General features: G+C 59.0%; 99 protein-coding genes, 2 tRNA genes and 1 pseudogene (2 of these 102 only partly in view). 73 read left to right on the forward strand and 29 right to left on the reverse strand.

What is annotated here, in order from left to right:
- The 13 genes from IPH10_01130 to IPH10_01190 form a co-directional block, all read right to left on the reverse strand.
- Positions 1-1,653, reverse strand: partial view of a hypothetical protein gene (locus IPH10_01130; GenBank protein MBK6909531.1) — the 5' portion only. Its footprint begins 303 nt before the window's first position; the window shows 1,653 of its 1,956 coding nt (coding positions 1-1,653); its start codon is at positions 1,651-1,653; its stop codon lies beyond the left edge, outside the window.
- 38 nt (positions 1,654-1,691) lie between these two features.
- Complete coding sequence (locus tag IPH10_01135) at positions 1,692-2,951, reverse strand: adenosylhomocysteinase (protein MBK6909532.1); 1,260 nt, start codon at positions 2,949-2,951, stop codon at positions 1,692-1,694.
- Between the two features lie 63 nt (positions 2,952-3,014).
- On the reverse strand, positions 3,015-4,142 hold the full coding sequence (locus tag IPH10_01140; GenBank protein ID MBK6909533.1) for a methionine adenosyltransferase: 1,128 nt from the start codon (positions 4,140-4,142) through the stop codon (positions 3,015-3,017).
- A 39-nt stretch (positions 4,143-4,181) separates the two neighbouring features.
- Positions 4,182-5,183: an NTP transferase domain-containing protein gene (locus IPH10_01145; protein MBK6909534.1), complete on the reverse strand. Its 1,002-nt coding sequence runs from the start codon at positions 5,181-5,183 to the stop codon at positions 4,182-4,184.
- A gap of 56 nt (positions 5,184-5,239) precedes the next feature.
- Positions 5,240-6,307, reverse strand: coding sequence for a hypothetical protein (locus IPH10_01150; protein MBK6909535.1), 1,068 nt, complete (start codon positions 6,305-6,307; stop codon positions 5,240-5,242).
- Between the two features lie 35 nt (positions 6,308-6,342).
- Positions 6,343-8,112: a phosphoenolpyruvate--protein phosphotransferase gene (ptsP, locus tag IPH10_01155; GenBank protein ID MBK6909536.1), complete on the reverse strand. Its 1,770-nt coding sequence runs from the start codon at positions 8,110-8,112 to the stop codon at positions 6,343-6,345.
- A 3-nt stretch (positions 8,113-8,115) separates the two neighbouring features.
- Positions 8,116-8,382, reverse strand: a complete 267-nt coding sequence (locus IPH10_01160; protein ID MBK6909537.1) for an HPr family phosphocarrier protein — start codon at positions 8,380-8,382, stop codon at positions 8,116-8,118.
- The gene (locus tag IPH10_01165; GenBank protein ID MBK6909538.1) at positions 8,379-9,137 is read right to left on the reverse strand and encodes a PTS system mannose/fructose/sorbose family transporter subunit IID; all 759 of its coding nucleotides are present in this window, start codon (positions 9,135-9,137) and stop codon (positions 8,379-8,381) included. Before IPH10_01165 ends, IPH10_01160 begins: the two co-directional genes overlap by 4 nt.
- Positions 9,134-9,832 carry a PTS sugar transporter subunit IIC gene (locus IPH10_01170; protein ID MBK6909539.1) on the reverse strand — a complete coding sequence of 233 codons (699 nt, stop codon included), beginning with the start codon at positions 9,830-9,832 and terminating at the stop codon, positions 9,134-9,136. Before IPH10_01170 ends, IPH10_01165 begins: the two co-directional genes overlap by 4 nt.
- A 3-nt stretch (positions 9,833-9,835) precedes the next feature.
- Complete coding sequence (locus IPH10_01175; protein ID MBK6909540.1) at positions 9,836-10,921, reverse strand: polyprenyl synthetase family protein; 1,086 nt, start codon at positions 10,919-10,921, stop codon at positions 9,836-9,838.
- Between the two features lie 220 nt (positions 10,922-11,141).
- Positions 11,142-12,560, reverse strand: coding sequence for a TolC family protein (locus tag IPH10_01180; protein MBK6909541.1), 1,419 nt, complete (start codon positions 12,558-12,560; stop codon positions 11,142-11,144).
- Positions 12,561-12,562: 2 nt separating this feature from the next.
- Positions 12,563-13,984, reverse strand: a complete 1,422-nt coding sequence (locus IPH10_01185) for an HD domain-containing protein (protein MBK6909542.1) — start codon at positions 13,982-13,984, stop codon at positions 12,563-12,565.
- Complete coding sequence (locus IPH10_01190; GenBank protein ID MBK6909543.1) at positions 13,981-14,988, reverse strand: hypothetical protein; 1,008 nt, start codon at positions 14,986-14,988, stop codon at positions 13,981-13,983. Before IPH10_01190 ends, IPH10_01185 begins: the two co-directional genes overlap by 4 nt.
- A gap of 182 nt (positions 14,989-15,170) precedes the next feature.
- Between IPH10_01190 and IPH10_01195 the strand changes: the two genes are divergently transcribed.
- The 14 genes from IPH10_01195 (at position 15,171) to fbp (ending at position 33,149) form a co-directional block, all read left to right on the forward strand.
- Positions 15,171-19,064, forward strand: coding sequence for a S8 family serine peptidase (locus tag IPH10_01195; protein ID MBK6909544.1), 3,894 nt, complete (start codon positions 15,171-15,173; stop codon positions 19,062-19,064).
- Between the two features lie 21 nt (positions 19,065-19,085).
- Positions 19,086-22,283: a choice-of-anchor J domain-containing protein gene (locus tag IPH10_01200; protein ID MBK6909545.1), complete on the forward strand. Its 3,198-nt coding sequence runs from the start codon at positions 19,086-19,088 to the stop codon at positions 22,281-22,283.
- Positions 22,284-22,298: 15 nt separating this feature from the next.
- Entirely contained in the window at positions 22,299-23,999 is a 1,701-nt protein-coding gene (gene ggt / locus IPH10_01205; GenBank protein MBK6909546.1) for a gamma-glutamyltransferase, read from the forward strand.
- 74 nt (positions 24,000-24,073) lie between these two features.
- Positions 24,074-24,505 carry a helix-turn-helix transcriptional regulator gene (locus IPH10_01210; GenBank protein ID MBK6909547.1) on the forward strand — a complete coding sequence of 144 codons (432 nt, stop codon included), beginning with the start codon at positions 24,074-24,076 and terminating at the stop codon, positions 24,503-24,505.
- Between the two features lie 29 nt (positions 24,506-24,534).
- Positions 24,535-24,885: an STAS domain-containing protein gene (locus IPH10_01215; protein MBK6909548.1), complete on the forward strand. Its 351-nt coding sequence runs from the start codon at positions 24,535-24,537 to the stop codon at positions 24,883-24,885.
- Positions 24,886-24,940: 55 nt separating this feature from the next.
- Positions 24,941-25,279, forward strand: coding sequence for an STAS domain-containing protein (locus IPH10_01220; GenBank protein ID MBK6909549.1), 339 nt, complete (start codon positions 24,941-24,943; stop codon positions 25,277-25,279).
- Between the two features lie 2 nt (positions 25,280-25,281).
- Positions 25,282-26,769 carry a SpoIIE family protein phosphatase gene (locus IPH10_01225; protein MBK6909550.1) on the forward strand — a complete coding sequence of 496 codons (1,488 nt, stop codon included), beginning with the start codon at positions 25,282-25,284 and terminating at the stop codon, positions 26,767-26,769.
- A complete protein-coding gene (locus IPH10_01230) occupies positions 26,747-27,175 on the forward strand; it encodes an ATP-binding protein (GenBank protein ID MBK6909551.1) in 429 nt (142 codons plus the stop codon). Before IPH10_01225 ends, IPH10_01230 begins: the two co-directional genes overlap by 23 nt.
- Positions 27,172-27,660 carry a pantetheine-phosphate adenylyltransferase gene (gene coaD, locus IPH10_01235; GenBank protein MBK6909552.1) on the forward strand — a complete coding sequence of 163 codons (489 nt, stop codon included), beginning with the start codon at positions 27,172-27,174 and terminating at the stop codon, positions 27,658-27,660. The genes IPH10_01230 and coaD overlap by 4 nt, the downstream gene beginning before the upstream one ends.
- A gap of 61 nt (positions 27,661-27,721) precedes the next feature.
- Positions 27,722-29,236: a glycosyltransferase family 39 protein gene (locus IPH10_01240; GenBank protein ID MBK6909553.1), complete on the forward strand. Its 1,515-nt coding sequence runs from the start codon at positions 27,722-27,724 to the stop codon at positions 29,234-29,236.
- Positions 29,237-29,247: 11 nt separating this feature from the next.
- Positions 29,248-30,621 carry a tryptophanase gene (locus tag IPH10_01245; GenBank protein MBK6909554.1) on the forward strand — a complete coding sequence of 458 codons (1,374 nt, stop codon included), beginning with the start codon at positions 29,248-29,250 and terminating at the stop codon, positions 30,619-30,621.
- Positions 30,614-31,483, forward strand: a complete 870-nt coding sequence (locus IPH10_01250; GenBank protein MBK6909555.1) for an SDR family oxidoreductase — start codon at positions 30,614-30,616, stop codon at positions 31,481-31,483. The genes IPH10_01245 and IPH10_01250 overlap by 8 nt, the downstream gene beginning before the upstream one ends.
- Positions 31,480-32,118: an HAD family phosphatase gene (locus IPH10_01255; GenBank protein ID MBK6909556.1), complete on the forward strand. Its 639-nt coding sequence runs from the start codon at positions 31,480-31,482 to the stop codon at positions 32,116-32,118. Before IPH10_01250 ends, IPH10_01255 begins: the two co-directional genes overlap by 4 nt.
- Before the next feature lie 8 nt (positions 32,119-32,126).
- Positions 32,127-33,149 carry a class 1 fructose-bisphosphatase gene (fbp, locus tag IPH10_01260; protein ID MBK6909557.1) on the forward strand — a complete coding sequence of 341 codons (1,023 nt, stop codon included), beginning with the start codon at positions 32,127-32,129 and terminating at the stop codon, positions 33,147-33,149.
- Between the two features lie 79 nt (positions 33,150-33,228).
- On the opposite strand, the gene IPH10_01265 is transcribed toward fbp, so the two are convergent.
- Positions 33,229-34,407: an MFS transporter gene (locus tag IPH10_01265; protein ID MBK6909558.1), complete on the reverse strand. Its 1,179-nt coding sequence runs from the start codon at positions 34,405-34,407 to the stop codon at positions 33,229-33,231.
- A 175-nt stretch (positions 34,408-34,582) separates the two neighbouring features.
- Between IPH10_01265 and IPH10_01270 the strand changes: the two genes are divergently transcribed.
- The 6 genes from IPH10_01270 to IPH10_01295 all read left to right on the forward strand — a co-directional run bounded on the left by IPH10_01270 (position 34,583) and on the right by IPH10_01295 (position 40,443).
- Positions 34,583-34,666, forward strand: a tRNA-Leu gene (locus tag IPH10_01270).
- A gap of 23 nt (positions 34,667-34,689) precedes the next feature.
- Positions 34,690-35,994, forward strand: coding sequence for a trigger factor (gene tig / locus IPH10_01275; GenBank protein ID MBK6909559.1), 1,305 nt, complete (start codon positions 34,690-34,692; stop codon positions 35,992-35,994).
- A gap of 32 nt (positions 35,995-36,026) precedes the next feature.
- Entirely contained in the window at positions 36,027-36,623 is a 597-nt protein-coding gene (gene clpP, locus IPH10_01280) for an ATP-dependent Clp endopeptidase proteolytic subunit ClpP (GenBank protein ID MBK6909560.1), read from the forward strand.
- A 12-nt stretch (positions 36,624-36,635) separates the two neighbouring features.
- Positions 36,636-37,874, forward strand: a complete 1,239-nt coding sequence (clpX, locus tag IPH10_01285; GenBank protein ID MBK6909561.1) for an ATP-dependent Clp protease ATP-binding subunit ClpX — start codon at positions 36,636-36,638, stop codon at positions 37,872-37,874.
- A gap of 65 nt (positions 37,875-37,939) precedes the next feature.
- Positions 37,940-39,736 (forward strand): hypothetical protein, encoded by a 1,797-nt coding sequence (locus IPH10_01290; GenBank protein ID MBK6909562.1) that lies wholly within the window; start codon positions 37,940-37,942, stop codon positions 39,734-39,736.
- Entirely contained in the window at positions 39,730-40,443 is a 714-nt protein-coding gene (locus IPH10_01295; GenBank protein MBK6909563.1) for an RsmE family RNA methyltransferase, read from the forward strand. The genes IPH10_01290 and IPH10_01295 overlap by 7 nt, the downstream gene beginning before the upstream one ends.
- A gap of 51 nt (positions 40,444-40,494) precedes the next feature.
- Here IPH10_01295 and IPH10_01300 read toward each other — a convergent pair whose 3' ends face one another.
- The 13 genes from IPH10_01300 to IPH10_01360 all read right to left on the reverse strand — a co-directional run bounded on the left by IPH10_01300 (position 40,495) and on the right by IPH10_01360 (position 53,565).
- Positions 40,495-40,695, reverse strand: a complete 201-nt coding sequence (locus IPH10_01300; protein ID MBK6909564.1) for a hypothetical protein — start codon at positions 40,693-40,695, stop codon at positions 40,495-40,497.
- A 69-nt stretch (positions 40,696-40,764) separates the two neighbouring features.
- On the reverse strand, positions 40,765-41,763 hold the full coding sequence (locus IPH10_01305) for an HD domain-containing protein (GenBank protein ID MBK6909565.1): 999 nt from the start codon (positions 41,761-41,763) through the stop codon (positions 40,765-40,767).
- A 91-nt stretch (positions 41,764-41,854) separates the two neighbouring features.
- Positions 41,855-41,927, reverse strand: a tRNA-Lys gene (locus tag IPH10_01310).
- Between the two features lie 41 nt (positions 41,928-41,968).
- Positions 41,969-43,249 carry an adenylosuccinate synthase gene (locus IPH10_01315; protein ID MBK6909566.1) on the reverse strand — a complete coding sequence of 427 codons (1,281 nt, stop codon included), beginning with the start codon at positions 43,247-43,249 and terminating at the stop codon, positions 41,969-41,971.
- Between the two features lie 62 nt (positions 43,250-43,311).
- The gene (secF, locus tag IPH10_01320; protein ID MBK6909567.1) at positions 43,312-44,220 is read right to left on the reverse strand and encodes a protein translocase subunit SecF; all 909 of its coding nucleotides are present in this window, start codon (positions 44,218-44,220) and stop codon (positions 43,312-43,314) included.
- Entirely contained in the window at positions 44,220-46,238 is a 2,019-nt protein-coding gene (secD, locus tag IPH10_01325; GenBank protein ID MBK6909568.1) for a protein translocase subunit SecD, read from the reverse strand. Before secD ends, secF begins: the two co-directional genes overlap by 1 nt.
- 65 nt (positions 46,239-46,303) lie before the next feature.
- Entirely contained in the window at positions 46,304-47,242 is a 939-nt protein-coding gene (locus tag IPH10_01330; GenBank protein MBK6909569.1) for an RluA family pseudouridine synthase, read from the reverse strand.
- Complete coding sequence (gene lspA, locus IPH10_01335; protein MBK6909570.1) at positions 47,190-47,804, reverse strand: signal peptidase II; 615 nt, start codon at positions 47,802-47,804, stop codon at positions 47,190-47,192. Before lspA ends, IPH10_01330 begins: the two co-directional genes overlap by 53 nt.
- Before the next feature lie 2 nt (positions 47,805-47,806).
- Positions 47,807-48,277, reverse strand: coding sequence for a TraR/DksA family transcriptional regulator (locus IPH10_01340; GenBank protein MBK6909571.1), 471 nt, complete (start codon positions 48,275-48,277; stop codon positions 47,807-47,809).
- 16 nt (positions 48,278-48,293) lie between these two features.
- Positions 48,294-51,569, reverse strand: coding sequence for an isoleucine--tRNA ligase (locus IPH10_01345; protein ID MBK6909572.1), 3,276 nt, complete (start codon positions 51,567-51,569; stop codon positions 48,294-48,296).
- 7 nt (positions 51,570-51,576) lie between these two features.
- Positions 51,577-52,398, reverse strand: coding sequence for a purine-nucleoside phosphorylase (locus tag IPH10_01350; protein MBK6909573.1), 822 nt, complete (start codon positions 52,396-52,398; stop codon positions 51,577-51,579).
- Positions 52,370-52,861, reverse strand: coding sequence for a DivIVA domain-containing protein (locus IPH10_01355; protein MBK6909574.1), 492 nt, complete (start codon positions 52,859-52,861; stop codon positions 52,370-52,372). The genes IPH10_01350 and IPH10_01355 overlap by 29 nt, the downstream gene beginning before the upstream one ends.
- Entirely contained in the window at positions 52,858-53,565 is a 708-nt protein-coding gene (locus IPH10_01360) for a YggS family pyridoxal phosphate-dependent enzyme (protein ID MBK6909575.1), read from the reverse strand. Before IPH10_01360 ends, IPH10_01355 begins: the two co-directional genes overlap by 4 nt.
- 312 nt (positions 53,566-53,877) lie before the next feature.
- Between IPH10_01360 and IPH10_01365 the strand changes: the two genes are divergently transcribed.
- From IPH10_01365 to IPH10_01600, 48 genes are all read left to right on the forward strand, one after another.
- On the forward strand, positions 53,878-55,818 hold the full coding sequence (locus IPH10_01365; protein ID MBK6909576.1) for a LysM peptidoglycan-binding domain-containing protein: 1,941 nt from the start codon (positions 53,878-53,880) through the stop codon (positions 55,816-55,818).
- Positions 55,819-55,908: 90 nt separating this feature from the next.
- Complete coding sequence (locus IPH10_01370; protein MBK6909577.1) at positions 55,909-56,199, forward strand: HU family DNA-binding protein; 291 nt, start codon at positions 55,909-55,911, stop codon at positions 56,197-56,199.
- A 292-nt stretch (positions 56,200-56,491) separates the two neighbouring features.
- The gene (gene xseA, locus IPH10_01375) at positions 56,492-57,739 is read left to right on the forward strand and encodes an exodeoxyribonuclease VII large subunit (GenBank protein ID MBK6909578.1); all 1,248 of its coding nucleotides are present in this window, start codon (positions 56,492-56,494) and stop codon (positions 57,737-57,739) included.
- The gene (gene xseB, locus IPH10_01380) at positions 57,729-57,983 is read left to right on the forward strand and encodes an exodeoxyribonuclease VII small subunit (GenBank protein MBK6909579.1); all 255 of its coding nucleotides are present in this window, start codon (positions 57,729-57,731) and stop codon (positions 57,981-57,983) included. Before xseA ends, xseB begins: the two co-directional genes overlap by 11 nt.
- A gap of 12 nt (positions 57,984-57,995) precedes the next feature.
- A complete protein-coding gene (locus IPH10_01385) occupies positions 57,996-58,859 on the forward strand; it encodes an NAD(+)/NADH kinase (protein MBK6909580.1) in 864 nt (287 codons plus the stop codon).
- A 6-nt stretch (positions 58,860-58,865) separates the two neighbouring features.
- Positions 58,866-59,789 (forward strand): signal recognition particle-docking protein FtsY, encoded by a 924-nt coding sequence (gene ftsY, locus IPH10_01390; GenBank protein ID MBK6909581.1) that lies wholly within the window; start codon positions 58,866-58,868, stop codon positions 59,787-59,789.
- Complete coding sequence (locus IPH10_01395; protein MBK6909582.1) at positions 59,786-60,259, forward strand: 6,7-dimethyl-8-ribityllumazine synthase; 474 nt, start codon at positions 59,786-59,788, stop codon at positions 60,257-60,259. Before ftsY ends, IPH10_01395 begins: the two co-directional genes overlap by 4 nt.
- A 32-nt stretch (positions 60,260-60,291) precedes the next feature.
- Positions 60,292-62,667 (forward strand): hypothetical protein, encoded by a 2,376-nt coding sequence (locus IPH10_01400; protein MBK6909583.1) that lies wholly within the window; start codon positions 60,292-60,294, stop codon positions 62,665-62,667.
- 3 nt (positions 62,668-62,670) lie between these two features.
- Entirely contained in the window at positions 62,671-64,371 is a 1,701-nt protein-coding gene (gene recN / locus IPH10_01405; protein ID MBK6909584.1) for a DNA repair protein RecN, read from the forward strand.
- Between the two features lie 2 nt (positions 64,372-64,373).
- Positions 64,374-65,636 carry a UDP-N-acetylglucosamine 1-carboxyvinyltransferase gene (gene murA / locus IPH10_01410; protein ID MBK6909585.1) on the forward strand — a complete coding sequence of 421 codons (1,263 nt, stop codon included), beginning with the start codon at positions 64,374-64,376 and terminating at the stop codon, positions 65,634-65,636.
- Positions 65,633-69,064, forward strand: a complete 3,432-nt coding sequence (locus IPH10_01415) for a DNA polymerase III subunit alpha (GenBank protein MBK6909586.1) — start codon at positions 65,633-65,635, stop codon at positions 69,062-69,064. Before murA ends, IPH10_01415 begins: the two co-directional genes overlap by 4 nt.
- Entirely contained in the window at positions 69,055-70,443 is a 1,389-nt protein-coding gene (rimO, locus tag IPH10_01420; GenBank protein ID MBK6909587.1) for a 30S ribosomal protein S12 methylthiotransferase RimO, read from the forward strand. Before IPH10_01415 ends, rimO begins: the two co-directional genes overlap by 10 nt.
- The gene (locus IPH10_01425) at positions 70,407-71,651 is read left to right on the forward strand and encodes a GWxTD domain-containing protein (GenBank protein MBK6909588.1); all 1,245 of its coding nucleotides are present in this window, start codon (positions 70,407-70,409) and stop codon (positions 71,649-71,651) included. The genes rimO and IPH10_01425 overlap by 37 nt, the downstream gene beginning before the upstream one ends.
- Positions 71,652-71,658: 7 nt before the next feature.
- Positions 71,659-72,597, forward strand: a complete 939-nt coding sequence (locus tag IPH10_01430; protein ID MBK6909589.1) for an LD-carboxypeptidase — start codon at positions 71,659-71,661, stop codon at positions 72,595-72,597.
- Positions 72,597-73,214 carry a phosphoribosylglycinamide formyltransferase gene (gene purN / locus IPH10_01435; protein MBK6909590.1) on the forward strand — a complete coding sequence of 206 codons (618 nt, stop codon included), beginning with the start codon at positions 72,597-72,599 and terminating at the stop codon, positions 73,212-73,214. The genes IPH10_01430 and purN overlap by 1 nt, the downstream gene beginning before the upstream one ends.
- Positions 73,215-73,223: 9 nt before the next feature.
- A complete protein-coding gene (gene purH, locus IPH10_01440; protein MBK6909591.1) occupies positions 73,224-74,762 on the forward strand; it encodes a bifunctional phosphoribosylaminoimidazolecarboxamide formyltransferase/IMP cyclohydrolase in 1,539 nt (512 codons plus the stop codon).
- A gap of 10 nt (positions 74,763-74,772) precedes the next feature.
- The gene (locus IPH10_01445; protein MBK6909592.1) at positions 74,773-75,114 is read left to right on the forward strand and encodes a hypothetical protein; all 342 of its coding nucleotides are present in this window, start codon (positions 74,773-74,775) and stop codon (positions 75,112-75,114) included.
- A gap of 30 nt (positions 75,115-75,144) precedes the next feature.
- Complete coding sequence (locus IPH10_01450) at positions 75,145-76,167, forward strand: rod shape-determining protein (GenBank protein MBK6909593.1); 1,023 nt, start codon at positions 75,145-75,147, stop codon at positions 76,165-76,167.
- Between the two features lie 11 nt (positions 76,168-76,178).
- On the forward strand, positions 76,179-77,012 hold the full coding sequence (locus IPH10_01455) for a rod shape-determining protein MreC (GenBank protein ID MBK6909594.1): 834 nt from the start codon (positions 76,179-76,181) through the stop codon (positions 77,010-77,012).
- A complete protein-coding gene (mreD, locus tag IPH10_01460; GenBank protein MBK6909595.1) occupies positions 77,009-77,488 on the forward strand; it encodes a rod shape-determining protein MreD in 480 nt (159 codons plus the stop codon). The genes IPH10_01455 and mreD overlap by 4 nt, the downstream gene beginning before the upstream one ends.
- Positions 77,485-79,326, forward strand: a complete 1,842-nt coding sequence (mrdA, locus tag IPH10_01465) for a penicillin-binding protein 2 (GenBank protein MBK6909596.1) — start codon at positions 77,485-77,487, stop codon at positions 79,324-79,326. The genes mreD and mrdA overlap by 4 nt, the downstream gene beginning before the upstream one ends.
- Positions 79,323-80,528: a rod shape-determining protein RodA gene (gene rodA, locus IPH10_01470; GenBank protein ID MBK6909597.1), complete on the forward strand. Its 1,206-nt coding sequence runs from the start codon at positions 79,323-79,325 to the stop codon at positions 80,526-80,528. The genes mrdA and rodA overlap by 4 nt, the downstream gene beginning before the upstream one ends.
- Complete coding sequence (locus IPH10_01475; protein MBK6909598.1) at positions 80,513-82,042, forward strand: M23 family metallopeptidase; 1,530 nt, start codon at positions 80,513-80,515, stop codon at positions 82,040-82,042. Before rodA ends, IPH10_01475 begins: the two co-directional genes overlap by 16 nt.
- The gene (locus IPH10_01480) at positions 82,039-82,737 is read left to right on the forward strand and encodes a rhomboid family intramembrane serine protease (protein MBK6909599.1); all 699 of its coding nucleotides are present in this window, start codon (positions 82,039-82,041) and stop codon (positions 82,735-82,737) included. Before IPH10_01475 ends, IPH10_01480 begins: the two co-directional genes overlap by 4 nt.
- 109 nt (positions 82,738-82,846) lie before the next feature.
- Positions 82,847-85,540: a valine--tRNA ligase gene (locus IPH10_01485; protein MBK6909600.1), complete on the forward strand. Its 2,694-nt coding sequence runs from the start codon at positions 82,847-82,849 to the stop codon at positions 85,538-85,540.
- Positions 85,541-85,633: 93 nt separating this feature from the next.
- Positions 85,634-86,971, forward strand: coding sequence for a DUF4139 domain-containing protein (locus tag IPH10_01490; GenBank protein MBK6909601.1), 1,338 nt, complete (start codon positions 85,634-85,636; stop codon positions 86,969-86,971).
- A 6-nt stretch (positions 86,972-86,977) separates the two neighbouring features.
- A complete protein-coding gene (gene recG / locus IPH10_01495; GenBank protein ID MBK6909602.1) occupies positions 86,978-89,074 on the forward strand; it encodes an ATP-dependent DNA helicase RecG in 2,097 nt (698 codons plus the stop codon).
- 55 nt (positions 89,075-89,129) lie between these two features.
- Entirely contained in the window at positions 89,130-89,921 is a 792-nt protein-coding gene (locus tag IPH10_01500) for a ParA family protein (GenBank protein MBK6909603.1), read from the forward strand.
- Entirely contained in the window at positions 89,918-90,796 is an 879-nt protein-coding gene (locus IPH10_01505) for a ParB/RepB/Spo0J family partition protein (protein ID MBK6909604.1), read from the forward strand. The genes IPH10_01500 and IPH10_01505 overlap by 4 nt, the downstream gene beginning before the upstream one ends.
- Positions 90,797-90,841: 45 nt before the next feature.
- Entirely contained in the window at positions 90,842-91,639 is a 798-nt protein-coding gene (gene rlmB / locus IPH10_01510) for a 23S rRNA (guanosine(2251)-2'-O)-methyltransferase RlmB (protein MBK6909605.1), read from the forward strand.
- 105 nt (positions 91,640-91,744) lie between these two features.
- Positions 91,745-92,584, forward strand: a complete 840-nt coding sequence (locus IPH10_01515) for a peptidoglycan DD-metalloendopeptidase family protein (protein ID MBK6909606.1) — start codon at positions 91,745-91,747, stop codon at positions 92,582-92,584.
- A gap of 56 nt (positions 92,585-92,640) precedes the next feature.
- Positions 92,641-93,102, forward strand: a complete 462-nt coding sequence (locus tag IPH10_01520; protein MBK6909607.1) for a polymer-forming cytoskeletal protein — start codon at positions 92,641-92,643, stop codon at positions 93,100-93,102.
- On the forward strand, positions 93,056-93,334 hold the full coding sequence (locus tag IPH10_01525; GenBank protein ID MBK6909608.1) for an AtpZ/AtpI family protein: 279 nt from the start codon (positions 93,056-93,058) through the stop codon (positions 93,332-93,334). The genes IPH10_01520 and IPH10_01525 overlap by 47 nt, the downstream gene beginning before the upstream one ends.
- Before the next feature lie 72 nt (positions 93,335-93,406).
- Positions 93,407-93,679, forward strand: a complete 273-nt coding sequence (locus IPH10_01530; protein ID MBK6909609.1) for a hypothetical protein — start codon at positions 93,407-93,409, stop codon at positions 93,677-93,679.
- Positions 93,676-94,593, forward strand: coding sequence for a F0F1 ATP synthase subunit A (atpB, locus tag IPH10_01535; protein ID MBK6909610.1), 918 nt, complete (start codon positions 93,676-93,678; stop codon positions 94,591-94,593). Before IPH10_01530 ends, atpB begins: the two co-directional genes overlap by 4 nt.
- Before the next feature lie 125 nt (positions 94,594-94,718).
- The gene (locus IPH10_01540) at positions 94,719-94,949 is read left to right on the forward strand and encodes a F0F1 ATP synthase subunit C (GenBank protein ID MBK6909611.1); all 231 of its coding nucleotides are present in this window, start codon (positions 94,719-94,721) and stop codon (positions 94,947-94,949) included.
- Between the two features lie 119 nt (positions 94,950-95,068).
- The gene (gene atpF, locus IPH10_01545; GenBank protein MBK6909612.1) at positions 95,069-95,563 is read left to right on the forward strand and encodes a F0F1 ATP synthase subunit B; all 495 of its coding nucleotides are present in this window, start codon (positions 95,069-95,071) and stop codon (positions 95,561-95,563) included.
- On the forward strand, positions 95,560-96,111 hold the full coding sequence (gene atpH, locus IPH10_01550; protein MBK6909613.1) for an ATP synthase F1 subunit delta: 552 nt from the start codon (positions 95,560-95,562) through the stop codon (positions 96,109-96,111). The genes atpF and atpH overlap by 4 nt, the downstream gene beginning before the upstream one ends.
- A gap of 86 nt (positions 96,112-96,197) precedes the next feature.
- The gene (locus IPH10_01555; protein MBK6909614.1) at positions 96,198-97,724 is read left to right on the forward strand and encodes a F0F1 ATP synthase subunit alpha; all 1,527 of its coding nucleotides are present in this window, start codon (positions 96,198-96,200) and stop codon (positions 97,722-97,724) included.
- A 36-nt stretch (positions 97,725-97,760) separates the two neighbouring features.
- Complete coding sequence (locus IPH10_01560; GenBank protein MBK6909615.1) at positions 97,761-99,008, forward strand: DUF2029 domain-containing protein; 1,248 nt, start codon at positions 97,761-97,763, stop codon at positions 99,006-99,008.
- A gap of 139 nt (positions 99,009-99,147) precedes the next feature.
- Positions 99,148-100,002, forward strand: a complete 855-nt coding sequence (gene atpG / locus IPH10_01565) for an ATP synthase F1 subunit gamma (protein ID MBK6909616.1) — start codon at positions 99,148-99,150, stop codon at positions 100,000-100,002.
- Positions 100,003-100,071: 69 nt separating this feature from the next.
- On the forward strand, positions 100,072-100,719 hold the full coding sequence (locus IPH10_01570) for a hypothetical protein (GenBank protein MBK6909617.1): 648 nt from the start codon (positions 100,072-100,074) through the stop codon (positions 100,717-100,719).
- Between the two features lie 12 nt (positions 100,720-100,731).
- On the forward strand, positions 100,732-101,328 hold the full coding sequence (locus tag IPH10_01575; protein MBK6909618.1) for an NYN domain-containing protein: 597 nt from the start codon (positions 100,732-100,734) through the stop codon (positions 101,326-101,328).
- Entirely contained in the window at positions 101,325-102,095 is a 771-nt protein-coding gene (locus tag IPH10_01580; GenBank protein ID MBK6909619.1) for a HEAT repeat domain-containing protein, read from the forward strand. Before IPH10_01575 ends, IPH10_01580 begins: the two co-directional genes overlap by 4 nt.
- Positions 102,096-102,189: 94 nt before the next feature.
- Complete coding sequence (gene atpD / locus IPH10_01585) at positions 102,190-103,650, forward strand: F0F1 ATP synthase subunit beta (GenBank protein ID MBK6909620.1); 1,461 nt, start codon at positions 102,190-102,192, stop codon at positions 103,648-103,650.
- Positions 103,651-103,653: 3 nt separating this feature from the next.
- The gene (atpC, locus tag IPH10_01590; GenBank protein MBK6909621.1) at positions 103,654-104,064 is read left to right on the forward strand and encodes an ATP synthase F1 subunit epsilon; all 411 of its coding nucleotides are present in this window, start codon (positions 103,654-103,656) and stop codon (positions 104,062-104,064) included.
- A gap of 573 nt (positions 104,065-104,637) precedes the next feature.
- The gene (locus IPH10_01595; GenBank protein MBK6909622.1) at positions 104,638-106,641 is read left to right on the forward strand and encodes a hypothetical protein; all 2,004 of its coding nucleotides are present in this window, start codon (positions 104,638-104,640) and stop codon (positions 106,639-106,641) included.
- Positions 106,642-106,946: 305 nt separating this feature from the next.
- Positions 106,947-107,213, forward strand: a complete 267-nt coding sequence (locus IPH10_01600) for an RNA-binding protein (GenBank protein MBK6909623.1) — start codon at positions 106,947-106,949, stop codon at positions 107,211-107,213.
- Between the two features lie 189 nt (positions 107,214-107,402).
- Here the strand turns inward: IPH10_01600 and IPH10_01605 are convergent, their stop codons facing one another.
- Together IPH10_01605 and IPH10_01610 are read right to left on the reverse strand one after the other, a co-directional pair.
- Entirely contained in the window at positions 107,403-108,401 is a 999-nt protein-coding gene (locus IPH10_01605) for a hypothetical protein (GenBank protein MBK6909624.1), read from the reverse strand.
- 468 nt (positions 108,402-108,869) lie between these two features.
- Positions 108,870-109,289, reverse strand: coding sequence for a hypothetical protein (locus IPH10_01610; GenBank protein ID MBK6909625.1), 420 nt, complete (start codon positions 109,287-109,289; stop codon positions 108,870-108,872).
- 972 nt (positions 109,290-110,261) lie between these two features.
- On the opposite strand from IPH10_01610, the pseudogene aspS reads away from it, so the two are divergent.
- From aspS to IPH10_01635, 5 genes and pseudogenes are all read left to right on the forward strand, one after another.
- Positions 110,262-112,038: pseudogene (gene aspS / locus IPH10_01615) on the forward strand (aspartate--tRNA ligase).
- 525 nt (positions 112,039-112,563) lie between these two features.
- On the forward strand, positions 112,564-113,445 hold the full coding sequence (locus tag IPH10_01620) for a PhoH family protein (protein ID MBK6909626.1): 882 nt from the start codon (positions 112,564-112,566) through the stop codon (positions 113,443-113,445).
- On the forward strand, positions 113,438-113,896 hold the full coding sequence (gene ybeY, locus IPH10_01625; GenBank protein MBK6909627.1) for an rRNA maturation RNase YbeY: 459 nt from the start codon (positions 113,438-113,440) through the stop codon (positions 113,894-113,896). The genes IPH10_01620 and ybeY overlap by 8 nt, the downstream gene beginning before the upstream one ends.
- Positions 113,893-115,191 carry an HlyC/CorC family transporter gene (locus tag IPH10_01630; GenBank protein ID MBK6909628.1) on the forward strand — a complete coding sequence of 433 codons (1,299 nt, stop codon included), beginning with the start codon at positions 113,893-113,895 and terminating at the stop codon, positions 115,189-115,191. Before ybeY ends, IPH10_01630 begins: the two co-directional genes overlap by 4 nt.
- On the forward strand, positions 115,188-115,343 hold the 5' end (the start) of the coding sequence (locus IPH10_01635) for a hypothetical protein (protein ID MBK6909629.1). 366 nt of this gene lie beyond the right edge of the window; the window shows 156 of its 522 coding nt (coding positions 1-156); the start codon lies at positions 115,188-115,190; the stop codon falls past the right edge of the window. The genes IPH10_01630 and IPH10_01635 overlap by 4 nt, the downstream gene beginning before the upstream one ends.

The raw sequence follows: 115,343 nt of genomic DNA on the forward strand, positions 1-115,343 counted from the left end.
CGCCACGAGAAAACAGCGCGCGCCAAGGGGCAGATGATTCCAAACGCGAATCGTCGCGGTGCCGCTCGAAATGTCGTCAAGATCGCGCGGCGAAACGCGCTCAACTTCGCCCACCGGTTCAAGCGTATCGGTCAGGACGACCGAGAGTGCCGCCCGCAATTCGAGCGCCAGCGCGACGGTCGAGTTGCTGTACAGCGAGACCTCGCCGGACAATGTCGAATGACCGTGCGCCGACAAGAGGTCGGGGTAGCTGGCCAGAAGATTCGCCAATCCGGGAATCGTTGCGAACGTATCTTCCGTCAGCGGCAAGTTCTCAATATGGACTTCCGACTGGCCTACCGCCATACCGGCTAACCATGTGCTGGCGTCAATCGTTGCGTCAATCGAACCGCCGATCCCCTGATCCACGTGAACCCGAGCTTCGACTTGCAAGGGCCGAACAACTTCCCAACCTTGCGGCGGGCGATCTATTGTAATCGAGAGCGAGTCAAAGTCAAGCTCCAGATCGTTCAAGGTGCCCGAAAAGAACTCGACCGGCAATTGCTCCACCGTGATCGCACCGAAAACGCGCTCGCCCTCGCCTTGAAACACGCGCCGGTCAGCGCTCGCGGGCGTGTGCGAAATTAGCTCGCCTCGCAGCGTTTGATCGGTCTCGCCATCGGGTCGGATGCGGAATTGCGCCATTGAAATGACGACCACTTCCGAATCACCCGGCTGCAAGAATCGCGTGACCTTCAGGGTATCATTGAGGCGGCTTACAAGATTCGGCAGGCGCAGCGTCACCGTATCGGCAAACTGTGTCTGGTTGCCTAAAGTAATCGTCAGATTGCCCGCCGCAATCACCGCGAGGTCAATCACATGCTGCTGGTTAATCGCAAGTGCGCTGTCCCGCGTAACCGTCTGCTCCGGTACGATGCCATAAAACTGCCGAGCCGTCACCGTGTCAATCGTCGCGGTGACCGCGATGCGGTCGGTCGAATCCACGGTGATCTGGCTTCCGCCAACGCCCGTGGCGAAGAGGTTCAGCGCGAAGACGCCGTATTGCACCACACCTTCTAATGAGGCGCTGGCAACGAACTGCTGCTCGGCGCTCAATCCACTGATGCTGGCGACCACACGTCCGCCCGCGCGAAGCTCAACGTCCTGGATGGCGTAAGGCAAGCGATTCGTGACAATGATGGCAATCGTTCCTGTGTCAATTTCCAGACTGTCGTAACCAAACGGGAGGGGGAGGGCTATCGTTGCGCGAAGATCGTGTTCAGGCAGGTCTTGCGTCGTCCCATGCAGTGCGGCAATCGTTGGGTTCAGCATGCCCAGTGAATACGCCAGCAGCGTGTCGTAGTCCAACGGAGCTTCTATCGCGGTCAGGAAGCGTTCGATCCTGAGGTCAATCGGTTCGACATACAAGCTGTCTTCCAGACCTGACGACAATTCGGCCCACGCGCTGAAATAGAGCGTGCTGTCGGCTGCCATGCCCACGCCTGAACCTGCGGCGCGCAACACGCTGTCCGGATCAGCTAACTCCCACATGCCATAGGTGCGCACGCCAAACGGAACGTTGAGATCAACATCCCACCACAATTCGCCCGGCTCCTGCGGAAGTTCACATCCCGCTACAAATGTCAACAGCCACAAACACAAAAGACGGAGCACCCTCCGTCTTTTGTGCGTACTATCCTTGTACAAAAGCATCAGGTGCCCATCTCCCAGGCGGCGAGATATTTCTTCTGCTCAGCGGTCAGCTTGTCAATCTTGATGCCCATGGTCTTGAGCTTCAAGGTTGAAATGTAATCTTCAATGGACTTGGGCACATCGTGCACGTCCACCGTCAGCTTCTTGGCATGCTTGATCGCGTGCTCGGTCGTCAGCGCTTGCGTCGCGAAGCTCATGTCCATCACCGAGGCCGGGTGACCATGCGCCGCGCCCAAATTCACCAAACGGCCTTCTGCGATCACGTTGACCTGCGAACCGCCCTTCAGTGTGTAGCGATCCACGAACGGAACGACGTTCTTCTCAACGCGTGTCGCCATGTCCGCCAGGCCCTTGAGATCCAGTTCGATGTCAAAGTGGCCGCTATTGCACACAAACGCGCCGCTCTGCATCTTCGCGAAATGTTCCGGACGAATAACGTGCATGTTGCCCGTCACCGTGCAGAAGATATCGCCGATCTTGGCCGCTTCGGCCATCGTCATCACGCGGAAACCGTCCATGCGCGCTTCGAGCGCGCGAATCGGGTTGATTTCTGTCACGACCACTTCCGCGCCGTGGCCCTTGGCACGCATGGCGAAGCCCTTGCCGCACCAGCCGTAACCGGCCACAACCACCACGCGACCCGCAATCAAACCGTCCGTCGCGCGGATGATGCCGTCCAGTGTGGACTGGCCCGTGCCGTAACGGTTGTCAAACAGGTGCTTGGTGTCGGCGTTGTTCACGGCATACACCGGGAAGCGCAGCTTGCCGTCGTTGTGCAGCGCTTTCAGACGCACCACGCCGGTCGTCGTCTCTTCCAGCGACGCAACAATCTGCTCGCCGAACTCGATGTGACTCGTATGCAGACCGTGCACAAGGTCCGCGCCATCGTCCATCGTGATGGACGGATTGTGGCGCATCGCCGCGTCCAGATGCTGGTAGTAGGTCTTGTTGTCCTCGCCCTTAATCGCGTAGGTGCGAATACCGAAATCCTTGACCAACGACGCCGCGACGTCGTCCTGCGTGGACAGCGGATTGCTTGCCACCAGAACCAGATCCGCGCCGCCAGCCTTCAGCGTGCGCGCCAGATTGGCCGTCTCCGCCGTCACGTGCAAACACGCCGACATGCGATGACCCTTGAGCGGCTTTTCTTTCTCGAACCGTGCGCGAATCTCGGCCAGCACCGGCATATCGCGGTCGGCCCACAAAATTCGATTCTTGCCCTTGCCCGCCAAGCTCTCGTCGGCCACGTGATGGCTCATCGCCGGCGCCGCGCCCTTCTTAGCCTTCGTTGCTGTTGAAGCCATGTACCCTTGCTTCCCTTATTATGCTAATGAATTCACTCTGTCCGTCTTTTCCCACGTAAAGGTCTCTTCGGAACGGCCGAAATGACCATAGGCCGCCGTCTTGCGGTAGATCGGACGGCGCAAATCGAGCGCCGTGATAATCCCGCGCACCGAAAGATCAAAGTTCTTGCGAATCTTCGCCTCGATCTCTTCGTCCGGCGCCTTGCCCGTGCCATACGTGTTCACCATCAACGACACCGGCTGCGCTACGCCAATTGCGTAGGCCACCTGGATCATGCAGCGCTCGGCCAAGCCCGCCGCCACCACGTTCTTGGCGATCCAGCGCGCCGCGTACGCACCGCTGCGGTCTACCTTGGTCGGATCCTTGCCCGAAAATGCGCCGCCGCCGTGCGGAGCCCAGCCGCCATAAGTGTCCACGATGATCTTGCGACCCGTCAAACCCGCGTCGCCCTGCGGTCCGCCGACCACGAACCGGCCCGACGGATTAATGTAAATCTTGCAATCACTCGCCAGCTTGTAGTTGCCCAGCACCGTCGGCAGAAGGTCGCGCTTCAAATCGGCTTCAATCGTCTTCTGATCCGCGCTGGGATCATGCTGCGTGGAGACGACGATCGCCGTGATCTCCGTCGGCTTGTTGTCCACATAGCGAACCGATACCTGTGACTTGGCGTCCGGGCGCAGATAGCCAAGCTTTCCCGCGCGGCGCATCTTCGCCAATTCCAACATCAGCTTGTGCGACAGCACGATCGGCAACGGCATCATCTCCGGCGTCTCCGTCGTCGCATAGCCGAACATCATACCCTGATCGCCCGCGCCGTCGGCGTCAACGGCCTGCGAAATGTCCGGGCTCTGCTTGTCAATCGTCGTTATCACCGCGCAGGTCTCGTAGTCGAAACCATAGGCGGCGTTCGTGTAACCGATCTCTTTGATGACGCTGCGCACAAGCGCCGGAATATCAACGTACGTGTGCGTGGTGATCTCGCCGCCTACCAGCGCCATACCCGTCGTCACGAACGTCTCGCAGGCCACGCGCGCCATCGAGTCGTCCTTCAACATCGCGTCCAGAACCGCGTCCGATATCTGATCGGCAATCTTATCGGGATGCCCCTCGCTGACCGATTCGCTGGAAAAGACAAACGTGCTCATGAATGGATTAACCGCTCCGTCGTGAAGTGAAAATGATGCCTAAAGCTCTTCGCTCTCGCGCCCGCCTTCGATGATCGCGCTCGAGTCGCCCAAATTGTAACGATGAAAACTGCCCTTGACCGTGGCGCCATTGCCCACCAGCGAGCCCGCCACCAACGCGTCCTCGACCAGCGCCCCGTCTCCCAGTATCGCATCCCGTACCATCGCATTACGCACCCGTGCGCCCGCGCCGATTGTCGCGTGCGGCCCCACGATGGCCAGCTCCAGTACGGCGTCCGGGTGAATGAACACCGGCGGGATTATCACCGTCCCGGGAGTCGCCGTGGCGCCATTGCCGCTGCCCGAATCCAGCAGGTGCCGGTTCGTCGTCAAGAGCGTCTCAGGCTTCCCGCAGTCAAACCAATTGTCCACAAAAAACGTGGAGATCGGCACATCCTGCTCGATCATTAACTGCAAAGCGTCCGTCAACTGAAACTCGCCGCGCGTTGTCAGATTGCGTTCAAATAACATCTCAATCGCGCGCTTCAACGCCGGAGCCTGACGAATCAGGTAAATTCCCACGATGACCAGATTGGAACGCGGGTTCTCCGGCTTTTCAACCAGCCGCGTCACCATCTGTTCGCGCGTCTCAACAACGCCGAAGCGCCGCGGATCTTCGACAGTCTTCACGCCTATCGCCGATGTCCCGCTCTCGCGCATCACCTTCTGCAAATCAAACTCAAAGATCGTGTCGCCCAGTATGACCAGGACTTCCTGATCGTCAGGCGCCAAACCTAAATGCACCGCGTGCGCCAAGCCCTTCGCCTCATGCTGAACAACAAACTCCGCCGGAACGGAGTAGTTTTCGCGCACGTAGCGCTCGATCAAATCACCCATTGCACCTACGACCAGCGTTACCTGGTCAATACCAGACGCAATCAGGTGATCCAGGATGTGTCCAAGGATGGGTTTCCCGGCCACATTGAGGAGGACTTTGGGCCGGGTATAGGTGTGCGGACGAAGGCGGGAGCCCACGCCTGCGACAGGAATGATAGCTTTCACAATGCGCGGCTCGCGATTCTTAAAGTCTTGTAATCTACGGATTTCCCGCGATAGAATCAAGACCCGCTGAGCAAATTCTTAAGAGCCGTAATCTTCGGGATTTCCATCGGATCCTCTGCCCGCAGCACCGCAAGGAAGATGGTCACTGCATCCAGAAACAGCATCATCCGCACGCCCTGCGCCAGCCGGCCGCGAGTCGTCGGGAATAGCACCGAAGGATCAATCCGCATGCTCTGCACGCCCAGCGAAGCCAGCAGTTGCTCCAAGGCCATACGTGGATCGGCAATCGCGTTTCGCTTGGCCCATTTGCCGATGAACAACACAAACACCGGCGGCAGCACCTGCGACATATGCGCAAATGACTCCACCTCGTTGTGCATCAATTCCGGCAACTCCGACGCCCGCGCCCAGACCTTGCTGTTCTCCGCTAATTGCGCACGAAAGCGAAACGCCAGCGCGGGATCAACCATGCCATCGCACGTGTAAATAACCGGCGTGCGATCCACAAGCTTCATGGCCAAAGCCAACGCCGGATTCGCCGCAGGATTGAGGCCGCCGTAAACCACAGCGTCAGCGCGCAGTTCGGCCAACGGCCAATTGTCCAACGACGGATCATGAAAACCGTACACCTTCTTGAATAGACGATGCACGGCGCCAAGCGAGAACCCCACCGCCGCGCGCGGCGGATAGCCTCCGGGTAATTTCAAGTGCGGAATGTTCTGCGCGCTAGCGTATTGTTCGATCTCGCCCGCGCTCGACATTGCCAGCCATACCTGCGGCGTCGGCACTTCCTTTAGAGCATACACCGATTCCACAGTATTGCCCGAATAGCTGCAGACCAAGCGGGGAAGGGCGGAAGCGCACTCCCAGCGCCGCACGAAAATCCGCGCATCCAGCCCCGGCGGCTCCAAACCAAAGGCCTGCAACAGGTCGCCCGCCACCGCGCTGCCGCCTAACCCGCACCAATCCAAAAGCGGCTCCGCGCTCAAACTGTTCTGCGCGAGAAACTGGTCTGCCAGCGCCGCGCCCGCTTGCAGTTGTTCGGCAAGCTCCAGCGTCTTGCCCAGCATATCCGTCGGGTCAAGCTGCGCCAGTCGCTGCGCAGTTAAGTTAATCGAGGGCATGATTGCTCCGCCATGTGCTCAATGCGTAGAAAATATTAACTGAACCAGATCGGTAAATCCGCGAAACGCTTCTTCAATTCACCCCGCAGGAAGCTCTGCACCTCCTGCGATGTGTCCATCTTCAGCGCTTTGCGCGCGATCCGCTTGCACTCTTCATAGGTCATGCTGCGGATGATCTTCTTGATCTCGGGAATCATGGAGGCCGTCATCGAAAGCTCTTCAAGTCCCAGTCCGACCAGCAACGGCGCCGCAGCCGGGCTGCCGCCTAACTCACCGCAAATCCCCACGTGAACACCGTGCTTGGCTCCCGCCTTCACCGTCATCTCGATCAGGCGCAGCACGCCCGGATGATAACTTCGGTAGTAGGCCGCCACCTGCTCATTGGCGCGATCCGTTGCGACGGTATACTGCACCAGATCATTCGTCCCAATCGAAAAGAAGTCGCACTCCTCGGCCAACCGGTCCGCAATAATCGCCGCCGACGGAATCTCCACCATAATCCCCACCAGCATATTCGGATCATGCGCCAGCTTCCGCTGATTCAACTCCTGTTTCGCCTCCTGCAGCACCGCCAGCGACTCGCGCAGCTCCTCGAATCCCGACACAAACGGGAACATCACCCGCACGTTGCCGCGCGCCGAAGCCCGCAGAATCGCCCTAAGCTGCACCTTGAACAGATCCCGCCGCGACAGCGACACGCGAATGGCGCGATAACCCAAGAACGGATTCTTCTCGTCGCGAATATTAATGCCTGCATGATACTTGTCGCCGCCCAGGTCGAACGTCCGGATTACTACCGGATGCGGCGCCATGATCTCGGCTGCCTTGTCATACACCTCAAACTGTTCGTCTTCCGTCGGCGTCGTTTCGCGAGTGAGAAACAGGAACTCGCTGCGAAACAGACCGACGCCCGTCCCACCGTGCGCATGCACGGATTCCGCTTCACGCGGCAGTTCGATGTTCCCCCACAGCTTGATCTCGCGGCCGTCAAGCGTCACTGCGGGCTGAAACTTGATATCCTCCAGCAAACGCTGAAAACCGCGATAGCGTTCCCGCTTCTCTTCATATTCAACCTGCGAATCGGGCGTCGGATGTAGAATCACCTTGCCGCTGTTGCCGTTGATGATGATCGAGTCGCCGTCCTGCACCTTGCCCGACACATCGCCGATGCCGACAATCGTTGGAATATCCATGCTCCGCGCTAAGATTGCCGTGTGCGACGTCAGCCCGCCAACATCCGTGGCAATACCGTGGACCAGTTCGCGATCCAGATTCAACGCCTGCGTCGGCGACAAATCCTCCGCCACCAGAATTACCTGGTGCGTCGGGTGATCCGGGATAATATCTCCATCGCCGCGCAGAAATCGTAACAGGCGCGTGCGCACGTCGCGCAAATCCGTCGCCCGTTCGCGGAAAACCTCGCCTTGCGAACGGCTGATGACTTCAATCATCTGCGCAAACGAATCGAAGATGATGTACTCGGCGTCGAACTGCTCGCGCGTAATCCGCCCACGCACCTGATCCAAAAATACTTCGTCCGCCAAAATCAGCAGATGCGCGTCGAAAATTTTACCGACCGCTACGCCCGCTACGTCAAGCGCCCGGTCGCGCGAGCGCTCAATCGCGTGGCGCGTCTCCTCAATCGAGCGGTCAAAGCGCCCCAACTCCTGCGGAATTTCCGAAGGCGCCAGTTTGCGCGGAAGCACTTCGGGTTCATCATACACCATGCGGTGCACGATGCCAATCGCGATTCCCGGTGACGCCGGAATTCCGCGCAGAATCTGCTCCCTCTTGTCGGCACTCACGGCTTAGTCCTCATAGAACTTGTTCTCGAACAGTTTGATCAGTTCGTCAATCAACTGCTGCTCATCGTCGCCAATCGCCTCCAGCACCAGCGTGCTCCCGCGCGCCGCCGCCAGCATCATCACGCCCATGATGCTCTTCCCGTTCACACGCATGCCGTCCTTGAGCAGATATACATCCGCTTGATACTTCGAGGCTATCTTGGTCAACTGCGCGGCCGGACGTATATGCAGTCCCAGCCGGTTCAACAGGGTGACTTCTTTCTGGATCACGGCAGGAGGGAGGTTGAAGTACTCACGAGTGTTATTGCTATCGAACCTAAAAGGGCCACGAATCCCGCGGTCAACGTGCTCATCCGGGAGTACGCCGCCACCAGCATGACCAGAAATCCCACGCCAAACTGCAAACCGCTCGGCACGCCATGCGGCAGGATGCGGCCAAACGACGAGCCGATCACCAGCAGGGCAGCCGCAATCCCTATCACCCGCAATCCACGGCGCACGCGCGGCAGAGCAGGGTGGAGGGCCAACTCCGTGACGCGTTCGCCCAACCGGAAGCCGTGCCCGAATCCCCAAACCCGAAAATACCAAAGCGAGCAATTGTACAACACCAGCATGATCGGCACGGCCCACAGCCACACCGTCTCCGCAAAATTGCCCGGCAGCAGCAGCAGCGCGACACATAGCGACAAGAGTGCGGGCTTCCAGCGTTCCCAAATGAAACTGTCGCCAATCGCACCAAGCGGAGTCGAAATCTGGCGTTTCCAGTCCGCTATCTGAATCACGTCCTCGTCCGTAACCCCTGCGCGCAGCCGCTTGGTGAGCGCGCCCAGCGCGATACTCGAGAAGGCCGGATGCCCGTTGATGAAACTCGCCGCAGCGCGCGTCTTCGACGCATTGGTCTGACGCAATTCCGGTTTCAAAGACAGCAAATAGCCCGGCCCCTGCATCGTCTTGTAGTTCAAGAACAGTTGCAGCGCCAGCGAACGCAACAAAATCGCCGATGTACGCGGAGTCTGCTCATTCATGGCAACAGAACTCCCAACACTGCGCCGCCAACGATGGCCCACGGCCAATCCTTGCGGGACACCAATTGCAACAGCGCCGCTGCCGCACCGACGCCCAACATACTGGGCCACATTCCCGCACACAGCACGTCCGTTGCTTGTACAACATTGGCGCCCGGCCCCAGCGCATAAAACTCGCCAAAGTAGAGCCGCAGCAACACGTGTCCCGTGCCCACGCCCAGCGCCGTGAAAGCCGCTCCGGCCAGCACGTGCACGCCCAGCGCCGTTAGCACCCACGCAGCGCCCGATTTCCCCAGCGCCGAATCACTCACGTAGCGTTCCGCCACGCCGTTCATGGTCCTGCGTACTATCGGTGCAAGTTCACGGCCCAGATGCGCAAACACGAGACCCAGCGACATGGCGATCAGTAGGACAATCCACGCTGGCTCGCCGGTTACTTCCGAGGGCGCCACACTCGCCGCCACAGCCGTGGCGATGATGGCGCCTAAACTGCCTTCACAAAATTTCGCCGCGCCGATCTGCAAATTGGCCAACCAGATCAACTCAAACAGCACGCCAAAGAACAGCCCAACCTCCGGGCGGTCCACCAGCAATCCGTACAGAACGCACGCCACAATCGGTTGGCCCAGCAGTGTCTGCCCGATCACCGACGTATCCAAATAGACCACCGCGCCTGCGAGGGCCGGGAACCACATGGCTTAGAACTTTCGCTCGATCATAAAAAGTGCCCAATCTGCCAGCCAATCACGATACTGCGTCTGCGGCAGCGGTTCAAGATACTGCATGCCGCGTTCGATGTGTGCGCGCGCCCGTTGCGCCGTTTCCTCGATGCCGCCCAGTTCTATGAACAGCTTGGTCACTTCGTCAATCTGATCATGCGGAGCGTGCAAGTTACCCAAGGTCGAGTCAATCAACTTGCGCTGACGCTCGCTGGCTCGCAACCATGACTCGCGCGCGATAATGGTGCGCTTGCCTTCACGGATGTCCGCGCCCACCGGCTTGCCCAGCAGCTTCTCGTCGCCGATTATCCCCAGAATGTCATCCTGCAATTGAAACGCCGCGCCGCACGCACTGGTAAATTGTTCAAGCGTGCGCACCAGCGGGTGCTTGAGGTCAGGCGTATTCAGACCAATCGCCGCGCCCGAAGCTCCCGCAAATTCATACAACGCGCCCGTCTTCTTCCACAGCATGTCCTCAATCTGCTCGCTCGTCAGATTGCCGATGGGTTCCTTGGAGTACTGCACGTCCAGCACTTCGCCCTCGACTAACGTACACAGTACCCGCGTATCGAGCTCGTTGATTAGCGTCAGCGTCACGTCGGCGGAAATCCCGAACTTCCGCGTGAGTTCGGTCATCAAGCTAATTCCCCAGCCGTGCTGCACGTCGCCCGTCAGCACCGCGATGGATATCCCATAGTGGGCGGCGTCACCGTTGTTCCCAAAGCGGGCGATGGTTGAGGGCTTCTTGGCGAACCGCTCATGCACGGTCGGCGAGCCGCGCCGCAGCGGGTCTCGGTCAATAATATCGTCATGCACCAGCGTCCACGTATGGAAAATCTCCACCGCCGCCGCCGCACTGATCGCCTTCCGCTCGTCGCCGCCCACTGCGCCGCAGCAGAACAGCATTACAGCAGGCCGCAAGCGCTTGCCACCCGACTCAAAGTAGCACGTCACGGCCTCCCGGATATCTTCCGGCGAGAACAAATCCACATAGCGCGGCGATAGCACATAGTCCTGCACCCACGCTACCCGCTCCTCAATCGCACCAAACAGCCGGTCTGACACCCGCATCTCCGAAGTAGTTACGTCATTCTATAAAAAAACAAAGGCTTGGGAACAACCCAAGCCTATATAATACGCTAAAATCCAATAACTTGCAACCTTTTTCTCGATCTTGGCCTCCTTCGCCCGCCTCGGGCCGAGCGGCGCCCGGTTCGCCCAAAACAAGCGCGGCGACTCAGGGAGTCGCCGCGGCTTCTAAACATCAGCAATCTGGTGACCGACTCTACCGCAACGACTTCCCCACGGCCAGCTCGAGTGCAATCAGGCTCGACTGGTACTCAAGTTCCTTGGATAAGTGGTCGGTCTCCGCGCGTTCATAGGTGACCTGCGCATCCCGCAGCGACAGTGCCGACGTCGCTCCAAGACGATAACGTTCGCGCTCAAGTTCCAGCGTCCGGTTCGCCAACTCGCGGTTGCGGTTGGTCGTCTGCATCTGGTCAAAGGCCGTCGCTAAGTTACGATAGGCCTCGCGCACGCCGCGATCCACCGACAGCTTCAACTCCCGTTCAGTCTCCTCCGCACGCCGCAAATCCACCCGCTTCGAGGCTACGTCGAATTCGCGCGCGAAACCGTCGAACAGGTTCCAACTCAAACTTGCATAATACGTCGTGTTGCGGTTGCGCGGACTAAGCGTGAAAGCCTGGTCTGCGCCCGACTGCTCGCTCGCGGCGCGCTGTGCTCCAACCCCGATGCGCGGCAAATACCCGCCTTTGGCATACTGCACATTGTCCTTGGCCTGCTTCACCCGCAGCATGGCGATCTCAAGGTCCGTGCGATTCCGCCAAGCCTGCTCCAGCAGGTTATCAACTTCGAACTGATACGGAGTCAACCCGCCGCCGCTCTCCAGCGGGAACCGGCTGCGCAAATCAATACCCAGCGTCTGGTTTAACTCCTCGCGCCGCTTCTCCAATTCGCGCTCTGAACTGGCAATCGTATTCTCCGCCGTGCCCAGTTCGATTTCCGCCTGCAACACGTCAAGCTCCGTCACGGCGCCGACTTCGTATCGCGCCTTAGCCAGATCAAAGGCATCCTTGCGCTGGTCGCGCAGTCGCTTGTTTAGCGCTACGACCTTCTCCAGTGTCAAGACGCCCACGGTCTGCTGGGCCAGAGTGCGCGTCAGAGTCTTATGCGCCTCTTCGACGGATAGCGTGTTGATCTTCTTCTGGGACTGCGCGATGCGATACAGGAATACCCGCTGACCGCCCTCAAACAACGACAGGTTGGCATTCAATGACCACGAATTCGAACGAGACTTGCCCTCGTTCGGCTGTTGTGTCACCGTGATCGTGTCCAGCACCAGATTCCCCTGATCGTCCGGTACGATCACGACGTCTTCAAACGTCACGGGCAGCGACGAAACACTCCCGTCCGGATTGACAAACGTGCGATTCTCGAACTGTGATTCCGAGAAATTCATCCCCAAGGAGACCGACGGCAAAAACCGACCGATCGCCGCCAGGTCACCGATGCGGTTGAGCTTCAGATTCAGTTTCGACAGCCGCACCTGTGGATTGTTCTCCAATCCGATCCGCACCAGCGAATCCAGCGAAAGCGGCGTCGTACTGTTGATCAGCGGCCCCTCGGCACGCGCCATCCCCGACATAATACCCCAAACCACGACCCACCAAATGGCCTTCTGCACGCCTAATTCTCCAGGTACTGAGCTTTGATTTCCAGTAGATACGCGAGCACTGCGTCGTGCTCATTGGCGACCCGACCGTCGAGAATCGCCTCCTCAAGGGCCGTCTTAATCTTTCCGACTAACGGACCGGGTGAGAGGTTGCAAATCTGCATGATCTCCTCGCCGCGGACCGGACTTTGAAATGCCCGAAGCTGATCCCCCTCAATTACCTCCGCAATACGCGTCGTGAGCTGCTCAAAGTGGTTGAGGTAGCGCTTGACTTTCTTGGGGTTAGCCGATGTAATATCGGCCTTACACAAGAGCATCAAATCGCCCAAATCCTCCCCGGCATCCACAATCAACCGCCGCACCGCCGAATCCGTGACCTCCTCCCGGGTCAGATTGATCGGGCGCATATGCAAGGCCGTCATCTTCATCAACTTGGCCGCCGTCTTCTCGGGCAGCTTCAGCCGCCGACTGATCGGCTTGAGCATGCGACTGCCAACATCCTCGTGCCCGTGAAAAGTCCAGCCTAAGTCCGGGAAAAACCGTTTGGTGCGCGGTTTGGCAATGTCGTGCACCAGCGCGGCCAGCCGCATGACCGGGTCCTCCGTAAGCTCGGCCAACTTGTCCACTACCAGCAGCGTATGGTCGAACACGTCCTTGTGGTGGTGCTGCCCAATCTGTTCGACCCCCGCAAGCTCCGCAATCTCCTTGAACACCAGCCGCATCACCCCTGTTTCCTGCATCAGCCGCAGACCAATCGAGGGCTTGCGTGCCGACATCAGTTTCAGCAGCTCGTCGGTGATACGCTCCTGACTGACAATATCGAGGCGGGATGCCATGGTCCGGCATGCAGCGAGCGTCGCCGGATCGAGCTGAAACTCCAACTGTGCGGCAAACCGCAGCGCCCGCATGATCCGCAGTGGATCTTCCGAGAACGTCTGTTCCGGCTCCTTCGGCGTGCGCAGAAGTTTGCGTTGCAGATCACCCATGCCGTCGTAGTGATCCACAAGTTCGCCGTAGCGTACGTCGTTTAAGCACGCCGCCAGCGCATTCACCGTGAAATCCCGCCGCGCCAGGTCATCGTCGAGCGCGCCTTCCCACACCTTGGGCTTGCGCGACTGCGATTCGTACGACTCCGCGCGCGCCGTCACAAAATCCAACTGAAAACCGCGATAGGGCACCATCGCCGTGCCAAAGCGTTCAAACAGCACCGGATTCCGAGCACCCAGGGAATCGGCAACAATTCGCGCAAAGGCGACCGCATCGCCGATGACTGTGAAGTCAATATCCTTGACTTTTTTGCCTAAAAGCCGGTCGCGCACGAAGCCGCCAACTGCGTAGAGTTCTATACCCTGCGCATCGGCCAATCTCCCAAGCCGTTCAAGCACTGCCGACTCACCGCGCTTCAGAACCCGTTTGTTCGTTGTCCGCGAGGTCATTGGCGCCGCTCCAACCGATCGCTCAGCACTTGCAGCGTCGCTGTGCGCCGCTCCCGCGCATATGGCGTCGTCGGGACAGCCAAGCCCAGCTCAGCATAGGAGCGCGCTGCCGTCGAATCACCCAGCATGTCCGAGCATTCCATCAAACTACGGTAGAGTCCGATCACTTCGTATCCGTTTTGATTCTCAAGTTGCCTATAGGAATTGAGCAGAATCGTCGCCGTGCCCCGCGCTGCGTCCCACTGTTCCGTGCGCTTCTCTAAGGCCAGCTTGGGCATCAGAAATGTCCGACTTTCGGGGAATCGCGCCAGCCCCGCCCGCACCATGCTGTCGGCCGTCGCCCAGTTCTTCTCATCCAACGCCAGCCAAACCATGGCGCTCATCGCCGGGAAGCGGGAAAACGCCGACCTCTGCATGCCGGTCACCAGATCATTCCATCCCGCTCGTTTCGACGGCACACCGGGCAGCCAGCGCAGAAATCCCAAATTACTCGCCGCCGCATAACGATAGGCCCCGCGGCCAACGTAGGCATCATAAAAGCCCGTGTCGAGTTTGATCGCGTGGTCGAAATGCCGCCGCGATGTCATCAGCCGGACGACACCCTCGACCGTCTTGCCCTGCCTGTGCCGCGTTAGCCCCGAAACCGAGTAGGCCGAGCCGGTCAGGAACTCGCGCTCTGCTGCTGAACTGTCTGGCGCGCGCCGTTCCCAGGCACCGCATAATTCCAAACACCGTTCGACGCGCCGCTCAAGTTCGCCTGTGCCTGTCGTGTCTTCATAATCGCAAAGCTGTGCGTAGATCACGCTCGCCCATGCATACTCGACGGCAGGATGCCCCGGCCAATCCTCGGCAAGAACCGCACAGAGCGACTCTGCCTCCGCATAATGCTGGCCCAGCAGGGTGTCAAACAGCGCAACGTATGCGCTCAACGGCGACGCGCTGAAACGCTCCGCTGGTTCGCATTCGGCACGGTCTAACACACCGAAGAGGCAAACAGCAGCCAAGATAATTCGGGTCCGATACGGAATCAATGGGCTATTCACAAAGATTTCAATAGCTTTGACAGCCTGAAGTTACGACTATTCCAACAAAAAGCAAATCCACGATACATCTGCAAAGTGTAACAATCCCTTCGCACGTGTGGAGTTACGGCCGCAAATTTACTATATTTTAGGGATTTCTTGGGATGCGAACGAAAAGGATGAATGTGTTGCGGATGACGCTGTTGCGACGACTCGGGATGACACTCTCCCTGGCCTGCTGGTCTCTTGCCGCGCCGTGGGTGCTCGCGGGGCCGGTGGCTCCGGGCGAGCTGTTCCTGGTCGTGCTGCGGACCGATTCCGCTTCGATTCCCAGCCTCCGCGCCCAGTCCGGGCGCGGCCTCTCCGTCCGCAGCACCCATAAGTTGGCCCTCGATGCCGCTCGGGACTATGCCGCCCAATCGCAACCTAAGTTGCTGTCCCGCCTGGCAGATCTCGAAGCGACCGGCAAGCTCAATATCGAGCGTCGTTTCTGGGTCGCTAATGTTATCGCCGTTCGCTGCAGGGCGGACCTTTTGCCGTTGCTCGAATCTTGGCCCGAGGTGCTGCGCGTCGTCCCCAACGGCATGATCGCCACTCTGCCCTCCGTCGAGCCGATCCGAGAAGACCAAGGCCGCGATCCCTTGGATGATATCGGCGCGTCTGCCGCCCTTACCGAAATCCGGGCGCCCGAGGCCTGGGCACTTGGACTTACGGGCGTGGGTGTGTTATTGGCCAATTTTGACTCCGGTGTCAACGGGTCCCATCCCGGCCTGTCGCCCCGCTGGCGCGGCAATCAAGGCTACCCAGCCGCGCAATGCTGGTTTGACCTGGTCGAACCGATAACCCAAACCCCCGGCGACAACGACGGGCACGGAACACTCACGATGGGGCTCCAGTGCGGCATGTTCAACGGGGACACCGTCGGAGTCGCGTGGAACGCCCAATTCATCTCTGCGGCAGTCGCTGAAGGCGGACTGACCTTGATGAACGCCCTTGAGGCGTTCGAATGGGTCATAGATCCCGATGGCAACCCAGCGACCTTCGAGGACATGCCCCGCGTGCTCTCGAATTCGTGGGGATCGAGCGGTGGCCAAGACCTCTGCAACTCCGTGTTGCTTCCGGCCCTCGACCTGTGCGAGGCCGCAGGCATGGCCATCGTCTGGTCGGCCGGCAACGAAGGCCCGGCGTCAGGCACGCTGCGCAGCCCAGCCGTCCGAGCCGATAATCCCGTCTCGGGGTTCGCGGTTGGAGGATGGGACGGCACACTGGACTCGGTGTGGATTTCATCGAGCCGTGGGCCGACGCCGTGCACTGCAGATTCTATCTTACGCATCAAACCCGAACTGGTTGCGCCATCCCGCGACGTTCGGTCTACCTACCTTGGAACTGGTTTCGCGACCAGTAGCGGCACCTCCTTTTCCGCGCCGCTCGCCGCTGGAACATTGGCCCTGATGATCGAGGCCAATCCGCTCTTGCCGCCGGACTCGCTGCTGGAACTCCTGATGCTAACGGCGGTGGACGTCGCCGAGCCGGGACTCGATAACAACTCCGGCTACGGTCGGGTAGATGCCCTCATGGCCTGCCAGGCCGCATTGACTGGATTAGGCTGGGTGCGGGGTTCCGTTCGCGATCCCTTTGGAGCGCCCCTCGCCGCAAGCCTCCAGCTCGTGGATCATCCGCACCGTACTCAAACCGATGCGCTGGGCGAATTTGCGCTCGCCCATCCGGCCTGGACGCCGATTACCCTGCAAGTCGTTGCCACCGGCTATCAGCCGCAGACGATCGTGACCTCAGTCTCGCCGCAGGGAACAACCTACCTTGACCTCGTTCTCCAGCCAACCCAGCAGGGAATTCTCACCGGCAATGTCATTGACTGCCGCGGACTGCCCGCCAACGGGGCCTTTGTCTCGCTCCTTGGGGAGATGATCTCCCCGACGTTGACCGATGCCAACGGACGTTTCCTGCTGACGCTTAATCCCGGCACGTATGTCGTGGCCTGCTCGAGTGCGACGTGTGACCAAACCACAATCCCCGACGTGCAGATCATAGCCGGCGCGATCACTGATATCGAGATCATTTTGCCGCTCAATCCGGCTTTTCTGTGCTCGGATGCCGATCCGTTCGGTTACTACATGTGCGATAACAATGATCCCGGCGGTCCTACCACGACCTACTTGTCCGTAGATCCCGCACTCGGCGGTCGCGGCGTAATTCACAATCTGGCCGACGATGGCACCACTTCCTTGGCGCTCCCGTTCCCAGTGCGCTTCTACGGCACAGATTATCAGCGGCTCTATGTCAATACCAACGGTATTCTGAGCTTCTTGCGCTCCGCTACCGCGTTTAACAATCTGGCCCTGCCCTATAATCTCACGCCCGCGCTCTTCCCCTTCTGGGATGACCTTAGCGATAACCTCGGCGGCAATATTCTGTCCGACTATGATCCCGCCCAAGGGACCTACACTGTCGAGTGGGCCAATGTCCCTTATTACGTTAACGTTCCGCCCCCGCTCGACAGCCTGAGTTTTCAAGTCGTCTTCTACGACCCCGCGGTTCGCCCCTCCACCAGCGGAAACTCCGTGATTGAGTTCCGCTACGGAAACGTGCCGCTCAATAGCGGCGCAACGATTGGCATTGACCGCGCCGCGGGCGGCGGTTTTGTGCGCTATGGTTACAACGGCCAATGGGAGACGCACGCGGTACCCGTCGGCCAGAACGTCACCGTGCGCGTGGCGGATGATGCACCACAAGCCGGCGTCCCGTCGCTGTCCATCGAGCCCGGCTATCTCGACCTTGCGCTCGCTCCCGGTCAGTCGCTGGATACCGTCATCTTCGTGCGCAATCTCGGCAGCGCTCCGCTCGCCTATTCGGCGCATACGTCGCCGCCCGCCTCACAACACGTTATCTATCCGTTGATTGAGCCAACGCCCCTCGACTGGCCGAAGGGCATGGGCCCTGCCCGAGTCGAAGGTCACGATGCGCCGCTGCTCAACTGGACGCCCGATACCAACGGCTATGCGTGGGGCAACTCGCGCACCGATACTTCGATTCACTACAGTTTCTTTGACATCAGCGGAATCGGCAACAATCTCGAGTTGACTCGCGATGATACGATCTCATTGCCCCGTCCGCTGCCGTTCGCGTTTCCACTCTACGATCGTGTGTTCACGACCTACGGTGCCTGCACAAACGGCTTTCTCAGCTTCTGGTCCCAGGCGCGCAACTACGTCAACGATCCACTCGCACTGGCGCGCGATCCCTATTTTACTCTTGCGCCATTCTGGACAGACCTCTATCCTGCGTCCGGCGGTCAGGTTTGGGAGTACTATGATTTCACCAATGACCGCTTCATCGTGCAGTGGAATGACATCGTACCCTACGGCTTCCTGCCGTGGGAGACGCTGACCTTTCAGTCCGTCCTGTATCGCAACGGAAACGTGGACTTCGTCTACGAGCACATGTACGCGCATGCGCAACTGAGAACTGTCGGTATAAAAGGCGGATTTCCCGACGATTTTCTGCAACTGTCTTACAACGGTCTACTGGTGGACAGCCTGATGACCTTGCGCATCGTACGCGCTGACACCGCCGCCGCGTCGCTGCAAATTCTCGCGGGACATCAAGGCGTGGTTGCGCCCTCGGCAACTGCAGCCGTCGAACTGCGCATTACCAACAACTCCGCCGAGCAAGGTCTGCTGCAACTGCCGTTCTATCTTGAGTCTTCGGCGCCCGACGGCGGTGGCGTCGAATTGCAGGTTTCCATGCAAGCCGGGATTCCGTTTGATCCGCAAACTGTCTTGCGGTTTACAAACGACGAACTCAAATTCTATTGGCGGCGGCATCCCTCCGACAGCTATGCTCTGTGGAATGCCCTGCCCGGCGACACCCTGTTTACACCTGTAATCCCGGCGCTTTCAGACACTCACGTCACAATCACGCTGCCGACCGATGCCGTGCGCTTTTTCGTTGTCACCCTCGCCGGTGCTCCCGCGCCCGTCTACCAAACCGGAATCGCCGGACAGCCCAACTCAAAGATTCTCGCCACACCCTTGCGCTGATTTGCTTCCATGAGGTCCCGTATGTACGCCCTGTTTGTTGCTTTCTTGTTCTGTGCTTTGGCTTCGGTATCTCTCGCCGATGTCGTGCATCATTCTCTGCTTCGGGTCTACGGCAAAACCGAGGCCCACGAGAAGGCCTTGCTCCGCGACGACCGCTTCGACGTGCTGCCGCCCGATGATCAACCGGGCCAACTCATCGCTGCGCTTCCCGAAGATTTTGCCCGCCTGAGCGCCGACGACTACCACTGGGACCTTATCCACCAGGACCTTGAAGAATACTACGCGCGCCGCGCCCGCGATGGCGGTGCGCTTGACCTGATGGGCGGTTTCAAAACACACAGTGAAATCCTCGCCGCGATGGATACGATCCACGCCAATCATCCCGGAATTACCACGGCGCGCTTCGTCGTCGGCACCACTATCGAGGGCCGCGACATCCACGCCATCAAAATCAGTGATAACCCCGATGTGGATGAAAACGAGATTGAGCTGCTCTATAACTCGCTGATTCATGCCCGTGAGCCCGGGGCCATGGAAGTGCTTTTTCTTTTCATGGAAACGCTGACTGAACAGTACGGTGTGGACGCCGCAGTCACCGATCTGGTGGATAACCGTGAGTTCTACTTCATCCCGTGCATGAACGTGGACGGCTATCTCTACAACCAACAGACCAATCCTAACGGCGGCGGCATGTGGCGTAAGAATCGCCGCAGCAACGCCGACGGCAGCGTGGGCGTGGACCTCAATCGTAATTGGGGCTACAATTGGGGATACGACAACAACGGCTCGTCACCCACACCTTCGTCGCTGACCTACCGCGGCACCGGCCCGTTTTCCGAACCCGAGACGGCGAGTATCCGCGACTTCATTAATTCACGCGAGTTCATCGTCGCGATGAACTATCATACGTACTCGAACCTCATTCTCTATCCGTGGGGAGTGTCGTCATGGCAGGGCGGTTTCACGCCAGAGGACGGCACCTTCCAGCTGATGGCGGATTCAATGCAATTCCTGATCGAACAGGTCAATGGCGCCACCTATACGATCGGTCCGCCGTGGCAAATCCTCTACGATGTCAACGGCGATTGCAACGATTGGTGCTACGGCGAGCAAACAAGCAAAGGCCGTATCTTCAGTTTTACAACCGAAGTCGGCGGTGATTTCGACGGCTTCTGGCCCGAGCCGAATCGCATTCAACCGCTCGCCGAAGAAAATCTCCCCGCGAATTTCTTCGTTGCGCGCTACGCGCAGTTCCTTGTCCCGCCGGATTTTCAAGTTCGCCGCGTGACCCAATGGCAAACAGAACAGAATGGAAATGGCGACGGCACGGTGGATCCCGGTGAACAGGTTGCGCTGGAAATCTATCTGCGCAACACGGGCTTTCAAGACCTCACTGGAATAACGGGTACGTTCACTACGACTACACCAAACGTGTCCGTCATCGCGGGAACGGCGTCATGGGGGAGTTTGGCGCATCAAGACTCCGCCGCCAACAGTTCGGCGCTGGTCCTCGCCGTCGGCGCGGGCTTCAACGCACCCGGAGCAGTCGTGGGCAATCTGCATGTCACGTCCACCGAAGGGCTCGACACTAATTTCGCGATCACAGCCGTCGTTGGCAGACCGGTGTTCTTCGACAATCTGGAAGGTGGTGGTGCGGGTTGGACGCATACGGGTGATCAGGACCAGTGGCATGTCTCTGCACGTCGCGCGGAGTCGCCCACACACTCGTGGTATTGCGGCCTTGAGGCTGCCGGGCAGTATAGCTCGAACCAAAACGCCGTGCTGATTTCACCACCGATCCTGCTCGGTAATAACTCAGTCTTAACTTTCTCGCACTTCTATCAACTCGAATCCGGCGCGGACTTCGGATTTGTAGAAATTGATGCGGGAAATGGCGCACAAATGGTCGCAGGTCCCTATTCTGGTGCTACCGGAACGTGGCAGACGGTTAGCGTGCCGCTTTCGCAGTTCGCGGCAGGCAGTACCATTCATGTGCGCTTCCGCCAGACCAGTGACGGTTCCCTGGTTCAAGAAGGCTGGTACCTGGATGACATCTTCATCGGTCCGTCGCCTGAAATTGCCATTGAACCTACGGCCATCGCCGCTGACGTTGATACGTTCGGCACGTCCAATGAACCGCTCACCGTCTCAAACAACGGTGGTTCCGACCTTGTCTACTCGGTGGTCTTCCAGCAGCCGCAAGACAGCACAGATCGCGGCGGACCGGATGCCGCCGGCTACATCTGGCAGGATTCGCAGGACGAATGTCCGCCTGTCTATTCGTGGCTGCCCATCAGTACCCTCGGCACCCAGCTAACGTGGCTGGATGGCGAAGGGGACCAAACGCGCGGACCGTTCACGCTGCCGTTCAGTTTCCCGTTCTACGGCCAAATGTACTCGCAGATGTTTGTAAGCGGCAACGGCTGGATCAGCTTCACCGATGAGTTCAATGAACTTGCCATCAATGAACGGCTGCCATCCGTTAATGCCGCGGCTGCCGCCATCTTCGCATGGTGGGACGATCTCAAACCCCAACTCGCCGGAACAAACGTCCGCTATTGGGACAACGGCAGCGATTCCGCAGCCGTGCACTTCGAAAACGTCCGCGCTGGAACTACGCCTAATCAGGGAACGTACAACTTCCAAATCCTGTTGACCGCGCGTGGAGAAGCCCGCGTCATGTACGGAAACATGGGTACGATCCGGTTGGCCAGTGCCACGGTAGGCATTCAAAATCCGGATAAGAACATTGGTCTCACGGTGCTCCACAATCAAACCGGCGTGGCGAATTTCGAGGCCCGCCGCTTTGCGCTTGGACCGCGCTGGGTTTCCGTATTGCCGCTGAATGGTGTGATTGCCCCGGGCGAACGGGACACGCTGTTCCTGAGTCTTCTGGGCCGCGAGCTATGCGGCGATCCCAGCTCCGCAACATTGTTGATTCGATCTAATGACGTCAACACACCGGAGCTCACCGTGCCGATCACCGCCACTCCCGCCGCGGCATTGGCGGCGCCGACCGCCTTTACGGTCTACCCGGACGGCAACGACCTCGTCTTTCAATGGAACGCCGTCCCCGGTGCTTCGCGCTATTATGTCGAGTACCTTTTCGAGATGGGCGGATTGCCAACAATTGTCGGTATGCCGACTACTAATTCGTTCACGCACGTGAATGCTCTGAATCTCAGCACGGGCTTCTACCAAGTTCGCGCGTTGCCGTAAGGAGTTCTCTTGTCCATGCTTCCGCGGAGCGTCGGGCGTTGTGCCCTATTGCTCCTCCTCGTGCTTGCTGTCGCCTCCGTGGCCGCGACGCGCCGTCCGGCCTATGCGCCGCATGCGATGATTGCATCCGCTGATTCACACGCCACACGTGCCGGTCTGCGCATTCTCGAGCAAGGCGGCAACGCCGTAGATGCAGCTTGTGCCGTGGCGATGGCCCTCGGCGTCACCGAAGGCTATTCGAGCGGCATCGGCGGCGGCTGCTTCATCCTGCTGCACATGGCAGATGGACGTGAAGTCGCGATTGACGGACGCGAGGTTGCACCCGCCAAGTCGTCGCGGTTGATGTTCGTCCCGAAGAAATCCGGCGATCGAACAGACCTTTCGCTATATTCACCCCTCGCCGCAGGCGTGCCGGGTGAAGTGGCGGCCTTTGACTTGGCTGTGCGTGACTACGGCACGATGCCGTTTGCTGAATTACTCGAACCGGCGCGCGCACTGGCTGACACCGGGTTTACGGTAGATGACTATTACGCATCGGTCATCACCGCCTACGCCAAAGAACTGTCCGCCGATCCCGGCTCGCGATCGGTCTATTTTGATGCGCAGGGCAAACCGCTCGCTTCCGGTGCCCGCCTGATTCAATCGGATCTGGCCGCGACCTTTGCGCGGATGCAGGCCGATGGCGCGCGCGATTTCTATGCCGGCGAGACGGCCCGCAGGATCGCCGAGTTCATGCGCGGCAACGGCGGCATTATCTCACCGGCCGATCTCGCGTCCTACACGCCGCTGGCGCTGGAACCCGTGCGCGGGAACTATCGCGGTTACGACGTCATCTCGATGCCGCCGCCCAGCTCCGGTGGAATCCATCTCATTCAGATTTTGAATCTGCTTGAAGATTTTCCGCTCAACTATCTCGGTGCCGGTTCGTCTGAGTCGCTGCATCTGTTGGCCGAGTGTATGAATCTGGCCTTTGCTGACCGCGTCGAATTCTTAGGCGACCCGGCGTTCACGCCTGTTCCCACGGCCGCATTGACCCACAAAGCCTATGCCGACACGTTGCGCAAGAAAATCTCCCGCACGCGCCATCTGTCTGAACCGGAACCCGGTGACCCGTGGGAGTTCCTCTCACACATTGATCATCACACCACCCACTTCTGTGTGGTGGATGAAATGGGCAACGCCGCCTCCGTTACGGCCACGGTCAACACACCCTTTGCCACTTGTATCACCGTCCCCGGTACGGGCATCCTGCTTAACAACGAAATGGACGATTTCGTGACTGAACCCGGCAAACCGAATTTTTTCGGGCTCGTCGGCAAGGCAGTAAATGAAATTGAGCCGGGCAAGAAGCCGCTGTCGTCCATGTCCCCGACGATTCTCTTGCGCGACGGGCGGCCATACTTACTCGTTGGTGGCGCCGGAGGACCGCGCATCATCACCGCGTCCGTACTCGCGATTGTCAACGCCGTGGACTACGGTATGAACATTCAGGCCGCCATTGACTACCCGCGCTTGCACCAGCAATGGAAGCCCAACCGCGTGTTCATCGAACCTGATTTCCCCGTGGATGTCCGCATCGGCCTCGAACAGCGCGGCCACACTGTCGAAGTCGGCTCGCCGCGTTCGCGCGTGCAGGCCTTACAAGCAGATACACTCCGCGGCGGCTGGTTCGGTGCCGCCGATAGCCGCGGCATTGGCGCCGCCATGGGACACTGAACGGTATACCCCACGGATGAACGGATTAATTTTGGACTTGTTGACAATCTGGCAAGTCCTCCGTATCTTGGGACATGGTAACCAATAAGACCATTCCGCTCGACATCGGCCAGCGGCTGCATGAAGCGCGCCGAGCCGCCGATATGTCGCAGGACACCCTGTCCAAAGCCGTACGCGTGAATCGCTCGTACCTCTCGCTGGTGGAAAACGGCCGCTCGTCGCCAACCATCGAATTCCTTGAAAAGGTCGCGTCCGGACTGAATTTGCGTGTCGAAGAGCTCATTCTGGGCCCTGAGGCCTTCCGCTACCTCAGCCTGTCACCGCGCCACGGCTATCTCTACAAGGGGTTGGTCGAACTGCTTGAAGATCAAGAACAGATGCTGCTGATGAACCCGTCCGCCGAAGAGGTCGAAATCCTCAAGGCCATTCAACTGCATCCTGATCATAGTCCGACCAAACGCTTCTTCGTGGATGCCCTGCTCGACCTGCGCCGGACGCGCTCGTGAGTACAAATCCGTTTCCGGAATCTAATCCCATGCAGCAGCAAACCTTCTGGCAAGACGACATCTTTGTCGTCAAACTATCCGGCAAAATGATGGGTGGTATGGGCACCGCCGGCTTTCATGACGACGTCAAACTTGCCGCCAGCGAAGGCTGCCGCCGCGTCGCGATTGACATGGAGGAAGTGGACTGGCTCAATAGCTGGGGCGTCGGTCTGCTCGTCTCGGCCTTCACGACGCTGCGCAACTGCGGCGGTCAGATGATCCTCGCCGGCTGCGGACCCAAGGTCATGGCCGTGCTGCGCATGACACATTTCGATTCCGTCTTTGTTTTCGAAAACGACGTGAACGCGGCTTTGCAAACACTGGCCGCCCCGTCCGACTGATTCTTTCATCTATTTTCTCATATCACCTCGCGCACCCCAAGGAGCAATCGTTTCCATGAAGTTGAAGTCCTCAGAACTAAACGGCGTCTTTCTCGTCGAACTTTCCGGCAAGATCATGGGCGGCCCCGAGTCCGCACAGTTCCATGATGCCATCAAGCATGCCATCAGCTCAAGTCACAAGAAAGTCGTCATTGACCTCGGCGCCGTCGAATGGATGAACAGCTCGGGCATTGGCCTGCTGGTCTCCGCCTACACCACGTTGAAGAACGCCGGAACCGAAATGAAACTCGCACGCACGACCGAAAAAATTCAGTCGCTGCTCATCATCACCAAGCTCAACTCGGTGTTCGATAGTCACGATACCGTAGATGCGGCCGTCAAGAGCTTCAACTGATCTTGGCCGATCCACTTGCCACTGACTTCGCTCCCGCTCCCGTGAGTGACGGACCACGCCGCACGGTGCGCGCCCTGTCGCTCCTTGAGGAGTTGGAGCGGCAGGCGCAAGCGTATCTGCGGGATCTCGGCGGCGGTAAACTGCAAGCCGAGCGGCAGCGTAAACTCGTCGAATTGCTGAATTCCATCGGCGCCGCGAAGGAAAACCTGCGCGTGCAGTCCGAGTTCGAACGCGAACGGCAGGAGAATGCCATTCTCCAGGAAGTCAGCCTCAGACTGTCCAGCGCCGCCGACATCCGCGAAGTCCTCCGCGCGATCCTTGAATCACTGCGGCAGGTCGTCGAGTTTGATGCGGCGGGCATCTTCGTTTACAATCGCGAACTGCAGCAGATTGAAGTGGACATGCTCGCCGGCTATGGCGGGGCCCAAAAACGCCGCGTCTATACCAAATTCCAGGAAGGCGTCAAACACGGCGAAGGCGTCGTGGCCACTGTTGTCTTCTCTGGAAAACCGATTTACGTCCCTGACGTGCTCAACGATTCGCGGTACGTCGAGGTCCGACCCACCACACGCTCCGAACTCGCCGTGCCCATCTTGGTGCGGGACGAGATCATCGGAGCCTTCAATCTCGAATCAGACCGGCTGGACGCCTTCAGCGACCGCGACCTGCGGCTCTTGATGGCCTTCGCCAGTCATGCCGGAGCCGCTCTCGAACGCGCACGCGCAGACCGCCAGCGACAGCACACCCAGCGGATCGGCGAGGAGCTCTCGCTGGCCCGTCGCATTCACGCTGGTTTCTTGCCCAAGACCTTTCCCGACTTCGCGCCCTTCGATCTCGGCGGCATGAACTTCCCCTCGAGCGAGGTCGGTGGTGATTACTACGACTTCGTGCCGATTACCCAAACGGATCTCGGCGTCATCATGAGTGATGTCGCCGGACACGGCGTGGCCGCAGCGCTGCTGATGGCCAATTTCCGCGCCTGCATTCGCATCGAAGCACGCGCACACTACGCTATTCCCACGATACTTCAGCGCGTCAACGAGTTTCTGGTGGAGACCATCCCGCCGGACAGTTTCGTGACCGCATTTTACGGTGTGTTAAACCGCGAACATCGCTTGCTCACCTACAGCAACGCCGGCCACAACCCGCCGTTGCTCGTCCGCGAGGGCGCGCCCTTCGAGCTGCTGACCGAGGGGGGGCCCATCCTTGGCGTGCTGCCCGACGCACGCTACGAACAGGCGCGAATCGAACTTCGTCCGGGGGACATACTCGTTTTCTACACCGACGGCGTCACCGAAGCACGGACCAACGCCGGCGAAGAATTTGGAGTCGAACGACTGGCTGATCTGACGAATCGCTACCGGAATATTCCCGCGAATGAATTGGCCCGCCGCATCAGTCACGATGTTCTGTCGTATCATGCGTCGGATTTGACTATGGATGATCTCACTATTTCCGTGGTGAAGTATGACGGCACCGAATCGCACTGAAATCCTGAATATCCCCTCTTCGGTGGATCAAATTGAAAAGGTGGACGAGTTCGTCGAGTCCATCGCCACCGGCATGGGCTTCACGCAAGACGCGCTCGCCGATATTGGAATCTGCGTCACGGAACTGGTCATGAATGCCATCGTTCATGCTCATAAAGAGCAGGCTGACATACCGGTCGAAATCGTTGTCGAACAACGCGGCGACGGCCTTGCGGTGCGCGTCCGCGACTACGGCCCCGGTTTCGATACCGCCAAAGTCCCCGATCCCACTTCCCCCGAACATATCTTTGAAGACCACGGACGGGGCATTCTCATCGTCCGCGCCATGATGGACGATGTGACCTGTACCCGGCTCGCGGACGGCATGGCCATTGAGGTCTTCAAACGTCTCAATCACTCGGCATGAGAATCGCGATCTATCCCGGCACGTTCGATCCCATTACCTATGGGCATCTCGATGTTATTGATCGCGCCGCCGCGCTGTTTGATCAGGTCATTGTCACATTGGCTGTGCATTCGCAGAAAACACCGCTTTTCACTACCGATGAGCGCAAGGCCCTGATCGAGGAAGCCACCGCGAAATTCCCCGGAGTCTCCGTGGATACGTGCGAAGGCCTAATTGTCGAATTCGCCGAAAAACGCGGCGCGATTGCCATCATCCGCGGCCTCCGCGCCGTCTCCGATTTCGACTACGAGTTTCAAATCGCCTTGGCTAACCGCGTGCTCGCCCCCAACGTCGCCACCGTTTTCCTGCTGCCCGGCGAGCAGTACACGTACTTGAACAGCTCGATCGTGCGCGAAGTCTCGCGCTTAGGCGGCTCCGTGGATAGCTTTGTTCCGCCCCATGTCGCGCGAGCATTGTTGGCAAAACACTCCTCGCGTAAAACATGAACCCCGCGTCGCGTCATTCGGCGACAAACCAGCGCGGCCTCTGACTACCGTGGATTCTCTGATGCGCCCGCACGGGCGCTTTGTGTTTTGGTACCCGTTTCTCGCCGCCGTCGTTGGTTTTATTGTGTGCCGTGCAGCGTTGCTCGAACCGATCTTTTTCAACATTGACGAGGCCGAATACGCCGTTGCTGCGCAAGCGTTGCCGCACGGCTTATGGCCTGGAGCGGAGCTGGTCGGTTCCACCAAACCTCCGGCCATCGTCTATCTCTATGCGGCCATCTTCGCCGTCTTCGGCGAGAGCCTGTTGGCCGTGCAGTGCATCGGCCTCGCGCTGTGGATCGCCATGCTCTACCTGACCATGCGAATCGGCGCTGGACTGTTGCCGGATCTGCCCGCGTGGCTGGTGGCCGTCGCCTTCTTTCTCTTTGCCAATTCTTTCGGCCATCCGCGCGACATGCAGGCGCTCAATGTCGAGTTGCCCGGTACTGTGTGCGTCGCGTTAGGCTTCTGGCTCTTGATCCGCGGCGAGAACAAAGCCCGCTTCTGTTATGCCGGAGTGCTGCTTGGTCTGGCCAGCATGTTCCGCCAGAGTTTCGCACTCTATCTCTTTGCCTTCCTCGTATTCGTGCCGCAACCGCGGCGCAGCGGCGCCCTGCAAATTGTCATCGGCGTCGCAGTGCCATGGATTCTCCTGTTCACGGCTTATGCCGGAACGGGACGACTCACAGCCGCGCTCGATTCTTGGTTTCGCTATCCGTTTGTATATGCCGGAGACACCGGTCTCGCGGGCTTCGTCGAGGCCGCGTGGTACAACACGCTCGACCTTGTGAAACAGGGCTTCGTCATCTGGCTGCTGTTGCCCGTCGGACTGCTTGTCTTGTGGAAACGCCGCGCCTGGACGATCTTGCTCCTGTTGCTGTGCGCCGCTGCGACCATCGCCGTTGGTTCGCGTTTCTCACCGCATTACTACATTCAGGCATTGCCGTTCTTGGCGCTGGCATCGGCCCTGGCCGCGGGCGTCCTGTTCGTTCTAGGTCCGCGTTGGAGTCTGTTCATGCGCACGGCCCTGACAATCGGCTGTGCGCTGGCGCTCTTGCATTTTCCGTTCTGGCGCTTCTGGGATGACCTTGCGCCGCCGAACGGACTGTCGCCGGAAACCCTCGACGGCAACGCACTCGAACAGGAATTGGCAGGCTTCGCCGCCGGGCAAACTTCATCCGCCGATCGTATCTTCGTATGGGGGTACTGTCCGCAAATCTACTTCCACGCGCAGCGCCTGCCCGCCGTGCGCGATTATCTCTGTCACTATGTCACCGGCTACTCGGCCGCGACTTCCAACCCTCGTCCTTACGCGCGGGCCGATGCCGAGGCGATGCTCATCGCTGATCTCGCGCAGCACAAACCCGCGCTCATATTCGATATTTCCGCCGTCGAATTCTATCCGTATTCCTTCCACAGTTATCCTATCACTCGCTACGCCGATCTGACCGCGTTCATCCGGGCCAACTACCAGCCCGTAGCGCAAGTCGGCTCCACCGCGATCTATGCGGCGCAGCATTCATCGTCTTCTAACTGATCCGAACTCTCATGCGATTTCCAGCCGAACCCTTCCGGATTAAAGTTGTCGAAAAAATCCGCCGCACTACCCGTGACGAACGCGTCGAACTACTCCAGCGCGCCGGGCTGAACGTCTTCCTTCTGCCCGCCGATTCAATTTACGTTGACCTGCTTACCGACAGCGGTACCGGTGCCATGAGCGATCAGCAGTGGGCCGGGCTTATGATCGGCGACGAGAGCTATGCGGGCTCCAAGAGCTTCTTCAAGTTCGAAGCCGCCGTCCGCGATATCACGGGCTTCCCGTTCGTCATTCCCACACATCAAGGCCGCGTTGCCGAAAACCTGCTGTTCTCCACAATCTGCGAGACCGGCAAGACCGTCATCTCCAACACGCACTTCGACACGACCCGCGCCAACGTCGAGATGAACCGCGCCGTCGCGCTCGACTTGCCTGTCAAGGAGGCGCTTGATCCGCAGCTTGGTGTGCTGTGGAAAGGCAACATGGACGTCGCCAAGCTTGAAGCGAAATTGAAGGCCGACCGCGATCACATCCCAATGGTCGTGATGACCGTCACCAACAACTCCACCGGTGGTCAACCAGTCTCGATGGAAAATGTTCGCGCTGCCTCACGCCTCTGCAAACAATACGGCGTGCCGTTCTTCATTGACTGCGCGCGCTTCGCTGAAAACTGCTGGTTCATCCACGAATTCGAACCCGGCTACAAAGGCAAGAGCATAATCGAAATTGCGCGCGAATTGTTCAGCCATGCCGACGGCTGCTGGATGTCCGCCAAAAAGGACGCGCTTGTCAATATCGGCGGTTTCATCGCTATGAACGATGTCGAACTTTCGCGCAAATTGCAGCAAAAACTCATTTTGATCGAAGGCTTCCCGACGTATGGTGGCCTGGCGGGCCGCGACCTCGAAGCCGTCGCCATCGGACTCTACGAGGGCATGGAACTCGATTACCTGCACTATCGAACGGCGCAAGTGCGCTATCTCGGCGACATGCTCTGGGATGCCGGTGTGGCCATCGTTCGACCAGTCGGCGGTCACGCCGTTTTTATTGACGCGAAAGCCTTCTGCGATCATATTCCACCTGAGCATTTCCCCGGCGTCGCCTTGACATGCTCGCTCTATCGCGAAGCCGGTATTCGCGGCGTGGAAATCGGTTCGTTGATGTTTGGTCACGCCGATCCTAAGACCGGCAAACACGTCGCTCCGTCGCTTGAACTCGTGCGACTCGCCATTCCACGCCGCGTCTATACCACCGCGCACATGACCTACGTCGCCGAGTCCATCACTGAACTCTTCAAGAATCGTCACAGTATCAAGCCCATGCGCCTGACCTACGAAGCGCCCGTGCTTCGACACTTCACAGCGCACTTGGAAGAGATTGAATAAGTTCACCCGCGTTGTCGTCATCACCGGCTGCTCGAGCGGCATCGGCCGCGCCGCCGCCTTTCATTTTGCTCGTCACGGCTGGGCCGTCGTCGGCACTGTGCGCGAACAGTTTCAGCTCTATTCACTTTCCGCCGAATTGCATCAAGCTTCGCTGCACACATCGCTGGTCCTGTGCGACGTTACGCGCGAGGACGACGTCGTGCAGTTGGTCAGTCACGCAATCGAGCGCTTCGGCAGGGTGGACGTCTTGATCAACAACGCCGGATTCGCGCGCAGCGGCTGCCTTGAACTTGTGACGATGGACGAAGCGCGTGCGCAGGTTGAAGTGAACACGCTCGCGCCAATTCGCCTGACGCAATTGCTGTTGCCGCACTGGCGCAAACAGGGCGGAGGCCGCATCATCAATATCTCGTCGGTCGCCGGGCGCGTCACGCTGCCGTGGAACGGCTGGTACTCCGCGTCGAAATTCGCGCTGGAAGCGCTCACCGATGCGCTGCGTCTTGAACTGCGTCCATTCAAAATTGACGTCGTCTCCGTGCTCGCCGGACCCGTGTTGACAAAATTCGTGTCTAACGTCAAATTGACCGAGCCGCCCACCGACGCGCCAGAAATCTATCGGCGCATTCACGACTTCGCACAGATTCGCCGGGCCGCCCCCCGACCCGGTGCGTGGACCGCCGAGCGTTGCGCCGCACTTCTGTATGAAATCGCAACTGTCACCCGTCCGCGTACGCGCTACGTTACGGGGGCCAAGGCACAAATGGCCATCCTGCTGCGCAAACTGTTACCCGACAGGCTCTGGGATCGTCTGCTCCTGCGCGCCTACGGCGTGTCTTCATTGCTCACTAAACGCACTGCATGATTAAAGCTGTCTTTTTCGACTTCGACGGTACACTGATTGACTCGATGCCCGCGCACGTTATCGCGTGGGAGCAAATCCTCGGCGAGGTCGGGATTCGTCTCGACGATCTCTATTTCCAATTGCACGAGGGCGAAAAGGCCGAGGACACTGTCGCCCGCTTGCTCGCCGAGCATAACGTTCACTACTCGCACGCGCAGCAGGCCGAGCTGATCGAGCGCAAACGAGCGCTCTACCGCTCCAACGCGTCCGCTGGACTAATCCCTGAGGCAGCTGAACTGGTTCGTGAACTGAATCATCGCGGTATCGCCTGCGACATCGTCACCGGCTCGATCCGCAGTAACATGGACGCCGTGCTGTCGGCCGAAGAGTTCGCGCTCTTTCGTTCAATCTTTACGCCCGCGGAATATGGTCGCGGCAAGCCCGCGCCGGATCCCTACTTGAAGGCGCTCGAACAGAGCGGCCTGGCGGCCCACGAGTGCCTCGCGCTTGAAAATGCGCCGCTTGGCGTACAATCGGCGAAAGCCGCAGGCCTGCGCACCGTCGCCGTTACGACAACGTTGCCCCCCAGCTATCTGAGCGAAGCGGATCATGTGATTCATCGCTTCGCCGATTTTCTTCATCTATTGGAACCTTGAGGTATCCGATGAGCCCCCTCCGTACCTGTAGCATTGAACGCCACTTCATCGAGCAACAGCAGCTTCATCCTGAAGCCACCGGCGAACTGACGCGCCTAATGCATCAGTTGGCCTTCGCCGCCAAGCAGATCACAAAGGAAGTGCGCAGCGCCGGATTGTCTGACATTCTTGGCGTGGCCGGGCACACCAACGTGCAAGGCGAAGTCGTTCAAAAACTCGACGAAATCACCAACGATGTCATCTATCGCGCCATGGATCACGCCGGCGTGCTCTGCTGCATGGCCTCCGAGGAACGCGCCGATATGATCCCGATTCCAGCCGAATTTGAGTACGGGAAATACACGCTGGCCTTCGACCCGCTCGACGGCAGCTCGAATATTGACGCCAACATCAATGTCGGCACTATTTTCGCTATTCACCGGCGCTCGTCTCCCGACGGCACTCCCGGCACGGTTGAAGATCTTCTGCAGCCCGGCCGCGAACTCGTCGTGGCGGGCTATATCGTCTACGGCAGCTCCACCATGATGGTCTACACCACCGGCCACGGCGTGAATGGCTTCACACTGGAACCATCCATCGGCGAATTCCTGCTGTCACATCCGGATATGCGCATTCCGCAGCACGGGAAGTACTTCAGCATCAACATGGGCAACTATCATTACTGGAGCGAGGGAGTCCGCAAATACATAGACCATATCATCGCGCCGAACAACCAGCATGGCACGCCCTATTCGTCGCGTTACATCGGTTCCATGATCGCTGACGTCCACCGCACGCTGCTCTATGGCGGCCTGTTCATGTATCCGCTCGACTACAAAGACCCGCAAAAACCCAAGTCAAAGCTGCGCCTGCTTTATGAAGCCTCGCCCATGTCTATGGTCATTGAACAGGCCGGCGGTGCGTCGTCCGACGGAAGCCAGTCCATTCTTGACGTAATCCCCAGAGGATTGCATGACCGCGTGCAACTCTTCGTCGGTTCGCGTGACAATCTTGCGGAGCTCTTGTCCTTCCTCGAGAAATACGACGGTTGATCGCACGCATCACTCGCACAAAATAAACGAGGCCCGGGTAATCCGGGCCTCGTTCGATTGTCAGCACAGGGCCTGACCTTTAATCTTTGCTAATGTCGCCAACCGCGTCCGGTTTGGTCCCGATCTTCAATAACGAAATCGCACCGATCAACAGACCGCCGCACCAGTAGGGTGCCGACAGACCGACAAACTGAAACAGTGCCGTACCGCTGGGCGGACCGAACACTCGTCCCAGCGCGCCAATGGACTGCGCCGTGCCCATCGTCAAACCTTGCTTGTCCGGCGGCGCGGTCTTGGAGATGAGCGAGTTGATTGTCGGATTCATCACCGCGGAGCCCATCGCCAGAAGCGGGGTGACCAAAACCAATTGCAGCACCGTTCGTACCTGACCCGTCGCAATCAAACCGATTGCCATTAGTACCAATCCCGTGCGCGCCAGCGTGACCTCGCCGAAGCGTCGCACAAGTTTGCCCATCAGTGCGCCCTGAATAATCGCCGAGATCACTCCAACCTCGGCCAAAATCCAGCCGACATGCACCGCGTCAAGCCCCAAACGATGCTCGCCGAACAACGCGAAGGTGCCCTCCATTTGCGAGAAGGCGAATACCTGCATGAAAAAGATGAAGATCAGCACGGCCATGTAGGGTATCGAAAGAACTTCGCGCAAAGCGCCGGTCGAGAGCAGGCCGCGATGCGATGTTCCGCCGCGATCAGAGTGCGTTTCAGGCAGCTTCCAAAACGCCCATACGAAATTGATGGTGGACAATCCTGCTGCGACCAGCGCCGGAAACCCATAACCGAATTGCGTGAGCACACCGCCTACGGCCGGACCGAAAATGAAACCCATCCCGAACGCCGCGCCAATCAACCCCATCCCTTTAGCGCGATCCTCCGGTGAGGTCGTATCGGCAATATACGCCTGCGCCGTCGGCAGCGTCGCACTGGAAAGAATCCCGGCGAGAATCCGCGCCGCAAACAGCATCGGGAGCGTAGTCGCCAAACCAAACATCAGAAATGCCGCCGCCGATCCCGCTAACCCGGTCAGCATAACGGGCCGCCGCCCGACCCGGTCCGATAGCCTTCCCCACAGCGGTGCAAAAAGAAAATGCATCGCTGAATACGTTGCCGAGAAAATGCCTATCGTTACGAAACTCGCACCAAAACTCTCCGCGTAAAACGGCAACGCCGGTATGATCAGCCCGAAACCGAGCAGATCAATAAATATCGTCAGGAACAGAATGGCGAGTTTCGAGTTCATAGTCGTATCGGCGAGAAGAGAATCTGTCAATATACGGAAGTCTCACCCCATAGTAAACGTGCGACTCTCCGCATTCCCCCGCCACATGCAGTTTGTACACGCCGTCGGCCCGTAACGGCCGATTTGTACGACGCTTGACAACCTCTTTATAGTTTTGTATTTTGGCTGTTTAGCCGCGAGAGTGGCGGAATTGGCAGACGCGCCAGATTTAGGTTCTGGTATCCGAGAGGGTGTGGGGGTTCGAGTCCCCCCTTTCGCACAAGCTATCGGTCGGAGGAAATTTTGGAATTAATTGTTGAAAATAAGCGACTTAGCGAGGTCCAAGCCGAGCTAATCGTGGCCGTCCCGGCCGAGTATATGACCGCCGAAGTCGAGCGCAAGCTGGCCAGCGTGGCAGCCCATGCGGACGTCCCCGGTTTCCGACGCGGCAAAATACCGCGAAATATCCTGCTCCAAAAGTACGGCCCGGCCATCACAGAGGACACTGTTCAGACCGTCTTACAAGAGGCCTACCGCACCGCTTTGGAGCAAGAAAAGCTCTTCCCGGTCACCCCGGGCGAAATGAGCGAAATCAACTTCGAGCCCGGCCAGCCCTTGACCTTCAAGGTCATCGTCGAGCTTCTACCGGACATCACGGTACCTGAATTGTCCGAAATTTCCGTCGAGTTGAAGGACCCGCAGGCGGATGACGAGGACATTAACACGGCGCTCGACTCGCTCCGCGAAGGCCAGGCCGTGCTGGTTCCGTCTGACGACCCCGTGGACCAGCACTCCGTCGTGACCTTCGATCTGCAGGAGCTCGATGACTCCGGCGTGCCCATGATTGGCCGCTCCCAGAAGGGCGTGACCGTGGACATGAGCCGCCAGTCGCTTGGCGAGGAGTTTGCATCAAAAATGACCGGACTGACCAACGATCAGACGACCACCGTCACGTTCCACCGTGGTGAGGGCCAGTCCTTGCGCACCCAAATTACCATTCGCAATGTCCAGCGCAAGGAGCTGCCCGAAGTGGACGACCAATTCGTCCAGTCGGTCAACCCGAATCTTACATCCCTTGATGATTTGCGCTCCGACCTGCGCCGCTACATCGAGTCGCGCGCCGGACACGCCGCGCGCCAGCAGATGTTCCGGACACTGGCCGATGAGCTCCTGCGGCGCTCTGAGTTCCAAGTGCCGCCGCGTATGCTGGACAACTACCTTGACCGGATGGCCGATGAAGCCGTGCACAACAGCAAGGGCCATCACGACGATCATGCCATGGCGGAGTTCCGTGAAAAGTACCGCGCGTCCGCGATCTGGACGTTGCGCTGGTACCTTATGCGCAACCGCCTGATTCAACTGTTTGATCTGCGCGCCACCGAAGACGACGTCAACGAAGAACTCGCGCGCTTGGCGACGCTCGAAGATGAAATGCTCGATGACTTCCGCAAACGGTTGACGCCTGATCAGATCCAACAGGTGCACGACGATATTCAGGAACGCAAAGTCTTCGACTATCTTGAAGCACAGGTGCAGCTCCAGAAGACTCCGATCTCGCTCGCCGAGTTTGAAGGCCGTACGGAGCCGTCCAAAATCATCACCGTCTAATCATCATGTTCGAAATAGGAGACCATACGTCCATGGCATTAGTCCCCATGGTTGTCGAGCAGACGGGTCGCGGCGAACGCGCCTTCGACATCTATTCCCGCCTGCTCAAGGAACGCATCATCATCGTCAGTACTCCCATTGACGATCATATCGCCAGTCTCGTGGTGGCGCAGTTGATCTTCCTCGCGGCGGAAGACCCCGAAAAGGACATTAGCCTGTATATCAACAGCCCCGGCGGCGTCGTCACCGCGGGCCTTGCGATTTATGATACGATGCAGCATGTGAAGCCCGATGTCGCCACGATCTGCATCGGCCAGGCCGCTTCGATGGGCGCCTTCCTGCTGGCCGCCGGCGCCAAAGGCAAACGCAGCATTCTCCCCAACGCACGTGTTATGATCCATCAACCTATGGGCGGCGCGCAAGGGCAGGCATCCGATATTGACATCATGGCCAAGGAAATCCTGAAGTTGCGCTCCCGGCTGAATGAGATGCTCGCCAATCATACGGGCCGGCCGCTCGACAAGATTGAACTGGACACCGACCGTAACTACTTCATGTCCGCCGAAGAAGCCAAGGAATACGGCATCGTGGACGAGATTATCTATCCGCGCGGCCACGGCAATAAGTAAAGGAGCTGCGCTGTGACGGATCCCCGTCTGGAGCAAGTCTGTTCGTTCTGCGGCCGCTCGGAAAATCAGGTCGCCACGCTGATCAAGCATCAGGACGGTATCGCCATTTGTGACGTGTGTGTCGAACACGCCCATCAGATTGTTGCGATGTCGCGCGCCGGACGCAAGTCCATCAACCTCTCCGAGTTTCCCACGCCGCGCGAAATGAAGCGCAAGCTCGACGAGTACATCATCGGCCAGGACGATGCCAAACGGAAAATCTCGGTCGCCGTCTACAATCACTATAAGCGGATCGCCGGTGCCGAACAGACGTCCGACGTCGAAATCGAAAAGTCCAATATTCTGCTGATTGGACCGACCGGAACGGGCAAGACTTTGCTCGCGCAGACCATGGCGCGTTTCCTGCACGTCCCGTTCGCCATTGCTGATGCCACCACGCTGACGGAAGCGGGCTATGTCGGTGAAGACGTCGAGAATGTCTTGGTGCGCCTGCTGCAAAATTCCGACTATGATGTCGCCCGCGCTGAGATGGGCATCATCTATATTGACGAAATTGACAAGATCGCCCGCAAAGATCCGAACATGTCCATTACCCGCGATGTGTCCGGCGAAGGCGTCCAGCAGGCGTTGCTGAAAATTCTCGAAGGCACGGTCGCAAATCTGCCTCCGCAGGGCGGCCGGAAACATCCCGAGCAGAAGTTCATTCAAATGAACACCAAGAACATTATGTTCATCTGCGGCGGCGCCTTCGAAGGTCTCGAAAAGATCGTCAAGAGCCGCGTTGCCAAATACCCGATCGGCTTCGGAGCGCGCAATATTCCTGATGCCGCTGAAGACGGCGAATACGTCCTCAAGCGCGTCAGCTTCGAAGATCTGAATTCCTACGGATTGATCCCTGAACTCATCGGACGCCTCCCCGTGGTGTCGGTGCTCGAACCGCTCTCCGATGAAGCCATGATGAGGATCATGGTCGAGCCGCGCAATGCGCTCGTCAAGCAATATTCACGTCTGTTCGAAATGGAAGGCGTCAAGCTCACCTTTGAACAGGATGCACTGCTGGCGATCATCCGCGAAGCCCGGCGCCGCAAGACTGGCGCGCGTGCCCTCCGTGCCATTGCCGAAGAAGCGCTCATGGAGGCCTTCTTCGAAGTACCCAGCCGCAAAGACGTTGGTGAAGTTATCATCGGAGCCGATACCGTGCTCGAAAAGAAACCCGCGCGTTTCGTCGAGTTGAAAAAGAAGAGCGCTTAGCCCTTCCCGCCCGGACCGTTCCTGCTCGGCGTGACGACCCACCAAAGTTGTCACGCCGTTTTTTTATGCGTACCCCCATCACTATCTCACTCATCCTGCTCACGCTGTGCCTTGTGCACGCGTGGGCCGACGCGCCCGCTCCGCCGCCCCGTGAGCAGCTCCGCGATTCCGTGGCCGTGCGCTGGGAGGAGGGAGCCGAGCTCACGCGTTGGCTGGCTTCCGCGAGATGGGACCACATCGCCGCCGCACGAATGAGGACCGCATTGAAAGCGGATTGGACCACTGCGCTCTCGCGCGGCCTAAGCACTGATGGCCGCTTGCGCCATGATGTGCGTTGGTCTGGTGCGCTCGCGCGTGCCCTGAATTCCTCATGGTCACTCTGGGGCGGCGCAACTGGTCAGCACTATGTGGACCGCCCGCGTGCTACCACCAGTGTCGCCCAGGGAAATCGCTCACATCTTCTGCGCCTCGGAGCCGGACCTGCCGTGCGCTGGTCCGACGAACTGCGCTCGACGCACAGCCTCGGCATGGTCGCAGATTCGCGCGTGGAACGCACCGAGTCCGGTCTGGCAACCTGGCACACCGGCGAGTATGCGCTGAACTCCGCGCCGGAAGTCAGGCACCGGTTTGAAGCGCTGCTCGACTACGAATCGCCCGGCGCGCGCAGCGGTAGCGCCGCTGAATTGCAGTATGCTCTGAATCAGGAGTACGAAGCCGCGCGCAATAGCGCCGACGTTTCCTTCAATTGGACCCGCCGTGACGTCTTGACCGCCATTAACGCGCCGTCGCAATTGCGTGAAGAGACCGCGCTCCGCATCGCCGATGCCATCGAATATGAACTGGGAACGGGAGCCGCACTTCGCGGTCACGGCGATGTTCGCTATTTCGACACCAAGCTCGATGATCGGCGCGGAAACAACTCCCGGCTTGAAGAACTCGAATCCGGTATCGAATCAGAGTTTGAGCTGCGCCGCCGCCGCAGCAGCGCGACGCTGTCACTCGCCGTGCGCGGTGTGTCACAGAATGTACGCGGCGAGATTCTCACGGGACGCAAGACCGTGCTGGCCGCCGACGGACGTACAAAGGTACACACTTTCGATGTGCGCCTGCATTCGGCCTTCAGCAAGTACACGCTGGACACCCGCTCAGACGAGAATTTTGACGACCGCGACGAACTCGCGTGGCGCTTCGACGGCGGCCTCAGCGCCCCGGTCAATCGCGCCTTGAAGATTCAAATTCAGGCGTTGGCCGACTTAAACCATTTGGTTTACATCTTCAGCAGCAACAGTGCGAATAACCGCTGGACGCGCCTGTTCCTGCTTACCACGCGATTCGTTCATACGCCGGACCGCAACATCCTGCATGCTCCCGAGTTCCGCATCAGCGCCAACTATCAAGCGTACGACTTTGAGTTGAATCCGCGCCAAGTTCGATCTACGGTCTTTCGCCGCATTACGCTGGGCGACAGTGTGGCCGTGCGCGCCGAACGCTGGGTCTTCGCATTGCGAGCCGAAGTCGCTCGGGAAGAACTGGGTCGTCTCTACTGGGACGACTTCGCTGAAGAACGTAGTGACCGCACGGACGTCTTGAATGCCGCCTTCATCTCCACGCGCGAGTTCTCGCCCGGCGCCAACATCTCCGCCGGAGCCGTCTATGGCGTGCGGCGCGGTGACCGCTTCGAATTTGGTGGCGCGCCATTGCGCGTGCAGGACATCGTCTCGTGGGGCCCGCTTGCGCGCGTCAATTGGAATAGCGCAGAGTGGTTTTTCACCGGTGGTATGCAATGGGTCTTGCAGTCTGAACTCGGTCGCGCGGACCGCGATTTTCTCTCAGGTACGATTACAGCGGGGCGCACATGGTGACTCAACAGCACGGCGAGTTCGTATACGTCGGTGATGCACGGATCTCTGACGGCAGGATCACCTTGTCCGCCGATGAACAGCATCATCTTCTGCGCGTCCGCCGGGCGCGCAACGGCGACGAAGTCATGGCCACCGATGGGCATGGCACCGTTTATCGCGCGACGGTCGTAGATCAGTTTCTCGAGATTCGGGAAACACTACCCGAATTCTGCGAGTCAGCCCTGCAGCTTCACGTTATCTGCGGTTGTCTGCAAGGTGACTCAGCGCGCGAGGCCGTTGCTTCCGCGGTGCAGCTTGGCGCCCGGTCGCTGACGTGGATCCGCATGCGCCGCAGCCAGGAATCCTTCAGCGACTCCAAGCTCGACAAGCTTCGACGCGTCGCCGTGCAGTCCACCAAACAGGCAGGACGCGCCCGGCTAATCGAGCAAACTCTGGCAACGACAATGCAAGACGCATGGAGTGGGGAAGTCGCCAAGCTGTGGGTCGCTCATCCGTCGGACAATCCAACCGACCACGAACCCTACGTGGATCGCTCCTCGCGTCATATCCTGATCATCGGCCCGGAAGGCGGGTTCGACGCCCACGAACTCGGAATGCTCTTCGACGCCGGCGCGACTCCCCTCCCGCTTGGAGCCTGCCGCTTGCGCAGTGAGGTCGCCCTCGCCGCGGGCCTGGTGCATCTGCGTTCACGCGCCGGCGAGCTGTAGTGACATCGCGGTACCGCAAATAAGAGAGGCCGAACATCGCTGTTCGGCCTCTTACTTTGCCCCCCCGCCGGTGATTCGCTCGGCGATCTCTTTCAAGATCTGCCCCGAATCATAATAGCCCTCACGGATCCGTCGTTTGACGCGGTTCAGCAGCGCTCCGTTCAAGACCCTGTTCTCAGGTACGAACGTCTGCTGTGCCGTTACGCGTTGAATCGAGTTGTCTCGTCGTGCTTCTTCGTGCTGTTCGCTCATACGTCGCTTGGGCCTCCCATAAAAGTATCGGCCTAAACGACTCGAACTTGACGAACTATGATGGACTGGTCATCTGCTGTGGCGCGGACCCAGCACGCGAATTAATTGCTTCAGCAGACCCGTGTCAATCTCTTCATACATCTTGTCGCGCATGAGAGTTAACGCTTCGATCCCGCGCAGCGCCGGCTTGTACACTCGGTGCGAAGTCAGCGCATCGTAGATGTCCACAAGCGTGCAGATGCGGGTCTCCAGAGATATTCTCTCAGGAGGAAGCCTCCGCGGATAGCCGCGGCCGTTGAGCTTCTCGTGATGCGAGTGGATGATGTCCATGGCCATATCCGTGACTTCCGGGTGCGGCCGCATCAGCGACACGCCATGTTCAGGATGCATCTCCACTTCACGCATCTCCGACGTGGACAGAACCCCCGCCTTGCGCAAAATCTGCGATGGCACTCGACACTTGCCCACGTCGTGAAGCAGATAGCCCATCGCAGCATCCTTCACGTGCGTCTCCGGCCCGTGGATCTCTAACAAAAGCGCCGTGCCCAGTGTTGCAACATGCACGGCGTGCGAATACAGCGAATAGTCGAGCGCAAACGTCCCGGCCATCGCGCGCAGCAGATCACGATCCGCCGCTAACGCCTCGACCGTGTGCTCAACCATCGTGCGATTCGTCTTGATCAGAACCGGAGACTCCGGCCGCGAGAATGTCGCCTGAACCAGCGCCGTCGTCGTCTGATACAAGACCTGCGACTTCTGCTCCGGCGTCGCGTCGTCGGCCCGCAGCACGTCGCCCACGGTGCGGTCCACGAATGTGAAGTACTGCCCGGCGTCGTCGTCCGCAACGTACAGGAACTTGACGCCGCGATCAATCAGCTCCTTACGCTTCTGCTCGCTCAGGTCAAGATCAGCCGACTTGTAAAGCACATAGCGCTGACCCGTCCGCGTCGGCACGCCGAGGTAAAGGTCAAAATGCGCGCCCTTGCCCGCGTGCAGAGTGGCCAGCGGAGCAGGGTGGTAGATCCGGTGGTCTACCTGCGGTTCAATGATGCTGTTACTTGACGACACGTTTGCTCGTAGAGATGACCCTTGTTCCAGCGCAAAGCCCGTGCCCTCAGAAAAAACACCCGAAGCCATGACGGCTTCGGGTGAATTATTGTGAGAGCGCCGGGATTCGAACCCGGGACCATCGCCTTAAAAGGGCGGTGCTCTACCTGCTGAGCTACGCTCTCAAGCCAGAGTCGTGCATTTTGCACGGCACCGGCAATCTGTCCTAGACTGACAACATGATCGTCTGCTCGCGCGACGCGCCAACCGACGCGATTGAAACGGGCACACCCGTGAATTGCTCAATGTACTGCAAGTACTCTTGAGCCGCCTTGGGAAAATCCTGCCAACTCTGCACACCGTTCAAACTCTCCGTCCAGCCCGGCAGCTCTTCATACACGGGACGGCAGGTGGACAATATCCGGCTATCCGACGGAAAGTTCTTATAAGTGCGCTGGCCGTCTTCATAGGCCACGCACACCTTGATCTTGTCCATCCCCGTCAAAATATCGAGCTTTGTCACCGCCCAGGAATCAAGGCTGTTCACCCGCGCCGCAAAGCGCGCTGCAACACCGTCGAACCAGCCGCAACGCCGCGGACGACCGGTCGTCGCACCGTACTCGTCGCCCTTCTCGCGCAGCTTCTGTTGTTCGTCTCCGTCCGTAATCTCAGTGGGGAAGGGGCCTTCACCGACCCTCGTTGTGTACGCCTTGATAATGCCGATGACGTTGTCAATCCGCCGGGGACCGATGCCCAGTCCGGCACAAGCGCCGCCGGCCGTGGGATTCGACGACGTCACGTACGGATACGTGCCCATATCCACATCCAGGAGCGTCCCCTGTGCGCCTTCCAGAATCACATTCTTACCCGCGCGAATCGCTTCGTCCAGAAGTACCGACACGTCCTTGACGTAAGGATCAATCTTCTGGTCGAACGCGACGTATTCTTCAACGATTGTCTCCACGTCGAGCTCGGCCGCTGAGTATACCTTTGACAGCAAACGGTTCTTCTCTTCGACGTTTGCCCGGATCTTCTGGCGCAGCGAATCCCGGTCGAGCAAGTCCACGATGCGAATGCCCACCCGCGCTACCTTGTCTACGTACGCCGGACCGATGCCCCGCCCGGTCGTCCCGATCTTCACCCGCTCGCCCTGCGATTCGTGCAGACTGTCGAGCAATTTGTGATACGGCATGATCAAGTGCGCCTGCTGGCTCACAAACAGCCGTCCGTCGAGATTAATCCCCGCCGCTTCAAGCTGAGCGATCTCATTCAGCAGCGCCGCCGGATCAACCACTACGCCGCCGCCAATCACGCAAACCGTGTTCGGCCGCAGAATGCCCGCCGGCAACAGATGCAGGACGAACTTTCGTCCGCCTTCAATGATCGTATGACCCGCATTCGCGCCGCCCTGATAACGGCACACCACATCGGCGCGCTCGCTCAGGTAGTCCACGATCTTGCCCTTGCCTTCGTCGCCCCATTGGGCGCCCAATACCGCTGTGACCACGGGTAGCTTCCTTAAACAAAAACGGCCCCGCTCGCGCGGGGCCGCGAGAACCGAAAATCGCGTTACTTTTTCTTGCCTTTAAGAATCGCCTTCTCTGCCCACTCCACGACTACCGGCGCCGACACGAATACCGTCGCGTAAGCCGAGGCGATGACGCCTACGAGCATGACAAAGCTGAAACCACGCAGCACTTCTCCACCGAAGATGTACAACACCAGCGTCGAAAGAAACACCGTCACCGACGTGATCACCGAGCGCGAGAGCGTATCGTTGATTGAACGGTCCATGACATCCGCCAAACTCATGTCCTTGAGCTTCTTCATGTTCTCGCGAATTCGGTCGAACACGACGATTGTGTCATTGATAGAGTAGCCGATCAGCGTCAGAAACGCGGCCAATACCGACAACGACAGCTCGTAGTCCATGAACACCACAAACGCGAGCGTCACGCCGACGTTGTGAACAAGCGCGATAATGCCGCCAATCGCAAATTCAAAACGGAAGCGCCAGGAAATATAGGCCAGCAGCAGAATGATCGCCACAACGGCGGATATCGCCGCTGAATTGCGCAATTCCCGGCCCACACGCGGACCCACGAGCGCAATCTCACGGATCTCCACGGAGTTGCCCGGGAAAGCCCCGCTCAGCTTCTCCTGAATCTGCTTCTGCGTCGCGGTCGGATCTTCCGCGACCTTCATGCGAATCAGAATGTCCGGCTTGGTGCCCAGACCGCCAATGGTCTTGACTTCACCCACGGCAATGTCACCCAGTGCCGCTCGCACCTGACCGTCCGTCACGGCCTGAGCGAATCGCACCGTCATGTCCATGCCGCCGCGGAAGTCCACCGACCAGTTGGGACCGCGTACAACCATCATTACCAAGCCGGCCAGGATTATCACGGCCGAAATGGTCAGAGTCCGCCAGCGGTGCTGCACGAACTTATAATTGGCATTTGCAAAAAACTGAGGCATCAGACGCTCAAGGTCTTAAGTTGGCGACCCGTTGTGTACAGGTCGTACACCAAGCGAGTCAGGAACACGGACGTGAACATGTTGATCAAGATACCAACCGTCAAGGTCAAGGCAAATCCCTTGATCGCGCCCGTACCGTAAATCAGAAGCACCACGCCGGCAATCGCCGTCGTCGTATTCGAGTCAATAATCGTCAATAGCGCGCGGTCAAATCCCGTATCAATCGCCGCCCGCACCGACTTGCCTGCCCGCAACTCTTCGCGAATACGCTCGAAGATCAGCACGTTAGCGTCCACCGCCATACCAATCGTCAAAATGATACCCGCGATACCCGGCATCGTCAGCGTAAACTGGAAGAGTGCCAGTGCGCCCATGAGCAGGAACACGTTGAAAATCATCGCTAGGTCGGCGATCAGGCCCGAGGCGCGGTAGTACCACACCATGAAGAAGATGACCGCCAGAAACGAGATGATCAAACACAGCTTGCCTGCTTCGACCGAATCCTGACCGAGCGACGGTCCCACCGTGCGCTCTTCAGCCACATTAACCGACGCCGGCAGCGCGCCTGCGCGCAGCACAATGGCGATGTCACGAGCTTCTTCCACGTCATCAAGGCCGGTGATCACAGCCGAACCGCCCGAAATCTTCTCTTGCAGGTTCGGAGCCATGTACACCTTGTCGTCGAGCACGATACCCAGTCGTTGGCCAACGTTCGCACCAGTTACCCGCGAAAAGACGCGACCGCCTTCGCGTGTGAACTCGATTTGCACAACCGGCTTGCCTGCCTGCGCCGGATCGTAGCCCGAGCCCATCGTCGAACGCGCGTCCGCCAGCTTCTCGCCGGTCAATTCCGCCCGCGCCTTCACGATATAGAGCCGCCAGTATTCCTTCAGATCAGTGCCCATCTTCTCTGAACGGGCCGACCACTTGAAGGCCAGATCACGCGGAATGAAACGCTGATTCTCAATCGCCGTCAAATAACGGGTCACCTTGCCGCGATTTTCCACCGGCACCAGAATGTCCCCTGTGCCTCCGACTAACAGCGACAACAACGGGTTCGCACCCGAACCGGTCGTGTCACCCAGAGTCGTGTCCGGTGTCGTGAACATGTCGTCGGCGGTCTGCGTGCTGTCAGCCGTTGAATCTGCGCCCAACGAGTCCGGTGTTGCCGCAACCGTTTCGGCGGTGTCGCCTGACATACGGCGGCGAATGCCCTCATCCAAGGCCAGCAGCACCTGCTGCGAACGCTCGGATTCGGCCAGCAACTGGAATTCCAGCAACGCCGTACGGCCTACCAATTCACGCGCGCGTACCGGATCCTTGACGCCGGGAAGCTCCAGCGCGATGCGCCGCGTACCCAGCTTGCTGATCGAAGGCTCAGACACGCCGAACTGGTCCACGCGGTTGCGCAAAATCTCCAAACTGCGGTCCACCGCGTCATCCGCAGTCGTACGCAGTTCTGAGATAATGTCGCCGTCCGATTGACCGGCATCGCCCCAGTAGCGGTTCAGTGAGATGTTGCGACTCGCGGCTACCGATTGCAGTTCGCTGAACACGTCCGCATCCGGTTGCTTCGCAATCGGAGCCAACTGAGCGATCAACGCCTCGTACTGGTCGTCCTTGGCCTTCGCGCTGTTTTGCAGCAGCTCCAGCAGGTCAACTTCCAGCACGAGATACATGCCGCCCTGCAAGTCAAGACCGCGCTTGATCGCCAACGAGCGATTGGCCTGCAACGACTTCGAGAAATCGCCCCGCAGGTATTCAATCTGTTCCGTTGCGGACGCCTTGTCCATCTCCCCGATCGAGGACAGCTGAACCTCGCCCACCAGGTCAACATCGTCGCGGTAGATATCCGTCACCAAACGCGACAGAGGGATCCCCGACGTATTGCTCAACTGGGTCAGCAATTCGGTTTCCTGATCCGAGAGCTGCTCGTAGCGCAAGGTCGGATACAGGAGGTACCCGCCCAGCACCAGCAACAGCGTCACAACGATAATTCTAAATCGATGTTCTTTCATAAGTTACCAGAAGGCAAACCCGGTGTGAGAAGTTCGCAAAGACCTCTAATATACAATGTTCCGGCCTATTTGTCAAGCTGAAGAAGTGCATCTTTCTTCAGTAATTCCAGCGTCTTAATATACCGTTCCGGCGGCTCCACGGCAAAACTGAGCGCCTCGTTCGTCACAGGATGGACAAACCCGAGCGTTCGCGCATGCAGCATGAAATGCTCGACGTCTTCCAATACTGTGCTGTAAAACTTCGCCCGCGTACCGCCGAAATTGCCCAGCCGCTTCGTGCGACCGCCGTACGCCGTATCGCCAAAGACCGGATGACCAATGTGCTCAACATGCACGCGAATCTGATGCGTGCGCCCGGTTCCCAGCTTCAACTTCAGGTAGGCCGTATCAACGTAGTTCTCGAGCACCTGATACGTCGTAATCGCTTCCTTGCCTGTCCGCTTCGAGACTGCGTAGCGCTTGCGATCACCGGGATGACGGTCAAGCAGCGTTTCGATCGTGCCCTCATCATGCCGGAATCGTCCCCACACCAGCGCGCGATACTCACGCTCGACCGACCGCTTGGCAAATTGATCGGTCAACTTGCGGTGGACCTTGTCATCCTTGGCCACGACCAGCAAACCCGATGTTCCCTTGTCCAGCCGGTGCACGATCCCGGGCCGCATGTTATCTTCACCGGTCTCGCGACCGAGATGATGCAACAGCGCGTTCACCAGCGTCCCGCTGAGATTCCCGTGCGCCGGATGCGTTACCATCCCCGCGGGCTTATTCACAACAAGCAGAAAGTCATCCTCATAATGCAGGTCGAGCGGAATCGCCTCCGCCACAATATCCACCGGATCTTGCGGACGAAAATGAACCTCAACCTCGTCGCCACCGGACACACGCCATGATTTGCGCACAGATTGCCCGTTGACAAACACCAGCCCGGCCTCGATCAGGCCGTGCACTCTATTGCGGGAGATCGCTGGAAGGGCTTGGGTGAGAAAGCGGTCCAGCCGCAGCGGTTTCTGTGCCGCTGCTGCTTGAAGTCGAAAGGGAGGAGGAGTCGAGTCGTTCACCTGAAGTGGTAGAGAGAGGGGCGTGCTGCTTCATGAACAATGTCTGCCATAACAACAGCACGATGCCGACCGTCACGCACGAGTCCGCGATATTGAACACGGGCCAGCGCTGCATGATGAAATCGGGAAAATCCGCGTCGAAAAAATCCGTCACCGACCGGAACAACACCCGGTCAATAGAATTGCCCACCGCGCCGCACCAGAATAGAAAGACCGGCCACATGAGCCGATCGCGGTCGCGAACCAATTTGTATAAGTAGATTGCCAACCCAACCGCCGCGGTTGCGCCAAATAGCATCAACACCAACGGCGGAAACGGCTCCAGTCCGAAGGCCACACCGGGATTCTGCACATACGTTAACCGTAGCAGCTCGCCGAGTACAGGAATAGATTCCCCCAGCACAAAACTCGCGCGCACCCAGGCCTTGGTCCACTGATCCAGCCCGACCAACATCGCAAAACCCAGCATCCACGGCCAATACGCCGGCCGCATGGCACCGCTCATCGTCATTCGATGTTGTTTTTGGCCTCTTCCAACCGACGTTTGGCCTCAATGCTCAGCTTCGCATGCGGAATCGCTTCCAGCCGACGAAATTCAATCGGCGCGCCCGTGTCCATACAATACCCATACGTGCCGTTGTCTATCCGCTCAACCGCCTGTTCCAACAGCGTCAGCATCTTGCCCTCACGGCTGGCAAACAGAAAGGCCTTCTCGCGTTCCTGCGCATCCGTCCCCTGATCCGCCATGTGATAGCTGTAGGTCGAAGAGTCCCCCGAATACGTGTCTGACGTCTGTTCCATGGAACTCTCGCGCAGGTAGCCCAGCTCGCGCAAGATTTCCTTGCGCCGCTCCACGATCAGGTGGCGGAAATACTCCTTCCACTCCGGTGCGTAAAGCGTCGGCTTCGGACCGTCCGGCCACGGATGCGTTGGCTTCTCGGTCGCTTCGGTTCTCTTCTTGTTGTTCTCGTTCGCCATGGTGTTGTCCTGCTTCTCAGACCTGTGTCATTTCCGTCGCCGTTTCCGAGCGCTGCGCCACCGTCAAGCCAAATGCGTGGTCGCCCGCCTTCTGATCGCCCCCGCCGTGCGCTATCAACAACTCCGTGCACAGCGTCTCGCGGCAAATATACTCCTCGAATTGCTTAACCGCCGCCGCCAGTTCCCCAGCATCAGTGGAAAGCTCGATCGCGATTCGATCCGTGATTTCAAATCCCGCGTCCTTGCGCGCGCTCTGCACTGCATGCACCACCTCGCGCGCCAATCCTTCCGCCACCAAATCCGGCGTCATATGCGTATCCAGCGCGATCGTCATGTGGCCGTCGGATTGCACTGCGAATCCCGCAAGCTCCTCGCGCCGCACCAGCACGTCCTCCGCCGCAAGCTCCATGTCCAGCACGCGCACGCTGCCGCTTTGTTCCATCTGCGCCAATTGCGCCGGGCTGAGCAATTCAATCGCCGCCGCAAACTCCTTCATGCGCCCGCCGACCTTCTTGCCCAATAGCTTGAAATTCGCCTTGGCGGACAAGCTCACCAAGCCGTCGTCGCTCCCGTGAATCTCAATCTGCTTGACATTGATCTCATCGGCCACCAGACCCAAATACGGCTCAAGTTCCGCCGCCGCACCCGCTTCCGGAACGACCCACGTCATCCGCGCCAGCGGCTGCCGAACTTTCAACTTGCGCTCTTCGCGCAGCGCCCGTGCCAGCGACACCGCCTCCTGCACCCGCGCCATCTGCCGCTCGAGATTCCGATCCCGCTGGGCAGAATCCGCCGCCGGGTATTGCGCCAAATGCACGCTTTCCGCCGCACTAGCGTCTAAGCCGCGTACCAGGTTCTGATAAATGTGCTCGCATAGGAACGGCAAGAACGGGGCCAACAACCTTACCAATCCCTCCAGCACGTCATAGAGTGTCGCATAGGCCGCATGCTTGTCCGCGTCGCTTTCCGATTTCCAGAATCTGCGGCGAGAGCGACGAATGTACCAGTTGGTCAATTCGTCGAGGAAACTCAGAATCGCCTGTGCCGCACGACCCACATCATATTGATCAAGATTGGTCGTGACCTCCTCAATCAGGCGGTTGTACTCCGATACGATCCAGCGGTCAAGCTCCGTCCGCTCGACCTTCGCCTTCGACGGCGTCCAGCCGTCAATCACGGCATACGTCGTGAAAAAGCTGTAGCTGTTCCACAGCGGCAGAATCACCGAACGCACTGCTTCGCGAATTTCTTCTTCGCCGAAGCGCTTGGCCAGCCACGGATTCGTCGCAAAGAAAATCCAGCGCACCGGATCGGCGCCGAATTTCTCAAACAGCACCATCGGATCCACGACATTCCCAAGCGACTTCGACATCTTTAAACCCTTCGAGTCGAGCACCAGTTCCGTGCAGATCACATTCTTGTAGCTCGACCAATTCCCCGGATTGCCCCAGAACTTCTTCGCGTCTGCGTCGTTGTCCCGCTCAGCCTCTTGCAGTTTGGCTTTGGCAACCAAACACGAGCAAGCCAATAGAGTGTAGAACCAGCCGCGGGTTTGATCCTGACCTTCGCTAATGAAGTCGGCCGGATACTGCGACATGAACAGCTTGTCCGAACCCTCCGCCGCCGGATAGCCGAATTGCCCCCACGGCATCAACCCGGCGTTAAACCAACTGTCAAGCACGAAATTCTCTCGCCGCAGCTCGCGTCCGTCCGCCGTCCGCAAGATAATCTTGTCTATTGCCGGTTTATGAGGGTCACTGGAAAGTGACCAACCTTGCGCTGACGCTAACTTCTCCAGTTCCGCGAGGCTTTCAACACAAACCGACTCGCTGCCATCTTCCGTCTGCCAAACCGGCAGCGGAGAACCCCAGTAACGTTCGCGCGTAACATTCCAATCCTGCACATTCTCGAGCCAATTGCCGAACCGGCCGTCGCGCACGTGATCAGGTTTCCAGCCAATGTGCTGATTGGCTTCAAGCATCATCTCTTTGAGCGCCGTCGTGCGAATGAACCAGGCCGGGCGCGGGAAGTACATCAGCGGCGTCTTCGTCCGATAGTCGAACGGATAGGTGTGGGTGTACTTCTCTTTGCCTAACAGCAGCCCTTTGGCCTGCAGGTACTTGAGAATGTCCACATCGAGCCCCTCTTCACGGAACTCGCGCCCCGCAAACGGCTTCGCATGCTCACCCACCAGACCATTCGCATCCACCGTCAAGACCACCGGAATTTCCATCTTGCGCAAGATCCGGAAGTCGTCTTCACCGTAATTCGCCAGATGCACCAAGCCCGTGCCGTCTTCCGTCGTGACATAGTCATCGCATACGACCGAGCACGCGCGCGTCCCTGGCTGCTTGAGCCAATCAAAGAGCGGCTCATAGCGCAGTCCTGCGAGCTCCTTGCCGAGCTTCGTGCCCACGACACGGTATTCGCCGAGCATCGGCTTCAAGGCTTCGAGCCGCGCCGTCGCGATAATCAGCTTTTTGCCCGTTTCGGCCCGTTCGACAATAGAATACTCAATCTCGGGGCCGCAGGCGACCGCCAGATTCGAAAGCAGCGTCCACGGTGTGGTCGTCCATGCTGTCAAATAGAGATTCGCTTCGCCAATGACCTTGAACTTCACATAGAGCGTGAGGTCGGTAACATCCTGATAGCCTTGCGCGACCTCGAAATTCGACAGCGTCGTTCCCGTGCGCGGACTGTAGGCCATCACGCGGTAATCCTTATAGAGGTAGCGCGGCGATTGCCCCAAGCGCAACGCCTTTTCTCGCGCCTCGCCTTCAAGCTCCAAATTCCAGGCCTGCTTCAGCGTCCACCAATCCGACTGAATATAGTACGGTTCATAGGTCGCATAGGCATTTTCCAAATCGAGAAACCGCCCGATCCGCCGAATCGCCACTTCCCATTCCTGCTTGAACCGAAACACCGTTTTGCGGCAATAATCCACATACTCGGCTTCACCATACTTAGCGACGTCGAGTTTCGAGGTGAAACCCAGTTCCTTGTCCGCCGTCAACTCAATCGGCAGCCCGTGCGTATCCCAACCCGCCTTGCGCAGCACGCGGAAGCCCTGCATCGTCTTATAGCGCGGCCACAAATCCTTCAACGCGCTCTGCATCATATGCCCGATATGCGGCAGCCCGTTCGTCCCCGGAGGACCGTCGAAAAACACAAAATCCCGCCCGCCCGCGCGCTCCGAAATGGAACGCTCGAAAATCTTCCGCTCTTCCCAGAACTTCAGAATCTCGTGGTCAACAGCCGGCAAATGCAGTTTTTCGGATACGGGTTTTAACATAGTAGACTTACAATCTCTCAATCAACCCCGTCATAATCTTGGTCATCTTCGGTTCGGCTTCGGCGGCGTTTTTCAGGATGTGCTCGATTGAAGCAACCTTCAGACAGTCGGCAAAGCCTTCGTCCGTAATAATGGACATGCCGAAGACTTCCATGCCGCCGTGATTAGCCACTATCACTTCCGGCACCGTGCTCATGCCTACCACATCCGCACCCATCGTGCGCAGCATCCGATACTCCGCGCGTGTTTCCAGATTCGGGCCGGCCACAGCAACATACGTCCCGCGCTGCACCTTAATGCCCATCTCCATGGCGGCCTGTTCCGCGATTCCAATCAGCCGCCGCGAATACGGTTCGCTCATGTCGGGAAAGCGCGGGCCGAGCTTGTCTTCATTTGGCCCGATCAGCGGATTATCGCCCAACATATTGATATGATCATCCATGATCATCAGATCGCCCGCACGATACAGCGGATTGATACAGCCGCACGCGTTCGACACGAGCATCGCGCGACAGCCGAGCGCCTTCATCACGCGCACCGGATAGGTGATCTCCTGCATCGTATAGCCTTCATAATAATGAAAGCGCCCCTGCATGGCCATCACCTGCTTGCCGCCCAGCATACCGAAATGCAAATTCCCGTGGTGCGTCTCGACCGTGGACTGCACGAAGTGCGGCACGTCACCGTACTCAATCGTCACATCTACCTTGATCTCCCGGGCCAGTCCGCCCAGACCCGTGCCCAGAATAATCCCGACTTCGGGCTTGGCCTTGAGCTTCGGCGTCAACGCGGCAAGCGTTTCATCCAGTTGCTTGAGAATCTGACTCATGTCTATCGTTCGGGCTTTCGTTCTCGATCATTTTCAACATCTCGCCATGCGACTCGTGTAAATAGCGCAGCCGCTTGACGAAAGACTCCCGTTCAAGCACCAACTCGCGCAGTTGTTCGCGAGCCGTGCTCACCTGCCGCTGGCCGTCCAGCAAAATCTTCTCGGCCTCAACCCGGGCTTCGGCCAATATTGTCTCACGCTCCCGCTCGGCTTGGGCGCGGGCGTCGGTCATCCCCTGTTGCGTCGCCACGACGGTGTCGCGCAGCGTCTTTTCCAGTTCCCGAAACGCGGACAACTGCTTCTCCGCCGTGCGGACCGCCTCTTCGGCCTCGGCCAGCCGCACCTGCAGTTGCCCAAGCTCCGCTGCCACCGTCTCGAGGAACACCCGCACTTCCGTCACATTATAACCGCGCAGCGACCGTGTAAACTCGTGCCGCGAAATCTCGACCGGATTCAGACTCACGCTGTTCGTGCTCCCCAGAGGATTGTACCTAACCGAATCTCAGTCGCGCCTTCTTCTATCGCCCAATCAAAATCACCGCTCATCCCCATCGAGAGCACCGGGAGGCGCGCGCCGCCAAAATCCCGCTCCAACCGGTCCCGCAAATCCCGCAGGTCAGCAAAACTCTGCCGAATCTCCCGTTCACCGTCGGTTAGCGGGCCAATGGTCATAAGTCCAAAAAAATCAATATTTTCAAGTCTCAGCACCCGTTCCGCCAACCAAGAGGCGCGAAGAGGGTCAATTCCGGACTTTTGTGCCTCATGAGAGGTATTGACCTGAAGCAGCACCCGAACTCGCCGACCCGCCTGTCCCGCCGCCCGCGCCACCGTTTCCGCCAAGTCTTCGCTATCTACCGTGTCGAGGCAGTCAAACAGTTCGACCGCCTTTTTCACCTTGTTCGATTGCAAATGGCCAATAAGGTGCAGCCGCCGCGCATTCGCTATGGAGACTAACTCGCCATTTCCATATTTTACAATTGCTTCCTGAACTTTATTTTCCCCCAAATCCCCAAGGTTCAGGGCACGCGCTTTGCTCAATACTCCCTGTGGGTGGCCCTTTGTGACCCCCACCACGGTAATCTCCTCGACCGACCGCCCCGACCGCGAACAGGCGGAGGCGATGCGCTCCAGAACTCGGGCGTAGGCTGCAACATGGTCAGAGGACATTCCCAAAGGCTCGCGTTTTGGTCGAGCCTAAAATATAGGGGATTGAGTCCGAACCTGCAAGCAACTCTGCCCCAGTCGAGGAGCATCTCGGGCGACCTTCCCGAAATTCCCGATAGACGGTAACTTATCCACAAATCGGCGCGTTTTTTTGTGAGTCTTTGGGTTGATTTTCCACTTGAACTTCATTACATTCAATAGCTCAAACTGGGTCAGTCCCGAATGGCGATCGGACACTGCCCAGCCTCACTCGACGGGTTCGGAAGAGCTGCGGCTTCCACCCCAACTGCGACACCCTCTAACACGGATGAATGCATGACGCGTGGACGCTTAGCTCTGCTGGCTGTATTGGCCGCACTTTACCTGTTGATGGGCTGCTCCGCCAGCCGACAACTCTCCAGCCAATCCGGTCGCACTGAATTCCAAGAGCGAATCAGCCAGCCTGACCAGCTTACGGACCGCGAACAGTGGAGCCTCGCCCGCAAAGCCTACGCGTACGCCCAGCGCGCCGAGCAACGCGGTCAGACCGAAGACGCCGCCTTCTACTACGAAACATCGCTTGAATTGCTCGGTGATTTGGATCTGGCTTCAATTGACGTCGAAATGCACCGCGTCGCCAGTTTCAACCGCCGCGTCCTCGATAGCTACGACCTGTTCGTTTCCAACACGAAATCTCTGCCCGCATCGTCGGGGCTGACCGCCGTCATTGAAGCCGGCGAGGTCCAGCACGACGGAGAAGACGAAGAGGACGACGCGCCCGACGAGATTGAAGTCGTCGCACCCGCGCCGGTCGAGCAGCCGTTTGCCGAGACCGAAGTCGTGTCCGTCAAACCGATGCTGCCGCCCGTTCCGATGGAAATCAACAGCAAGGTCCGCAACCAGATACACTTCTTCCAGACCAAGGGCAATAAGGTCATGAACCGCTGGATGGAGCGCGCCGCTGTGGTCTTCCCGCGGATGCGCCCAATCCTGCGCGAAGAAGGTATCCCGCAGGAGATGCTCTATCTTTCGATGATCGAGTCCGGCCTCAATATGCAGGCCTACTCATATGCACACGCCTCCGGCCTCTGGCAGTTCATTCCCGGCACCGCGCGCAACTACGGCTTGCATGTGGATCGTGCCTATGACGAACGCCGTCATGTTGAAATGGCCACCCGCGCCGCCTGTGCCTACTTGCGCACGCTTTACGAAATGTTCGGCGACTGGTATTTGGCCATGGCCGCCTACAATTGCGGCGAAGGCCGAATTGCCAAAGAGATCAAGCGCTGCAAGACCACCGACTATTGGGAAATGCACCGCCTGCCGCGCCAGACCAAGGGCTATGTCCCAACCTATCTGGCTGCCCGAACCATCTGCGAAAATCCGACTCGCTACGGCTTCCCGCCCTTGCCGCCGGAACGTCCTTTCGAATGCGAGCGCATCTTTGTGCCGGGCGGATACAAGATTGACGATATTGCCCGGGCGGCCGGACATGATCCGCAGGCCGTGCGGGAGCTGAATCCTGAGTTCTTGAAAGGCGTCATCCCCGACCGCGGTCAAGAGATGCTGGTCCGCCTGCCGGGATCCGCGTCCGAGTCGTTCTCAGAAGAACTCGCCAACCTGCCGAAGACGGTGATCGCGCCGACCAGCGTGCACCGCGTCCGCAAGGGCGATACCCTGAACAAGATCGCCAGCAAGTACGGCACGAGCGTCAATGCGATTCTCGGCATGCCTGAAAACAAGCGCGTCAAGGCGCGTTCGTTGCGCGTCGGTCAGGAAATAGTTATTCCGGTCACCGAAGTCCGCTACGCTGAACAGGCGCCGGCGAAGACCGTCAAAGAAACCGCCGCTGAACGGAGTGCTGAGTCCGCCGCCGTCTCCGAGACGGTCACCGACCGCATCACCTACACGGTCCACCGCGGCGAATCGCTCGGCAGCATTTCCGGCCGCTTGGGTGTGTCGGTAGATCAGATCTGCCGTGAAAACGGCATCAGCAATCCCAACAAGATCCAGCCTGGCCAAAAGCTCACCGTCACCGTCAAGGGTGAGCAGCAGGTCATGCAAGTGGCTCAGGCCGCCAAGAGCAAGTCGAAATCAAAAATCGCCTCCACCGGCACTTCCGATGCCGCCAAGAAGTACTACACCGTGCAGCGCGGCGACACCGCCTGGAGCATCGCCCAGCGCCACGGCCTCGATCTTGACACCATGCTCAAGCTCAATCGTCTGTCGCGCCGCGCCAATATCTACCCCGGTCAGCGCTTAGTCGTTAGTAAGTAGTTTCGAGCAACACCGTCGCGCTCGCGGCGGCAGGTGTTTGCGTCTGACCCTATAGTTCCCGTATTGTTCACTTCATGATGGAGACTTGCTGTGGGTCGCACGGTGACCAAACAGGAGCTTGTTGACAAACTCGCCGAAGGCATCGGCCTCACCCGCATCGAAACACAAGCCGTCGTTGACGGCTTTTTGGCCCTTGTTATGGAGGCCGTCTCCACCGGCGATCGCGTCGAATTGCGCCGCTTTGGAGTATGGAAACCTGTGCATCGCAAAGGCCGTCAAGTGCGCACGCCTGATGGTTTGCACGAAGTCCAAATCCCCGACCGCACCGCCGCCGTGTTCGTTCCCGCCGACGAGTTCCGCGACCGCATGCTCAAAGACTGAGCCGCGTTCGTACTGTCCACGCCGCGTTTTTTTCCTGTTACTGTTAATACATCATTCACCCCGCCAAGGCCTGCGCCGAGGCAGAAACGGAGACACCCTTGCCCTGTGGTAAGAAGCGCAAGCGCCATAAAATGGCCACGCACAAGCGCAAAAAAAGACTGCGCAAGAATCGCCATAAAAAGAAACTGCGCTAAGGGTCACGCGCGTTCGCGCGTGACTCCCACCGCCGGATCATCACGGGTGCGGGCCTTCTTCGTGAGGCCCCGCCGTGTTTGTAGGATTACCCCTCACCGTGAATTCCGACCCCGCAGCCAAGCCTAATGCCGATGCCCAAAGCCTGACGGTCTCCGCACTCACGCGTGAGATCAAACGGCTCTTGCGCGAACGCTTCGAGCCGCTGTGGGTCGAAGGCGAACTGTCCGGGTACAAGCCGCACTCCAGCGGCCACCACTACTTTACGCTGAAAGACGCGACCGCACAACTGTCCTGCGCCATGTGGCGCATGTACGGAAAAGGGCTGCGCTTTACGCCGCGAGACGGTCTGCTCGTGCAGGCCTTCGGACAACTCGAGGTCTACGAACCGCAAGGCAAGTATCAGCTCATCGTCTATGAGCTCAGACTGTCCGGCGAGGGGGAACTCCAGCGCGCCTTTGAAGAGCTGAAACGACGGCTCGAACAGGAAGGTCTGTTCGACAGCGCCCGTAAACGCCCGCTGCCGGCCTATCCCCACCGGATTGGCCTGGTGACCTCGCCCACCGGCGCGGCCCTGCGCGACATGCAGACCGTGGCGGCGCGGCGATGGCCGCTCACCGAACTCGTGCTGAAACCTGCGCGCGTACAGGGCAAAGGCGCTGCCGAAGAAATTGCTCAGGCCATCCGCGAGTTCTCCAATTCCGGCGACGTGGACATAGTTGTCGTCGGTCGCGGCGGCGGATCGCTCGAAGACCTCTGGTGCTTCAACGAAGAAGTCGTCGCGCGCGCCATCTTCGAAAGCAAAGTTCCCGTCGTCTCCGCAGTTGGACACGAAATAGACTTCACGATCGCTGACTTTGTCGCCGATCTGCGCGCGCCAACGCCGTCCGCTGCCATGGAGATTATTCTCCCCGACGGAGCGGACATTCGGCGGCAACTGGTGCAGCTCGAACGCCGCCTGTCACGCATGACCGTGGATCGCGTGTCGCTGCTGAAACATCAACTGCACGCCCTGACCGCGCATTGGGCCTTGCGGCAACCGCTGCAATGGGCGCAGGCCGCCGCACAGCGCGTGGATGATTTGCATGATCGCTTGCACGAAGCGGCCCTCGCCGCACAATCCGCTGCCGCCGACGAGCACGCGCGGTTGCACGATCTCCTGACCGCCGTTTCACCACGGCGCGTCCTGCAGCGCGGCTTCGCTATCGTCCGCGACAGCGACGGAGTTGCGCTGCGCTCCGCCGCGCACACCCGGCCCGGTGAACTGCTCACGATTGAACTCGCCGCAGGCGAACTCAAGGCCCGCGTCCAGAACTCCGCCATCCCCGATCTCTTCGATGACCGCTAAACCCAAAGCCACCAAAGCCGAATTCGTTGATCCCAAGAGCTTCGAAGAGGCTCTCGAACGTTTGCAGGAGCTCGTGGAAAAGCTCGAAGCCGGTGAAATCTCGCTGGAAGAATCCGTGCAGGCCTTCGAAGAAGGACAAAAGCTCTCCGTCTATTGCCAGCACAAGCTCAAAGCCGCCGAGGCGTCGTTGAAAAAACTGTTGGATCAGTCGGCCGCCGCTGATCCCCTTACGGAAGAAGAGTAGGGGAGACGCGCCGTGCTGCTCGGGATCATGGGTAACCCCACCAAACCGCGCTTCGCCAAAGAGGTAGCGGCCTTTGCCGCGCTGTTGCGCGCACGCAGCGTGCCGTTTGTCTACGATGCTGAGAACCTGCCCGTCGTCCCGCTGTCGGCGCAGGAAGTCGTCGCCCATGATCGCATTGGCGAGCAGGCCGATCTCATACTTAGCTTCGGAGGGGACGGCACACTCTTACGCACTGCCGCAGCCGTGGCACCGCACGGCAAACCGATTCTCGGCGTCAATCTTGGCCCCGGCCTTGGCTACCTCACCGACGTAACGCCGTCCGAACTCAAAACAATGCTCGACCGCGTGCTTGCCGCGGACTACCGCGTCGAGGAACGCATGATGATTCAGGCCTCCGTCTCTGGAAACGATCGAGTCTTCCATGCCCTCAACGACTTCGTCGTCGGACAACCGGAAGTTTCCCGCACCAGCGCGTTTGATCTGTTCATTGATTCACTCCCGGCGTCAACCTATCGAGCCGACGGACTCATCATCGCGTCGCCTACTGGCTCGACCGCGTATTCGCTGTCCGCAGGCGGACCGATTCTCGAACCGACGCTGCAGGCCCTGATTATCACGCCCATCTGCCCGCACACTCTCAGCATGCGTCCGCTCGCCGTGTCCAGCAAACGGAGCATCGCGGTCCGTGCGCAAGGGCCGGCAGTTCTGACCGCCGATGGTGAGATGATTTGTTCGCTATCCGCCGAGCAGGAAGTCACCGTGCGCAAAGCCGACCTCGCCGCATTGCTGGTCAATATGCACCGCCGCGACTTCTATCACGTCCTGCGCGACAAACTCCGCTGGGGAGCGGCACCCGGCGGCTCGCAAAACCTCTAAGGCCTCATGGGACTTTTCGATAAACTCAAGAAAGCGCTAACCAAGACTCGCGAAGCCATCACCGAAAAGTTGGCCGCCGTCTTTCGCCCGGGCCGCAAGCTCGATCGGGCGCTCTTGCAGGAGCTCGAAGATATCCTGCTCTCGGCCGATGTCGGCCTCGAAACCACCGAGTATCTCATTGAACGCTTGCAAGCGGCAGGACGCGCAGCCGGGCCGGAGGCTGATGCCGACGCGCTACTGCGGCAAGAGATCGTCGCTCTGCTGAAAGAGGCCGAAGGGACGCCGCCTGTGCCCGGTGATCCGCACGTCATATTGATCGTCGGAGTGAATGGCACCGGCAAAACCACCAGCGTGGGTAAACTTGGGAAATACCTTGCATCACAAGGTCAATCCGTGATGTTTGTGGCAGCCGATACGTTCCGCGCAGCGGCCATTGATCAATTGAAGATCTGGGGCGAGCGCAGCAACATCCCCGTTGTCGCGGGAGAACCCAACGGCGACAGCGCCGCCGTAGCGGTGGATGCGTTGCAAGCAGCCCGCAGCCGCGGTATCCAGCGCCTCGTCGTGGACACCGCCGGTCGCCTGCATAACAAGAGCAATCTTATGCAGGAACTGGAGAAAGTCTCGCGCGTGCTAAATAAGCGACTGCCCGGCGCGCCCCACGAGGTACTCCTCGTTCTGGATGCCACGACCGGACAAAATGGCCTGAATCAGGCCAAGGAATTCACCAAGACCGCCGGAGTGACGGGGCTGATCCTCACGAAGATTGACGGCACCGCCAAAGGCGGTGTCGCCTTAGCCATCGCCCGTACGATGAAACTGCCGATCTGTTACGTGGGCTTTGGTGAGTCCCTCGACGACTTTGAAGCGTTTAGTGCCGAAAAATTTGCCGAAAGCCTGCTCGGCGAACGCTCCGAAGCCACTGCATGACCGCGCCGCTGCACATGCCCCTGCGAGTGGTCATTCTGCGCTCGCAATATCACGAGACGATCACGGCCAATCTGCTCGATGGCGCAGTCAGTGAATTGCGCGCGCATGGCCTGGACGATTCGCAGTTCGAGATCGTAACCGTCCCGGGTGCGTTCGAATTGGCCACCGCCGCAGCCCGCGTCGTGAAGCGCTTGAACGTGGACGCCGTTATTGCGTTGGGCTGTGTTGTCCGCGGTGAAACACCACACTTCGATTTCATTTGTCAGGCCTGCGCCAACGGCTTGTCGCGCGTCGGCGAATCCTCAGGAAAGCCCGTTACCTTCGGCGTTATCACGGCCAACACCGTTGAACAGGCGTTTGAACGCGCCGGCGGGCGAGTTGGCAACAAAGGTCAGGAAGCCGCTCGTGCGGCACTTGAACTCGTGTCTGCCTTGAAACTATGGGAGCAGCAGCAAGTCACAGGCTCTTAACCCTTTTCTTCGGTCAATTGTGAGGGCATAACATGCCGCTGCTCGTCGCGCTTTGTGCGCTGACTATCGCAACTATCGCTTCTGCCAACCCGTTCCGTTGGACGACCTACACATCCGCGTCCAGCGTCCGCAATCTGCTCGTGACCGACGCCGGACTCTGGCTCGGCACCACTGGTGGCCTCGTCTCATTTGACCGGGCGACCGGCGAGTTTGATGTCTACACCAACACCCGTGGACTGGCAATGAACGCTACCGTGGGGCTGGGCGAAGATCAACAGGGTTGGATCTGGATCGTCGCGCCCGATGGCCGTATCACGCGACTCAATCCGCGGACCGGTCAAACGAAGGTCATCTCGGACCTGCAAAACGAGATCTTTGAAGTCTCCTCGATCGTGCGGGTCGGGGAGGAAATGTTTTTGGGGGCCAACAACGGAATCTACCGTTTCGCCTACTACGGCGTCGTAGATAACTACCGTGTTCTGGAGCGCGTCCGCGTGCTCGGGAGTTTCCCGACCAGCATTGCCGTTGCCGATCTCGTTGCCCACGACGGCTTTCTCTATGCCGCCACCATCGCAGGACTCGCCCGGGCGCCCCTGACCAGTGCGCAGTTCTCCGCGCCCGCCGTCTGGGAAAACTACACGCTCACCGAAGGACTCCCGGCCAATAACGTTGAGGCGCTCGGTCTCGACGGGCAACGGCTCTGGCTGGCCACCGAGTCTCAAACCGCGTCCTTTGACGGCACTAATTTCAGTACGCCGATTAGCGCACCTGAGGCTGTGCTCGAATTTGTCGGTTTTGATGGACAGTTCTACGCCATTAGCGAGAACACGCTCTATCGTTTCGCTGGTAATGCCTGGACCTCCACGGGACTCGGTCAACCGGGCCTGGCGGCGGTCGCCGTCACCGCCCTCGACGGCGTAAACATCCTCGCCATCGGTGTTGCAGATCGCAGCGAACGGCCCGGCGGACTGCGCTTCTTTGACGGGGCCGATCTGTCACCGATCATCGCGCCGCGCGGTGTGGGGGGCAACGCGGTCACCGCGCTGACGTTTGACTCCATCGGTGATCTCTGGGTTGCCAGCCAAGGTGCTCGTACCGGCGTCTCCAAATTCTCGCACGAGCAATGGACTGCCTACACCCGCAGCGATACGCTTGGCGGGCTCTTCTGGAATTCCGGTCCGCGCTCCGCCGTTGCCGATAACTACGGCGGTGTCTGGTTCGGCAGCGATGGCGGCGGCGTTATTCGCCATCACAATGGCGAGTTCTATCGCTACAATTCCATCGAGGACGCAGGTTTTGATCAGGATGGCCCGCGGCTCTCCGGGATATCGGGCTCACCATCCTTCTGCGTCACACGGGTCGGCAAGCTCCCCTCCGGGGACATTCTCATCTCGAATCGTCTGGCCACCGTTCCACGTACTGTAGCCGTTGTCACCAATGATTGGCTCAGCCAGGGCAACAATCCCACGCCGTGGGCCTACTACCGCACGCAGAGCGAGTCCGGAATCGCCCGCCCATACGAAATCAACGAGATCTTCGGTGATCCCTTTGGCCGCATCTTCGTCGGAGCGAGCTTCGACGGAAACCACACCTTCGTCTGCGATCCGGCCGGAACGCTGGCCGATACATCTAATGACCAATGGGCCAGCTACGATCCCGTCGAGTTGCAAGACGCCGCCACGACGTGCTTCGAGGACATCAACCGCGAGGTGCTGTCCTTCGCCGTGGACAAACAGAAATACCTCTGGGTCGGCACACCCGGCGGCGCGTACTATTCGCAAGGTGGCTTGACTCACAGCGGTAATCCGCAGGATAGTCTGCCCGATGACATCGCGAACTTGCGCTTCATCTGTCTGTTTGATCTGCCCATCGGTCGCCGCGTTAATCACATTCATGTGGACGCGCAGGACAACAAGTGGTTTGCAACCGATGAAGGCGTGGCCGTGCTCGATCCGAGCTTCTCCTGGGTTCACGTGTTCCAAACATCGAGCAGCATTGACTTCGCGTCGGACCTCGCGTCAGAAAATGTAACTTCGATAACATCTAATCCCAGCACCGGCGAAGTTTGGATCGGCACGCTTGATGGTCTGTCACGACTCGAAACTCCCTACGTTACGCGCGAACGTACGCTCGACGAAGTCTGGCCCTATCCCAATCCGTTCATCGCTGACGGTACACAGCACATGTATCTCGATGCGAACGCGCTGGGGGGCCGTTTTGATGAATTGCGCGTCTTTACACTCACGGGCCGACTGGTCCGCGAATTAGCGTGGAGCACTGCCATCAGCACGGGCTGGGACGGCCGCAATGAAGATGGCGAGCTCGTCGCCGGCGGCGTCTATCTGCTGGTCGCCACCACTTCTGATGGCCACTCCGCCACCGGTAAACTTGCCGTGCTGGGCCGGTAGCCAATGCTCGCGCGCCTGAGCATTCGCGACTTCCTGCTGGTCAAAGAGATCACTCTCGACTTATTGCCCGGCTTCACCGCCATCACCGGTGAAACAGGCGCGGGTAAAAGCATGATCCTCGGCGCGCTGCGCGTCCTGTTTGGCGACTCCCTGAGCGAGAGCATGATCCGCGAAACTGCCGACCGCGTGATCATCGAAGCGGAATTTCAACTCGCATCGCCCGAGGCCGTTCGGGCCCTGCTCGGCGAAGATGCTGACGACGAACCCACGACGATTCTTGCCGTGCGCCGCGAATTGACCCGCGGTGGCCGGGCGCGCGGCTACATTCAGGACCGCCCCGCAACCGTAGAGCTGCTCAAATCCGTGGGCGAACAGCTCATGGACTTCCACGGTCAACGCGACAGCCTTTCGCTCTTTCGTGCCGCGCGTCAGCTTGAATTCCTCGATGCCTTCGCGGGCAACGCTGAACTCTGCGATCGCGTTGCCGCCGACTTTCGCCGCCGCGCTGATCTGCATAGACACCGCGATGAACTGCTGCGTGTCGTCACGGAGCGCCGCAAGGAACAGGCATTGCTGGCCTATCAATTGGAAGAAATCGAACGGCTTGGCCTGCACGCCGGTGAAGATGTTGACATCACCGCGCGCCTGAAACGTCTTGAGCAATCCGAGAAGCTCATTACTCTCGCCACGCAAATGGCGGGCATTTTGGAACAGGACGACGTTTGTGCCGTTGCGCTGACCGGACAAGCGCGGCAGCTCGCCGACGAAATCAAACGTTACGACGATCAGTTTCAACCGATCGCATCCGAACTCGCGGAGCTCGCCGCCCGGTTGCGTGATGTGAGCGCTGAAGTCAGCCGCTACGCCGAACACGTCGAAGTGGACACCGCCGAACTCGAATTGCTGCGGCAACGCGCCGCCACGATCTCGGAACTGCGCCGCAAACACGGCCTTGACCTGCAACAGATTCTCGAACGCGCGCAAAACATGAAATCCGAGCTGGCGGAATTGGCACGCCTCGAACAGCAGCTCGCGCTGCTTGACCGCGACCTCGATTCCGCCGCCAAAGCTCTGCACGAGTCCGCGCACTTGCTTACCGCCGCGCGCAAATCCGCCGCACCCAAATTCGGCAAGGCCGTCGCGCAGGCGCTTGAGCCGCTGGGATTTGCCAAGCCGCGCTTCGAAATCAAACTCGACGCCGCCGACCCCGCCGACCCTGCGCATATCTCCCGCAGCGGCGCGGATTCCGTGGACTTTCTGTTCGCGGCATCCGCTGGCCAGAAACTCGCGCCGCTGACTGACGTCGCCTCCGGCGGTGAATCGTCCCGCGTCACGCTCGCCATCAAGAGTGTCGTCGCCGAACGCATGCACTACCCGCTGCTCGTCTACGATGAAATTGATCTCGGCATTTCCGGCCGCGTTGCCGCGGCGGTCGCCAATTTGCTCGACAGCTTGGGTCGCGCGCAACAGCTTATGGTTGTCACGCACCTGCCCCAGATCGCGGCCCGCGCAAACCACCACCTTGAAGTTTCCAAAAGCACCTCCGGCAAGCAAACGCTCACCAGCGCGCGCCTGCTCAAACCCGATGAACGCGCGGCCGCCGTCGCCGCGCTGCTCGCCGGGACCGAAATCTCCGGCAGCGCACTGGCCGCCGCCGGCGAACTCCTCAACTCCCACAAATCCCCGACTGAACTGGCAGACTAACTTTGGATAGCTTACTTCTCCGCGGCGGACGACCGCTCGAAGGAGAGATACCTGTTTCCGGATCGAAAAACGCCACGCTGCCGCTATTGGCCGCCGCGCTCCTCGCTCCCGGCTTCTATCGCTTCACTAACGTCCCGCGCCTTATGGACGTACGCACGATGTGCAACTTGCTCCGTATTCTCGGCGCGAAAGTAGATGAACACGAGCACGAACTGCTCATTGACACGTCGCACGCTTCGCATATTGAAGCACCCTATGAATTGGTCAAAACCATGCGCGCCAGCTTCTATGTGCTCGGTGCGCTGCTTGGACGTCACGGCGAGGCTCGCGTCTCGCTGCCCGGCGGCTGCGCATGGGGACCGCGTCCTGTAGACTTGCACATGAAAGGGATGGAAGCGCTCGGCGCCAAACTGGAGCTCGACCAAGGCTACGTCGTCGCCAAAGCTTTGCCCTTGCGCGGGGCTACTTTCGAGTTCGGCATCTCCAGCGTCGGTGCTTCGGCCAATGTCCTGATGGCAGCCGTCCGTGCTGAAGGGACCACCGTCCTGAAAAACGTCGCGCTCGAACCCGAAGTGACGCAGCTTGCGATCTTCCTCAATCGCATGGGCGCGCGCATCGCCGGTATCGGCTCGCGCGAACTCACCATACAAGGCGTCGCCGAGCTTCATCCCGCCGATGCGGAAATGCTGCCGGATCGCATTGAAACCGGCTCGTACATCTGCGCCGTCGGCATGACAGGTGGCAAAATCAAAATCTCGCGGACTGATCCGGCGCAGTTGACCATCGTTCTCGAAACTGCCCGCCAGGCCGGACTCACTGTGCAAACCGGCGCTGATTACATTTCGGTCGAGCGAACAAATGGTGCGTTGAAACCGGTGACCATTACCACCGACGCCTATCCCGGCTTCCCGACTGACTTGCAAGCGCCGTTCATGGCCATGGCCACGCTCGCCGCCGGAGAATCGCGCATCACCGATACGATCTACACCGATCGCTTCACCCACGTCGCCGAACTCGCGCGACTCGGCGCGAATATCCGCATGGATCACAACGTCGCCGTGATCACCGGCGTGCCGAAACTCACCGGCGCGCCCGTCATGTCCACTGACCTCCGTGCGTCTGTCTGTTTGGTGCTGGCGGGCCTCGCCGCGCACGGCGAAACCGAAGTCAAACGCGTCTATCATCTCGACCGCGGCTACGAAAAACTCGAAGTAAAACTCGCGCGCGTCGGCGCCGATATCCGGAGGATCGAAGGCGACCTATGAGCGCCGATTTCGTTCATCTGCACAACCACTCGGAGTACAGCCTCCTCGACGGCGCCTGTAAGGTCGGCGACCTCGTGCGCCGTGCCGTCGAATTGCAGATGCCCGCAATCGCTCTCACCGATCACGGCGCTCTGCACGGCGTCGTGGATTTCTACTCAGCCTGTAAATCAAACGGTATTCAGCCCATCATCGGCTGCGAAACTTACATCTGCAAGGATCGCTTCAACAAATCCGGCGGTCAACGCAGCCGCGACGGCGAGTACGCCAGCCATCTCCTGCTGCTGGCCAAGAACGAAGCGGGCTACAAAAACCTCGTCAAACTCTCGTCGCGCGGCTATACCGAGGGCTTCTACTACCGGCCGCGCATTGACCACGGACTCCTGGCCGGCCACTGCGACGGACTGATCGCCACCAGCGGCTGCATGTCATCGGAAATTCCCACGCTGCTAATGTCCGGTGACGAAACCGGCGCATGGGAACGAGCGATGTGGTACAAAGAGCTCTTCGGCACGGACTTCTATGTCGAAATCCAGCGCCATGACCTGCCCGACGAACCGCAGCTCAATAAGCAGCTCCTCAAGCTCGCCAAACGGCTTGATGCGAAAGTCATCTGCACGAACGATACGCACTACCTCGAGCGCAGCCATCACGAAGCGCATGACTGTCTTCTGTGCATCGGAACCGGCAAGTTCGTGTCAGACGCCGAGCGCATGAAGTTCGATACGCAGGAGTTCTATCTCAAGACTCCCGCCGAAATGGCCGCGCTCTTCAGCGATGTGCCCGAGGCGCTGCTCAACACGCGCGAAGTCGCCGAAAAGTGCGCCATTGCTCTGGACTTCAACACCCGCCATCTCCCGCACTTCCCGCTGCCGGAGGGTGAGACCACCGAAACAGAGTACCTCACGAATCTCGCGCGCGCCGGATTGACGCGGCGCTATCGCGAAGTTACTCCCGAATTGCTCGAACGCCTCGACTACGAGCTTCGCGTTATTGACCAGATGGGCTTCTCGGGCTACTTCCTCATTGTCTCTGACTTCGTGCGCTATGCGCGCTCGATCGACGTCGCGGTCGGACCGGGTCGCGGTTCCGCCGCCGGTTCGCTTGTCTGCTATGCACTCGGTATCACCAGCCTCGACCCGATGCGCTTCGGCCTTTACTTCGAGCGCTTCCTCAATCCCGAGCGCATCTCGATGCCCGATATTGATATTGACTTCCATGACGAAGGCCGCGCCCGCGTGATTGAATATGTGCGCGAAAAATATGGCGCTGAATCCGTCGCGCAGATCATCACCTTCGGCCGCCTGAAAGCGCGTGCCGTCGTCCGTGATGTGGGCCGCGTCTTGAGCATGCCCTATGCCGACGTGGATAAGCTCGCCAAACGCATTCCCGAGGGTCCAACCGCCAACCTAACGACGGCCACCGAGAACAATCCCGAGCTGACCACGATGCTCGCCGAGCGCGAAGATTACCGGCGCGTCTTCAATGTCGGTGCCACGCTGGAAGGGCTTTGCCGTCATGCCTCCACGCATGCCGCCGGCGTCGTCATTACCCCCGGACCGCTCACCGATTACGTCCCGCTGTTCCGCCAATCCGACGGCAGTGTCACCACGCAGTTCGATATGAATATCGTGGACAAGATCGGCCTGCTTAAGATGGACTTCCTCGGATTGCGCACGCTCAACGTCATTGACCTGTGCACGCGCATGCTGGCCGACCGCGGCATAACCCTTGAACTCGATACGCTTCATGAATCCAACGACGACAAGACCTATGACCTGCTCGGTCGAGGTGACACTGTCGGCGTCTTCCAGCTTGAATCGGGCGGCATGCGCGAGTGGCTCACCAAGCTGAAGCCCAACTGCATTGACGATATTGTGGCTATGGTCGCGCTCTACCGCCCCGGGCCGATGAATATGATCGGCGACTTCATCGAGCGTAAGCATGGCCGCACGCCCGTCGCATACCTGCATCCGAAACTAAAACCGATCCTCGACCAGACATACGGAGTCATCGTTTATCAGGAACAGGTTCTGCGGATCGCCCGCGATATCGCCGGGTTCACGTTGGGCCGCGCTGACATTCTGCGGAAAGCAATGGGCAAGAAGAAGAAGGAAGAGATGGAGAAGGTCCGCGCCGACTTCATCGCCGGTTGCCTGTCGCATAGCGGACTTTCGCAGAAACTTGCCGAAGAAATATACGAACTGGTGCGCAAATTCTCCGAGTACGGTTTCGTCAAGGCGCATGCCGCCTGCTACGCCGTCCTCGCCTATCAGACTGCCTATCTTAAGGCTAACTATCCCGCGGAATTCGTCGCATCCAATATCGCGTCGTATCATGGTGACACCAAGCGCATGCCGAAAGTCATCAGCGACGCGCGCAAGTGCGGAGTCTCCGTGCGGCCGCCGGATGTGAATCAATCGGTGGCCAACTTCTCCGTGTCCGGCGACGCCGTGCGCTGCGGGCTCGAGAATATCAAGAACATCGGCCACAGTCCCGTCGAGTCTATCTTGAATGCGCGCGCCAAGGGCGGACCGTTCACGAGCTTTTTTGACATGGCCGCCCGCGTGGACTCACGCGTCGTCAATCGCAAAGTCATTGAGAGTCTGATTGGAGCGGGTGCGCTCGACTCGCTGCCCGGCAATCGCGGTCGCTTCTTCGCGTCAATCGAATCGTTCTTGTCTTATTCCGCGGAAAAAGAACGTGAACGCGATTTCGGTCAATCGTCCCTGTTTGGTGGCGTTGCCTCCGCGACTTCGCTCGAACCACAGCTCCCCGAGGTGATGGATCAGTCCTTCGACGAGAAGATTGCCCGCGAAAAAGAGCTGCTCGGCTTCTATGCCACCGGTCATCCGCTCGACATGGAACGAGATGTCATCGCCTCGATTACAACGGCCGCGTTGGGTGACACCGCCGAGCTCGCCGATCAGGACAGCGTGCGGCTGGGCGGAGTGGTTACGGACATTCGCCGTCAGGTCACGCGCAAAGGCAAGCCGATGGCCACCGTCATCTTCGAAGACTACACGGGTTCCGCCGAAATTCTCGTCTTCTCCGATGTGCTCGAAAACTACCTGCCGATTCTGCAGAAAGATGCGCGTCTGATCATCGTCGCGCGCGTCACTCGCCGCGAGGACGAGGAACCCAAGTTTATCGCTGAGGAAATTTACTCTATTGAGGAAGCCAAGGCGCGATTCATCAAGCGCCTGCTCCTGCACCTCGCGCCGCGCCCGGATCTGGAAACCACGCTGAATGCTTTGGAAGATCTCTTTGCTTCCCACAGCGGCGACGTTGAGATTCTCTTCAAAGTCGAACAGAATGGGCAGAACCGCTTTATCCGCTCACGCCGTTATCGTTTGAAGACGTCGCTTGCCGTGATCAACCAGATGCGCAAAGTCATCGGCGAGCAGAACGTAGAGTGCCTATGGCAATGAAACGCCATTGCGCCGCCGACCTGCGTCCGCCCCGTGTCATGATCCAAACGCTCGGCTGCGCCAAGAACGTTGTGGATAGCGAGACGCTCGCCGGACTGCTCAAACAAAGCGGCTACGAATACGTCGAACGCGAAGCGCAGGCCGATGTCGTCGTCGTCAATACGTGCGGTTTCATTGACGACGCGAAAGTGGAGTCCATTCAAGTCATGCTCGAAGCCGTGCGCTGGAAACAGGCCAAGCACGGTCGCCGCGTCTTTGCCATGGGTTGCCTGACACAGCGCGACGGACCTGAAATTCAGGCGGAACTGCCCGAGCTCGACGGCATCTTCGGTATTGGAGACTGGAGCGCAATGCTCGCCGCCCTGGGTGCCAATCCCATGAGCATGTCGAGCTCTTCCTCCGTGTTGACGATGTATAGCGGCAAGGCCGGACCGGGTTCCGCCTATTTGCGTATCTCTGACGGCTGCTCACACGCCTGCGCCTTTTGCGCGATTCCGCAAATGCGCGGTCTCTACCGCAGTGAACCGCTCGATAAACTTGTGGACGAAGCCCGCCTGCTCGCCCGGACCGGAGTCAAAGAGCTGCTGATCATCGGTCAAGAGACGACCAGCTACGGCGTGGACCTCTATCGCCAGCGCATGCTCGCCGAACTCTGCCGCCGTCTGTCCGATATCGAAGGCATCGAATGGATTCGCATTCTCTATGCGCACCCGCCGTCATCACCACCGCAATTGATGACCGAACTCGCGCGCGTGCCCAAGCTCGCGCCGTACATTGACTTTCCCATCGAGCACGCGTCGGCGCGCATGCTCAAACTGATGAATCGCAAGACCAGCCGGAGCAAAATGCAGGAGTCTATCGCGGCCTTTCGCGATGGCCGTGCCGATGTCTGCGTCCGCACGACTGTGCTCGTCGGCTTCCCCGGCGAGACTGATGATGATTTTGAAGAGCTCTATGATTTCATGAGCGAAGTCCGATTCGAACGCGCCGGCGTCTTCACCTATTCGCCGCAAGTCGGAACGGCCGGCGCGCTGCTCCCCGATCGCGTCGAAGAGGGTGTCGCGCTCGACCGCCTCGACAGACTCATGAAATTGCAGAAACAAGTCTGTCTTGATCGTCACAAACAGCAAATTGGTGAAACCATTCCGGTGCTGATCGAGCGCAATGTCCGCGAGGCGTCGTGGGGACGCGGCCCGTGGGATGCACCCGATATTGACGCGCGCGTGCGCGTGCGCGGCACGCTCCCGCCCGGCACGCTTCATCAGGTCAAGATCACCGGCGCCGCCGCCTATCAACTGGATGCCGTGCCCATCGAATCGAGTGCCTTATCGCGGGGTGAATCATGCGGAAACTTAGCACTGCCTGTCTTGTCACGCTGACGCTGCTGACAGCGTTGGCCTTCGCCCAACGACCGCGCCACACGGATGGCCCGGAGGCCCGCGGCTTTCGCTGCTCCTCCGGTCAGCGCTTGTCGTCCGACCCTGATAGCGCCCTCGTTTTCGTCGCGCTTTCCGTCCCCTACGACAATTTGACCTTCGTCCGCGGACAATCGAGCGCGTTCATCGCCCGCTTCGAAGCGTCGTTCGCGCTCTTTGACGAAGCCGATAACCTCGTCGCCGAACGCAGCCTCGACATTGACGTCCACACCGATTCTTTTGAAGAAACCAACAGCCGCACGCTGAATGCCGTGCGCACCGAAGAGTTCTTCATCAAACCCGGCGAGTACGCCGTCTCCGTCACAATCACCGACCGCGAAACCAAGAGCAAGCGCCGCTGGCAGGGCGACGTCTCCGCCGCGCTGATGGACTCGCTGCTCTCCGTTTCCGACCTGTATTGGCTCGACGCCGACTCGCTGCATGACCAGCCGCTCGTGCCGCGCGTCCTTGAGAACTTCTCCAATCGGGACGAGCCCGCGCGCGTTGGCATTGATCTCGTCAGCGTCGCCCGGGACACCTTAACGATCACGTGGACCGTCACCGGCGAAAACAACCAGCCCGTTGCCACGCGCAGCGAACGCGTCTATCCCACGGGCACGGTCGAACATATCGAATACGATGTCGTCCTGGCCAATCTGCCCGTGCAGAAATACAAAATCGCCTTCGAGGCTCTGGGCTTCGGCCGCCGCGAAGCGCGAACCATCACGTTTACAGTCAATATCCCCGGCGTCCCCGCGACGATAACGGATCTCGGCGAAGCCATTCGTCAAGTGAAGTACATCGCTACTGCCGAAGAAAACCGGCGCCTGCGCTCCGCTTCGATGGTGGACCGCGAACAGCTCTTTCGCGAATTCTGGAAACGCCGCGATCCGTCGCCAGAGACGCCGCGCAACGAACTCATGGAAGAGTACTACTTCCGCATTGACTACGCCGACGACAAGTACTCGACGCATCGCGCCGGCTGGGAAACCGATCGCGGCCGCGTCTTCATACTCTATGGCGAGCCCACCGACATCGAGCGGCATCCCTTTGAATCCGGTTCGCGACCCTACGAAATCTGGTTCTATCACAATTTGAATCGCCGCTTCGTGTTCGTGGACTACACCGGCTTCGGCGACTATACGCTCGCCGGACCGCAGTGGGGGTATTGAGTTCGTGTTGAATGCGCTCGCGCCCGGATCTGTCTTCGGTATCTCCGCACCCGCCGGTCCGGTCAAGCCCGAAAAACTCGAACGAGCCGTCGCCCATCTGCACGATTTGGGTTACCGCACCAAGCTCTCCCCAAACGTGTTGTCGCAGGACGGATTTCTCTCCGCACACGATGACATTCGCTCGCGCGAGCTGCTCGCACTGTTCGCCGATCCTGAGGTCCACGCCGTCTGGAGTGCCCGTGGTGGAGTCGGCACGTCGCGCCTGCTTGCGGGGCTCGATCTCGGCGTCATTGCATCGTCCCGCAAACCGTTAATCGGCTTTTCAGATCTCACCGCCTTGCAATGGGCGCTCTGGGCCAAACTGCGGGCCGTCAGTTTCACGGGACCGCTCGCCGTTGAATTTGATGGTTCGCTTTCACCAGCTACGGAATCATGCGCCATGCGCGTGCTGGCGGGGGAGACCTTCAACTTGTTGGACGGATTCTCAGTCAATCCACTCGAATTTTTGCGCGGCGGCGCCACCGAAATCATTGCGCCAGCCCTGCCCGGGAATTTGACGATGATCACGACGCTGCTCGGCACGCCGTGGCTGCCAGACTTGCGCGGCGCTATGCTCTTCATCGAGGATGTCGCCGAGCCGCCTTATCGTGTGGATCGCCTGCTCTTTCATCTGCGCAACGCGGGCGGTCTGCAGAATCTCGCGGCGCTGGTCGTCGGCGACTTTGGTTGGGATCCCAGTGATGACAAATCCCGCGCACAACTTCGCCAAAGCGTGCTCGACGCGACGCTCGGCACGAACTACCCGATCATTCTGAATTTCCCCTACGGACACGGCCGCGACCGCGTGACCTTACCTGTAGGCGGCGTGTTGCGCATGCGACTGGATGCCACGACGCCTGAATTGTCCATTGCTGTCTCACCATTCATTGCGCCAAATTTCGCCTGATGCGTATCGCCTACTTCGCTTCCGGCAGCGGTTCAACGTTCCAATTTCTGGTCGAAAGCGCCCGTACCGAACAGCTTCCCTGCGACCACGCGTTGCTGATCTGTTCCAACATGAATGCGTTCGCCTTGAGCCGGGCGCGTGAACTGGACGTTCCCGCCGAAGTAATTCGCCGCCGCGACTTCCCGTCGCCTGTGGAACACGGCCAGGCGCTGCTAAAAGCATTGCGCACAGCGCAGTGCGATGCCATCTGTCTCTGCGGCTTTTTGGAGTTGATCCCACCTGCCGTCGTCCAGGCCTATCGGAATAAAATCGTCAACATCCATCCGGCCCTGTTGCCTGCCTTCGGCGGCCACGGTATGTATGGAAAACGAGTCCACGAAGCCGTGTTGCAGTACGGTGCGCGCATCACCGGTGCCACCGTCCATTTCGTGGATGAGGAATACGATCATGGCCCGGTCATCGCACAGATTCCTGTACGCGTGGATCCCGCCGACACGCCGGACTCCCTCGCCGCTCGCGTGCAGGCCGCGGAAAAGAACCTCTACTTCGGCGCATTGCGCCTGCTTGTCCGCGACCGGCTGCGTATTCACGACCGTATCGTAACGATCCTACCCTAATACATTCTCATGATCCCGATTCGCCGCGCTCTATTATCTGTCAGCGATAAGACTGGTCTCATTGAACTCGCGCAGGCCTTGCACGCCCACAACGTTGAGCTGATCGCTTCCGGCGGCACTGCCAAAGCGCTGCTTGATCACGGCCTGCCGGTCACCGAAGTCGCGCAATTCACCGGGCACCCTGAAGCGATGGAGGGACGTATCAAAACGCTGCATCCGCGCATTCATGGCGGCCTGCTCGCGCGGCGTGATCACACGGGTGACGACGCCGACATGCAGCGCCTGGGCCTCGATCCCATTGACCTGCTCGTCGTCAACTTCTATCCCTTCCAGCATACGCTTTCGTCGGGAAAATCCGCGGAAGAAATCAACGAGAACATTGATGTGGGCGGTCCTTCCATGGTGCGCGCCGCAGTCAAGAATCGTGCGCATGTTGCCATTCTTACGAATGTCGCGCAATACGCCGATTTTATCTCCGAGTTCAATGCGCAGCGCGGCGCCGTGTCCCCCGAGCTCGCGGACAAGCTGGGCCGCCATGCTTTCATGGAACTTGTCGCCTACGATGGCGCAATTGCCAACTGGCTGAACCCCGACGATTTCCAGGCCCTCGCGTTGCACAAGTCCCGCGCATTGCGCTATGGTGAGAATCCGCATCAGCAGGCCGCCCTCTATGCGCCATTCCACATTCCCGCCGCTGGACTCGTCGCCGCTGACAAGCTCTCGGGGAAGCAACTTTCCTACAACAACTTGCTCGACGCCGACGGCGCGCTCGCCTTGCTCGGAGAATTCTCCGAGTGCGCCTGCGTGATAATCAAGCATGTTACACCGTGCGGCGTTGGCTTGGGCGGTACGGTTGATCAAGCCATTGCCACGGCGCTCAAAACCGATCCGGTTTCGGCATTTGGAGGAATCGTCGCCGTCAATCGCACGTTCGACGAAACCGCCGCCCGGGCGTTGGCCGACATCTTCCTCGAGATCATCCTCGCGCCCGCGTTCACCGACAGCGCGCGCGAAATTCTCGCCAAGAAGAAAGCGCTGCGGCTCATCACCTACGATCAAGCCGCACTCGACTGCCGAGGAGTTGCCACGGAAGTTCGTGCCATATGGGGCGGCTATCTTGTGCAAGACCGCGACAACGGCTTCCCCGAATGGGCCGACGCCAAAGTCGTCACGAAGCGCGCGCCGACCAACGCTGAACTCACTGCGCTCAAGCTTGGTTGGATAGTTGCAAAACACGTTCGTTCCAACGCCATTGTCTTCGCCTCAGCGACCGGAACACTCGGCATCGGCGCCGGACAGATGTCGCGTGTGGACTCGACGCGCTTCGCCGTACTGAAAGCTGAGTCCGCCAAGCTCGCGCTCGCCAATTCTGTTTGTGCGTCTGACGCCTTCTTCCCCTTCCGCGACGGACTCGATCTCGTCGCGTCCGCCGGTGCCACCGCCGTTGTCCAGCCCGGCGGTTCTGTCCGCGATGAAGAAGTCATCACCGCCGCCGATGAACACAATATCGCCATGCTCTTTACGGGCCGCCGCCACTTCAAACACTGAGCTTCATCTCATGAGTTCCTGGCCACACCATCTCAAGCAACCGCTCTATGTTCGCCCCTCTTCCCGAGTGCGCTACATGGGCAAAAACTACATTGTTAAGCGTGACGTCAGCGGCGCCATTTACAGCCTCGTCGGCCGCATGACCCGCAAACTGCCGTCCCTCGCACAGGCCATCGCCGCCGCTGAAAATCAGAAACTGATCTGCACGTGGGGCGCCTACTACTCGATCTACGTTGCCGTGGATCGCGACGAACAGCCGCTGATTCTCGAGTATCTCTGGGAAGAAGAAAAGAAACGCGGCATCAATCCGCCCGATCTGGGCGCTGGAATCGTACTCTCCGACGAGGGTTGATCCTCGTCTTAACATCCTTCCGAGGAGCATATGTCCTTTTCCCTATCGGGATTGTTCTCCAACGAGATCGCCATTGATCTCGGCACTCGCAACACCCTCGTCTTCGTCAAAGGCAAGGGGATTCTCGTGCGCGAACCTTCCATGGTCGCCATTCGCAAAAGCGACCGAAAAGTCATCGCCATCGGGAATGAAGCTCGCGAAATGCTCGGCAAAACCCATCGCGATCTTGAAGTCATCCGACCCATGCGCGACGGTGTGATTGACGACGATGAAGTCGCTGAAATCATGATCCGTGCCCTCATCCGCAAAGCGCAAACCAATCGCCTGCTGCGGCCGCGTGTCATTGTCTGCGTACCATCAGGCGTCACGAAATCTGAAAAACGGATCATTCGCGACAGCGCCGAGCACGCCGGCGCCCGCGAAGTTTTCCTGATCGCGGAGCCCATGGCCGCCGCGCTGGGCGTCGGTCTGCCGGTGTTGGACCCCATCGGAAACATGGTCATTGACATCGGCGGCGGCACCACGGAAATCGCGGTGATCGCCCTCTCCGGTATCATCACCGACACGTCAATTCGCGTCGGTGGCGACGAACTCGATGAGTCCATCATTCAGTTCATGCGCCGTAACTACAACCTGCTGATCGGTGAACGCACCGCCGAAGAGATCAAAACGCGAATCGGGTCCGCCGCCAAACTGGAACAAGAACTCTCCATCGTCGCCAAAGGACGCGACCTTGTAGAGGGCGTGCCCAAAGCCGTTGAAATCAATTCCATCGAAATTCGCGACGCCATTGACGAACCGATCTCGCAAATTGTGGACGCCGTCAAGAACGCCCTCGAAAAGACGCCACCCGAACTCGCCGCCGACATCCGGGATCGCGGTATCATCATGACCGGCGGCGGCGCGCTCATCCGCGGTCTCGACGTGCGCTTGCGTGAAGAGACGTCGCTGCCCGTATTCCTCGCGGACGATCCGCTGACGTGCGTCGTGCGCGGCACTGGCAAAGTGCTCGACGACATGGAAACCTATCACCGCGTACTGCTCCCCAACTAATCCCAATGTCGGTGCGCAATCGCCGCAGCGGCGGTACTCTGGAATGGACGGCCTTTCTCATCTGCGCGGCCATCTCGGTCGTGTTGCTGTTGACCAGCCCCAAACCCGGCGCGCGTGAGCTTAAAGACACCGCGTCCGATGTCGTCGGCTATGCCGCCTCACCGTTGCATGCCGTCCGCCGCATTTTTTCAATCTGGTCCGACTTCGACATCCTCCAACAGCACGCTCTCACTCTCGGCAAAGAAAACGCCAAGCTTCGCGACGCGCTGATTGAGAATGAACGCCTGCGCGCGCTTCTCGAGTATCGTCAACGCAGCGATTACACGACTGTTCCCGCTTCCACCATCAGCGCTGTCGGTCCGGCGCTCGGCGGTCAGTTTCGCTTGGACCGCGGCCGCACTTCAGGTATAGAGCTTAACGCCGCCGTCATTACCCCCCTCGGTTTGGTCGGAAAGACCATTGAAGTCACCGACCACACCACGCTCGTGCAAACTCTGATTGGAAACAGCTACGGCGTTGCCGTCTTGCTGGAACGCACGCGCATGCGCGGCATTCTGCGCTGGACAGGCCCCGATCAGTTCACTCTATCCGGTTTGCCGCAAGGTGTTGACGTCAAATCCGGCGATCTCGTCCTGACTTCCGGTTATGGTTCCGTTTTTCCCAAGGACATTCGCGTAGGCGTCATAACCGACGACCCTTCCGAACTCTCTATATATGGAGAGACTTGGCGTGTCCAGCCTTTTGTGGATTTCCGCACCGTAGAAGATGTCTTCATCGTGACTGGCACTGACTGGCCCGATCCATACGCCGGGCAAAACGATCCGCAGATTGAGGCACAGCCATGAGCCCCAAACTGCTGATCACCGCGCTTAGTCTGTTGATACTACAAGCCGGCCTGGGGCCGCTGCTTACCATCGGTTACGCCAGACCGTCATTCTTGCTCCCGTTCGCGGTCTTCGTCGGTTTGACGCTCGGCCCGCTCTGGGGCAGCGTAGCAGGCTTCCTGCTCGGACTTGCGATTGACGCCCTCGGCGGCCTGCCGTTGGGAATGTCCGCACTCGCCATGTGCATCGCCGGCTTCTTCTCCGCTAAACTCGCTGCCGACGCGCCGGTCCGCCTGTGGTGGCCGTGGACCGTTATGGTTCTGCTCTTTGCCTTCGTGCTCGAAGTCCTGCGGATGCTTCTGCTCGCGCGAGCGAATCAACTGCCGTTCCTGGGCCTCTTGCTCTGGAGCGGAATCCCGTCGGCACTCTGGACCACCGCTCTGGCCGTACTGTGGTTCCTGTCGCCCTTGCATAAGAGTGAAGGCGCGGCGCGATGAGTCAGCGCAACGAGATCCTCCGCGATGCCAGCTTCATCGCAGTCGGTCTGCTTGTCTTCGCAGTCCTGATCTACCGCTTGGTACAACTGCAAGTTGTGCAAGGCCCCGAGTATCGCGCGAAATCGGAAGACAATCGCATTCGTTTCGTCGAAATGCTCGCGCCGCGCGGCGTTATTCGTGATCGCCATGGCTACCTGCTGGTCAGCAACCGCCCGAGCTACACCTGTTACGGCATTCCGCGCGATCTGTATAAAGACAGTCTCGCCGTGGAACAACTTGGCTTCGCCGTTGCGCGTGACCCTCGCGAAATCCGGGACGAACAACTCCGACCCTATCGCAGCTCCTTTCGGCCGCAGCGCCTCCGCCGCGACCTGCCTTACACCTTACTTGCCCGTTTCGAAGAGACTCGCGACCGCATCCCCGGCGCCTATCTCGAAATCGAACCGAAGCGCTTTTATCCCGGCAATGTCGCCGCACACGCCATCGGTTATGTCGCCGAAATCTCCGACGACGAACTGAGCAAATATCCCGGCCTGCAATCCGGTGACCTGGTTGGCAAGCGCGGCCTTGAAAAGCTCTATGACAAAGACCTGCGCGGCGTCAAAGGCAATCGCCTGTCCGTCGTGGACGTTCATGGTCAAGAGGTGCACACCGAGCAAACCCTTGGCCGCATCGAGCCTGTTCCCGGTCAGGAACTCTGGACCAGCTTTGACATTCATGCGCAGCTTCTCGCCGAATCCTTGCTCGTAGATAAGATCGGTTCCGTCGTTGCCATGGACGTGCGCACCGGCGGAGTGGTCGTCATGGCCAGCGCGCCGACCTACGATCCTGATATCTTCGCAGGTTCGATCTCCAGCACCGACTGGAATGCGCTGCTCAATGATCCCGAAAAGCCGATGCTGAACCGCTCGGTACAGACGATGTACCCGCCCGGCTCCACCATCAAACCCGCCATGCTCATTGAAGGCCTGGCCAGTGGTGTCATCAACACCTCGTGGGGCGTCTCCTGCCCCGGCAGCTTCACCTATGGCAATCGCACCTTTAAATGCTGGAAAAAGGGCGGACACGGCCACATTGATTGCGTGCAGTCGCTGGCCCAAAGCTGCGACGTGTTCTACTATAAACTCGGATTGCTCCTCGGCGTTGACGGCATCAATCGCGCCTTCACGCGCTTTCACCTCGGGTCTGCCACGGGCATAGACCAAACAAGCGAAGCAGCGGGAAACGTTCCCTCGCGTGAATACTATGACAAACGCTACGGCCCGAACGGATGGTCCACGGGCTTCCTCGTCTCTGTGTCCATCGGCCAGGGGGAAATGCTCGCAACGCCGCTCCAACTCTGCGCGTTTACTGCCGCAATCGCCAATGACGGCGTGTGGAAACAACCATTTCTTGTGGATGGCGTCTACGATCCTTCGACCCATACCCTCAAGAAACGCGCACCCGCCGAAGATCGTCAGCCCGATGTTCCACTGTCCATCATCGAGATCGCTCAGAGGGGTATGACCGAAGTCGTCTGGGGACCGTCCGGCACCGCCCGCAAACAGCAGGACGATTCCTGTCGAATCGCGGGCAAAACCGGCACCGCGCAAAATGCCCACGGCGACGATCACGGTTGGTTCATCTGCTACGGCCCCGTGGACAATCCGATGTACGCTTGCTGCGCGCTCATTGAATTCGGCAAAAGCGGCTCCGGTGCGGGCGGACCGGTAGCAGGCGAAGTCCTGCGCCAACTGATTCGCCGCGAACTCTATCCCGAACTTTACAAAGAGAAGAACGAGGAAGAGATCGAGGCCGAACCGCAGCTCGAACCTGTCGCGGAAAGTCGAACGCCATGAGCCGCGGGAAATTCTCCGACCTCTGGCTGCTCGTCGCCATCCTCGTGTTGCTCGCCGTCGGCCTGTTAGCTAATTTCTCAACGAGTATCGCCGACGGATCCGGCCTCTACCAGAAACAGTTCTTCTGGATCGGCATCGGCTCCGCGATTGCTTTGGCGATCCTGTCCGTGCCGCTGCGCTTCTTCGAGATGCTCTCCTACATCTTTTACGGCGTCTCGATCGTCAGCCTCCTCTTGGTCCTTGCCGTCGGCTCGACGCACAAGGGCGCGACCAGTTGGTTCGTCTTCGGCTCCGTGCAATTGCAACCCTCCGAATTCGCCAAAGTCGCCACGCTGCTCGCCGTCGCCAGATTGCTCGCCGAGCATCCTCGCGATTTAGATCGCTTCTGGCTGTTCGCCGTCGCCTGTATCATGACCGTCGTGCCCATGGCCTTGATTCTCGTCCAGCCCGACCTTGGCACGGCCTTGATTTTTCCCGTTATGCTCTTTGTCCTGCTGACATGGGCAGGTGTCGCGCCGCAATACATCCTCCTGATGTTTATGCCGGTCGCCGCCGTGCTGACGGTCTGGAGCATGCCGCTGCATATCATTGTCTTGCTGCTTCTGGTCGCCATTGCCTACGTCTCCATCCGCCGCCTGCCGTGGGTTGCCGCGCTGACCGGACTCTACCTGTTCTTTGGCACGTTGACCCCTAAGCTCTGGAGCAAACTCGAACCGCATCAGCAGCGCCGCATCACGACCTTCCTTGATCCCGAGGCTGATCCGCTCGGCGCAGCGTATCAGTTGATTCAATCAAAAATCGCCGTCGGCTCCGGCGGCTTGCTCGGCAAAGGTTTCCTGAACGGCACCCAGACGCAGTTGCAATTCCTGCCCGAGGGCCACAACGACTTCATCTTCTCGGCCTTCGCCGAAGAGTGGGGTTTCGTCGGCGCCGTCATCGTCGTCGTCGCGTTTCTCGTCTTCTACTATCGCGGTATCGCCATCGCGTCCAAGTGCCACTCGAGCTTCCATTCGCTCGTCGCAATCGGAGTCGTCGGCACCATCATCTTTCAGGCCCTGACCAATCTCCTGATGACCGTCGGGCTTCTGCCCGTCACCGGTTTGCCCTTGCCGCTGGTCAGCTATGGCGGAAGTTCAATGTTGGTGACGCTCGCCATGGTCGGCCTGCTCTTTAGCGCGGCATTGCGGTGGCGCGAGTACTAATCGTTCTCCTGTGTGTCGTTGTAGCCCAGGCGGCGGACTATCTTTGGCCGTTGCCCGATTCGCGCACGCTCACAGGCGGACACGCCGACAGCCGTACCGATCACTTCCATGGCGGCGTGGATTTGCGCGCCCGCACTCCGCTGCGCGTTGTCGCTCCCACCGACGGTTGGATTGAACGTGTTGCCATCAATCCGCCCGGCTATGGCCGCACGCTCTACTATCGCCTGAGCGATGGCCGTACCGCCGTCTTCGGACACCTGTCGCGCTATGAACCCCAACTGCAAGCCACCGTCCGCGACAGCCAACTCGCTGTCGGCACCTATCGCATAGATGTCAGCTACGACGAAGCCAACTCGCCGCACCGCTATAGCGCGGGCGACGTAATCTGTTACACCGGTGCAAGCGGTCGCGGACCTGCCCACCTGCACTTTGAAATCCGTGATGGCGCGACACAGCTTGATCCGCTCATGTTCTTTGAACCGCGCGATCACGACGACCCCGCCATCGTTGGCGTGAGCTGGATCAAATTCTCCGATGACATTCCATCGGCCGCCGGTCGCTCGCTGGCGCTCAACGCATCGCCGCGCGTCCAATCCTCCGAGCCCGTCGCATTTCTTGTTCGCACTTACGACCCCGGACCATGGGGGCGAAATGCCGTCCCACGCTTCATCCGTGTTTATGCCGACGAACAGTTGATCTTTGAAGATCGCTCCAGCGAAATCAATCTGCAAGGTCCGCAGAGTATCTACGCTAAGCTCGTCTATCCCGAGTTCAAGACCAATGACCGCGACGTGCGCCGACTCTTTCTTTGGCCTGAACGCGGCACGCGCGATGAACAACTTCCGGCCGGTTGGCTCGACAATTTCACCGGCGTTGTCCGCATCGAAGTCGAAGACCGCAACGGGAACACCAGCAGCGTTCGCATTCCCGTGCAATCCGGCGCGCAGCGCTCTGCCATGCGCGTTGCCGGGAGCTGCGAATCCAACGGCTTCAGTCTAAGCGGCGACAATATTGCCATGAGCTGGGCTGACCTCCTGCCGGTCGGCGACGAAGTTCACATCCGTGATGACAATTTTGCCCTGCCTGCTAAACTCGTTTTGACCGCAGACCAAGCGTTCGAGCCCGGCAAGTACTTCTACAAGCGCAGCGGCGCCACGGGTAAGTCCGCGATCTGGCGCATCCCCGCCGATGACACAAGCACGATGTCCTGCTACGTCCTGCGCGGCGGAACCTATGGCATTGCTTACGATGATACCCCGCCGCGCCTGACCCTATCCGGACAGAGCGGCCAGATCAAATTCACGCTCGCCGACGACGAGTCATCCATTGATGACTCCAACGTGCGCTGCACCGTGGACGGCCAGACCGCGATTCCTGAGTACGAGTACGAAGAAGACGGCGGCACAATCTGGACGCCGCAGAAACTCGGCAGCGGCAAACACAAAGTGCAGTTCACCGCTGCCAATCGCGCCGGACTGACGAAGACCTGGGATATTACGGTGACGATTCCATGATACCCATTCGCGACGAAAACCCCACGCGCGGCACTCCGATCGTCACCATCGGACTGATTGCAATAAACGTCGTCGTCTTCGCCTTCCAATTCACGATGCCGCCTGACGCTCAGCAGGCATTCGTATTTGCATGGGGCGCGATTCCGCGCGACATCGTGGGCGGCTGGGACTTGCTTCCCGCCATTCCGCTCTCGTGGCTGACGCTCTGGTCTTCCATGTTCATGCACGGCGGCCTGATGCATCTCGGCGGGAATATGCTCTATCTCTGGATCTTCGGCAACAACATCGAAGACACGCTCGGCCACTTCAAATTCCTGCTCTTCTATCTGACGGGAGGCTTGGTCGCCGCGCTGAGCCATATCGTCTTCGATCCGTCGTCCGAAATTCCCATGGTGGGAGCCTCCGGCGCCATCAGTGCGGTCTTAGGTGCGTACATGCTGGCCTATCCCAAGGCGCGCGTCGTGGTCCTACTCTGGATCGTATACATCGTGCGCTTCATCACCGTCCCGGCGATCTTGATGCTCGGCATCTGGTTCGTCATGCAGCTCGGCGGCTTCGCCAATGAAATGAATCGGCAGGGCGGGGGAGTCGCTTGGTTAGCCCATATCGGCGGCTTCGTCAGCGGCGTTATCATGATTCTGCTGGCTGGCGTCCGCCCCAACCGAACGACCACGCGGACATCCCCGTGGCGCTGAGAACTTCGTCCCCGACACTGGCCGAGTCAGGTCACGACCGCCGCAACCCGGCCTGAGTGGCCTGTGCCAATTTCTAATTGCTACTTTCACTTTTCTAATCTGACATACCGTGCCCCGCATAGAACTCGATAAAGCCTACACACCGTCGTCCGTTGAAACGCGCCTCTATGACCAATGGGAACAGCAAGGCTGTTTTCGCGCGCAGATACGTAAAGGCCACAAGCCCTACGTCATCATGATGCCGCCGCCCAATGTCACCGGCATGCTCACGCTCGGACACGTTCTTAATAATTCCCTCCAGGATATGCTCTGCCGTTGGCGCCGTATGCACGGCGACGACGTGCTCTGGCTGCCCGGCACCGACCATGCCGGCATCGCCACACAAATCAAAGTCGAAGACCAGCTCGCCAAAGAAGGACTGTCGCGTCACGATCTTGGCCGCGAAAAACTCGTCGAGCGCATCTGGGAATGGCGTGAGAATTACGGCGGTATCATCTTGCAGCAGTTGCGCCGCATTGGCGCAAGCTGCGACTGGTCGCGCACACGCTTCACGCTCGATCCCGAAATGTCGCGTGCCGTTGCTGAGATCTTTGTGCGCCTGTACAAGAAAGGCCTGATTTATCGCGGCAAGCGCATCGTCAATTGGGACCCCGAAAAGCGCACCGCGCTCTCTGATGAACAGGTCGAGTATCGCACCGTCGCCTCAAATCTCTGGCACTTTCGTTACCCGTTGACCGACGGCAGCGGCCATCTCGTCGTCGCGACCACGCGCCCCGAAACAATGCTCGGTGACACCGCTGTCGCCGTGCATCCCGAAGATGAGCGCTATCGCCATTTGCATGGCAAAACCGTCACTCTCCCGCTCACCGGACGCGTCATTCCAATCGTCCCCGATGATTATGTGGATCGCGAATTCGGCACCGGCTGCGTTAAAGTCACGCCCGCACACGATCCCAACGACTTCGAAATCGGCAATCGCCACAACCTCGAATTCCTGATCGTTATCGGCCCCGATGGCAGGATGACGGATCTTGTTCCGCCGCAATTCCGCGGCCTCGACCGCAAGGAAGCACGCAAACAGGTTGTCGCTGCGCTTGAAGCCGACGGTTTCCTCGAGAAAGTCGAACCCTACCAAACATCCGTCGGTCACAACGAACGGACCGGCACTGTCATCGAACCGCTGCTTTCCGAACAGTGGTTTGTCCGCATGCAGGAGCTTGCGCAACCCGCCATCGCTGCCGTGCGCGAAGGCCGCGTCCGCTTCCATCCCGATCACTGGGAAAAGACCTACTTCCATTGGTTGGAAAACGTGCGCGACTGGTGCATCTCGCGGCAAATCTGGTGGGGACATCGCATCCCGCTATGGACAGTCAAAGAAACCGGCGAAATTATCTGCACGCTCGATGATCCCAGCGGTGATCCCAAGTACGCCGGGCTCACACTCGTCCAGGACCCCGACGTGCTTGATACCTGGTTCTCATCGTGGCTCTGGCCGTTCTCGACGCTCGGCTGGCCGCGCGACACCGAGGATCTTGCACACTTCTTTCCAAGTTCAACTCTGGTCACCGCGCCTGATATCATCTTCCTGTGGGTCGCGCGCATGATCATCTCGTCCGAAGAGGTTTTCGGCGTCGCACCCTACCAGGACGTTTACTTCACGGGCCTCGTTCGCGACATGCAGGGCCGCAAAATGTCCAAGTCGCTGGGCAATTCGCCCGATCCGCTCGAGGTGATTGACAGCTACGGCGCCGACGCGCTGCGCTTCACCATCATCTCGCAAACCCCGCGCGGAGGCGATATTCGTTTCGGCGTCGAACTCTGCGAGTTTGGCCGCAACTTCGCCAATAAACTTTGGAATGCGACGCGTTTCCTATTGATGAACGTGCCCGAAGAGGGTGATACGTTCGCCTTTACGCCCGTCGAAATTCTGCCCAGCGCGCCCGCCAATCTGATTGACCAGTGGATCACCTCAGCCTTCATGTCCTGCGTCCGCGACGTCGAAAAAGCACTCACCGAGTTCCGCTTCGCTGATGCCGCCAAACGCCTGCATGCGTTTATCTGGAACGACTTCTGTGACTGGTATCTAGAGTTGATCAAAGTGCGCTTGCAAGGGTCCGCCGATGAACGCGCCGACGCTCTGCGCCACGCCCTCGGTATCCTCCACGGCATCGTTCGCGCATTGCATCCCTTCATGCCGTTCGTCACCGAAGAAATCTACCACACGCTGAGCAGTCTGTCGGCCTCAAGTTGGCCCGCTGGTCATCGCCATGCCAGCATTATGGTCGCGCAATTCCCGCGCTATCAGGCCACGCTCGTCGTTCCCGAAGTTGAAGAACAATTCGGTAAGTTGCAGGACGTCGTCACCGCTCTCCGCAATATTCGCGGCGAATTGCGCATCGTGCCGTCATTGCGCATCCCTGCGGGCATTCGCGCGGACCACAAGAAAATCGCAGATGAGTGGGAAGCCTTCGCGGACTTCGTAGTCAGACTGGCCGGCCTCGCCGAACTGCATCTCGACGGCGCTCGGCCGAAAGGCAGCGCCTCCGCGATCGTGCAAGGCATCGAGGTCTATGTCCCGCTTCACGGCGTGATTGACGTCTCAGCCGAACGTGCTCGGCTGCAAAAAGAAGACGAACGCCTGTTGAAATTGGTCGAAGGCACGAAGTCTAAGCTCACCAACGCCAATTTCATCGAACGCGCAAAACCCGAAGTCGTGGACGCCGAACGCGAAAAGCTCACAGAGCTCGAACATGCACATATGAAAATCCGTCGCTTCCTGGAAGAACTCGAAGCCGCGCAATAACGCGAGACATCGGCTCGCGCGGCGGGGAGTTTGCGATGCAGCTCTCCGCCGGAATCCGCTCCTGTCAATTAAGTCCTTTTCTTCGAGGGGAATATGCTCAAACTACTTCTGGCCATTCTCGCATGCGGCATCGCCGCTTCGGCGCAGGCCAAGCCTGGCGTGGCCGTCACCGTTTACAACGGCAACCTCGCGCTCGTCCGGGACATCCGCGAAATGAGTTTCGATAACGGCATCAGTCAACTGCTGTTCCGCGACGTCGCCGCGCAGATTGATCAGTCGTCCGTTCACTTCTCCGCGCCCGGCGTCACGCTGCTCGAACAGGACTACGACTACGATCTCGTTTCACCCGAAAAACTGCTCGCGAAATACGTAGATCAGCATGTCGAAGTCATCACCGAGTCCGGCGATCTCGCCGACGGCACGCTGCTCACCTCATCGCCGCAGAATATCGTCCTGCAATCGAAGGACGGCACGCTGCGCTCCCTGCTCACGGAGTCCATCCTCGAAGTCCGCTTCCCCAAACTTCCGGAAGGACTGATCACTCGCCCTACGCTGCGCTGGCTTGTCAATAGTCCGGCCGCCGCCAAGAAAGAGACCGAGGTATCCTATCTGACCGGCGGAATGAACTGGAATGCCGACTACGTCTGCGTCATTGACGAGAGCAACAAAGCCGACCTCGGCGCGTGGGTCACGCTGAACAATAGTTCCGGTGCGTCCTACAGAAACGCGAAGCTGAAACTCATCGCCGGCGAAGTCCACCGCGCCGCGCCACCCCAACCGAAGTACAACGACTTCCTTCGCGCTGAAGCGATGACGATGGCCGATGGCGGTAATCAGTTTTCCGAGAAGTCCTTTTTCGAGTATCATCTCTACACATTGGACCGCCCCACCGACGTTCTCGACAATCAGACCAAGCAGGTTAGTCTCTTCCCAAATGCGGACGTGCAGACCAAACGCATCTACGAGTATGATCATCAGCGCGACAATAACAGCGTTTCGGTTTCACTTGAGTTCATGAATTCCAAAGAGAACGACCTTGGCATTCCCCTGCCCGCCGGTCGCGTGCGCGTCTTCCAGAAGGACTCAGACGGTTCACAGGAGTTCATCGGCGAAGACAACCTTGAGCACACGCCGCGCGACGAAAAAGTCCGCGTGATGATTGGCAACGCCTTCGATATCGCCGTCGAACGGGTGCAGAAGGACTATCGGCAGATCAGCAACACGGTCTATGAGCAGGACATTGAAGTGAAACTGCGCAACCGCAAGACGGATACGGTCAGCATCATCGTCGTGGATCACGTGTGGGGCGAGTGGGAAGTCCTCAAGTCGAGCCTGCCGCATCGAAAGATTTCAGCAAACAAACTTGAATTTGACGTGACCGCCGCGCCCGATAAAGAGGTCGTACTGACCTACACCATTCGCAATCGCTAACGTGCCGTGCCCGCCCTGCTCGCCGAACCCGTCTCGACTCTCCGCGCCATTGGTGAGTTCCGTAGCAAGGCCCTCGAAAAGATCGGTGTCCGCACGCTTGAGGACTTGATTCGCTACTATCCGCGCCGCTACCTCGACCGTTCACGCCAATTGCGCATTCGCGACCTTGTGCCTACCGACTACGAGGTCACGGTCGTTGGTAAAGTCATAAGCGTTGACCTCCGTCGTACCCGCGCCGGTAGATCCATTCTCACGGCGCTGATCAACGACCTGTCCGGCACATTGCGCTGCGTCTGGTTTCAAGGCACACAATACTGGCACAAACAGTTGGTCGTGGATGAGCTGATTGCCGTGAGCGGCAAGCTCGGCGACAGCGACAATCGCGATTTCGTCCATCCCGCCATTGACCGCCTCGGCGCGGACGGCGACGAAACGCGTATGTTTGAAACGGGCCAAATTGTCGCGCTCTACCCGCTTTCGCTCGACCTGCGCAAAGTCGGTCTCGAATCGCGCACCCTGCGCCGCATTCAACTGGATGCTCTCACGCTCGTGCGCACTGAACTGGCCGAATTTCTGCCGCCTGACGACTTGGCCGTCGTTGATGCGCTGCCGCTGGCTGAAGCACTCGTCCAAGTCCATTTCCCCGAGACATCTGAACTCCTCGCGCGAGCGTGGCGCCGTATCCGCTATGAGGAGCTGTTCTTTCATCAACTGTTGTTCGCGCTGCGCAAGCACTTCAACAAAGTCCTGCCCGGCGTTGGCCCGTTTGAGAACATCGGCCCTATTACCCGCAAAGTCCTCGACGCGCTGCCGTTTCCCTTGACTGAGGGACAAAAGGACGTGCTGAAAGACGTTCGAGCCGATCTCGCCAGCCCGATTCCCATGCAGCGCCTGTTGCATGGCGAAGTCGGATCGGGAAAGACCACCGTCGCGCTGCTCGCCGCGGCCATGGCCGCCGATGCCGGTTTTCAAACCGCTTTCATGGCGCCCACCGAGATTCTTGCGCAACAGCACGCCCGTACCCTGGCGCCGCCGGCTCACGCCGCAGGCCTCAACCTCCGCATCTTGCGCGGCAAGCAAACCGTCGCGCAAAAACGGGAAATTCTCTCCGCCGCCGCCGCGGGCGCCGTGGACATTCTTGTGGGCACCCACGCGCTGCTAAACGAAAAACTCAAGTTTCCGCGCCTCGGCCTGCTCGTCATAGATGAGCAGCATCGCTTCGGAGTCGAACAACGCGCCCAGCTCTCCAGCAAAGGTAAACGTCCCAATCTGCTCGTCATGACCGCCACGCCGATTCCGCGTACGTTGCGCTTGGCCGAGTTGGGCGACCTTGACGTCTCGACTCTCAAAGAATTGCCCGGCGGGCCGCGCAGCGTCACCACCGCCGTTCGCTTCGCGCCCGATCGCGAACGTGTTTACAAATTTCTGATCAAACAGGCGCAAAGCGGTCAGCGCGTCTTCATCATCTGTCCGCTCGTTGAAGAGTCCGACAAAATCCAAGTCGAAGCCGCCGTGGATTATCACAAGCGGGTCGCCAATGGTGCGCTCCGCGCTGTCAACGTCGGCCTCTTGCATGGGCGGATGGACTCCGAAGACAAAGAAGCAGCTATCAAGGCCTTCCGCGATGGAGTGACGCCGATCCTTGTTGCCACTCCCGTCGTCGAAGTCGGCGTGGATGTCCCCGACGCGTCTGTTATGGTCATCGAAAACCCCGAGCGCATCGGCCTGGCCGCCCTGCATCAGTTGCGCGGCCGCATTGGCCGCAAAGGACAAAAGTCCGTCTTCATCCTGCTGCCCGGCGCGAAGATAACCGCCGATGCCCAGGCCCGTCTCGAAGCCATTCAATCCACCAACGACGGCTTCGAAATCGCTGAACTGGATTTCCAACTTCGCGGAGCCGGTGAACTCTTCGGCACGCGCCAATCCGGCGAATCCGAACATCGGCACTATCTCCCCGAACGCGATGAGCCGCTCTTGAAATACGCCCATGAACGCGCCTTCACGCTCGTCGCTCACGATCCCGAGCTCTCCGACTTTCCGCTGTTGCGCGAAAAATTCCGCGCCACACATCTGCCCAAATTGGGTCTGCTCGCCGGCGGCTGACGCACCACGCGCCGCCGCACTGCCGCTTAGTCGCCTTGTACACACTGGAGTCATGATGCCCACGAAAACGATCGCAGTCGCCAACCAAAAAGGCGGCGTCGGCAAAACCACTACCGCCGTTCATCTCGCCGCCGGTATGGCCCTCGAAGGCTATACCACGCTGCTCGTGGATCTCGATCCGCAGGCCAACGCGACCGCCGGTTTAGGGGTCACGCCCGCCGAAACGCAGATCGGTATCTACGACGTCCTGATCAACGAAACGCCGGCAGGCGAAGCGGTGCGGCCCACCAATGTCGCCGGACTGAGCATCCTGCCTGCGGACACACGTTTGCACGGCGCTGAAATCGAGCTCGTCTCGAAACTCGCGCGCGAACGCATTCTCGCCGAGGCCCTCGCCCGGCTTGACAATCTCTTTCAGTTCATCGTCCTCGATACGCCGCCGTCGCTCGGGCTATTGACGCTCAATGCCATGGCCGCCGCCGATTCGATTCTGGTTCCTATGCAATGCGAATACTACGCCCTCGAAGGGCTCGCGCAGTTGATGAAATCTGTCAATCTCGTCAAACGGCACTTGAACACCTCCCTCGAAATTGAAGGCATTCTGCTCACGATGTACGACGGTCGCTTGAACCTTACCAAACAAGTCGCCGACGAAATCACCGGCGTCTTCGATAAGCGCGTCTACAAAACCATGATCCTCCGCAATGTCCGGCTCTCCGAGGCGCCCAGCTTCGGGCAAACCGTCTATACGTATGATCCCGTGAGTCGCGGCGCTCAAAATTACCGTGAATTCACCGTCGAATTCCTCAGTCATCAGCAACTCCCGCCGCGCGAGGCCGTCGCATGAAATCTCACAAAGCTTTAGGCAAAGGACTACGCGCGCTGATTTCGGATGAGGATGTCACGTCTTCCACCACGACGCCCGTGCCCGAGATCGTGCATCTCGACATCGAGCTGATAGATCCAAATCCCTTCCAGCCCCGCCAGATCTTCAACGACGAAGCCATTGAAGATCTCAAGAACTCGATCCTCAAACAGGGCCTCTTGCAGCCCGTCGTCGTGCGACCCGCCGGAACGCGCTTCCAACTAATTCTCGGCGAGCGCCGCCTGCGAGCCACACGCGCCGCCGGAATGACCACCATTGCCGCGCAAGTCCGCGTCGTTGAGAGTTCCGAAGAGATGCTTGAACTCGCGATTCTCGAAAACGTCCATCGCGAGGATCTCACGCCCATTGAATTGGCGCAGGCCATCGTCCGCCTCCAGCAGCAGTACGGCTTGACGCAGGAGGCCGTCGCCGAAAAAATGGGCATGAGCCGCGCCCACATCGCTAATCTCGTGCGGCTGCTGAAACTGCCCGAACGCATTCAAACTGCGCTCACCGAAGGCAAACTTACGATGGGACACGCGCGCGCCTTACTCTCCGTCGTGGATGAAGGTCAGCAGCTTGATCTTTTCGAGCGCTTTCTCGTGGACGGCAAAGTCACGGTTCGCACAGCGGAAGCCCTGACCCGCAAGAAGAAAGTACCCACCAAGGCCGAAGCGGCAACAATGAAAGCCGCCGACTCAAGGGAAGCCCGTGCTATTGCTCAGGTCGAGAACTCTCTCTCGCGGCAACTGGCCACTCGCGTGCGCATCAAACCCAAAGGCCGCGGCGGTACCATTGAAATCACGTACTACACGTTAGATGATCTGAACCGCCTCTTAGAGTTAGTGGACCGCTAACAAGTCCTCCGCAATTTATCAATTATAATTCATCCTATCCGCCCTGTGTCTCCCCGTCGCCCACCCCCACGCCCATTCGATCGCTCAGCCTACTATTCGCCCGATCGCCCGCTGCAAATCTACGGTCGTAAACCGATCCTTGAAGCGCTGCGACGCGGATTAGTCGAAGAGCTCACCATCGCGCCCAATGCACACGGTCAGGTGATTGACGACATTCGGGCGCTTGCCAGCCGCTTGAGAGTTCCGCTTTCCTCGGGCGCCGTCGAGTCGCAGGATATGGATAGCCCCTCGCAAGGTGTTTGCGCCAATATTCGCAAGCCCGACATCAGTTCGGACGTTCATGACCTTGACGACTTAGTCTCCCAGAAACCAGCCCCGCTCGTGCTCATGCTGGACGGCATCGAGGACCCGCGCAATTTCGGCGCAATTCTCCGCTCCGCCTACGCCGCCGGGGCCGATGCCGTGATCTTTCGCAGCCGCCGTCAGGCTCCTATCACCGATACCGTCTTCAAAACCTCGGCAGGTGGCGCAGCGCTCGTCAACCTCTTCGAAGTTACCAATCTCGATCAGACCGTCCGTACATTGAAAGAGTCCGGATGGTGGATCGTCGCTGCGGCAGCCGAAGAGCATTCGCGCGTCTACTCCGAGTTCGACTGGGATCGCCCGACCGTACTCATCCTCGGCGCCGAAGGACCTGGAGTTTCATCTCTCTTACTAAAGCGCGCCGACCTGACCGTCAAGATACCCTTGTACCGCGACTTTGACAGCCTCAATGTCTCTGCCGCCGCAGCAGTGCTCCTCTTTGAGGCTGCGAAAGCTCGTCAGCTTGAGCCAAAAGTCTAATAAAAATAAATATTAAACACGCCCCTCGTAAAATCTTTCACTTGACACTCCTTGTCAGATTCTGTATATTCCCGGATTGTTAGCCTCCATGCAGCCTGAGTAGAGATGCCGAACCGCCCAAGTCAATGGACCGTCGTCGTCCTCTCCGAAAATCAGGCCCAAATGCGCCAGTTTCGTTTCCATCGAAACTGGTTCATCGTTGCCGTCGGAGCTGCCATCGGGCTCTTGGCGCTGCTCTTTGTGTTTGCTGGTTTAACGATTTCACTGTCCGGGCAAGTCGAGGACAATACGGCCCTTAAAGCCCGTGTCGTCGAACTCGAGGCCACCAACGAACGCATCCGCGATATCGCCGAGCGCTTGGCCGAGTTGAAGCAGTTTGAAGAACAGCTTCGCCGCGGCCTCCAGCTCCCGCAAGGAGCACTACCCAAGGGCGACGCCCTCGAACCGACGCCCAATGCCGCACCGCTCCGGGAAGAAATCTCCCGGCCCGCCGATCTCCAAGGCATCTATAGCGAACGGATCACCGAGATCGCGACCGATGGCGTCCTGCCGACCGACATCCCGACGCATCCCCCTGTACGCGGCTACGTAACCCGTAAGTTTGAACTGTCCAGTACGCTCCACGAAACCGGGCACTTCGGCTTGGATGTCGCCGGACGTATTGGAACCCCGATCAACGCCAGCGCCAACGGCTTGGTCATCTTCTCCGGCTGGAGCTATCCCTACGGCAACTTGGTTGTCATTGAGCATAAGTCCGGCTACACCACCTTCTACGGGCACAATCAGATTCTGCTCGTCGAACCCGGCGACCGTGTCCTGATGGGACAGCCGATCGCGTTGCTGGGTAACTCCGGGCGCAGTTCCGCGCCGCATCTTCACTTCGAAATCTGGAAAGATGGACTCCGGGTGGACCCCGAATCCCTCTTGGCGCGCAGTGCCGGTTGATATGCTCAACCGTTCCCGCGCCCTCTTCCTTTCATATTAATCGAGAGGACGGGCTCATGGCTAAATGGACTCGCTTTACCGCGTCGGAAAACTTCGCCGGTGAAATGTCCACCTTGCTCGCGAAAGATGCCGAAATCAACGGCACTCTGCGCACGCAAGGTTCCCTCCGTATTGACGGCCGAGTCAGCGGAGATGTATTCTGTGCCAAAATGGTCACCATCGGTTCCTCAGGGTCCGTGGATGGGAATATTCAGGCCGAAAGCATCATTGTGGCCGGCCGAGTAAAAGGATCGCTGGTCGCCAAACAAAAAGTGCACCTCGAAGCGACCGCTGAATTGATCGGTGACCTGTCCGCAGGCAAACTCTCGATTCAGGAAGGCGCGCGCGTCCGCGGTCATACCGCGACTGACGAAACAAGCCTACCGTCCTCCCGGCCCGTCACCCCGACGACTGCCGAGTCCTTCGACGACGATGCCTCGACGATGGTCCCGCGCAATCGCCCTGTCGCCGCCAACTGATGTGCTAAAGGGCTTTCAGCCGCCGCGTCAGGACCCGCTGGCCATCGGACTGACCATCGTCGCCTCAACGGCCCTCTTCGGTGGAGCAGGGTGGTGGATAGACCGGCAGTTTAACACCTTTCCGTTCCTGATGGTCCTCGGTGCTGTGGTCGGCATGATCGCCTCGCTCTATCGCACCATTCTGCTGCTCAAACAGCAGAATTCCGATTCCAACGGCAGCGCGTCCGAATGAACGGCCCGCGGCTCGTCGAGCCGGGGCTGAGCGTAGCGGTTCCCCGCCGAAATCCGGAGCGCCCGAATCACTATGAATGCCTTCGTTACTGGCCTGCTGATTGGCTTCGTCGCCTCCATACCCGCTCTGGTGCTGGCCTGGTTTAAAACCCGCAGCGGCATGGATAACTTCGTTCGCCTCTGGGGACTGGGAGTCGCCCTCCGCTTCGTCCTCATCGGCGCCGGACTGTTTTGGCAAATGCGCCAACCCGACGTCGCCAAAGTTCCGCTCGTACTCGGCATTGTCCTCGCTTTCTATCTAAGTCTCGCCATCGAATTCTTGATTGCCCGCGTCGCCAACAAATGAAATTCGCCCGTACCCTATTCCTTGCCCTCTGTCTCGCGCTCGTCGCGGTTGCCGTCGCGCGTGAAGATCATAAAGCCCAGCCTCATGATCCGCACGCGGCCGCCGCTAAAACAGCCGAACATGGAAAGCATGAAGAGGGCCTCGGCGCGACGCTCGTGGAAATCCTCGAACATCACCTCGTGGATTCCGACCACATGGAGCTGTTTGGATACGCCATCCATCTCCCGACCTTCGAGATCGCGGGCTACAAGTTCACGCTCACCAAGCATCGGCTGTGGTGGCTGATCGCGCTGACTCTTATGGGCCTGCTCGTCTGGAGCGCCGCCCGGCAAAAGACCGCCGTCCCGACCGGCTTGCGCAACATGCTCGAGAGTCTGATCACTTTCGTGCGTAATGAAGTCGTCAAGCCTAACCTGCATGACAAGACCGATGCCTTCATGCCGTACTTCATGACGCTCTTCACGGGCATTTTGTTCTCCAATCTGCTCGGTCTCTTCCCATGGGGATCGTCGGCCACCGGTAACGTGAATGTCACCGCCGGCCTCGCGCTATGCACACTCTCCCTGATGGTCGGCATGGGTGTCAAGGAGAACGGGCTGGGCGGATTTCTGCATCATTTCGCGCCGCCCGGAGTCCCCGGCTGGCTCATGCCGCTGATGATTGTTATCGAAATCGTCAGCTTCCTGATTCGCCCTTTCGCCCTCACTATTCGTCTCTTTGCTAACATGCTCGCCGGACACGCCGTTCTGGCCGTCCTGCTTGGCTTGATCGTCAGCATCGTCTTTGCGCCGCCTGCCATTCTCGTAGCAGTCGGCGTTTTTATGCTCGAAATCATCGTCGCCCTGATTCAATCCTACATCTTCATCATGCTCACGGCCACCTTCATGGGTCTGACCATGCACCCGTCGCATTGATCTTCGAGCCGGCGCGGCGGAACACGCCTTGTCCAAGTAAGGACGCGGGCGCCCCTTCTGACTTTTGACTTCTGACTTTAGACTTTCTTCATCATAACTTCCCAACTTTTCGGAGAATCTCGAAAATGGAACTCGGAAACGGTCTCGCTCTGCTTGGTGCCGGCTTGGGTGCCGGTCTGTTCGCTTTGGGTGCTGGTATCGGCATCGGCTCAATCGGTAAGGGCGCCATGGACGGCATCGCCCGTCAACCGGAATCCGCCGGTAAGATTCAGGGTGCCGCGCTCGTTATGGCCGGCCTCGTCGAAGGTGCCGCGCTGTTCGCCTTCCTCATCTGTATCCTCATCTGGACCAAGTAAGTTCTTCCGCTGACTTGTCCCTGTTTAGAGGGGAATTAGCAGAAGGTCTCGTTTTTTCGCCGAGGCATGTGTCTGCACATGACCGGAACTTCGCAACGTTTTCTACTTAGCGCAATACCATGGGCCTGCAAAATATCCTCAACATCGAACCCGGTTCCATTCTCTGGACGATTATCACTTTCCTGATCGTCGTTTGGATCGTGGGCAAATTCGGCTGGAAACCCATCATCAAAGGCTTGAAGGATCGTGAAGATTCCATCAAGAGTGATCTGGATACCGCTAAAGCCGAACGCGAAAAGGCCGGCGCCATGCTCGCCGACTATAAGCAGGCCATGGCCAATGCCAAGAAGGAAGCCGCCGACATCATCCTCAAAGCGCAGGATCAGGCCGCCAGGCATCTCGCCGATGCCGAAACCGCGGCCAAAGAGCAGTCGCATAAGCTCGTCGAAAAGGCACGTCTCGACATCGAACGCGAATCCGATCTGGCCAAGGCCGACCTCTCGCGCCATGTCGCCGAACTCACCGCCAAAGCGACCTCCCGTCTCTTGGGACGAGTGATTGACGACAAAGAGCACGAAAAGCTCATCATGGCCGCCCTGAAGGAGGATCGTTGAAATCCCTCGATAGCGCACTTGCGCTGCGCTATGCCCGCTCGCTGTTTCTGGCGTCGCTGCAAGCCAAATGCTCGACCGAAGTTGAACACGACCTCCAGGCACTCGCTGCGATCTATCGAGAGAACCGCGAATTGCCCGTCCTGCTGGCCAGCCCGACTCTCGGCAACACGAAACGCCGCGCCATCCTCTTCAGCATCGGCGACAAAGTCGGCTTCTGCGAGATGACGCGCCGCTTTATTGACGTCCTGCTCGAAAAATCGCGCCTGGACGTGCTGCCCGCCATTCCTGATCGCTTCCACCGTCTCTTTCGCGAACACGAAGGCGAAGTTGAAGTCACCGTGCAGACCGCCATCGCGCTGTCCGACGCCATGAAACAAAGTGTCGCCGACAGCATCGCCAAAACATCCGGCAAAAAACCGGTCATCGCATACAAAGTGAATCCGGCTATCATCGGCGGCATTGTCATTCAATACCCCGATCATATCCTCGACGGTTCGCTCGCCCGTAAGGTCCACGACCTCGGCAAGCGCATGTCTGCGGCAGTGTAAGTTTGATCCCCCTTTTTCACATTTTGAATTCCTCGCGGCGGCATCCGCTGCGGATGCACCGCAACCTCAAAGTCTCCTAAGAGCCCATGTCCACGAAACTGAAGCCCGAAGAAATCACATCCATACTCAAAGAGCAGATCGCCGGCTACGAAGGGCTGTCTGCCGTTGATGAAGTTGGCCGCGTCGTCTACGTCGGCGACGGTATCGCCCGCGTCTATGGCCTCGACAAGGTCATGTACGGCGAACTCGTCGAATTCCCCGGCGACATTCAGGGCATGGCGCTTAACCTCGAAGAAGACAACGTCGGCTGCGTGCTGTTCGGGTCTGACGCCTCCATCAAGGAAGGCGACCTCGTCAAGCGCACCGGTAAGGTTGTGCAGGTTCCCGTCGGTCCCGAACTCGTCGGCCGCGTCGTCAACCCGCTTGGCCAGCCGCTCGATGGCAAGGGCCCCATCAACGCCAAGATCTTTAATCCCGTGGAGCGTATCGCCACTGGCGTCGTCACTCGTCAGCCCGTGAAAGAGCCGCTGCAAACCGGCATCAAGTCCGTGGACGCGATGATCCCCATCGGCCGCGGTCAGCGCGAGCTCATCATCGGCGACCGTCAAACCGGCAAGACCACGATCGCCCTCGATACGATTATCAATCAAAAGGGCACAGGCGTCGTCTGCATCTATGTCGCCATCGGGCAAAAAGGTTCGACTATTGCCAAGGTCATCAAGACCCTCGAAGACAACGGAGCCATGGAGCATACCATCGTCGTCGCGTCCACTGCCGTGGATTCCGCGCCGCTCCAGTTTATTGCGCCCTATGCCGGCGCCGCGATGGGTGAGTACTTCCGCGATAACGGCAAACACGCCGTCTGTATCTATGACGACTTGACCAAGCACGCGTGGGCCTATCGCCAAATGTCGCTCCTGCTCCGCCGTCCGCCGGGCCGCGAAGCCTACCCGGGCGACGTGTTCTATCTGCACTCGCGCTTGCTCGAACGCGCCGCTAAGCTCAATGACGCATTGGGCGGTGGTTCGTTGACCGCACTGCCGATCATCGAAACGCAGGCCGGTGACGTGTCCGCCTACATTCCGACCAACGTCATCTCGATTACCGACGGTCAGATCTTCCTCGAATCAGAACTCTTCTATTCCGGTATCCGACCCGCGATCAACGTCGGTATCTCGGTCTCGCGCGTCGGCGGTAATGCGCAGATCAAGGCTATGCGTCAGGTGGCCGGTAAGCTGCGACTCGACCTCGCGCAGTATCGCGCGCTCGCGGCCTTCGCTCAGTTCGCCTCGGACCTCGATAAAGCTACCAAGGCTCAGTTGACTCGCGGCGCCAAGCTCGTCGAAGTCCTGAAGCAAGGTCAATACTCCCCGTGGCCCGTTGAAGAGCAGGTCGTCATTCTCTGGACCGCCGGACAAGGCTACCTTGATGATATCGAAGATGGTCACATCGCGCGCTTCCAGACTGAATTTGCGAAGTATGTTCGCTCCGTCGGCGCGCCCATCCTCGAAGGCATTCGCACCAAGAAAGCCCTCGACGATGATCTCACCGGCAAGCTCAAGACGCTGATCACCGATTTCAAGGCCACCTACCAAAACGCCAGCGCCGCCTGATCATGTGACCTCTGAACTTTCGACTTCAGAGTTCTCATGAGACGCGCACCCGACTGGCTGTTAGCGTTCTTCCTTCTGGCCGGAGTCTACCTCTGGCAACGCAGCACCTTTCCGCTGTGGCATATTGATCTCTTTCACATTCAGTTGGCCGCGCTTTCGTGGCACACCGATCAGCCCGAACACATGTACACGGGCTACGCGAATTATGATCAGTGGCTCGAGGAGTGGTATCGGCCGCAAGCCGAACGGCTCGGAGCGTGGGGCGATGAAAATGCCTTCTTCTATCCGCCCTTCGTCGCCGGTCTGCTCGCGCCGCTCGCGAATGTGCATGTCTATGCCTGGCGAAATATCCTGCTCGGCATCAACATTCTCCTGCTCTTTGTCTTCGCTTCGCAGATCGCCCGCCTGAGCGGTGCACCGATTCGCTGGCGCGGCTACCTCTGGGCCTTGGCGCTCGTTCTGATGACCTATCCCCTGGCGCGGGCCAGCAAACTCGGGCAAATCGTTCCGCTGTTGGCCGCCCTGTTTTGGGAAGGGCTGTTGCGCTTGAAATCCTCGCGCATCGCCGCTCCCGCGTTACTCGGCACGGTCATCGCCGTGAAAATCTTCCCTGCCGGATGGCTGCTTGCTCCGTTCATGAAGCGGCAGTGGAAGCTCGCAGCAAGTATCCTTGCCGTCGTCATTGGCATCTATGCGCTCGCGACGCTATCCATGGGTTTCGCCTTGCACCGCGAATGGTGGGATGCTGTCGGTGAATTCGGCAGCGTGGTCTACACCTACTTCGGCAACCAGTCGCCCGCCGGTTGGTACACACGCGCCGTTCTTGGACACAGTCTGTTGGGTCCGAACTTCGAACCCACACTGCACATTCGCATCGTACGCGCCGTCTTCACGCTGTTCTTTTTAGGTCTTACGGCGCTCGTGCTCTGGCGCTGTCTCCGTACCGCCGTGCACCCCGCGCTCGAATACGGTCTTTTGCTCAGTGGACTGTTGCTTGCCCTGCCCGTCACGTGGGAACATTACTATCTGTTCACTCTGCCGCCGCTGGGCGTCCTGATCTTTCAAGCCTGGCAGTCCGGCCGCCGTGATTGGATGACCTATCTGCTCGCCGTTGCCGCATTTTTCTTCACCATGAAGCTCACCCGCTTTTACGGTGAGACTACCGTCGGCAAAATCATCAGCGGCAGCCAGTGCTTCGGTCTCATTCTGTTCTGGTGCTATTGCGTCGTTCTCGCGGGACGCTCGAACGTAAACACCGCCTCCGGCAGCGTGTCGTCAGCCTGAACGCGGCGAGCGACTTCACTAAGGTTATTCCCGTCCCATTTGCTTCGCCGAGCAGTCGCCAGAACGCGTCAGCGCGTTTCCCTGTCGGCCTCCTGATTTCTAATCTCAAGTTCCTAATTTCTAATCTCCGCTTCCCAACGTGGCCGGTCTAAAAACAATTAAGCGACGCATCTCGAGCGTCAAGTCAACGCAGCAGGTCACCCGCGTCATGAAAATGGTCGCCGCGGCCAAACTGCGTCGCGCGCAAGAGGCTATGATGAATGCGCGCCCCTACTCGCTGACGCTGCGCGATGCCATTCGCGACTTGTCGTCGCACGTAGACCGCTCGTCGCACCCGCTGCTCGCCGTGCGCGAAGTGGATCATGTCGGCATCATCGTCGTTACTGGCGACCGTGGCTTGGCCGGCAGTTTTAACGTCAATATCCTCAAACGCGCCCAGCAACTGATGCGCGAAAATGCCCAGCATCAGGTGCACCTCGTGACCGTCGGCAAGAAAGGCAGCGAGTTCTTCACCCGCCGCGGCGCTGACGTCACCACCCGCATGTCCGGCTTCTTTAACAATCTCGATTTCAACCATGCCGTAACGCTCGGCGATAGCGTCATCGCGCAGTATCTCAACAGCACGATGGACCGCGTCTATATCGTCTACAACGAGTTCAAATCGGTCATCTCCCAGCGCGTCGTCGTCGAGCAGTTGCTGCCCATCGAACCCGATCACGGCGACCACACCAGCGGCCCCGAAATTATTTTCGAGCCCACTCAGATTGAAATCCTGAACACGATACTGCCCAAATACGTCAACGTCCAGCTCTGGCGCATCCTGCTCGAGTCCTTTGCCTCTGAAATGGCCGCGCGAATGACCGCGATGGAAAATGCGACCAAGAACGCCGGCGAATTGATTGATTCGCTGACGCTAACGTACAACAAGGCCCGCCAATCCTCGATCACCGGCGAAATCCTCGAAATCGTCGCCGGTGCCGAAGGTCTGAAGTAACGCCTTCCACGCTCTTAGCTCGCCGAGCGGGGATTTAGCGTAGCGGTTCCCCGCCTGGATCCCAGGAAAATGTTCCTCCCGTTCTTTGACCGCGACTCCAGCGCGCGCTATTTGGCGGATCTCATCGCTGATGCCGATCCGCCGATGCAATCGCTTTCGCTGATTGGTCCGCGCGCCGCCGATCTCGCACCACGTGTAAAATCACTACGGCCGGACCTAAGCGTTAACGTCGGCGACACGGCGGCCGATGTCGTCGTCTCCTTCGACGCGATTCATCTGCTTCCCGCGTCCACTCGCACGAAGGCAGTCCAGGGCATCGCCGCGCTCGCGGGTCGTGAAATCATCATCGCCTGTCCGCTCGGGACAGACCTGCAACTCACAATCATGCGCAGCTTGGTTAAGCTCGCGCGAGAGCATGGAGTGCCGGTTCCAGACGACTTGAACTTGCCGTTACAACACGGACTGCCCACGCCGCCTGATGCCGCTGGATGGGCCCACGGTGTTTCCGATCTTGATCTGTTCTATGCCGGGGATGTCGCCTTCTTTCAGGATTGCGCCACCCGCCACTTGGCTGGTGCTGCTTTGCCTGCCTGGCGACGCACCCTTTTGAAGTTCGCCGCGCCCGACGTTTCTTCCGTCGCCGAACAACCGCTCCCTCCCGAAACGGTTCCCATGCGACGGCATCGCCGCTTATTCTTGATTCTACGCAAAAGGTAAACTACCGTGCCAATGTATGCGCGCCGCCGCGTCTCCATCTTTGTGGATGGCGCGAACATGTTCTACACGCAGAAGAAGGGCCTCGGCTGGTTCTTCGATCCGGCAAAACTGCTCAAAGTCCTGCGTGGCGATGACGAGCTGACGGATGCTTACTGGTACATGGGCCTCAAACAGCCGCCCGATCCGCGCGACGAAAATTTCGTCCGCTTTCTCTCTTATGCGGGCTACGTTGTTCGCACCAAAGGTCTTAAGACCATCTATGACAGCGAAACCGGCGAGACCACGCAAAAAGCCAATCTCGACGTCGAAATCGTCATGGATATGTTTAATACCATCGAGAACTTCGACAAAGCGATTCTGCTCTCCGGCGACGGTGACTTCGAACGTGCCCTGGAACTCCTGCGCTCACGTGGCCGCCAAATCTGCGTCGTCTCAACCCAAAACTGGATCGCCGCCGAATTGCGTCAGGCCATCGGGTCGCACTTCATTGACCTGCAGGACCTCCGCGTGCAAATCGAGCGCACCGCCCCTGAACCGCATCACCATCGTGAACGCGGAACAGCCGCGCCGACGGGTGGTGCCGCCGACCTGTCCTCCGGCGGCCAATGACCGACGCACTCGCCGGGCGCGATGCCCTCGCCGCGGCGATTCTCGCATCGCTTGACCGCTGGCGCGATCAGCTCGAACAATCCGAGTTGCATCTCGCCGACTGCGAACAGTTGCTCTCTGAATATTCCGCCGAAGAATCCGCACGCCTGATCGAACTCGGTAATGCCGCAGCCGATGCCCTCGTATCTAGCCCCGAGTCCGCCGTCGAGATCACCCTCCGGCTCTCGGGTTCAGCCGTGGATGCCGCCCGCGCACTCGCCATCGTCTTGATTGCCCGCGTCGGCATCTTCAATCCGCGCACGTGGACGTCGCTCGTGAAACACATGGCCGACGATGCCGCAACCGGCGTGCGCGACCTGTTGCCTTTGATCTTTGATGCTCGTCCTGAACTTTCCGGATGGAGCGAACTGCACGCCGACTTCGTCTTGTCGCTGCTCGAAGAATGGCGGGAAGACGCAAGCTATCGCGTGCGCCGCGTCGTCGCTAGGGCCCTGTGCGGCTACGGATCACAATCCCCGGCACAAGCCGAGCGCGTCATCAAACTGCTCGCGCCGCTCTATGAAGATTCTGCCGAGTTCGTGCGCCGCAATGTCGTCTCCGCACTGCGCGAAATCGGCCGCGGCCAGCCTGACGTCGTCCTGAGTTTCCTCGAAGCCCGCGCGGATATCAAGTCCGCATACGACAAAGAGCTCATTCCGCTCGCCCTCGAAGGCGCCTTTGCTCGCAAACGCCCCGACTGGCGCAGTGAAATTCTCGCCAAACTGTAGCGCGATAACTCTCGCCGAACCGGGATTCAGAACGCTGCGCGGGTCCCTTTCCCATTTTTGATTTCAAATTTCTAATTTCAGCATACCCTCTCCGATGAAAAACGGTACCATCAAGCAGATTATCGGCGTCGTGATTGACGTCGAATTCCCCGAGAACGACCTGCCGCCGCTCTACTCCGCGCTCACCGTGGACAAGAGCGGACAAACGGTTACTCTCGAAGTGCAGCAGCACCTCGGCGACAACACCGTGCGCGCTGTCTCCATGGACCCGACCGAAGGCCTCACGCGCGGAATGGCCGTGGTCAACACCGGACAGCCTATCGCCGTGCCCGTCGGCGCGCCCGTCCTGGGCCGCATTCTAAACGTCACCGGCGCGCCCGTGGACGAACTGGGCCCGGTCGTTTCGGAGAAGCGCCTGCCGATTCACCGCGCCGCGCCCAAGATGACTGAGCTCAACACCCGCGCCGAAATGCTCGAAACCGGCATCAAAGTCATTGACCTTATCCAGCCCTTCGCCAAGGGCGGTAAGATCGGTCTCTTCGGTGGCGCCGGCGTCGGCAAGACCGTTATCGTGCAGGAGCTCATCAATAACATCGCCAAAGAACACTCGGGTCTGTCCGTGTTCGCCGGCGTCGGAGAGCGTACCCGCGAAGGCAACGACCTTTTGCGCGAATTCGTTGAGTCCGGTGTCGTCTCCTACGGCAAGAACTTCGATGTCCACTCCTTTGACATCAAAGGCGTTGACAAAAATGCGCTGAAGGATTCCAAAGTTGCCATGGTCTTCGGTCAGATGAATGAGCCGCCCGGCTCGCGTTCGCGCGTCGCCTTGACCGGTCTCACCATGGCCGAGTATTTCCGCGACGAAGAAGGCCGCGACGTGCTGCTCTTCATTGACAACATCTTCCGTTTCACGCAGGCCGGTTCCGAAGTCTCCGCGCTCTTGGGTCGTATGCCGTCCGCCGTGGGCTATCAGCCCACGCTCGCGACGGAAATGGGCGCCCTGCAAGAGCGCATCACCTCGACGAACAAGGGCTCGATCACCTCGGTTCAGGCCGTCTACGTCCCCGCCGACGACTTGACCGACCCCGCGCCCGCCACGACCTTTTTGCACCTTGACGCAACCACCGTGCTCTCGCGCCAAATCGCCGAGCTCGGTATCTACCCCGCTGTGGATCCGCTCGACTCGACGTCTCGAATCCTTGATCCGTTCGTCGTTGGGCAGGAACACTACGACGTCGCCCGCGGTGTGCAGTCCACGCTCCAGCGTTACAAAGACTTGCAGGACATCATCGCCATTCTCGGTATGGACGAACTCTCCGACGACGACAAGCGCGTCGTCGAACGCGCCCGCAAGATTCAGCGTTTCCTGTCCCAGCCGTTCCACGTTGCCGAAGCCTTCACCGGCCGCCCCGGCGTCTATGTGAAGATCGCCGACACCATCAAGGCCTTCAAGGGCATCTTGAACGGCGACTATGATCACATCGGCGAGCAGAGCTTCTACATGTGCGGCGGGATCGAAGACGTGCTCCGCAATCACGAAGCCGCGCAAAAGTAAATCATGGCCACGACTTTTCATGTCGAGCTGATCACGCCCGAAAAGCATCTTTTCTCGGGTGAAGTCGTGCACGTCCGCGCCCCCGGCGCGGGCGGTGACTTCGGTGTGCTCGCCAATCACGCGCCTATGGTCGCCGGGTTGGGGGCGGGCCGCTTGCAGATTGATTTCACCGGTCACAAAGAAGAGTACGCCATTAGCGGCGGCTACTTCACCGTGGAAAACAACAAAGCGATTATCCTCGCTGAAACCTGCACGCGCAAAGAGGATATCAATCTCGAGCAGGCGCGCCTGCAAAAGACCGAAGCGCACAAACGCCTCGAGTCCGCCGCCACGCCTGCCGAACGAGAAGAGGCCCGCGCCGCCGTTCAGCGCGCCAGCGCATTGGTCACCGTCGCCGAACACAAACACGGCTAACAAGTAATATAGTTCGCAATGCAAACGGCCCGCGCAAGCGGGCCGTTCCTTTCACTTTTCGCGGCGGCCCGCTGGTGCCATCCCGCGTGACCAGTACCTCCGCCGCACCCAGGCTGCCCTGTTGTGTCTGGTAAATAGGATCCTGGCTGTCGAAACTCCCGTCTCTAAGCTGCCACGCCACAGGATTGACTCCAGGGCTTTGGCCACCCATCTGCCGTTAGCGCCCCATTCGACGACACGGCCGGGACGGTTAGCGCACACCCAGCCCCAATAACCGTGGAGCCCTCGGCCCCAAATTGCCATCGCCGTGTCGCAAACTCAAAATCCTAGTTTGTGCCGGCCCCGACCTAAATGGCACCATAACATAGTCCCGAGGTTCGTTGCCTGTTGCATTCTCGCGGCGGCACCCGCTACGGGTGCCCCGATCCCCGAGCGTGAGTCGATCCCCAACCGCCCGTCCATGCCATATACTATGCAATATTTCCCGGTGCAAGTCAAGCGCCCAGCCAAGCCGCCTGACCGCTGGCCCGGCTCTTGCCCTGAGAAGTGCGGATAACTCAGGAGAGTCCGACCGTGCTTCACAAATCTTCGATGTTCCTCACGCTAATTTGCGCCGCACTTTGCCTGAATGCGCCGCGCGCTGCTGCCGAATTGCAACCATTGTTGCAAACTGCACGCATTCTGCTCGATCAGCCGGTGCCCGACGTCGTCCAACTGCAATCGCTCGACGAACAATTGCGCGACGCGATTGCGCAAAATGCCGACGAACGTTTCCACGACTCAACCTGTCACACCATCGCCCTGATCGCCCGAGCGGTTTCTGCCGACCCGCAAAGCCACCAATGGGCGCTCGACCTGACGCTCGCCGATCCCGCCGCGCCGTGGGTGCGTTATGCATTGCCGTTCATCTGGCCGCAAACCGACGACCCAATAGCCAAGCTAAACGTCGCCGATAAGCTGCTCGACCAATGCGGACACCATCCGCGCGACCTCTGGGCCAACGATCTGAAAGCCGCGCTGTGCCGGGCTTATGCTTCTGAGCAAATGTGGACTCCGGCGGCCTTTCTCGGCGAGCAACTTCTGCGCGAAAACTATCCGTTTGCTCCGGGAGATCAACTTTTCCTGGCCAATTGTTTCTTGCGCAGCAACCGCGAAGAACAGGCGCGCGAAGTGCTTTATGCGTTGAGCGCCGAAACCGCGCCCAACAGTCCGCAAGCGGTGCGAGGCGCGGTCGAACTCGGTTTGATCGAGCAGGTGCTGCGGCGCGACATTCAATCGAAATTGCAGTTCGAGACCGCCTGGCAGGTCTGGCAGAAAAACCGCAAGAAGCACGGCTTCAGCGATTCGCTTGTCAGCAACGCCGCGGCGCGCGCGCGCTGGGAGCTCCTGCAATTTGATTTCGCCGCGCTCGAGAAGACTCTCAATGTCTCGCTCGAATGGCAGGCGCGCGAAGCCGTAAAGTGGTGCGAAGCGCTCGAAGGCGACGCGCTGAGCCTGCTGCCGCTCGCGCCGGGCTATGAAACTGCCGTGACGCTATTCAACGGCCGGGTGTACCGGCTTGAAGCCGATGCGCTAATCCGGTTGGGCATGTACTCTTCGCGGCCTGAAGATTCAGGCTCACGCGAACGTTTTCTGCAGAACGCGCTGGACGCCTATGCGCAGGCGGGGGATCTGTTCGTCCTGGCCGCGCAGCGCGACGTCCGGCCTGTGCCCGAACTGTCGCCGAATCACTGGTCGTCCCGCGAACAGGACTTCGCTGTGGAAGCACGCCAGTCCACTTACGATCTTTACAACCATGTCGCCGCGCAAGTCGAACGCTGGTCGGAGTCGTTGTGGTACGACACGCCGCTGCGCAGTCTTGGCGAGAATGGTTACTCGCAGCGCTTTGACGCGATTGTGCACGACGCGTTTCCGGTCTTGCAGACGGCGGTCAACTATCGCGTGCAGGCGTGGCGCTATGCGCAGAATACGCGCGGCCTGAAGAAGGGCGACACAAGCGTCGCGGCGCTCTATCAGGATTTGCACAAGCCGCTGTCGGAATTGCGACGGTTGTGCGGCAGTCAATGGCAGTCGGTGGCGGCCAACGCGACGCAGATTGCGCGCACCCTGTCGGTAACCGCGAATCCGGACGCGGTCGCTTCGATGTCCGAGCATCTCATTGCGCAGGTGTCGGAAGCGAAGAAGTTGGCGGCTGAATCGTCGGTCGCGCTTGATGTGCTTTATGCGCCGCTGTTCCACGCGGTGGCGGACCGGGACAGTCTGCATATTCTGGCGGAGCACAAGTTGGCGCTCGACCGCGAATATGCGGGGCTGAACCGCACGCTGCACGAGACGCTTGATCTTTCGACGCATTCTCTGGATCGCCGCGATCCGCAGGCGGCATCGCTTCGCTCGCAGCTCTATAAAATCAGCAGCCGCGCCGCCGATGAAGAACTCAATGTCCTCGAATCCGGTTACGCGTGGGCACAATCGTTAGGCTTTGTTGCCCAAGGAGGCAATGAACTCTACGCTCGCCTATCCGAACGCGACCCCGGTAAATACCCCTTACGAGGCGGTGTCTGGCAAGCAGGTCGCTGACCGACGCGCACGCACCACGCAAAGCACTGCGCGGCGGCTCAAACGAGTCGCCGCGCCGCTTTTGGTCTCTTTTCTCTGTGTTCATAAATTATCTTGGCCAGCCTAAACAGTAGCTTAGGGAAATAGTCGCGATTCCCGCTTGCACTTGGCGGGCATATAGTCGTTATTGATTGTACAGCGTCATTTGGACGCTTCGCTGGCCCCGTCACGAGACGTTTGGTTTGTATCATTCTTCTTCGGCTTCGCGATGGTCAATTATGTGGCAGAATTCGGGGACCATCCCCAAGTCCGGAAAGGATCACAAAATGGTAAACATCTACGTCGGCAATCTCGCCTTCGATTTGACGGAAACCGATCTCAGAAACATGTTCGAAGCCCACGGTAAGGTGGAGAAGGCAAGTTTGGTCATGGATCGCATGAGTGGCGGCAGCAAAGGCTTTGGCTTTGTGGAAATGTCCAATGACAAAGAAGGCTCGGCCGCAATCTCCGCGTTGAACAATTTGGAAATGCGCGGCCGCAACCTGACCGTCAACGAAGCCAAGCCCAAAGGCGACCGCCCCGCCCGCTACTAACCCAGCGCCAGCGTGAACGCTGGACCCAGTGCCGCTGGCGCGTGACGCGTCAGGTGTAGGGGCGGATGGCATCCGCCCGCATGATTCAAAACACTGACAAAAAGCCCCGGACCAAATTGGTTCGGGGCTTTCTCTTTTCTTACGCAAGTGAAAAACTACCACCGCGATGGTATAGAAGGGGCTTCACACCTATTGGGCCCTTCGGCGCGTTGACTTCGTATCGTGTCGCTCGGCAGGTTGATTCGGCTCGGGCGGAAGTCTGAACGCCGAAAACTGACCGTCAATTCTCTGCGTGATCTGGTAGAACCGCGATACAGGTGCGGTCGGATTCTCAGTATCCGTGTAAGTCCGCAAAGTCGTCGAATCAATCACAGCATACGGTCCGTTCGTACTTGCCGCCCGATGGATGTAGTACATTGAACTGCTGTCCGATTGCCAGTTGAGCAGGGGTGGGTTGGCAGGTAGGATCGTAAGGAGCGGCAGCACAGTAAAGGTGTCCACTATCATAGAGCCCCAGACACCGCGCTCATCCTCGAAGCGGACTGCGATCCAGTATTTGCCCCCGGGAATGTGTTCAATGCTGTCCGTGATCGTTTCAAACGCACTATCCCAGTTACCGTCCGTTGGAAGCGGAATCGGCACACCGGCACCCGGGCCCGGATCGTAGTTTAGGAAATACTCGGCAGCAACCAGCGTGTTCCCCGCAGCCGCTTGAATCGGGGAGACGACATAAAATAGTCGCGCTTCCGACGGCCCCCAAACATCGCGGTTATCCTTGAATCGAATCCCGACTTGATGCAAACCGACACTGAGCGCATTGAACGGCAAATCCACATCCACAATGGGCGACGCACCAGACTCGACAGCTATGCTTGTCCCGTTCCCTGCACCCGGATCCGTGTCAAGCCAGTATTCCGCGGCCACGATGTCATTGGCTGTGGTATTCCCAAGAACGTAAAACAGGCGCACTTCACTCGAGCCCCAAATATTCCGGTCATCCTTGAATCGCACGCCCAATGCGTGAAGACCAATGCCAAGCGCTTCAAACGGCAGGCTGACGGCAATATTGGGTGACGGTCCCGGTGCCACTATGAACGGCGATCCGTTTCCCGCGCCGGGATCAGAATCAAGCCAATACTCGCCAGCGGTAACATTGACGGCCTCGGCATTCGAAAGGACATAGAACAAGCGCACTTCATTGAGCCCCAGATATTCCGGTCATCCTTGAACCGCACACCCAAGGTGTGCAGACCAATGCCAAGCGCTTCAAACGGCAGGCTCACGGCAATATTCGGGGATGGTCCTGGTGTGACGGTAAACGTTGTTCCGTTTCCGGCACCGGGATCTGTGTCAAGCCAGTACTCACCGGCACTGACATCTGTGGCAATGGTCCCCGCGAGTACATAGTAAAGCCGCACTTCGGATGAACTCCATAGGTTCCGGTCATCGCGAAACCTCGTGCCGATGGTGTGTAAACCAATCGGCAAGGCGCTGGCATCAACAGTCCCCGAGAACGTGGGCTCACTTCCCGGGACAACCGTCAGCGGATTACCGTTCCCTGCGCCGGGATCCGTGTCAATCCAATACTCACCGAGTTAATCTGTTGCGCCCATGCTGCCGAGGCAACAAACAGAAGAGTAAACAAAACGCGCCGCATCAGTACCCCGCACCAATTCTGCCGGTTGCTTGAATTGGCAACTGTTGGCCTGCGGTCATAGAGGAAGGCACATCAAACGCTATCGTAAATGGATAGTTCGGTGCACCGCCATCCACATGCGGTGTCGGGCCGCCGTAGATACCCATGTCGGAACGTGAGCCATCTACTAAGTCAAGTATTGCAGGATCACCTGCGTCAATACACGGAGAACCGGCGGCAAGTTGGAGATCACTAACGCCGTAAATGTAGTTGGCCGTTTCGTCGTAGTTCACAAAGGGATCACCCGTAAGCAAAATGCCGTTTGCACCCGGAGGTGCGATTGTGGATGACGCGTTGTACGACCAGCCCGTACCGCCCCCCGGGAAGGTGCCCCATGTCGGACTGGACTTCCAATCATACGCAACTACATTTCGAATCACTAGAGAAAGCGGATTATGGAAATCCAAGAACACGTTCCAACCAACTGCGCAAGAGTTCTCCATTGAGAATGACTGAGGAGTACCGGTAGCAACGTAGTTGTTACTTCCTACCGACGATGGCGACGTCAAAGGCAATTGGCAACTTCCACTTCATCACCTTGAAAGTTGAACGCAACCCCGATGCCAGATGGGCGGGATTCAAAAATGCAACTTTCGATTTTCAGATGTCCTCCCGCAGTTGCGTTCCGGTAGATACAATAAGTATATACGGAATTGCCGGTGTATTGGTTAATCACATAGCACCGCCGGATGCTAATCAGATCAACCGATCCGGCCAAATTCAGTACGCCCCCGCTGCTGTTACTATTTATGAACCCAAGCCCTCGACTCTAGTCCCACTTGATCCAGCATTGAGAATCAGGCGTCCATTAACCGTACAAATAACATACCCCGCACCCAACCAATGCAAACTCTTCGTGGACGTGATCGTCTCCGAATAGACTCCAGGCGAAATCAACAGAGTGTCTCCATTGACTGCCGCAGTATATGCCGCGCTCAAGGTCGTGTAAATCTGATTCAACCCCACGCGCCGGATGCCCGCTGAGGCGTCGCTGGAACAAAGTGCAACTACAAACAAGATTAGTGCGTAGACTCTTAGCCGTTTCATGGATTCTCCATTGTGATAATAGTGGTGTCCCGTGCCGATGCCAAGTTCCATCTTAGCAAGAAAAATACGCGAATTCAAGCATTTTTGAGTCCAAATAAATATGGATAAGTTAAGTACACTAAGATCGCTGTGAGAATAATGTTAATCAGAGCCTTTCAACAAGAACCGCTGGAGCTTCGGGAGGACGTTCAGCTATGCTATTCCCCCAAGTTGATTTTCCCCCAAAATTCCCCCATATTACCTCCGAACGCATGACCTGCGCCGCCTCTGGGCGGCGCTGTTATTTCCATAACACGCCTTAACTTATGACCTCCCGTACCCATACCTGCGGAGCACTCCGCAAAGCCGACGACGGCCAAAAAATCGTCCTGCAAGGCTGGGTCGCCCGCGCCCGCGACCTCGGGGGACTCGTCTTCATTGACCTGCGCGACCGCTACGGCAAGACCCAAGTCGTCGTCGAGCCCGAACAGGCCGCCGTCATCGCCACCGCGCACGAACTCAAAAACGAGTGGGTCATCGAGGTTCACGGGACCGTGCGCACGCGCCCGGAAGGCATGCGCAACAGCGACCTGCCCACTGGCGAAATCGAAGTCGTCGCCACCGGGATTGAAGTCCTGAACCGCTGCCCCGAACTCCCGTTCCAAATCGAATCGCACGACAAAGCGTCCGACGAGATTCGCCTGAAATACCGCTACCTCGACCTGCGCCGCAACGAGCTGCAAGAAGTGCTCATCCTGCGTCACAAAGTCGCCAACATCGCGCGTAACCACTTCAGCGAATTGGGCTACATCGAAGTCGAAACGCCGATCTTGGTCAAGAGCACACCCGAAGGTGCGCGCGACTATGTCGTCCCCTCGCGCGTCTTCCCGCATCAGTTCTACGCGCTCCCGCAGTCGCCGCAAATCTACAAACAGATTCTGATGGTCGCGGGCTTCGACAAGTATTTCCAAATCTGCAAATGCTTCCGCGATGAAGACCTGCGCAGCGACCGCCAGCCCGAGTTCACCCAAATTGACGTGGAGATTTCCTTTGCAACGCGCGACATCGTCTTCAACGTCGTCGAAGAACTCTGGGTCAAAATCCTCCGCGACGTTTGGGGTGTGGACCTGCCGATTCCGCTGCCACGCTTGGCCTACAATGACTGCCTCGAGCACTACGGTTCCGATAAGCCCGACCTGCGCTACGATCTGAAATTCGAGAACCTCACCGAAGTCGTCAAGAGCACCGAGTTCCGCGTCATTCGCGGCGCACTCGATGAGGGTGGCGTCGTCTACGGTTTGCGCGTACCCGGTCAAGGTGAAATTTCGCGCAAGCAAATCGGCGAAGTAGAAGAACTCGCCAAAGCCAGCGGCCTCGGCGGCATTCTTGCCTGTGAAGATCGGCGCCGAAGGTTTCAGCGGTGTGCTCGCGGGTAAAGTCGAAGATGCAACGCTGAAAGAGATCGCCGCAAAACTCAAAGGTCAGGCAGGCGATTTGTTGTTACTCGGAGTGGGGAAGAAGAGCCAACTCCTGAAAGGCCTCGGCGTTCTCCGCATCAAACTCGCCGAGTATTTCAAGCTTTTCGATCCCGCCGACCATCGCAAAGTCTCGATGTTCTGGGTCGTGGATTTCCCGCTCTTCGAAAAAGACGAAGAGACCGGCGAAGTCTCACCCGCGCATCACCCCTTCACCGGATTTCATCCCGACGACGCGCACAAGCTCGACAGCGAGCCGTGGAACGTCCGCAGCACGTCCTACGATTTGGTGATGAATGGCAATGAACTGCTCTCCGGTTCGATTCGTATTCACGACCCCGAAATCCAGGCCAAAATCTTCCAAATGCTCGGCATTTCCGACGAAGAAGCCAAGATGCGTTTCGGCTTCCTCGTGGATGCCCTGAAGTACGGCGCGCCGCCCATGGGAGGCTTTGCCTTAGGCTTCGACCGGATGATCATGGTCCTGACCAACCGCCCCATCCGGGACGTCATTGCCTTCCCGAAGACGACGCTGGCGCAATCCCTGATGGATGGCTGTCCCTCGCCGGTAGATCCTAAGCTCTTGTCAGACTTGAAGATCGGCCTAACGGGGACGCCCGGCCGGTAGAGCGTTAAGCCTGGGGATGGGGGGCCATTTCTGTTGCGCAACTCATACATTTACAGTATCCTAACCGAACTGGCGCGCGCTGGAGAAATAATATTCCGGCGCGCGTTTTATTGACAAGAGGCCTGTTTTTTGTTACCTTTAATCAGGTGGACCGTTGTATGAAGGGAAATTTCGGGAATTTTTCGCCCGCACTGAGTGGATAAGCCCAAACAGATATTGGATCGAGTGTGATTAGGGTACCTCCGTGGGCGCATGCGCCACACGCGAGGTATTTTTTGTGCGATGAACCAAAGGAGATGAACTCTGAGCCACCGACCATTGGCCGCTGATCCGCAGAGCCCGCAGGATTTCATCGAGATCGTCGAACTCCCCGTTGAGGAGGGAGTCCTGCGGCCGTTCCTGGGTCCCAACGATGACAACCTGCGCTACCTGCAGCGCCACATTGCTTCGAAAGTAACAGCGCGGCGCGAAAAGGTGTTGATTCGCGGCACGCAGAACGACAACCTTGAAGCCGTCGAGATTATCATGGAACTCGTCGGCATCACGCGCAAAAACGGACAGCTGCAGCGCGGCGATATTGACCGCATTCTGAATCTCAACGGCAGCGCCGCGGCGCGCGAACTGCACGCCGATACGGATGCGCCGTTTGCCGCGATGTTCCGCGCGGGCGACCGCGCTTTTAAGCCGCGCACGAGCGGACAAAACGAGTATTGGGAAGCGATCCAGCGCAACGACATCACGTTTGCCTTCGGACCGGCGGGAACCGGCAAGACGTTTATCGCCGTGGTCTGCGCCGTGCAGATGTTTCAAGCCGGGAAGTTCGACCGCATCGTGCTGGTGCGGCCAGTTGTGGAAGCAGGCGAGAGCCTGGGCTTCCTGCCGGGCGACGTGCGCGAAAAAGTTGATCCATATTTCCGACCCTTGTACGACGCGCTGATGAAGATGATTCCCGGCGACCGGCTGCGCAAACTGCTCGACCGGCAGATCATCGAAATCGCGCCGCTGGCGTACATGCGCGGACGCACACTCGACAATGCGTTTCTGATTATGGACGAAGCGCAGAACACGACAGCCGGACAGATGAAGATGTTTCTGACGCGTTTGGGCGAAGGCTCGAAGGCCGTTATCACCGGCGATCTGACGCAGATTGACCTGCCGCGCCGAAATGAAAGCGGCTTATTGGGCATCGAACACATCCTGCTGAACATCGAAGGCATCGAATTCGTTAAATTGAAAAACTCCGACGTCGTGCGCCATCCGCTCGTGGCGCGCATCGTGGGAGCGTATGACCGTTTTCTGAAGCCGAACACTGACGCGAGCGGCGTCGCAACCTCCGAACAAGGCGAAGCTCTCGGCCGATTGCCGGAACATCCGCGCACTCCGTCGTCCTCCACCTCCGATGACTGATCAACCTCCCCCGCGCAGGCGCGCGCGAGGCACTCTCGAATTCTATTCTGAGATTCCCCGCGCGCGCGTGCGCAAACAGTACGCGCTGGACTGCGCCGGCAGCGCCACGCGCCGCATCACCCAATCCGTCGGCACTATTCGATTCGTGCTTGTGAATGATCGCAGGATGGCGAAGCTCCATCGCGATTTTCTCAGTACACCGGGTACGACCGACGTTATTACCTTCAACCTCACCGATCCCGGCGCGGCGCTGGAAGGCGAGATCTACATCTGTCTCGATCAGGCTCGACGGCAGGCGCGCCAGTATCGCGTGCCGCTGTACCAGGAGATCGCGCGGCTGGCGACGCATGGCGTCTTGCATTTGGCGGGGCTCGATGACGCAACGCCGCGAGAGCGCGCCGCGATGCGCAAGCTCGAAGACCGCGCGCTCGGACTGCGAGGCCGAACATGATTGACGCCTACGTGTTGTGGAGTGTCGTCGTATTCTTCCTGCTGCAAATTGTGGCGGCGTTCTTCTCGCTGGCTGAGACCGCGCTGCTGTCGCTGACGCGCTCCCAGATTAGCGAAATCAAGGAGCTGGCGGAAGAAAACGTGCATGCCGCGCGGCTCGACAGGCTGCTCGGTGATCCGCGCCGGTTCCTGATTTTCATTTTGGCGGGCAACACGGTTGTGAACGTGCTGTCGGCCACCGTGGCGGCTTTGGCGACATCGCATATCCTTGAGGGAAACAGCGACCTTGAATGGATCATCTACGTCGTCCAGGGCGTGGCCGTGGCGGCGGTGCTGCTGATCATGGGCGAGATTCTGCCGAAATTCACGGCCGTGCGCAATCCTTACGCTTGGTCGCTGCGTATCGCCACGCCGCTGGCGTTCTTCAACACGCTTCTGTGGCCGGTCACGGCGCTGATGGTGCCGGTGGCGGAGTGGGTGGCGCGCGCGTTAGGAGTCGAGAAAAAGAAGTTGTGGATCTCGGAAGAAGAGATCAAGACGCTGTTGGAAGTCGGCGAAGAGCGCGGCACGCTTGAAAAGGCCGAGCGCGACATGATCCATTCAATTTTTGAATTGGGCGAGATCACGGTGCGCGAAATCATGGTCCCGCGCACCGATATGATTGCGATTGACGTGTCGAGTCCGTTGACCAAAGTTCTGGACGTCTCGCGCACGAGCGGCCATTCGCGTCTGCCGGTATTCGAGGAGCGGATTGACAACGTCATCGGTATTCTGCACGTCAAGGACCTAATGCAATTCTATCCGTTTGACAAAGAGGTGGATTTGCGCAAGGTCCTGCGGCCCGCGCAGTTTGTGCCGGAGGCCAAGACGATTGACGAGCTGCTCAAGCAGTTTCAAGAGCAGCGGATTCACATGTCCATCGCGGTGGACGAATACGGCGGCACGGCGGGGCTGGTGACACTCGAAGACGTGATTGAAGAAATCGTCGGCGAGATACAGGACGAGCACGACGCCGAACGCGCGCTGTGGACGCGGATTGATGAAGAGACCGTGCTGATTGACGCGAAGGTGGACGTGGAGACGGTCAACGAGGTGCTGGGTGAGGACGTGATTCCGATTGACGACGACTTTGACACGCTGGGCGGATTCTTGTTATCCGAACTCGGCGATTTCCCGCTGGCGCAGACGCGCATCGAATTTCACAACTATGAGTTCGTGGTCGAAGAGGTGCGCCACCATCGGTTGGGCCGCATCCGCGTGATCCGACGCACGGCCATCGAAGATACAGACGCATGACGATAAAAGAGAGAATCGGCTGGAAGCTCCTGCAGTGGCGCAAGCATGAGCCGCCCGACGGGCGCATATCGCTGCCGCACGCCGCGAAGGATGCGCGCTCGGCGTGTATTATTCTGCCCGCCAATTTCGACGACTTTGACGTCGTGCGCACG

It is taken from the genome of bacterium (genome assembly GCA_016702305.1).
Classification (GTDB): Bacteria; Electryoneota; RPQS01; order RPQS01; family RPQS01; genus JABWCQ01.

Coding starts and splice junctions, on each gene's coding strand:
- IPH10_01135 (MBK6909532.1), bottom strand. CDS start 2,951: ATGAGCCATCACGTGGCCGACGAGAGCTTGGCGGGCAAGGGCAAGAAT.
- IPH10_01140 (MBK6909533.1), bottom strand. CDS start 4,142: ATGAGCACGTTTGTCTTTTCCAGCGAATCGGTCAGCGAGGGGCATCCC.
- IPH10_01150 (MBK6909535.1), bottom strand. CDS start 6,307: ATGCCCTCGATTAACTTAACTGCGCAGCGACTGGCGCAGCTTGACCCG.
- IPH10_01165 (MBK6909538.1), bottom strand. CDS start 9,137: ATGAATGAGCAGACTCCGCGTACATCGGCGATTTTGTTGCGTTCGCTG.
- IPH10_01170 (MBK6909539.1), bottom strand. CDS start 9,832: ATGTGGTTCCCGGCCCTCGCAGGCGCGGTGGTCTATTTGGATACGTCG.
- IPH10_01185 (MBK6909542.1), bottom strand. CDS start 13,984: ATGACCTCGCGGACAACGAACAAACGGGTTCTGAAGCGCGGTGAGTCG.
- IPH10_01195 (MBK6909544.1), top strand. CDS start 15,171: ATGCGAACGAAAAGGATGAATGTGTTGCGGATGACGCTGTTGCGACGA.
- IPH10_01200 (MBK6909545.1), top strand. CDS start 19,086: ATGTACGCCCTGTTTGTTGCTTTCTTGTTCTGTGCTTTGGCTTCGGTA.
- ggt (MBK6909546.1), top strand. CDS start 22,299: ATGCTTCCGCGGAGCGTCGGGCGTTGTGCCCTATTGCTCCTCCTCGTG.
- IPH10_01210 (MBK6909547.1), top strand. CDS start 24,074: ATGGTAACCAATAAGACCATTCCGCTCGACATCGGCCAGCGGCTGCAT.
- IPH10_01215 (MBK6909548.1), top strand. CDS start 24,535: ATGCAGCAGCAAACCTTCTGGCAAGACGACATCTTTGTCGTCAAACTA.
- IPH10_01220 (MBK6909549.1), top strand. CDS start 24,941: ATGAAGTTGAAGTCCTCAGAACTAAACGGCGTCTTTCTCGTCGAACTT.
- IPH10_01230 (MBK6909551.1), top strand. CDS start 26,747: ATGACGGCACCGAATCGCACTGAAATCCTGAATATCCCCTCTTCGGTG.
- coaD (MBK6909552.1), top strand. CDS start 27,172: ATGAGAATCGCGATCTATCCCGGCACGTTCGATCCCATTACCTATGGG.
- IPH10_01240 (MBK6909553.1), top strand. CDS start 27,722: ATGCGCCCGCACGGGCGCTTTGTGTTTTGGTACCCGTTTCTCGCCGCC.
- IPH10_01245 (MBK6909554.1), top strand. CDS start 29,248: ATGCGATTTCCAGCCGAACCCTTCCGGATTAAAGTTGTCGAAAAAATC.
- IPH10_01255 (MBK6909556.1), top strand. CDS start 31,480: ATGATTAAAGCTGTCTTTTTCGACTTCGACGGTACACTGATTGACTCG.
- fbp (MBK6909557.1), top strand. CDS start 32,127: ATGAGCCCCCTCCGTACCTGTAGCATTGAACGCCACTTCATCGAGCAA.
- IPH10_01265 (MBK6909558.1), bottom strand. CDS start 34,407: ATGAACTCGAAACTCGCCATTCTGTTCCTGACGATATTTATTGATCTG.
- clpP (MBK6909560.1), top strand. CDS start 36,027: ATGGCATTAGTCCCCATGGTTGTCGAGCAGACGGGTCGCGGCGAACGC.
- IPH10_01290 (MBK6909562.1), top strand. CDS start 37,940: ATGCGTACCCCCATCACTATCTCACTCATCCTGCTCACGCTGTGCCTT.
- IPH10_01295 (MBK6909563.1), top strand. CDS start 39,730: ATGGTGACTCAACAGCACGGCGAGTTCGTATACGTCGGTGATGCACGG.
- IPH10_01300 (MBK6909564.1), bottom strand. CDS start 40,695: ATGAGCGAACAGCACGAAGAAGCACGACGAGACAACTCGATTCAACGC.
- secF (MBK6909567.1), bottom strand. CDS start 44,220: ATGCCTCAGTTTTTTGCAAATGCCAATTATAAGTTCGTGCAGCACCGC.
- secD (MBK6909568.1), bottom strand. CDS start 46,238: ATGAAAGAACATCGATTTAGAATTATCGTTGTGACGCTGTTGCTGGTG.
- lspA (MBK6909570.1), bottom strand. CDS start 47,804: ATGAGCGGTGCCATGCGGCCGGCGTATTGGCCGTGGATGCTGGGTTTT.
- IPH10_01340 (MBK6909571.1), bottom strand. CDS start 48,277: ATGGCGAACGAGAACAACAAGAAGAGAACCGAAGCGACCGAGAAGCCA.
- IPH10_01345 (MBK6909572.1), bottom strand. CDS start 51,569: ATGTTAAAACCCGTATCCGAAAAACTGCATTTGCCGGCTGTTGACCAC.
- IPH10_01350 (MBK6909573.1), bottom strand. CDS start 52,398: ATGAGTCAGATTCTCAAGCAACTGGATGAAACGCTTGCCGCGTTGACG.
- IPH10_01360 (MBK6909575.1), bottom strand. CDS start 53,565: ATGTCCTCTGACCATGTTGCAGCCTACGCCCGAGTTCTGGAGCGCATC.
- IPH10_01365 (MBK6909576.1), top strand. CDS start 53,878: ATGACGCGTGGACGCTTAGCTCTGCTGGCTGTATTGGCCGCACTTTAC.
- xseB (MBK6909579.1), top strand. CDS start 57,729: ATGACCGCTAAACCCAAAGCCACCAAAGCCGAATTCGTTGATCCCAAG.
- ftsY (MBK6909581.1), top strand. CDS start 58,866: ATGGGACTTTTCGATAAACTCAAGAAAGCGCTAACCAAGACTCGCGAA.
- IPH10_01395 (MBK6909582.1), top strand. CDS start 59,786: ATGACCGCGCCGCTGCACATGCCCCTGCGAGTGGTCATTCTGCGCTCG.
- IPH10_01400 (MBK6909583.1), top strand. CDS start 60,292: ATGCCGCTGCTCGTCGCGCTTTGTGCGCTGACTATCGCAACTATCGCT.
- recN (MBK6909584.1), top strand. CDS start 62,671: ATGCTCGCGCGCCTGAGCATTCGCGACTTCCTGCTGGTCAAAGAGATC.
- IPH10_01415 (MBK6909586.1), top strand. CDS start 65,633: ATGAGCGCCGATTTCGTTCATCTGCACAACCACTCGGAGTACAGCCTC.
- rimO (MBK6909587.1), top strand. CDS start 69,055: ATGGCAATGAAACGCCATTGCGCCGCCGACCTGCGTCCGCCCCGTGTC.
- IPH10_01425 (MBK6909588.1), top strand. CDS start 70,407: ATGCGGAAACTTAGCACTGCCTGTCTTGTCACGCTGACGCTGCTGACA.
- purN (MBK6909590.1), top strand. CDS start 72,597: ATGCGTATCGCCTACTTCGCTTCCGGCAGCGGTTCAACGTTCCAATTT.
- purH (MBK6909591.1), top strand. CDS start 73,224: ATGATCCCGATTCGCCGCGCTCTATTATCTGTCAGCGATAAGACTGGT.
- IPH10_01445 (MBK6909592.1), top strand. CDS start 74,773: ATGAGTTCCTGGCCACACCATCTCAAGCAACCGCTCTATGTTCGCCCC.
- IPH10_01450 (MBK6909593.1), top strand. CDS start 75,145: ATGTCCTTTTCCCTATCGGGATTGTTCTCCAACGAGATCGCCATTGAT.
- mreD (MBK6909595.1), top strand. CDS start 77,009: ATGAGCCCCAAACTGCTGATCACCGCGCTTAGTCTGTTGATACTACAA.
- mrdA (MBK6909596.1), top strand. CDS start 77,485: ATGAGTCAGCGCAACGAGATCCTCCGCGATGCCAGCTTCATCGCAGTC.
- rodA (MBK6909597.1), top strand. CDS start 79,323: ATGAGCCGCGGGAAATTCTCCGACCTCTGGCTGCTCGTCGCCATCCTC.
- IPH10_01480 (MBK6909599.1), top strand. CDS start 82,039: ATGATACCCATTCGCGACGAAAACCCCACGCGCGGCACTCCGATCGTC.
- IPH10_01490 (MBK6909601.1), top strand. CDS start 85,634: ATGCTCAAACTACTTCTGGCCATTCTCGCATGCGGCATCGCCGCTTCG.
- IPH10_01500 (MBK6909603.1), top strand. CDS start 89,130: ATGCCCACGAAAACGATCGCAGTCGCCAACCAAAAAGGCGGCGTCGGC.
- IPH10_01505 (MBK6909604.1), top strand. CDS start 89,918: ATGAAATCTCACAAAGCTTTAGGCAAAGGACTACGCGCGCTGATTTCG.
- IPH10_01515 (MBK6909606.1), top strand. CDS start 91,745: ATGCCGAACCGCCCAAGTCAATGGACCGTCGTCGTCCTCTCCGAAAAT.
- IPH10_01520 (MBK6909607.1), top strand. CDS start 92,641: ATGGCTAAATGGACTCGCTTTACCGCGTCGGAAAACTTCGCCGGTGAA.
- IPH10_01525 (MBK6909608.1), top strand. CDS start 93,056: ATGCCTCGACGATGGTCCCGCGCAATCGCCCTGTCGCCGCCAACTGAT.
- IPH10_01530 (MBK6909609.1), top strand. CDS start 93,407: ATGAATGCCTTCGTTACTGGCCTGCTGATTGGCTTCGTCGCCTCCATA.
- atpB (MBK6909610.1), top strand. CDS start 93,676: ATGAAATTCGCCCGTACCCTATTCCTTGCCCTCTGTCTCGCGCTCGTC.
- IPH10_01540 (MBK6909611.1), top strand. CDS start 94,719: ATGGAACTCGGAAACGGTCTCGCTCTGCTTGGTGCCGGCTTGGGTGCC.
- atpF (MBK6909612.1), top strand. CDS start 95,069: ATGGGCCTGCAAAATATCCTCAACATCGAACCCGGTTCCATTCTCTGG.
- IPH10_01555 (MBK6909614.1), top strand. CDS start 96,198: ATGTCCACGAAACTGAAGCCCGAAGAAATCACATCCATACTCAAAGAG.
- IPH10_01560 (MBK6909615.1), top strand. CDS start 97,761: ATGAGACGCGCACCCGACTGGCTGTTAGCGTTCTTCCTTCTGGCCGGA.
- IPH10_01570 (MBK6909617.1), top strand. CDS start 100,072: ATGTTCCTCCCGTTCTTTGACCGCGACTCCAGCGCGCGCTATTTGGCG.
- IPH10_01575 (MBK6909618.1), top strand. CDS start 100,732: ATGTATGCGCGCCGCCGCGTCTCCATCTTTGTGGATGGCGCGAACATG.
- IPH10_01580 (MBK6909619.1), top strand. CDS start 101,325: ATGACCGACGCACTCGCCGGGCGCGATGCCCTCGCCGCGGCGATTCTC.
- atpD (MBK6909620.1), top strand. CDS start 102,190: ATGAAAAACGGTACCATCAAGCAGATTATCGGCGTCGTGATTGACGTC.
- atpC (MBK6909621.1), top strand. CDS start 103,654: ATGGCCACGACTTTTCATGTCGAGCTGATCACGCCCGAAAAGCATCTT.
- IPH10_01600 (MBK6909623.1), top strand. CDS start 106,947: ATGGTAAACATCTACGTCGGCAATCTCGCCTTCGATTTGACGGAAACC.
- IPH10_01620 (MBK6909626.1), top strand. CDS start 112,564: ATGGAACTCGTCGGCATCACGCGCAAAAACGGACAGCTGCAGCGCGGC.
- ybeY (MBK6909627.1), top strand. CDS start 113,438: ATGACTGATCAACCTCCCCCGCGCAGGCGCGCGCGAGGCACTCTCGAA.
- IPH10_01630 (MBK6909628.1), top strand. CDS start 113,893: ATGATTGACGCCTACGTGTTGTGGAGTGTCGTCGTATTCTTCCTGCTG.